At 37.9% G+C, this 115343-nt stretch carries 106 protein-coding genes and 3 pseudogenes (1 of these 109 running past the window's edge); 104 read left to right on the plus strand and 5 right to left on the minus strand.

All coding sequences use genetic code 11. The features are described 5' to 3' along the window. Positions 1-278 precede the first annotated feature (278 nt). The 72 genes and pseudogenes from AC3WOM_RS00980 to AC3WOM_RS01335 all read left to right on the plus strand — a co-directional run bounded on the left by AC3WOM_RS00980 (position 279) and on the right by AC3WOM_RS01335 (position 77718). A complete protein-coding gene (locus AC3WOM_RS00980) occupies positions 279-3854 on the plus strand; it encodes an S-layer homology domain-containing protein (protein WP_492444435.1) in 3576 nt (1191 codons plus the stop codon). Positions 3855-3989: 135 nt separating this feature from the next. Next, complete coding sequence (gene rnhB / locus AC3WOM_RS00985) at positions 3990-4745, plus strand: ribonuclease HII (RefSeq protein WP_492444437.1); 756 nt, start codon at positions 3990-3992, stop codon at positions 4743-4745. A 4-nt stretch (positions 4746-4749) separates the two neighbouring features. After that, a complete protein-coding gene (locus AC3WOM_RS00990) occupies positions 4750-6648 on the plus strand; it encodes a TP0910 N-terminal domain-containing protein (RefSeq protein WP_492444439.1) in 1899 nt (632 codons plus the stop codon). Beyond that, complete coding sequence (locus AC3WOM_RS00995) at positions 6645-6947, plus strand: EscU/YscU/HrcU family type III secretion system export apparatus switch protein (RefSeq protein WP_492444441.1); 303 nt, start codon at positions 6645-6647, stop codon at positions 6945-6947. Before AC3WOM_RS00990 ends, AC3WOM_RS00995 begins: the two co-directional genes overlap by 4 nt. Positions 6948-7109: 162 nt before the next feature. Then, positions 7110-8270, plus strand: a complete 1161-nt coding sequence (gene sucC, locus AC3WOM_RS01000) for an ADP-forming succinate--CoA ligase subunit beta (RefSeq protein ID WP_427540524.1) — start codon at positions 7110-7112, stop codon at positions 8268-8270. 17 nt (positions 8271-8287) lie between these two features. Further along, positions 8288-9190 (plus strand): succinate--CoA ligase subunit alpha, encoded by a 903-nt coding sequence (gene sucD / locus AC3WOM_RS01005; RefSeq protein ID WP_427540521.1) that lies wholly within the window; start codon positions 8288-8290, stop codon positions 9188-9190. A gap of 188 nt (positions 9191-9378) precedes the next feature. Next, positions 9379-10275, plus strand: coding sequence for a DNA-processing protein DprA (gene dprA, locus AC3WOM_RS01010; protein WP_427540518.1), 897 nt, complete (start codon positions 9379-9381; stop codon positions 10273-10275). Positions 10276-10366: 91 nt separating this feature from the next. Next, positions 10367-12445 carry a type I DNA topoisomerase gene (topA, locus tag AC3WOM_RS01015; protein WP_492444445.1) on the plus strand — a complete coding sequence of 693 codons (2079 nt, stop codon included), beginning with the start codon at positions 10367-10369 and terminating at the stop codon, positions 12443-12445. 18 nt (positions 12446-12463) lie between these two features. Continuing rightward, positions 12464-13777: an FADH(2)-oxidizing methylenetetrahydrofolate--tRNA-(uracil(54)-C(5))-methyltransferase TrmFO gene (gene trmFO, locus AC3WOM_RS01020; RefSeq protein ID WP_492444447.1), complete on the plus strand. Its 1314-nt coding sequence runs from the start codon at positions 12464-12466 to the stop codon at positions 13775-13777. A gap of 261 nt (positions 13778-14038) precedes the next feature. After that, positions 14039-14938, plus strand: coding sequence for a tyrosine recombinase XerC (gene xerC, locus AC3WOM_RS01025; protein WP_427540509.1), 900 nt, complete (start codon positions 14039-14041; stop codon positions 14936-14938). A 21-nt stretch (positions 14939-14959) separates the two neighbouring features. Beyond that, positions 14960-15505 carry an ATP-dependent protease subunit HslV gene (gene hslV, locus AC3WOM_RS01030; RefSeq protein WP_427540506.1) on the plus strand — a complete coding sequence of 182 codons (546 nt, stop codon included), beginning with the start codon at positions 14960-14962 and terminating at the stop codon, positions 15503-15505. Then, positions 15505-16905, plus strand: a complete 1401-nt coding sequence (hslU, locus tag AC3WOM_RS01035) for an ATP-dependent protease ATPase subunit HslU (protein WP_427540503.1) — start codon at positions 15505-15507, stop codon at positions 16903-16905. Before hslV ends, hslU begins: the two co-directional genes overlap by 1 nt. Before the next feature lie 87 nt (positions 16906-16992). Continuing rightward, a complete protein-coding gene (gene codY / locus AC3WOM_RS01040) occupies positions 16993-17772 on the plus strand; it encodes a GTP-sensing pleiotropic transcriptional regulator CodY (protein ID WP_427540500.1) in 780 nt (259 codons plus the stop codon). A gap of 684 nt (positions 17773-18456) precedes the next feature. Then, positions 18457-18849 (plus strand): flagellar basal body rod protein FlgB, encoded by a 393-nt coding sequence (flgB, locus tag AC3WOM_RS01045; RefSeq protein ID WP_427540497.1) that lies wholly within the window; start codon positions 18457-18459, stop codon positions 18847-18849. A gap of 3 nt (positions 18850-18852) precedes the next feature. Then, a complete protein-coding gene (gene flgC / locus AC3WOM_RS01050; RefSeq protein ID WP_427540494.1) occupies positions 18853-19314 on the plus strand; it encodes a flagellar basal body rod protein FlgC in 462 nt (153 codons plus the stop codon). Between the two features lie 23 nt (positions 19315-19337). Then, positions 19338-19643, plus strand: a complete 306-nt coding sequence (fliE, locus tag AC3WOM_RS01055) for a flagellar hook-basal body complex protein FliE (protein WP_427540491.1) — start codon at positions 19338-19340, stop codon at positions 19641-19643. 122 nt (positions 19644-19765) lie between these two features. After that, complete coding sequence (gene fliF / locus AC3WOM_RS01060; RefSeq protein ID WP_427540488.1) at positions 19766-21361, plus strand: flagellar basal-body MS-ring/collar protein FliF; 1596 nt, start codon at positions 19766-19768, stop codon at positions 21359-21361. Between the two features lie 15 nt (positions 21362-21376). Further along, positions 21377-22390: a flagellar motor switch protein FliG gene (fliG, locus tag AC3WOM_RS01065; RefSeq protein WP_427540485.1), complete on the plus strand. Its 1014-nt coding sequence runs from the start codon at positions 21377-21379 to the stop codon at positions 22388-22390. After that, on the plus strand, positions 22383-23171 hold the full coding sequence (fliH, locus tag AC3WOM_RS01070) for a flagellar assembly protein FliH (RefSeq protein ID WP_427540482.1): 789 nt from the start codon (positions 22383-22385) through the stop codon (positions 23169-23171). The genes fliG and fliH overlap by 8 nt, the downstream gene beginning before the upstream one ends. Positions 23172-23176: 5 nt before the next feature. Beyond that, positions 23177-24502, plus strand: coding sequence for a flagellar protein export ATPase FliI (fliI, locus tag AC3WOM_RS01075; RefSeq protein WP_427540479.1), 1326 nt, complete (start codon positions 23177-23179; stop codon positions 24500-24502). Next, entirely contained in the window at positions 24503-24952 is a 450-nt protein-coding gene (fliJ, locus tag AC3WOM_RS01080; RefSeq protein ID WP_427540476.1) for a flagellar export protein FliJ, read from the plus strand. It abuts the gene before it with no gap. Between the two features lie 4 nt (positions 24953-24956). Next, positions 24957-25565: a MotE family protein gene (locus AC3WOM_RS01085; RefSeq protein WP_427540542.1), complete on the plus strand. Its 609-nt coding sequence runs from the start codon at positions 24957-24959 to the stop codon at positions 25563-25565. A gap of 24 nt (positions 25566-25589) precedes the next feature. Further along, the gene (locus AC3WOM_RS01090) at positions 25590-26864 is read left to right on the plus strand and encodes a flagellar hook-length control protein FliK (protein ID WP_492444451.1); all 1275 of its coding nucleotides are present in this window, start codon (positions 25590-25592) and stop codon (positions 26862-26864) included. Between the two features lie 2 nt (positions 26865-26866). After that, positions 26867-27556, plus strand: a complete 690-nt coding sequence (gene flgD, locus AC3WOM_RS01095) for a flagellar hook assembly protein FlgD (protein ID WP_492444452.1) — start codon at positions 26867-26869, stop codon at positions 27554-27556. Between the two features lie 15 nt (positions 27557-27571). Beyond that, positions 27572-27943 (plus strand): TIGR02530 family flagellar biosynthesis protein, encoded by a 372-nt coding sequence (locus AC3WOM_RS01100; protein WP_492444591.1) that lies wholly within the window; start codon positions 27572-27574, stop codon positions 27941-27943. A gap of 77 nt (positions 27944-28020) precedes the next feature. Beyond that, on the plus strand, positions 28021-28989 hold the full coding sequence (locus AC3WOM_RS01105; protein WP_492444454.1) for a flagellar hook-basal body complex protein: 969 nt from the start codon (positions 28021-28023) through the stop codon (positions 28987-28989). Between the two features lie 157 nt (positions 28990-29146). Then, positions 29147-29368, plus strand: coding sequence for a flagellar FlbD family protein (locus AC3WOM_RS01110; protein ID WP_049668748.1), 222 nt, complete (start codon positions 29147-29149; stop codon positions 29366-29368). After that, a complete protein-coding gene (gene fliL / locus AC3WOM_RS01115; RefSeq protein ID WP_427540461.1) occupies positions 29358-29786 on the plus strand; it encodes a flagellar basal body-associated protein FliL in 429 nt (142 codons plus the stop codon). Before AC3WOM_RS01110 ends, fliL begins: the two co-directional genes overlap by 11 nt. 32 nt (positions 29787-29818) lie before the next feature. Further along, positions 29819-30814: a flagellar motor switch protein FliM gene (gene fliM / locus AC3WOM_RS01120; protein WP_427540458.1), complete on the plus strand. Its 996-nt coding sequence runs from the start codon at positions 29819-29821 to the stop codon at positions 30812-30814. Beyond that, a complete protein-coding gene (gene fliY / locus AC3WOM_RS01125) occupies positions 30807-32030 on the plus strand; it encodes a flagellar motor switch phosphatase FliY (RefSeq protein ID WP_427540455.1) in 1224 nt (407 codons plus the stop codon). The genes fliM and fliY overlap by 8 nt, the downstream gene beginning before the upstream one ends. 21 nt (positions 32031-32051) lie before the next feature. Then, complete coding sequence (locus AC3WOM_RS01130) at positions 32052-32414, plus strand: response regulator (RefSeq protein ID WP_008180756.1); 363 nt, start codon at positions 32052-32054, stop codon at positions 32412-32414. A gap of 4 nt (positions 32415-32418) precedes the next feature. Further along, positions 32419-33096, plus strand: coding sequence for a flagellar biosynthetic protein FliO (locus AC3WOM_RS01135; protein ID WP_492444456.1), 678 nt, complete (start codon positions 32419-32421; stop codon positions 33094-33096). Then, complete coding sequence (gene fliP / locus AC3WOM_RS01140; protein WP_427540449.1) at positions 33093-33758, plus strand: flagellar type III secretion system pore protein FliP; 666 nt, start codon at positions 33093-33095, stop codon at positions 33756-33758. Before AC3WOM_RS01135 ends, fliP begins: the two co-directional genes overlap by 4 nt. Positions 33759-33771: 13 nt before the next feature. Continuing rightward, a complete protein-coding gene (gene fliQ / locus AC3WOM_RS01145; RefSeq protein WP_492444457.1) occupies positions 33772-34041 on the plus strand; it encodes a flagellar biosynthesis protein FliQ in 270 nt (89 codons plus the stop codon). A 4-nt stretch (positions 34042-34045) separates the two neighbouring features. Continuing rightward, positions 34046-34822 carry a flagellar biosynthetic protein FliR gene (gene fliR, locus AC3WOM_RS01150; protein ID WP_492444459.1) on the plus strand — a complete coding sequence of 259 codons (777 nt, stop codon included), beginning with the start codon at positions 34046-34048 and terminating at the stop codon, positions 34820-34822. Between the two features lies 1 nt (position 34823). Next, entirely contained in the window at positions 34824-35912 is a 1089-nt protein-coding gene (gene flhB, locus AC3WOM_RS01155) for a flagellar biosynthesis protein FlhB (protein ID WP_492444461.1), read from the plus strand. A gap of 25 nt (positions 35913-35937) precedes the next feature. After that, on the plus strand, positions 35938-37971 hold the full coding sequence (gene flhA, locus AC3WOM_RS01160) for a flagellar biosynthesis protein FlhA (protein ID WP_492444462.1): 2034 nt from the start codon (positions 35938-35940) through the stop codon (positions 37969-37971). Further along, positions 37968-39164 (plus strand): flagellar biosynthesis GTPase FlhF, encoded by a 1197-nt coding sequence (gene flhF, locus AC3WOM_RS01165; protein ID WP_492444463.1) that lies wholly within the window; start codon positions 37968-37970, stop codon positions 39162-39164. Before flhA ends, flhF begins: the two co-directional genes overlap by 4 nt. Continuing rightward, positions 39161-40036: a MinD/ParA family protein gene (locus AC3WOM_RS01170; RefSeq protein ID WP_492444464.1), complete on the plus strand. Its 876-nt coding sequence runs from the start codon at positions 39161-39163 to the stop codon at positions 40034-40036. Before flhF ends, AC3WOM_RS01170 begins: the two co-directional genes overlap by 4 nt. Next, positions 40037-41191 carry a protein-glutamate methylesterase/protein-glutamine glutaminase gene (locus tag AC3WOM_RS01175; RefSeq protein ID WP_492444466.1) on the plus strand — a complete coding sequence of 385 codons (1155 nt, stop codon included), beginning with the start codon at positions 40037-40039 and terminating at the stop codon, positions 41189-41191. Between the two features lie 15 nt (positions 41192-41206). Beyond that, positions 41207-43606, plus strand: coding sequence for a chemotaxis protein CheW (locus AC3WOM_RS01180; RefSeq protein ID WP_427540428.1), 2400 nt, complete (start codon positions 41207-41209; stop codon positions 43604-43606). A gap of 31 nt (positions 43607-43637) precedes the next feature. Further along, the gene (locus AC3WOM_RS01185; RefSeq protein WP_427540425.1) at positions 43638-44084 is read left to right on the plus strand and encodes a chemotaxis protein CheW; all 447 of its coding nucleotides are present in this window, start codon (positions 43638-43640) and stop codon (positions 44082-44084) included. 9 nt (positions 44085-44093) lie between these two features. Continuing rightward, entirely contained in the window at positions 44094-44726 is a 633-nt protein-coding gene (locus AC3WOM_RS01190) for a chemotaxis protein CheC (RefSeq protein WP_492444469.1), read from the plus strand. Next, the gene (locus tag AC3WOM_RS01195; protein ID WP_427540419.1) at positions 44727-45233 is read left to right on the plus strand and encodes a chemotaxis protein CheD; all 507 of its coding nucleotides are present in this window, start codon (positions 44727-44729) and stop codon (positions 45231-45233) included. It begins immediately after the preceding gene. Further along, positions 45233-45604: a hypothetical protein gene (locus tag AC3WOM_RS01200; protein WP_492444471.1), complete on the plus strand. Its 372-nt coding sequence runs from the start codon at positions 45233-45235 to the stop codon at positions 45602-45604. The genes AC3WOM_RS01195 and AC3WOM_RS01200 overlap by 1 nt, the downstream gene beginning before the upstream one ends. Positions 45605-45944: 340 nt before the next feature. After that, positions 45945-46715 (plus strand): FliA/WhiG family RNA polymerase sigma factor, encoded by a 771-nt coding sequence (locus tag AC3WOM_RS01205; RefSeq protein WP_427540414.1) that lies wholly within the window; start codon positions 45945-45947, stop codon positions 46713-46715. A 37-nt stretch (positions 46716-46752) separates the two neighbouring features. Then, the gene (locus tag AC3WOM_RS01210) at positions 46753-47058 is read left to right on the plus strand and encodes an RNA polymerase subunit sigma (protein WP_427540411.1); all 306 of its coding nucleotides are present in this window, start codon (positions 46753-46755) and stop codon (positions 47056-47058) included. A gap of 9 nt (positions 47059-47067) precedes the next feature. After that, the gene (locus AC3WOM_RS01215; protein WP_492444474.1) at positions 47068-47640 is read left to right on the plus strand and encodes a hypothetical protein; all 573 of its coding nucleotides are present in this window, start codon (positions 47068-47070) and stop codon (positions 47638-47640) included. Between the two features lie 157 nt (positions 47641-47797). Next, the gene (rpsB, locus tag AC3WOM_RS01220; protein ID WP_427540405.1) at positions 47798-48517 is read left to right on the plus strand and encodes a 30S ribosomal protein S2; all 720 of its coding nucleotides are present in this window, start codon (positions 47798-47800) and stop codon (positions 48515-48517) included. Positions 48518-48618: 101 nt separating this feature from the next. After that, positions 48619-49506: a translation elongation factor Ts gene (gene tsf, locus AC3WOM_RS01225; RefSeq protein ID WP_427540402.1), complete on the plus strand. Its 888-nt coding sequence runs from the start codon at positions 48619-48621 to the stop codon at positions 49504-49506. A 424-nt stretch (positions 49507-49930) separates the two neighbouring features. Then, positions 49931-50656: a UMP kinase gene (gene pyrH, locus AC3WOM_RS01230; protein ID WP_427540400.1), complete on the plus strand. Its 726-nt coding sequence runs from the start codon at positions 49931-49933 to the stop codon at positions 50654-50656. Further along, positions 50656-51213 (plus strand): ribosome recycling factor, encoded by a 558-nt coding sequence (gene frr, locus AC3WOM_RS01235; RefSeq protein WP_427540398.1) that lies wholly within the window; start codon positions 50656-50658, stop codon positions 51211-51213. The genes pyrH and frr overlap by 1 nt, the downstream gene beginning before the upstream one ends. A 394-nt stretch (positions 51214-51607) precedes the next feature. Then, positions 51608-52402 carry an undecaprenyl pyrophosphate synthase gene (gene uppS / locus AC3WOM_RS01240; RefSeq protein WP_492444477.1) on the plus strand — a complete coding sequence of 265 codons (795 nt, stop codon included), beginning with the start codon at positions 51608-51610 and terminating at the stop codon, positions 52400-52402. Next, on the plus strand, positions 52399-53199 hold the full coding sequence (locus AC3WOM_RS01245; protein ID WP_427540392.1) for a phosphatidate cytidylyltransferase: 801 nt from the start codon (positions 52399-52401) through the stop codon (positions 53197-53199). The genes uppS and AC3WOM_RS01245 overlap by 4 nt, the downstream gene beginning before the upstream one ends. Before the next feature lie 64 nt (positions 53200-53263). Beyond that, positions 53264-54409, plus strand: a complete 1146-nt coding sequence (gene dxr / locus AC3WOM_RS01250; RefSeq protein ID WP_492444480.1) for a 1-deoxy-D-xylulose-5-phosphate reductoisomerase — start codon at positions 53264-53266, stop codon at positions 54407-54409. Between the two features lie 46 nt (positions 54410-54455). Beyond that, positions 54456-55715: an RIP metalloprotease RseP gene (gene rseP / locus AC3WOM_RS01255; protein ID WP_492444482.1), complete on the plus strand. Its 1260-nt coding sequence runs from the start codon at positions 54456-54458 to the stop codon at positions 55713-55715. Positions 55716-56086: 371 nt separating this feature from the next. After that, entirely contained in the window at positions 56087-57793 is a 1707-nt protein-coding gene (locus AC3WOM_RS01260; RefSeq protein ID WP_492444484.1) for a proline--tRNA ligase, read from the plus strand. A 529-nt stretch (positions 57794-58322) separates the two neighbouring features. Next, positions 58323-61250 (plus strand): annotated as a pseudogene (locus AC3WOM_RS01265) (PolC-type DNA polymerase III); the annotation flags it as partial. Between the two features lie 724 nt (positions 61251-61974). Continuing rightward, positions 61975-63775 (plus strand): annotated as a pseudogene (gene ltrA, locus AC3WOM_RS01270) (group II intron reverse transcriptase/maturase). Positions 63776-63883: 108 nt separating this feature from the next. Then, positions 63884-65287: pseudogene (locus AC3WOM_RS01275) on the plus strand (PolC-type DNA polymerase III); the annotation flags it as partial. Positions 65288-65710: 423 nt separating this feature from the next. Continuing rightward, the gene (gene rimP, locus AC3WOM_RS01280; RefSeq protein ID WP_427540380.1) at positions 65711-66181 is read left to right on the plus strand and encodes a ribosome maturation factor RimP; all 471 of its coding nucleotides are present in this window, start codon (positions 65711-65713) and stop codon (positions 66179-66181) included. 28 nt (positions 66182-66209) lie between these two features. Further along, positions 66210-67349 (plus strand): transcription termination factor NusA, encoded by a 1140-nt coding sequence (gene nusA / locus AC3WOM_RS01285; RefSeq protein WP_427540377.1) that lies wholly within the window; start codon positions 66210-66212, stop codon positions 67347-67349. Positions 67350-67512: 163 nt separating this feature from the next. Further along, complete coding sequence (rnpM, locus tag AC3WOM_RS01290) at positions 67513-67791, plus strand: RNase P modulator RnpM (protein WP_427540374.1); 279 nt, start codon at positions 67513-67515, stop codon at positions 67789-67791. Beyond that, positions 67788-68096, plus strand: coding sequence for a YlxQ family RNA-binding protein (locus AC3WOM_RS01295; RefSeq protein WP_054770641.1), 309 nt, complete (start codon positions 67788-67790; stop codon positions 68094-68096). Before rnpM ends, AC3WOM_RS01295 begins: the two co-directional genes overlap by 4 nt. A gap of 14 nt (positions 68097-68110) precedes the next feature. Next, positions 68111-70411: a translation initiation factor IF-2 gene (gene infB, locus AC3WOM_RS01300; RefSeq protein ID WP_427540371.1), complete on the plus strand. Its 2301-nt coding sequence runs from the start codon at positions 68111-68113 to the stop codon at positions 70409-70411. Continuing rightward, the gene (locus AC3WOM_RS01305; protein ID WP_427540368.1) at positions 70411-70689 is read left to right on the plus strand and encodes a DUF503 domain-containing protein; all 279 of its coding nucleotides are present in this window, start codon (positions 70411-70413) and stop codon (positions 70687-70689) included. The genes infB and AC3WOM_RS01305 overlap by 1 nt, the downstream gene beginning before the upstream one ends. Positions 70690-70791: 102 nt before the next feature. After that, on the plus strand, positions 70792-71133 hold the full coding sequence (rbfA, locus tag AC3WOM_RS01310) for a 30S ribosome-binding factor RbfA (RefSeq protein ID WP_427540365.1): 342 nt from the start codon (positions 70792-70794) through the stop codon (positions 71131-71133). A gap of 114 nt (positions 71134-71247) precedes the next feature. Further along, the gene (gene truB / locus AC3WOM_RS01315; protein ID WP_492444488.1) at positions 71248-72159 is read left to right on the plus strand and encodes a tRNA pseudouridine(55) synthase TruB; all 912 of its coding nucleotides are present in this window, start codon (positions 71248-71250) and stop codon (positions 72157-72159) included. Positions 72160-72171: 12 nt separating this feature from the next. Next, complete coding sequence (ribF, locus tag AC3WOM_RS01320) at positions 72172-73122, plus strand: riboflavin biosynthesis protein RibF (RefSeq protein WP_492444490.1); 951 nt, start codon at positions 72172-72174, stop codon at positions 73120-73122. Positions 73123-73325: 203 nt separating this feature from the next. Next, on the plus strand, positions 73326-73595 hold the full coding sequence (rpsO, locus tag AC3WOM_RS01325; protein WP_427540356.1) for a 30S ribosomal protein S15: 270 nt from the start codon (positions 73326-73328) through the stop codon (positions 73593-73595). 721 nt (positions 73596-74316) lie between these two features. Further along, on the plus strand, positions 74317-76431 hold the full coding sequence (gene pnp, locus AC3WOM_RS01330) for a polyribonucleotide nucleotidyltransferase (protein WP_492444491.1): 2115 nt from the start codon (positions 74317-74319) through the stop codon (positions 76429-76431). Between the two features lie 63 nt (positions 76432-76494). Further along, the gene (locus AC3WOM_RS01335; protein ID WP_492444493.1) at positions 76495-77718 is read left to right on the plus strand and encodes a M16 family metallopeptidase; all 1224 of its coding nucleotides are present in this window, start codon (positions 76495-76497) and stop codon (positions 77716-77718) included. Between the two features lie 245 nt (positions 77719-77963). On the opposite strand, the gene AC3WOM_RS01340 is transcribed toward AC3WOM_RS01335, so the two are convergent. Genes AC3WOM_RS01340 through AC3WOM_RS01355 form a run of 4 tightly spaced genes read right to left on the minus strand, consistent with a single transcriptional unit; the run spans position 77964 to position 80443 of the window. Then, positions 77964-78578: an ABC-2 transporter permease gene (locus tag AC3WOM_RS01340; protein WP_492444494.1), complete on the minus strand. Its 615-nt coding sequence runs from the start codon at positions 78576-78578 to the stop codon at positions 77964-77966. A 12-nt stretch (positions 78579-78590) separates the two neighbouring features. Continuing rightward, positions 78591-79220: an ABC-2 transporter permease gene (locus AC3WOM_RS01345; RefSeq protein WP_492444495.1), complete on the minus strand. Its 630-nt coding sequence runs from the start codon at positions 79218-79220 to the stop codon at positions 78591-78593. A 2-nt stretch (positions 79221-79222) separates the two neighbouring features. Then, the gene (locus tag AC3WOM_RS01350; RefSeq protein ID WP_492444496.1) at positions 79223-80065 is read right to left on the minus strand and encodes an ABC transporter ATP-binding protein; all 843 of its coding nucleotides are present in this window, start codon (positions 80063-80065) and stop codon (positions 79223-79225) included. Beyond that, positions 80066-80443: a GntR family transcriptional regulator gene (locus tag AC3WOM_RS01355; RefSeq protein ID WP_427540338.1), complete on the minus strand. Its 378-nt coding sequence runs from the start codon at positions 80441-80443 to the stop codon at positions 80066-80068. Positions 80444-80585: 142 nt separating this feature from the next. On the opposite strand from AC3WOM_RS01355, the gene AC3WOM_RS01360 reads away from it, so the two are divergent. The 27 genes from AC3WOM_RS01360 to AC3WOM_RS01490 all read left to right on the plus strand — a co-directional run bounded on the left by AC3WOM_RS01360 (position 80586) and on the right by AC3WOM_RS01490 (position 111702). Beyond that, complete coding sequence (locus AC3WOM_RS01360) at positions 80586-80849, plus strand: YlmC/YmxH family sporulation protein (protein ID WP_053594254.1); 264 nt, start codon at positions 80586-80588, stop codon at positions 80847-80849. Between the two features lie 9 nt (positions 80850-80858). Next, positions 80859-81638, plus strand: a complete 780-nt coding sequence (locus tag AC3WOM_RS01365; RefSeq protein WP_427540332.1) for an NAD(P)-dependent oxidoreductase — start codon at positions 80859-80861, stop codon at positions 81636-81638. Further along, on the plus strand, positions 81632-82222 hold the full coding sequence (locus tag AC3WOM_RS01370; RefSeq protein ID WP_427540329.1) for a dipicolinate synthase subunit B: 591 nt from the start codon (positions 81632-81634) through the stop codon (positions 82220-82222). Before AC3WOM_RS01365 ends, AC3WOM_RS01370 begins: the two co-directional genes overlap by 7 nt. Positions 82223-82304: 82 nt before the next feature. Next, entirely contained in the window at positions 82305-83342 is a 1038-nt protein-coding gene (locus tag AC3WOM_RS01375; RefSeq protein ID WP_427540326.1) for an aspartate-semialdehyde dehydrogenase, read from the plus strand. 13 nt (positions 83343-83355) lie between these two features. Next, complete coding sequence (gene dapA, locus AC3WOM_RS01380) at positions 83356-84273, plus strand: 4-hydroxy-tetrahydrodipicolinate synthase (protein WP_427540323.1); 918 nt, start codon at positions 83356-83358, stop codon at positions 84271-84273. A gap of 564 nt (positions 84274-84837) precedes the next feature. Continuing rightward, positions 84838-86505: a ribonuclease J gene (locus tag AC3WOM_RS01385; RefSeq protein WP_427540320.1), complete on the plus strand. Its 1668-nt coding sequence runs from the start codon at positions 84838-84840 to the stop codon at positions 86503-86505. A gap of 155 nt (positions 86506-86660) precedes the next feature. Then, positions 86661-88946: an FtsK/SpoIIIE family DNA translocase gene (locus AC3WOM_RS01390; protein WP_492444499.1), complete on the plus strand. Its 2286-nt coding sequence runs from the start codon at positions 86661-86663 to the stop codon at positions 88944-88946. Positions 88947-89133: 187 nt separating this feature from the next. Further along, positions 89134-89862: a GntR family transcriptional regulator gene (locus AC3WOM_RS01395; protein WP_492444500.1), complete on the plus strand. Its 729-nt coding sequence runs from the start codon at positions 89134-89136 to the stop codon at positions 89860-89862. A 54-nt stretch (positions 89863-89916) separates the two neighbouring features. Further along, positions 89917-91002 (plus strand): BMP family lipoprotein, encoded by a 1086-nt coding sequence (locus AC3WOM_RS01400; RefSeq protein ID WP_427540311.1) that lies wholly within the window; start codon positions 89917-89919, stop codon positions 91000-91002. A gap of 490 nt (positions 91003-91492) precedes the next feature. Beyond that, positions 91493-93031: an ABC transporter ATP-binding protein gene (locus tag AC3WOM_RS01405; RefSeq protein ID WP_492444503.1), complete on the plus strand. Its 1539-nt coding sequence runs from the start codon at positions 91493-91495 to the stop codon at positions 93029-93031. Beyond that, on the plus strand, positions 93031-94077 hold the full coding sequence (locus tag AC3WOM_RS01410; RefSeq protein ID WP_492444505.1) for an ABC transporter permease: 1047 nt from the start codon (positions 93031-93033) through the stop codon (positions 94075-94077). Before AC3WOM_RS01405 ends, AC3WOM_RS01410 begins: the two co-directional genes overlap by 1 nt. A gap of 1 nt (position 94078) precedes the next feature. Beyond that, positions 94079-95038 carry an ABC transporter permease gene (locus AC3WOM_RS01415; RefSeq protein ID WP_492444507.1) on the plus strand — a complete coding sequence of 320 codons (960 nt, stop codon included), beginning with the start codon at positions 94079-94081 and terminating at the stop codon, positions 95036-95038. 229 nt (positions 95039-95267) lie between these two features. Continuing rightward, positions 95268-96539, plus strand: coding sequence for an EF-P 5-aminopentanol modification-associated protein YfmF (gene yfmF / locus AC3WOM_RS01420; protein ID WP_492444509.1), 1272 nt, complete (start codon positions 95268-95270; stop codon positions 96537-96539). Beyond that, positions 96536-97834 (plus strand): EF-P 5-aminopentanol modification-associated protein YfmH, encoded by a 1299-nt coding sequence (yfmH, locus tag AC3WOM_RS01425; protein ID WP_427540296.1) that lies wholly within the window; start codon positions 96536-96538, stop codon positions 97832-97834. The genes yfmF and yfmH overlap by 4 nt, the downstream gene beginning before the upstream one ends. Then, on the plus strand, positions 97834-98562 hold the full coding sequence (gene ymfI, locus AC3WOM_RS01430; RefSeq protein WP_492444511.1) for an elongation factor P 5-aminopentanone reductase: 729 nt from the start codon (positions 97834-97836) through the stop codon (positions 98560-98562). Before yfmH ends, ymfI begins: the two co-directional genes overlap by 1 nt. 44 nt (positions 98563-98606) lie before the next feature. Then, on the plus strand, positions 98607-98864 hold the full coding sequence (locus AC3WOM_RS01435) for a DUF3243 domain-containing protein (RefSeq protein ID WP_054770649.1): 258 nt from the start codon (positions 98607-98609) through the stop codon (positions 98862-98864). Between the two features lie 225 nt (positions 98865-99089). Continuing rightward, positions 99090-99878, plus strand: coding sequence for a DUF3388 domain-containing protein (locus AC3WOM_RS01440; protein ID WP_283871221.1), 789 nt, complete (start codon positions 99090-99092; stop codon positions 99876-99878). 25 nt (positions 99879-99903) lie between these two features. Continuing rightward, complete coding sequence (locus AC3WOM_RS01445; RefSeq protein WP_492444513.1) at positions 99904-100821, plus strand: helix-turn-helix domain-containing protein; 918 nt, start codon at positions 99904-99906, stop codon at positions 100819-100821. Between the two features lie 47 nt (positions 100822-100868). Beyond that, positions 100869-101447: a CDP-diacylglycerol--glycerol-3-phosphate 3-phosphatidyltransferase gene (pgsA, locus tag AC3WOM_RS01450; RefSeq protein ID WP_492444514.1), complete on the plus strand. Its 579-nt coding sequence runs from the start codon at positions 100869-100871 to the stop codon at positions 101445-101447. 17 nt (positions 101448-101464) lie between these two features. After that, positions 101465-102724, plus strand: coding sequence for a competence/damage-inducible protein A (locus tag AC3WOM_RS01455; protein ID WP_492444516.1), 1260 nt, complete (start codon positions 101465-101467; stop codon positions 102722-102724). A gap of 157 nt (positions 102725-102881) precedes the next feature. Then, positions 102882-103943, plus strand: a complete 1062-nt coding sequence (gene recA / locus AC3WOM_RS01460) for a recombinase RecA (protein WP_427540280.1) — start codon at positions 102882-102884, stop codon at positions 103941-103943. A 676-nt stretch (positions 103944-104619) separates the two neighbouring features. Then, positions 104620-106179, plus strand: coding sequence for a ribonuclease Y (gene rny, locus AC3WOM_RS01465; RefSeq protein ID WP_283871226.1), 1560 nt, complete (start codon positions 104620-104622; stop codon positions 106177-106179). Between the two features lie 565 nt (positions 106180-106744). Beyond that, on the plus strand, positions 106745-106993 hold the full coding sequence (locus tag AC3WOM_RS01470) for a hypothetical protein (protein ID WP_427540275.1): 249 nt from the start codon (positions 106745-106747) through the stop codon (positions 106991-106993). Positions 106994-107352: 359 nt separating this feature from the next. Further along, complete coding sequence (locus AC3WOM_RS01475; RefSeq protein WP_492444519.1) at positions 107353-108150, plus strand: TIGR00282 family metallophosphoesterase; 798 nt, start codon at positions 107353-107355, stop codon at positions 108148-108150. Positions 108151-108375: 225 nt separating this feature from the next. After that, a complete protein-coding gene (locus AC3WOM_RS01480; protein ID WP_008178903.1) occupies positions 108376-108642 on the plus strand; it encodes a stage V sporulation protein S in 267 nt (88 codons plus the stop codon). Positions 108643-109096: 454 nt separating this feature from the next. Then, entirely contained in the window at positions 109097-110836 is a 1740-nt protein-coding gene (locus tag AC3WOM_RS01485) for a 2-oxoacid:acceptor oxidoreductase subunit alpha (RefSeq protein ID WP_427540270.1), read from the plus strand. Next, positions 110836-111702 carry a 2-oxoacid:ferredoxin oxidoreductase subunit beta gene (locus AC3WOM_RS01490; protein WP_492444520.1) on the plus strand — a complete coding sequence of 289 codons (867 nt, stop codon included), beginning with the start codon at positions 110836-110838 and terminating at the stop codon, positions 111700-111702. Before AC3WOM_RS01485 ends, AC3WOM_RS01490 begins: the two co-directional genes overlap by 1 nt. A gap of 71 nt (positions 111703-111773) precedes the next feature. Here AC3WOM_RS01490 and AC3WOM_RS01495 read toward each other — a convergent pair whose 3' ends face one another. Then, complete coding sequence (locus AC3WOM_RS01495; protein WP_427540264.1) at positions 111774-112091, minus strand: hypothetical protein; 318 nt, start codon at positions 112089-112091, stop codon at positions 111774-111776. 170 nt (positions 112092-112261) lie between these two features. On the opposite strand from AC3WOM_RS01495, the gene AC3WOM_RS01500 reads away from it, so the two are divergent. The 5 genes in view from AC3WOM_RS01500 to AC3WOM_RS01520 are tightly spaced (at most 26 nt apart) and all read left to right on the plus strand, a layout consistent with a single transcriptional unit that may run on beyond the window. Then, positions 112262-112969 carry a lantibiotic protection ABC transporter ATP-binding protein gene (locus AC3WOM_RS01500; RefSeq protein WP_492444521.1) on the plus strand — a complete coding sequence of 236 codons (708 nt, stop codon included), beginning with the start codon at positions 112262-112264 and terminating at the stop codon, positions 112967-112969. A gap of 1 nt (position 112970) precedes the next feature. Then, positions 112971-113699, plus strand: coding sequence for a lantibiotic immunity ABC transporter MutE/EpiE family permease subunit (locus AC3WOM_RS01505; RefSeq protein WP_492444523.1), 729 nt, complete (start codon positions 112971-112973; stop codon positions 113697-113699). Positions 113700-113701: 2 nt separating this feature from the next. After that, complete coding sequence (locus AC3WOM_RS01510) at positions 113702-114457, plus strand: lantibiotic immunity ABC transporter MutG family permease subunit (RefSeq protein WP_492444592.1); 756 nt, start codon at positions 113702-113704, stop codon at positions 114455-114457. 26 nt (positions 114458-114483) lie between these two features. Beyond that, the gene (locus tag AC3WOM_RS01515) at positions 114484-115146 is read left to right on the plus strand and encodes a response regulator transcription factor (RefSeq protein ID WP_492444524.1); all 663 of its coding nucleotides are present in this window, start codon (positions 114484-114486) and stop codon (positions 115144-115146) included. Beyond that, a protein-coding gene (locus AC3WOM_RS01520) for a sensor histidine kinase (RefSeq protein WP_492444525.1) crosses the window boundary here: on the plus strand, positions 115134-115343 show its 5' end (the start). 1176 nt of this gene lie beyond the right edge of the window; the window shows 210 of its 1386 coding nt (coding positions 1-210); its start codon is at positions 115134-115136; its stop codon lies beyond the right edge, outside the window. Before AC3WOM_RS01515 ends, AC3WOM_RS01520 begins: the two co-directional genes overlap by 13 nt.

Raw genomic sequence — 115343 nt, forward strand, 5'->3', positions numbered from 1 at the left:
AGGAAAGCACTCAGTCGGAACGGAGATCAACCCCTCGTTTTGAAAAAGAGCTATACTTTTTAATTTGTCACCTTGATGTCATTGACATAATAGTATTTCAACAACATGACTAAAGTAAACTTTAGTGCTTTAGCGATTGATGTATTGTTAATATACAAAGTATTTGATAGCTAACAAGGCAACAGGATATACAACAAATGGAGTACATTTAATGGCTCTGAGGTTTTGAATAGAGTTGATTCAAATTATTTAATCTTAATTTTAAGAGAAGGTGTTCTATGAAAGTAATAACTAGAATTATTGCGCTTACTGTATCGTTTTTTCTTGTTCTACAATTGCTAAATACAAATCAGGTAAGGGCTGAAACAATAGTCACGAAAACACCAGTTGAGGACGGAACATGGGATAAGTCAGGAAAGTATACTGATTTGACAGAGAACTATGTTGGATACTCAGCTGACTCTCAGTACGGGATACAAAAATCTGCACTTAGATTTAATTTTACTGATATCCAGGATCACATTAAGAAAGCAACACTTCGAATCCATATTCAGAGTGTACAGGATTTGAATCCGAATGATTCTTTCTATCCGCATGTATCTCTCTATGGTTCAAGTGTTAGTGATTGGAATTCTTGGAATACACAAAATCCAAACAAGGTTCCGTTACAATTAAATGATCCAATTCTATATGAAAAAGATACATCACTAGTTACAAATACTTGGAAGAATTTCGATGTTACGGATTTTGTAAAAAGTCAATCTAATAAAATTGTAACATTCGTTCTAAGAAGTGAGGAAATTATGCCTGGAGTGATGTTTATTTATGAGTCGAGAAATTCCTTTACCCCAGCATTGTATCCACAACTTGTTTTGGAAACTGTATCTGGATATACAATGACATATAACAGTAATGGAGGCACGGGAGGAAGTGTACCGTTAGATAGCAATAGTTATATGTCAGGCGATGCAGTGACTGTGAAAGGGAATACAGGAGGTTTGGCGAAAACGGGGTACACGTTCTCTGGCTGGAATACGGCATCAGATGGAAATGGAATGAATTATTTGGAAAATTCTACCTTTGCGATAGGAAGTGCTGATGTGATGTTATATGCAAAATGGGTGGAGCTGACCAACGCGAAAACCCCGAGCATTGATATACAGCCGACCGACAAAACGGTAAATATGGGAGATAGTACGACATTGAGTGTAGCGGCGAGTGGAGGAGCCTCATTAAGCTATCAGTGGTATAGCAATACAACGAACAGCACGAGTGGAGGTACGTTAATCAATGGAGCGACAAGTCCAATGTATGCAGTATCAACAAATACAGCAGGAACGACTTACTACTATAGTATAGTAACCAATACGGATAACAACGCAACCGGTAGTAAAACAGCAACAACTACGAGTAGTGTGGCAAAGGTGCAAGTAAATGCGTTAACCCATGCAGCCACGCCAACGATCGACACACAGCCTATAGACAAAACAGTGAATGTGGGAGAGAGTGCGACATTGAGTGTAGCGGCGAGTGGAGGAGCCTCATTAAGCTATCAGTGGTATAGCAATACAACGAACAGCACGAGTGGAGGTACGTTAATCAATGGAGCGACAAGTCCAATGTATGCAGTATCAACAAATACAGCAGGAACGACTTACTACTATAGTATAGTAACCAATACGGATAATAGTGCAACAGGTAGTAAAACAGCAACAACTACGAGTAGTGTGGCAAAGGTGCAAGTAAATGCGTTAACCCATGCAGCCATGCCAACGATCGACACACAGCCTACAGACAAAACAGTGAATGTGGGAGAGAGTGCGACATTGAGTGTAGCGGCGAGTGGAGGAGCATCTCTAAGCTATCAGTGGTATAGCAATACAACGAACAGCACGAGTGGAGGTACGTTAATCAATGGGGCGACAAGTCCAATGTATGCAGTACCAACAAATACAGAGGGAACGACTTACTACTATAGCATAGTAACCAATACGGATAATAGTGCAACCGGTAGTAAAACAGCAACAGCTACGAGTAGTGTGGCTAAGGTGCAAGTAAATGCGTTAACCCATGCAGCCACGCCAACGATCGACACACAGCCTACAGACAAAACAGTGAATGTGGGAGAGAGTGCGACATTGAGTGTAGCGGCGAGTGGAGGAGCATCTTTAAGCTATCAGTGGTATCAGAATACAACGAACAGCACGAGTGGAGGTACGCTTATCACTGGAGCGACGAGTCCGACGTATACAGTATCAACAAATACAGAGGGAACGACTTACTACTATAGCATAGTAACCAATACGGATAATAGTGCAACCGGTAGTAAAACAGCAACAGCTACGAGTAGTGTTGCAAAGGTGCAGGTAAATGCGTTAACCCACGCAGCCACGCCAACGATCGACACACAGCCTATAGACAAAACAGTGAATGTGGGAGATAGTATGACATTGAGTGTAGCGGCGAGTGGAGGAGCCTCATTAAGCTATCAGTGGTATAGTAATACAACGAACAGCACGAGTGGAGGTACGCTTATCACTGGAGCGACAAGTCCAACATATGCAGTATCGACAAATACAGCAGGAACAACCTACTACTATAGCATAGTGACCAATACGGATAACAGTGCAACAGGTAGCAAGACAGCCATAGCAACTAGTAGCGTGGCAAAGGTGGAGGTAAATGCGTTAATCCATGCAGCCACGCCAACAATCGACACACAGCCCACGGACAAAACAGTGAATGTGGGAGATAGTGCTATGATAAATGTATCAGCGAGTGGAGGAGCCTCCCTAAGCTATCAGTGGTATAGCAATACAACGAACAGCACGAGCAAAGGTACGTTAATCAATGGAGCGACAAGTCCAATGTATGCAGTACCAACAAATACAGCGGGAACGACTTACTACTATAGTATAGTAACCAATATGGATAATAGTGCAACAGGTAGCAAGATAGCCACTGCAACAAGTAGTGTGGCAAAGGTTCAGGTAAAATTAGCAAACCCACAAACTTCAGGTAGTGGCACTACATCATCAAACGATAATAATTTATCCCCAGCACCTGTAAAAATTACACTGCATACAAATGGTGGCACAACACTAGCGCCAATCGAAATTGCTTACAATACCAAGATAAGCCAATTACCAGTTCCAGCAAGAGAAGGCTTCCGTTTTGACGGCTGGTATCAGGATGCAGAGTTTACAAAGCCGTGGGAGAAAGAGATGCTTGTTCGTGAGAATATAGCGCTTTATGCGAAATGGACGGCATTGCTAGTAAAGGAATCAGAAAAACCACAAGAACCACAAGAACCACAAGAACCCCAACTGCCAAAGCCAGTAGTAACATACGGTGATCTGTCACATCATTGGGCGAAGGAGATGGTTGAGGAACTAGCCACACTAGGCATTATTCAAGGATATGAGGATGGCACTTTCCGTCCGAATGCACCGATTAGCCGCATGCACGTAGCGGCTTTATTGACAAGAGCCTTTCCATTTGAACCAGTACGAGCAGTATATAATTTCTCTGATGTTTCTTCAACACATCCTTACTACGATGCTATTATTACGTTGCAACAGGCAGGAATTATTGATGGTACAAATGGGGCCTTCCTACCAACAGAAAAGATGACGCGTGCACAGCTTGCGAAGGTGCTTGTTGGTGTACTAGGATTAACACCAGAAGGCGCAAGTTCATTTACTGATGTAGATAGTCAGCATTGGAGTGCAGGCTATATTGCGGTGTTAGAGCGTGAAGGGATTGCGCTCGGAGATAATGGCAAGTTCCGACCGAATGAGGTGGTGACACGTGCACAGTTCGCAGCATTTTTACATCGGATTATGCAACAATAAAATGCTATCAACGACATATAATTTTATAAAAGGGCTGTAGGGAAATGCATTTCTTTCCTTACAAGCCCTATCTTTATTTTGTTATATAATTAAATAAACAAGCCGATATACATAAGAGAGATGAGGTAATACTATATGCAAACAATAAAAGAAATTACAATTGCTTTAAAAGCCGCTACAGCGCATGAACCTTGGATGGATACTGTGCAGCAAGATGGGCGAGCAGGCGTGCAAAAAGCGTGGCAGCAGTTTTTAAAGCGCATGGAAAAAAAGCAGCAATTACAACGGGAGCATGATGCGAAAATTGCATTTGACGCACAATTTGGCCAGTTAGTTGCAGGTATAGACGAAGCTGGGCGAGGTCCATTAGCAGGTCCTGTCGTCACTGCAGCCGTCATTCTACCTGAAAATTGTCAGGTATTGCTAGGCTTAAATGATTCTAAACAACTGTCGAAAGAGACAAGAGAAAAAATGAGTAAGTTAGTAAAAGAGCATGCAATAAGCTATAGCATACATTTTCAAAATGCAAAAGTAATCGATGACATCAATATTTATGAGGCTACGAAACAATCAATGGTCGCAAGTATAGAGACACTAAAAATAAAACCGAATTTTGTTATAGCAGATGCAATGACACTGCCAATCAATTTGCCTCAGCAGTCAATTATTAAAGGTGATGCACAAAGCTTAGCGATTGCTGCCGCCTCTATTTTGGCGAAAACGGCGCGTGACGAATACATGGAACAGCTTGCACAAGAATTTCCACAGTATGGCTTTGAGCAGCATGCAGGCTATGGCACAAAACAGCATTTAGAGGCACTGGCTAAGTATGGACCGACTATTTACCATCGAGCAAGTTTTGAACCGATAAAATCTATGATGAAGGGGTAATGAGATGACATCTACATCATTTAATCCGATTGCGGCACAAACTCAAACACAGGCGCTATCAACGAATCAACCATTAGCGATGAAACAGGGTCAATTATTTCATGGGACAGTTAAACAGCTATATCCAGATCAAATGGCAGAGATCCAAGTTGGTCAACAAAAGTTTATTGCTAAGCTTGAAGCGCCATTAAAAGCAGGTGACGCACATTTCTTTCAGGTGACAGGTACAAGCCCCCAAACGGAACTAAAAGTGGTTACAGGTCCTATGGGACAAACGGCTTCTGCTAGTCAACAAATCAATCAATTGCTTGAATCAATGAATTTACCAAAGACAGCTGAAATGCAACAGCTTCTTGCTCATTTTATGAAGGCGGAGTTACCGATTTCAAAAGAGCAGCTGATGCAGGCTGAAATGTGGTTAAAGGCTTTACCTGAGGGCATTACTAAAATGGATGCTCTACAAGCTATTCAAAAAATGGTAGAGCTAAAAATGCCGATGACGAATGAAGTTTTTCAGGCACTCATTAGTGGGCAAAAAACAGCAGGTATGAATTCCGTTATGGAAAACTTTACTCAACTTTTAGCAAAAGATACATCTTTACCAGAAAGTCTAAGGCAAAATCTAATGCAACAAATACAGGCAATTGCGAAGCCTTTTGAAGTAGAAACAGGTGGTTTAGTACTAGCTAAGTCCATTCAACTACTAACGAGTGAAGCTGCTTCTATGAGTGAAAAAATTCAAGCTTTGAATATTTTAAAAGAAGCAGGGATAATACCTCAGCAAGCTACTTTACAAAATTGGTCAAATCTTAACAATGCCAAGTCAGTTCAACCAATTCAACCTCAACAGGCTGGACAAGTTATTCAAACAATTCTAACGACAAGCCCTGAAGATAAAAATCAGCTCATCAATCAACTTAAATCGTGGACGGCCAACCAAAGCCTATTAACGGATGATCAAAAACAGCAAATTAATCAATTAATCGATAGACTAAACCAAATACCAGCTACTAAACAAACATTTGAGATTTTTGCGAAGCAGATGCAGGAACAACTCATGAAAGCATTTGCACAAAATGCTTCAGAGCGTTTATTCACACAAGATAGTAATGCTCTTTCAGTAAAGGATCATTTATTATCATTATTAAAAAATGATGCGGCAACTCCTCTACAAAATGAAGCATGGATGAGAAATCTTATGAAAAGTAGCGTAGATTCCCCACAATCTTTGATTCAGCAAATGGTTACACAAGCAGATGCACAGGTACAAAATTCAATGGATAATAAAGCGATGGAGCACGCTATTAAAACGGTATTGAAGAATCTAGGTATTAGCTACGAGGCAGCGCTTAATAATAAATCTGCGGATTTACAAATGATTGCACATCAATTAAAACCTCAGCTTCATACACTCTTGCAGGATGCACAAATTACACCTCAGCTGAAGGAAGCTGCAGAAATGTTAATGACACGTATGAATGGCATGCAGCTTGTATCAGGAGAGAATGGTCACCAACATCAGCTTATTATGCAAGTACCACTTGAATTTTTCGGCAGAAAGATGGATGCAACACTACAATGGAATGGACGTATGAAGGAAGATGGGAAAATTGATGCCAATTATGCGCGTATTTTATTTTATTTACAAATGGAATCAATGAAAGAAACTGTAATTGATATGCAGGTTCAAAATCGTGTCGTTACAGTGACAGTATTTAATGAAAATCATGACATTGTTCCACTTGCAGAACCGTTAAAAGCAGCATTAAAAATTGGCTTGGCAGAAAAAAAATATCAACTATCAGGAGTATTTATTAAAGAATTTGAAAAAGCCAAACCTGAAAAAATAACCGCTGTAGTAGAACAGCAGGAGGAACATAATGGGGTGGATTTCCGCGTATGAGTGAAGAAAAATTTACTCGAAAAGAGGCTATCGCGCTCACATATAAGCTAGGTCAATTTGAAAGTCCAAAAGTCGTTGCAAAAGGAAAAGGGAAAATAGCAGAAAATATTTTAGCACGAGCAAATGAGCACAATGTGCCGATTTATGAGGATCCAAACCTTGTTCAATTACTTGGGCAATTGGATTTAAATGAGTCGATTCCTGAAGAATTGTACCAAGCTGTCGCTGAAGTTTTTGCATTTATTTATCATTTAGATCAACAACATGCACAAAAAAATAGAAAAGATAAAGAATTCTGATAGTTTGAAAAATCTGTTTTAGTACACGAAGTAGAAAAAAGTGTCATAATAAGAGAGAAAATTCGAACAAAAGACAAAGTGTAGACTTTATCAGAATCTTTCGTTAGAATAGATTATGTTAGTAAAACAATTTTATGCAAATGTTTGATGGGAGGATGTATTATGAATATCCATGAATATCAAGGGAAAGAGATTCTGAGAAAGTATGGTGTAGCTGTACCAAATGGAAAAGTTGCTTTTTCCCCTGATGAGGCAGTGAAAGTAGCGAAGGAACTTGGCTCTAATGTAACTGTAGTCAAGGCGCAAATTCATGCAGGTGGACGCGGTAAAGCAGGCGGTGTAAAAATCGCTAAAAACCTTGACGAGGTGCGTACGTACGCAAAGGAATTACTAGGTAAAATTTTAGTGACTCATCAAACAGGTCCAGAAGGAAAAGAAGTAAAACGCTTATATATTGAAGAGGGTTCTGATATTCAAAAAGAGTACTATTTAAGTTTAGTATTAGACCGCGCAACATCTCGTGTTACAATGATGGGATCAGAAGAAGGCGGTATGGATATTGAAGAAGTAGCGGAAACAAATCCGGAAAAAATCTTCAAAGAAGTAGTAGATCCTGTTGTTGGATTAACAAGTTTCCAAGCACGTCGTATGGCGTTTAATATGAATATACCAGCAAACCTTGTAGGGAAAGCTGTTAAATTAATGTTAGGCTTATATCAAGCATTTATCGACAAAGATGCATCAATTGTTGAAATCAATCCGCTTGTTGTCACTGGACAAGGCGATGTAGTGGCACTAGATGCTAAATTCAATTTTGATGCCAATGCATTATATCGTCATAAAGATATTGTCGAATTACGCGACTTTGATGAAGAGGATGCAAAGGAAATCGAAGCATCCAAATATGACCTTAGCTATATTTCACTAGATGGCAACATTGGCTGCATGGTTAATGGTGCGGGTCTTGCTATGGCTACAATGGACACAATTAGCTATTATGGCGGAAGTCCCGCTAACTTCCTTGATGTAGGTGGCGGTGCAACAGCTGAAAAAGTTACAGAGGCTTTCAAAATTATCCTTTCTGATCCACATGTAAAAGGCATTTTCGTAAACATTTTTGGCGGAATTATGAAATGTAACATTATCGCTGAAGGTGTGGTAACAGCTGCTAAAGAAATTGGCCTAGCTGTGCCGTTAGTTGTACGTTTAGAAGGTACAAATGTAGAACTTGGAAAAGAAATTTTAAATGCATCTGGTTTAAACATCGTTGCAGCGGATTCGATGGCTGACGGTGCACAAAAAATTGTGGGACTAGTAGGCTAAGGAAGGCAGGGAGAATAATGGCTGTATTTATTAATAAAGATACGAAGGTAATTGTACAAGGGATTACAGGCGAAACGGCGCTTTTCCATACAAAACAAATGCTTGAGTACGGCACTAAAATCGTAGCAGGTGTAACACCAGGTAAAGGTGGTCTTGAAATCGAGGGAGTACCTGTATTCAATACAGTAGCAGAAGCAGTAGCTGTAACAGGTGCAACTACATCAGTTATTTATGTGCCTGCTCCATTTGCAGCAGATGCAATTCTAGAAGCTGTAGATGCTGAATTAGAATTAACAATCTGTATAACGGAACATATACCTGTCCTTGATATGGTAAAAGTTAAACGTTATATGGAAGGTAAAAAAACTCGCCTAGTAGGACCAAACTGTCCAGGTGTTATTACAGCAGATGAATGTAAAATTGGTATCATGCCTGGCTATATTCATACAAAAGGACATGTAGGAGTGGTTTCCCGCTCTGGAACATTAACATATGAGGCAGTTCATCAATTAACACAAGAGGGTATAGGTCAAACTACGGCTGTAGGTATTGGTGGAGACCCTGTCAATGGTACAAACTTTATCGATGTATTAGAAGCTTTCAATAATGACCCAGAAACATATGCAGTTGTTATGATTGGGGAAATCGGTGGTACTGCTGAAGAGGAAGCTGCTGAATGGATTAAAGCAAATATGACGAAACCTGTCATTGGCTTTATCGGTGGACAAACAGCACCTCCAGGAAAACGTATGGGTCATGCTGGTGCTATTATTTCTGGTGGTAAAGGAACAGCAGCTGAAAAAATTAAGGCTATGAATGCGGCTGGTATTGAAGTAGCTGAAACACCATCTGTAATTGGTGAAACGCTTATTAAGGTAATTAAAGAAAAAGGGCTATACGAAAAGTGTAAAACCCATTAAAATGGAAGATGTAGCACATTGTGGCTACATCTTTTTCTTTACTTTAAATGGACATAGATTAAAGTACTTCTCCTGCTTGTCCGATATAAAAGTGCGAGCATAACTAGTAGTAATATTCTTATTGATTATGTGATGAAAATAAAGATTGCGGTCATTTATCTTTCTTCTATTTAAAAGGAGGTTTTTAAATGATTTTTTCAGTCGATACACAAAGATTACTAGCTTTGCATTATGTTTACCCGTTACCACTTCAAAAACTTCAGCAATTACTGTCTCCAGTAGATCTATTAAGTTATTTTGAAGAAGCAGCCCCCAATGAGATCGCAAATGCATTGCAAATATCATCGCACAAAGCCTTGCAAATTTCTCGAAGTTTTCGACAAATTATGACATGGTCGTTTGAAGAGGCCTATGAACGTTCCCATATTTTCCCCATACCTTTTCATCATCCTTTTTATCCAGCGCAATTATTTGAAATCTCCAGTCCACCTACTGTATTGTATGTGAAAGGTCGGTATTTGCAATTAATGAAAGGAAAACAAGTAGCTATAATAGGTTCTAGAAAGGCTACAGCTTATACAAAAACCGCGATGGACTTAATTGTCCCGCCTCTCGTTGAACACGGATATACGGTAGTGAGCGGGCTTGCAAAAGGTGCAGATACAATGGCTCATGAGGCAACAATAAAAGTTGGCGGGCAGACAATTGCAGTGCTTGGCCATGGTTTTAATTATATATACCCAATGGAAAACAAAGCCCTAGCAGAGAGTATAGCGGAGCATCATTTATTAGTCACAGAGTATCCGCCTTACATGAAGCCAGAGAAATGGCATTTTCCTATGCGTAACCGTATCATTAGCGGTTTATCGCAAGCATTAGTTGTCACAGAGGCTTCATTAAGAAGTGGAACGCTTATTACGACAGAATGCGCACTAGAGCAAGGAAAAGATGTATTCGTAGTGCCAGGTCCAATTGATGCTGAGCAATCAAAAGGGACGAATAGATTACTTGTAGAAGGAGCTATTCCAGTATGTAATGGACATGAAATCGTTGCATCACTTACGCTCTTTTCTAACAAAAATTGAAAAAAAGTTGCATTATCTTAAAATCTGTTATACATTTTGCAACAGGTAACTTAAAAAATTAGCAATAGACCTCGCTAAGGGGGAGACATAGATGGCGGATTATTTAGTGATTGTAGAATCACCAGCAAAAGCAAAAACAATTGAACGTTATTTAGGAAAAAAATATAAAGTAAAAGCATCAATCGGGCATGTTCGTGACTTACCACGTAGCCAGATGGGCGTTAGTGCTGAAAATAACTTTGAGCCTAAATATATTACTATTCGCGGTAAAGGACCTGTTTTACAGGAATTAAAGACTGCTGCAAAAAAAGTGAAGAAAGTTTATCTAGCGGCCGATCCAGACCGTGAGGGAGAAGCGATTGCTTGGCACCTTGCGACTGCGTTAAATATTGATATTCATTCTGATTGTCGTGTTGTGTTTAACGAAATAACAAAAGATGCAATTCTAGAATCTTTTAAAAATCCACGTCCAATTAATATGGATCTAGTAGATGCACAGCAAACAAGACGTATATTGGACAGACTTGTTGGCTATAACATTAGTCCAATTCTATGGAAAAAGGTTAAAAAGGGATTATCAGCAGGACGCGTACAATCTGTAGCACTGCGCATGATTATTGACCGTGAAAATGAAATTAAAAACTTCCAACCTGAAGAATATTGGACAATTGAGGGCTCTTTTGAAAAAGGCAAAAAAACGTTTGATGCACTTTACTATGGTAATGGCAAAGACAAAATAAAATTAACAAATGAAGAACAAGTAAAGGCTGTTTTAAAAGATGTAAAGGGTACAGATTTTACTGTTGTTAATGTTTCTAAAAAAGAACGTAAACGTAATGCAGCACCAGCCTTTACAACTTCCTCTTTACAGCAAGAAGCGGCACGTAAGTTAAATTTCCGTGCGAAGAAGACAATGATGCTAGCGCAACAATTATATGAAGGTATTGATATTGGTAAAAAAGAGGGAACAGTCGGTTTAATTACCTATATGCGTACTGATTCAACTCGTATTTCAGATACTGCAAAAGCGGAAGCGAATGCATACATTGAATCGAAATATGGCAAAGAATACATTTCAACAGATACGAAGCAGGCAAAAAAAGCATCAAATGCACAGGATGCCCATGAGGCGATTCGTCCAACTAGCACGATGCGATCTCCAGAAGAATTAAAAGCAGTACTTAGCCGTGATCAATTACGCTTATATCGTTTAATTTGGGAGCGCTTTATCGCTAGCCAGATGGCACCAGCTATACTTGATACAGTTGCTGTAGACCTTCAAAATGGCGATGTTTTATTCCGTGCAAACGGCTCACAAGTTAAATTTGCAGGCTTTATGAAGCTATATATTGAGGGCACTGATGATCAAACAGAGGAAACAACAAAGCTTCTACCTGAAATGGAAGTTGGCGATCAAGTAAAATCTCTTGAAATCGAGCCAAAGCAACATTTTACTCAGCCACCACCACGTTATTCAGAGGCGCGTCTTGTAAAAACAATGGAAGAGCTAGGTATAGGGCGCCCGTCCACATATGCACCGACCCTCGATACAATTCAGCGCCGTGGCTATGTCGTGTTAGATGCAAAACGATTTATGCCAACAGAGCTAGGAGAAATTGTACACCAACTCGTACTAGAATTTTTCCCAGATATCATAAACATCGAATTCACAGCACAAATGGAGCAAGATTTAGATGATATTGAAGAAGGTAGTCGTCAATGGAAAAATGTTGTAGAAGAGTTTTATACAGACTTCGAGGTTCATGTAAAATATGCTGATGAGGCGATGGAAAAGGTCGTAATAAAAGATGAGCCGGCAGGAGAGGATTGTGAGCTTTGTGGTTCTCCAATGGTATTTAAGCTAGGGCGATATGGGAAATTTATGGCATGTTCAAACTTCCCAGATTGTCGTAATACAAAAGCGATAATGAAGCCTATTGGTGTAAAATGTCCTTCGTGCGAAACGGGCGAGATCGTAGAACGTAAAAGTAAAACAAAGCGTTTATTCTATGGCTGTAATCAGTACCCTGAATGTGAATTTGTTTCATGGGACAAGCCAATTAGTAGACCATGTCCAAAATGTAGTGCATTATTAGTAGAGAAAAAAATTAAAAAAGGTGTACAAATTCAGTGTACGAAATGTGACTATGAAGAAGCACCAACTCAATGATAGAAAGATGGTAAGAACATGACGGAACAAGTAGTAAATGTAATAGGTGCAGGTCTTGCAGGAAGTGAAGCAGCTTGGCAAATTGCTAAACGTGGTGTGAAAGTTAAACTTTATGAAATGCGTCCCGTAAAGCAAACACCAGCTCACCATACTGATAAATTTGCAGAGCTTGTATGTTCAAATTCTTTGCGTGCGAATGGATTAACAAATGCTGTAGGCGTTATTAAAGAAGAAATGCGTATGCTAGATTCTGTTATCTTAAAGGCAGCAGACCAATGTTCAGTACCTGCTGGAGGCGCATTAGCAGTAGACCGTCACGAATTTGCTGGATATGTGACAGAGACTGTGAAAAACCATCCGCTTGTGGAGGTTATTCATGAAGAGGTCACAGAAATTCCAGAAGGTATAACAGTTATTGCAACAGGTCCTTTAACTTCGAAAGCCCTAGCTGAAAAAATTCAAGGCTTAACAGGACTTGATTATCTATATTTTTATGATGCAGCAGCACCTATCATCGAAAAAGATAGTATAGATATGGAAAAAGTATATTTAAAATCTCGTTATGATAAAGGGGAAGCAGCCTATCTAAACTGTCCTATGACAAAGGAAGAATTTGATCGTTTTCGCCAAGCATTGATTGAAGCAGAAGTTGTCCCATTGAAAGAATTTGAAAAGGAAATTTACTTTGAGGGCTGTATGCCAATTGAAGTAATGGCAACTCGTGGGGAGAAAACAATGTTATTTGGACCGATGAAACCAGTAGGTCTTGAAGATCCGAAGACAGGAAAGCGCCCATATGCTGTTGTCCAATTACGCCAAGACGATGCCGCGGGTACTCTTTATAATATTGTTGGCTTCCAAACACATTTAAAATGGGGACCACAGAAAGAAGTACTACAGCTAATTCCAGGGTTAGAAAACGTGGAAATCGTTCGTTATGGTGTGATGCATAGAAATACCTTTATTAATTCACCAAAAGTACTTGAGAAAACCTATCAACTTCGTGAGCAAAAGAATATTTTCTTTGCAGGTCAAATGACAGGTGTTGAAGGGTATGTTGAGTCAGCTGGAAGCGGATTAATTGCTGGTATTAATGCAGCTCGTTTAGTATTAGGACAGGAACCAATTATTTTCCCATTCGAAACGGCATTAGGAAGTATGGCGCGTTATATAACAGAAGCACAATCGAAAAACTTCCAGCCAATGAATGTTAACTTTGGAATTTTCCCTGAATTACCACCGGGCCGTCGTTCCAAACCAGAGCGTGCTGAGATGCATGCAAACCGTGCAATAAGCACAATTCGTAATTTTGTGAATTCACAAACAATTTAATTGCAATAAGCCTCTAATAGTTGTTATACTCTTAGAGGCTTTTGTTTTTTGTAGACAAAATGCTGATTTACACGTATTTTATTATTTTGTATGGAGATTTTCTCAAAATATAACCATTTTTACTTGCTATATTATGTAGATAGGTATAGTGTCAGTATGTATGTTTATTAACGATACGGTACTGATAAGCTTATCCAATTAAATTGTAAGTGTTCGTCATTTGAGAAGATTATTAATAAATCATTGGTGGTGAATCTTTTCATGTTAGTTTCGTCCCAAGATGCACTTGAACAGTTCATGCTTTACATCCAGGTAGAAAAGAACTTCTCTGTTCATACGGTGCGAGAATATCAATCAGACCTACTAGATTTTTTAACCTTTTTACAGACAGAGGGTGTTAATGATTTAGCTAGTGTTGAGTATATACATGCACGTCTTTATGTAACAAAGTTGTATGATGAAAAAAGAGCAAGATCTTCAGTATCAAGAAAGATTTCTTCAATACGCTCCTTTTTTCGTTTTCTAAATAGACAGTTCGGCTTAGATGATGGAGCATTTCGTTCACTTTATCATCCGAAAAAAGAAGCACGCTTACCAAGTTTTTTCTACGAAGAGGAATTGATGCAGCTATTTCAAGCAAATACTGGTGATGATTTGAAATCAATCAGAAATATGGCTATATTAGAGCTGTTATATGCGACAGGAATTCGTGTCAGTGAGCTTACTTCAATTCAAGTGAAGGATGTAGATTTTCATTATTCAATTATTCGGGTAATGGGAAAAGGACGAAAAGAGCGTATTATTCCATTCGGTCAATTTGCGAGTTTAGCGATGCAGGATTACATAGAGCAAGCTCGTCTACGATTGATGAAAAAAACAAGTCATCAGCAATTGTTTGTCAACATGCGTGGTGGGGAACTTACTCCAAGAGGGGTACGTCATATTTTAACAGAAATGATTGACAAGGCCTCACTCCATACGAAAATATATCCACATATGCTTCGTCATACTTTTGCTACACATTTATTGAATAATGGCGCAGATTTACGTACGGTGCAGGAATTATTAGGTCACGCACATTTATCTTCTACACAGGTTTACACACATGTAACGAAAGAGCATCTTCGTCAAACATATATGAATGCTCATCCAAGGGCATAATAGAGCTAAGGAGGAAGACGAATGGGACAAATTCATGCGACAACGATATTTGCAGTTCATCATAACGGAGGCTGCGCAATGGCTGGTGATGGCCAAGTGACCTTAGGGAATGCAGTTGTGATGAAAGGTACAGCAAGGAAGGTCAGACGTCTGTTTAATGAGCAAGTCCTTGCTGGTTTTGCTGGATCAGTTGCCGATGCCTTCACACTTTTTGAAATGTTTGAAGGAAAGTTAAATGAATACAATGGTAATTTACAACGTGCAGCTGTAGAAGTTGCAAAGCAATGGCGTGGTGATAAAATGCTGCGTCAATTGGAGGCAATGCTCCTTGTAATGGATAAAAATACTCTTCTTCTTGTTTCTGGTACAGGAGAAGTTATTGAACCTGATGATGGTATATTAGCGATTGGTTCTGGTGGAAACTATGCATTATCTGCTGGCCGAGCGCTCAAAAAATATGCAGGCGAAACAATGTCTGCTCGTGAAATTGCCGAAGCGGCACTAGAAACCGCTGCTGAAATATGTGTATTTACAAATCATAATATTATCGTGGAGGCGCTGAACTAATGACGCAAAATAATTTAACGCCAAGACAGATTACTGAGCATCTGGACCGTTATATTGTAGGACAAAATGAAGCAAAGCGAGCAGTTGCTATCGCCTTGCGTAATCGTTATCGTCGCTCACTGTTAAATGATGACATGAAGGCAGAGGTTATTCCGAAAAATATCTTGATGATAGGGCCTACAGGTGTCGGAAAAACAGAAATTGCTAGAAGAATTGCAAAGTTAACGAATGCACCATTTGTCAAAGTGGAAGCAACAAAATTTACAGAGGTAGGCTATGTTGGACGTGACGTAGAGTCTATGGTACGTGATGTTGTAGAAGCTTCACATCGTCTTGTAAAAGAAGAGATGATGGAGTCTGTAAAAGAGCAAGCGGAAGAATTAGCGAATGAGGCAATCGTTAAATTATTGGTTCCTTCCTTGCGAAAAAAACAATCAATGCAAAATCCTTTCGAAATGCTGTTTGGTGGTAAAGATCAGCAGTCAACTGATGAAAACTCATCGGAAGAGACTGAGGTGCGTTCAAAGCGCGCACAAATCGCGATAGATTTACGTAATGGTAAATTAGAAAACGAGTGGATTACTGTTGAAGTAACAGAGCAAAATCCTTCTATTTTTGATGCATTACAAGGAACGGGTATGGATATGTCTGCTAATAGTGGTATGCAAGATATGTTATCTAGCTTGATGCCTAAAAAAACGAAAAAACGCAGAGTCCAAGTGAAGGATGCACGACGTATTTTAACAATTGAGGAAGCGAACAAGCTCATTGATGCAGATGAAGTTGCACAAGAAGCCATAGTAAGAGCTGAGCAATCAGGTATTATCTTTATTGATGAGATCGATAAAATTGCTAGTAAGGAAGGTAACTCTTCTGCGAATGTATCACGAGAAGGTGTACAACGTGATATTTTGCCAATCGTTGAGGGATCTACTGTTACAACGAAGTATGGTGCTGTAAAAACGGACTATATGCTTTTTGTTGCTGCAGGAGCATTCCATATGTCAAAGCCATCAGATTTAATTCCTGAACTACAGGGTCGTTTTCCGATTCGGGTAGAACTTGAAAAATTAACGAAGCAAGATTTTGTGCGTATTTTGAGAGAGCCAGATCAATCACTTATTTTACAATATAAGGCATTATTGGAAACGGAAGGTGTAGAGATTAACTTTACAGAAGATGCCATTGAACGTATTGCCGAAATTGCAACTGAGGTAAATCAAGAAACGGATAATATTGGAGCACGACGTTTGCATACGATTTTAGAGCGCTTGTTAGAAGAATTATCGTTTGAGGCATCAGAAATTGCACCTGCAAATATTCCAATCTCTGCTGCATATGTCGATCAAAAACTGGCGGGCATAGTAAAAAACAAAGATTTGTCACAGTTTATATTGTAAGATAAAGCTGAATAGTATCATTCAGTTGTAAAAACCTTTAGAATAGTAAGAAAATACTCTTTGGACCATTTATAGGAGGAACATATAATGAATTTATTAGGAAAAACGCGTAAAATTAACTCAATGCTCCAAGCATCTGCTGGTAAACCGGTAAACTTTAAGGAAATGGCTGATACGCTAGGAGATATTATAGACAGTAATGTATATATTGTGAGCCGTAAAGGAAAGCTATTAGGTATTTCCATCCATCAGCAAATTGAAAATGAGCGAATGAAAAAGATGTTTGAAGAGCGTCAATTCCCTGAGGAGTATACACATAGCTTGTTTACAATTTCAGAAACATCATCAAATCTAGATATTAATAACGAGCATACTGCTTTCCCAGTAGAAAACAAAGAGTTATTCCAAAATGCGCTAACAACTATTGTTCCAATCGTTGGTGGTGGAGAACGTCTAGGAACATTAATCCTTGCTCGTTTATCTGCACAATTTGAGGATGATGATTTAATTTTAGCTGAGTATGGTGCAACAGTAGTTGGTATGGAAATTTTACGTGAGAAATCTGAAGAAATTGAAGAAGAAGCTCGTAGCAGAGCGGTTGTACAAATGGCGATTAATTCACTTTCTTACAGCGAGCTAGAAGCCATTGAACATATCTTCGAAGAACTTGATGGTAACGAAGGGCTACTAGTGGCTTCAAAGATTGCAGACCGAGTGGGGATTACACGTTCAGTGATCGTAAACGCATTACGTAAACTAGAATCTGCAGGTGTTATCGAATCGCGCTCTCTTGGGATGAAAGGTACTTATATTAAAGTGCTCAATGATAAGTTTTTAAATGCATTAGCAGAAATTAAAATGAAATAAGTTAAAATTTCCTCGCGTTTTTAGGAACTTCAAAAGGTATCTGGACTAGTTTTTCCAGATACCTTTTTTGAAATTTTAAGAAATATAGCAATGATTTATGCTAACTAGCGGGTAAATAATTATCAATGATCAAGGAAATCTTTGTGAATGGTTCTTTAAAATGTGGATGAATTTTGATTTGCTGTGGCTTATCAGGTGCTATAGGAATGCCTCTGAGGAATGAAAATCAACTGCTTAATTTTTGCTAAAGGCAATATATGCCTTCATAACATTGACACTTTTCTGTTACTAATAGTATAAAAATAAAGGCTGATCTTAATTTATTTGTCATATAGCAACTAAGCGGTTTAAACCATAATATTTTTTGATTGAAATAGTAAAAATGGACTTGGAATTTGGTTTTGAGTCAACGGCAAAAAAGCAAAAAAAAGGAAATATTCAATACTAAAACCATAAACACTGTCGAAATAGTGTAAAATAACTAGAAGCAACTTGAAACTCTATGAAAGCAGATGGCTCAAGGGGTTCGGGAGTTTTGTTCCGGTTAATCATGAGAAAAAATAGGGCGTATCTACTATTAAAAAATGACAAAAGACAATAGACACTACGTATCATCTTAATTACAATTGTATTATTGGATAAATTAAGAAGTACATAGATTGAAATAAAATGAGGTGAATGGTTTTGAACTTATTTGGAGGAACTATTAGTAGCCTGGAAAACGGACTTTCCTATGCAACTTTAAATCATAAAACAATTGCCAATAACATTGCGAATGTTGATACGCCGAATTATAAGGCGAAAAATGTAAGCTTTAAGGATATGCTAGAGACAGAAAAACAAATATCAATTTCAGCATATCGTACCGATAGTAGACATTATGATTTTTCGATTCGACAATCTACACCTGGTGTGAATAATATTGATGGCTTACGATATCGAAATAATGGTAATGGCGTTGATATGGATGCTGAACAGGCGAAATTGGCAGAGAATCAAATTTATTATAATGCTTTAATTGATCGTGTTAATGGTAAATTAAATACATTAAATACTGTTATAAAAGGAGGTAAGTAATAAATGTCTATTTTTTATGGAATGAATACCACTGCCTCAGCTTTAACAGCACAGCGTTTACGAATGGATGTCATTTCTTCAAATATGACCAATATGGATACTACGCGTGCTAGACAAGTAAATGGAGAGTGGGAGCCCTACCGCCGTAAGTCAGTAACATTTACTGCTCAAGAGGGACAGTTTTCAAAATTCTTTAATGTGGCTCTTGGGAAAAATGCAAAAAGTGGTGTAGGTAACGGCGTAAAAGTAACACAAATAAAAGAAGATAGAGAAACACCTTTCAAACTTGTGTATGATCCAACTCATCCAGATGCAAACGCAGATGGCTATGTAAACATGCCAAATGTGGATCCATTAAGAGAAATGGTAGATTTAATGTCAGCTACTCGTTCTTATGAGGCAAACGTAACTGTATTCAATGCAAATAAATCTATGCTGACAAAGGCTTTAGAGATTGGTAAATAACTAAGAAGAAAGGAAGATACATAATGACAATTTCGTCCGTTTCACTAATGACACCAACTCAGGTTGTAAATCAAACAAATAAACTCCAGACGACACCTTATGAAGCACAGCAAAACTTTGCGAACTCTTTAAAAGAAGCAATAGCAAAAGTGAATGATCAGCAAATTACTTCTGATAATTTTACACAAAAGCTAATTACTGGTGGGAATGTAGAACTGCATGATGTGATGATTGCATCACAAAAAGCAAGCATTACATTAAATGCAACAATTGAAGTTCGCAATAAGGTGATTGAAGCTTACCAAGAAATAATGCGAATGAGTGTCTAGCTTTATCGAATAGTTAAACAGTTCGATAAAGGTTATAACCCCAAAAAGCTTGTTTATGGGGTTATCACTGTTTTCGCGAATTATTGATGGTTAGGTTATTCACTATAACCGGAGGATTCATAATGAATGAACGATTGACGAAAATAAAAAACGACACCAGCCAATTTTGGACAAGTCGTAGTAAAAAACAGAAAATTTTAATGATTGGATCCGTCGTTGTAGTAATAGCACTAGCGGCTATTATTACAATTATTGCTACAAAGACTACATATGTGCCTCTCTATAAAGATTTATCGACAAGAGAAATTGGACAAGTGAAGGAAGCTTTAGATTCTCAAGGGGTCAAATATGAAATTGCCCCAGGTGGAACATCCATTTTAGTCCCAGAGGAACAAGTGGATTCCCTATTAGTACAATTAGCTTCAGAGGGATATCCACAAACAGGTACAATTGATTATTCATTTGCAAACAGCTCTGGATTTGGTATGACAGATAATGAGTTTAATCTATTAAAAAAAGCAGCAACTGAAACAGAAATTGCTAAGCTCATTAAAAATCTTGAAGGTGTAAAAGATGCGAAAGTGATGATAAACGTCCCTGAAAAGGGGGTTTTTGTAAAAGATGCTAATTTAGAAGAAGCTACTGCATCTATTGTCTTGAATACTGATCCTGGTTATAAATTTACAGAGCAGCAAATTTCAACAATGTATAATTTAGTAGCAAAAAGTATTCCAAACTTAAGCACCGATAATATTGTAATCTCCAACCAATTTTCTGAGTACTTTGATTTAAATGCTGCAACTGCTGATGGGGCTTCCACAACAACAGCTGAAGGTCAATTACAGGCAAAGAAATTGGTGGAGCGTGACCTGCAACGTCAAGTGCAAAATATGCTTGGTACACTGATGGGGCAAGATAAAGTAATTGTTTCTGTAACAACAGACATTGATTTCAAAAAAGAAAATCGTGAAGAAAACCTAGTTTCGCCAGTTGATGAAGAGAATATGGAAGGTATTGCTATTAGTGCACAACGCATTACAGAGCAATATACTGGTACTGGAGCAGCAGCAGCTGGTACACCTGAAGCAGAAACAACAACTGATAACTTCACAACTTATAATGAAGGTGCGATGGGTAACGGGGAATATGAACGTACAGAAGAAACGATTAATAATGACGTAAACCGTATCCGTAAAGATATTCAAGAGGCACCTTATAAAATTCAAGATATTGGTATCCAAGTAATTGTAGAGCCGCCAACAGCAACTGATGCAGCTTCATTACCTGATGGGGTTCGAGAAGATATAGAGAAAATTTTAAGTACTATTGTTCGTACAACAATTTCAAAGGATGTTGCAGCCGAGCTTACACAAGAGCAGATCAATGAAAAAGTAGCTGTTTCAGTACAACCATTAAATGGTAAAGTTGCAGATGTTGCTGAAGAAACGCCTGTTATTCCATGGTGGGTTTGGGTCATTGGCGGTATCTTATTGGCTGTAATACTATTGCTGGCATTCTTCATTATCCGCTCACGTAAACGTGCGAAGGAAGAAGAGGAACTTAGCATCCTAGAAGAACAAGAAGAGCTAATGATTGATGATATAAATGAAGAAATTGAAACGGAAGCTACAATGCGTCGTAAGCAGCTTGAAAAAATGGCAAAAGAAAAGCCAGACGATTTTGCAAAGTTACTGCGTAGTTGGATTGCTGAAGACTAACTAGGAGGTTCGGCTGTGTCCAAGAAAGATAAGGAATTAACCGGAAAACAAAAGGCCGCTCTCTTGTTAATTTCGTTGGGGCCTGAGGTTTCAGCTTCTGTCTATAAACATTTAACAGAGGAAGAGATTGAACGCTTAACATTAGAAATTTCAAGTGTTAAAAAGGTAGAAGCAAACGTTAAAGAGGAGATTATAGAGGAATTTCATAATATTGCTCTTGCGCAAGATTATATTACACAAGGCGGTATTGGCTATGCAAAAACAGTATTGGAGAAAGCACTTGGTCTTGAACAAGCACAAACGATTATTAATCGTTTAACATCCTCTTTACAAGTGCGACCTTTCGATTTTGCACGTAGAGCTGACCCATCGCAAATCTTTAACTTTATTCAAAATGAACATCCACAAACAATTGCCCTCATTCTATCTTACTTAGAAGCAGGGCAAGCAGGTGTTATTTTATCTTCACTTCCACAAGAGGTGCAGGCAGATATTGCTAAACGTATAGCAATGATGGAATCCACTTCTCCAGAAGTAATTAGCGAAATTGAGTCTGTATTAGAGCGTAAATTATCATCAACAGTTACACAAGATTACACAGAAACTGGTGGTATTGATGCAGTCGTTGAAGTATTAAACGGGGTAGATCGACAAACAGAAAAAACGATTCTGGATGCACTCGAAATTCAAGATCCAGAGCTTGCAGAGGAAATCAAAAAACGCATGTTTGTATTCGAGGATATTGTTACACTCGACAACCGTTCGATTCAGCGTGTTATTCGTGATTGTGAAAATGAAGACTTATTACTATCCATGAAAGTTTCAAGTGAGGAAGTGAAGGACATTATTTTCCGCAATATGTCACAACGTATGGCTGAAACTTTCAAAGAAGAAATGGAAATTATGGGACCTGTACGCTTACGTGATGTAGAGGAAGCACAATCTCGAATTGTTGCAGTGATTCGTCGCTTAGAGGATGCTGGTGAGATTATTATTGCACGTGGTGGAGGAGATGACGTCATTGTCTAGAATCATCCGTTCTATCTATACAGAGCCCAATGGCGATAATGTTAAAACAATAAAAATTCGTGATATGTTTGAAATACCCGAAATTGAAGGGGAAGAAACACCATTACAAAAACAAATTACGATTGAAGAAATACTTGAAGAGCGAGAACGTATATTGACAGAAGCGAGAGCCGGATTGCAGACAGAACGTGATGCTTTTGAACAGGAGAAGCAAATGTTCTTTCAGGAAATTGAGCATCTTAAGCGTAACTGGGAAGAAGAACGCCCTAATCGTGTGCAAGAGGCTTATGATGAAGGATTTGGCCAAGGATATGAGGATGGGACAAACAAGGCGAATGAAGCGATGCTACACTCTCTCCAAACTGCCAACGAGGTCATCGTACATGCTAAGGAAAATGCACGAAAATATATTGAGGATCAAGAGGCAGTCATATTAGAGCTGGGCTTAACAGCAGCAGATCGAATTATTGATGCATCCTTGGAGCGTGAAAATGAACTATTTGTTTCTATCGTTCGCAGAGGACTTAAAGAAGCAAGAGAAATGAAAGAAATAAAAATTTATGTATCACCAACCTACTATGCATTAATTACTGCAAATCGTGATGAATTAGCTGAAATGTTTCCAACCGATGTCCCATTCATGATTTTTGTTAATGAAGACTTAGAAAATGAAACGGATTGCTTTATTGAAACAAATCATGGCCGAATTGTTGTCAGCATTGATGAGCAATTGAATGAATTAAGATTAAAACTCTATGAAATATTAGAAAGTAAGGAATGATCTAGATGAAAACGGCTCAATTAATCGAACAAATTCCTCATATATCAACCTTTAAAAAGTTTGGTAGGGTTACTCGAGTTGTCGGCTTAATGATTGAGTCCCAAGGTCCAGATAGTTCCATTGGCGATGTTTGTAAAATTCATGTGGAAACTTCAAAAAATGGTCATCAAATTATACTAGCAGAGGTGGTTGGTTTTAAGGATGAAATAGTTGTCCTAATGCCTTTTACCTCTCTGCGAGAAATTTCAATTGGATGCTTAGTTGAAGGAACAGGGGCGCCACTTGAAGTTAAAGTAGGTCCCGAGCTAATCGGTAAAGTACTAGATTCGATGGGGAATCCTATTGATGGAACAGTGTTGCCAAAGGGATTATTAACAGTTCCAACCGAGCAGGATCCGCCAAATCCTTTGACACGTCCACCGATAGATGAAAGGCTTGAAGTGGGGGTAAAGGCAATAGATGGTATGCTGACAGTCGGGAATGGTCAACGTGTTGGTATTTTTGCCGGTTCTGGTGTGGGGAAAAGTACCTTGCTCGGCATGATTGCACGAAATACACAGGCTGATTTAAATGTTATTGCACTAATCGGAGAACGTGGTCGCGAAGTACGTGAGTTTATAGAACGTGATTTAGGGTCCGAAGGTTTAAAACGTTCAATTGTTGTTGCTGCCACTTCTGATCAACCCGCTCTCATGCGTATTAAAGGCGCTTTTACCGCAACCGCCATTGCAGAGTATTTTAGAAACCGTGGTTTAAATGTCATGCTGATGATGGACTCTGTCACTCGTGTTGCGATGGCACAGCGTGAAATAGGTCTTGCTACTGGTGAACCACCAGCTCAAAAAGGCTATACGCCATCAGTGTTTGCCATTTTACCTAAACTGTTAGAACGTACAGGAACGAATGAAAATGGTTCTATTACGGCCTTCTATACAGTATTAGTAGATGGGGATGATATGAACGAACCGATTGCAGATACTGTACGAGGGATTTTAGATGGTCATATTGTTCTTGATCGTAACCTTGCCAATAAAGGTCAATATCCAGCCATCAATGTATTAAAAAGCGTCAGTCGTTTGATGAATCATGTGGCAGAGCCAGAGCATAAAAAGGCAGCAGAACGATTAAGAGAGCTATATTATACATATGACAAATCAGAGGATTTAATCAATATCGGTGCATATAAACGTGGTACATCCAAAGAAATTGATGAAGCTATATATTATGAGCCTCTAATTACAGCTTATCTTAAGCAAGGTTATTTAGATAAAGTGACGCTTATTGAAAGTATGAATGAGTTAATTACATTATCGAACGGTGGTGGGAAATAAATGGTGAATTATATATATCGTTTTGAAAAAGTGTTAACCATTCGTGAACAAGAAAAAAATGAAACTGAAATAGCTTATAAAGAATCTGTTCGTTCTTTTGAAGAAATAGCAACTAAGCTGTATGAACTGCTAAAAAAGAAAGAGGATTTAATTGATTTTCAACAAGAGCGTTTGGCTGTTGGCTCATCTATAGAGGAAATTCATCATTATGCAAGATTTATTGATAGCCTAGAAAAAACAATTACTGATGTACAGCAGAAGGTTGTGCAAGCACGTTCAAAAATGAATTGGTACGAAGAAAAACTATTAGAAAAAAACTTGGAAGTACGTAAATTTGAAAAAATGCGAGAAAAGGATTTTAAGTTATTTCAGCAAGAGCAAGATCGGATTGAAGGCATTTTCTTAGATGAAATTTCAACCCTTACGTATAACAAGAGAGAAATCAGGTGATTTCATGGCGAAAAAGGAAAATCGACTTTCAGTGGAATTAGCAGAGCAACAACCGAAGCGTAAATCAGGAGGCTTTCGAAAATTTTTCACCTGGTTTGTCATACCTATTATGTTTGTGGTAGCTGTTTTACTTGTTGTAGCAACGTTAATGAATACGAATGTCTTTGATTTAGGAAAGAAAGCTTTTGAAAGCTTGCCATTTGTTCCTTCAGAAGAGCAACAGGCAAAAGATGCAGTCGTTAACAATGATTCAAAACTTGTAAATTTACAAGCTGAAATACAAGAAAAAGAAGCGGAAATTTCACAGTTACAAAAGAAATTGGATACTACAACGACCGAAAAAGAAAAATTATTGACAGAAAAAGAACAGCTCCAATTTGAAATTGAAAAACTAAATAGAGAACAAAGCGATGCAAAGCGAGATTTTAATGATATTTTAGTAACATTCGATAAAATGTCACCTAAAGCTGCCGCTCCAGTGTTAATCAAAATGAGTGATGCTGAGGCGCTTCGTATCTTAACAAATTTAAAGCCAGATAAATTAGCAGCTATTTTTGAAAAAATGAGTCCTGAGAATGCTGCGAAATATACAGAAATGATGGCTAAACAATAAAACACATGAAAGGAGGTGAAAAAGATGGATGTAGCAATGATGCAAATGATATCTAAAGCAATACCACCGAAAACAGCAGCTACTGCTACAAATGGTGGCATTGATGTTAAAGCTAGCGGAGGATCAAAAAATGACAATCTATCTGCATTTGGATCAGTTTTTGGACAAATTATGTCTGCTTCAAATCAAACATCTCAGCCTACACAATCAACAGCAACCGGAGAGATTGCTCAATTAGCAGCTGTTCTAAATGCTGAATCAATTGAGGAAGTACTTGACTTACTAGATATTCCACATGATGATGGTCTGTTAATGCTTCAAATTGGTGAAGATGATAAAGCTGTCGCTATTGATGAAATGCTCAATCTTGAGAATTTAATGGATGCATTAGGCATTGATTCTGAACAGCTTCAAAAATTAGTACAGAAGCTGCTAGGTGAAGATAAAGAAGCGAAGGATGTCTGGGAGCTTTTAGTATTAGTAGATGCTCAAGCACCTGTACTACAGGCACAAGTGGCTACTGCTTTACAGGGTGAAGGACAGGTTACACCGAAAGAAGCAACACAATTACTTCAAGTATTAAAACTAGCACAATTAGTCGGACAAAAAACAGATTTAACAGCTCCACAAGAAAACTTGCTGACAAATGTTAAAAGCCTTTTAACAGCGTTACAAACGAATGTAGAGACAATCCAAACAACAACGCAGATAACAACAAAAACAACTGTAACTCTTCCATTGCAGGGTTTTCAGACTGTGGTTCAACAGGTTCAGATAACAAAGCAGACTGACACAAGTGCTAATGAGATGGTAACAGCCAATACAGTTCAAACAAAAGCGGATACATTCCAAGTGACACTACCAGCAGCTAAACCTGCACAATCTGAGGCATTATTAAAAGAGATGCAAGCTATCATGAATAAAGCTCAAATTTCGAATGCGCAGGGTATTACACGTTTAACATTGAAATTGTACCCTGAGAATTTAGGCACAATTCGCATTGAACTAGTGCAAAATGATGGAGTCCTTACAGCTCGACTACTTGCTTCAACAGCACATGGACGAGAATTACTGGATAGTCAAGCACATCAATTAAAGCAAGCATTTGTTCAGCAGAATATCCAAATTGAGCGTCTAGATATTGCTCAATCTCTACAGGACGCAGATCGTCAACAAAGAGATCAAAGCTTTTTTAGTAATTTCTTTAAGCAACAGCAGCAAGAAGAACAGGAGCAAAGCAGCGAAGATGACGATGAAGGCAAATCCTTTAGTGATTATCTAATAAGCGAGGAGGTGTAAGCATGGCAGATGCAACGAATAATACTGTGAACACATCAATAACGGATGACTTATATTATTCTAATTATAAAAGACCAACAAAACAGACAGGAAATAGTGAACTTGGTAAGGATGCCTTTCTAAAATTACTGATTACACAATTACAACATCAAGACCCAACAAATCCAATGGATGACCGAGAGTTTATCTCACAGATGGCTCAGTTTTCTTCATTAGAGCAAATGCAAAATATGACGAAAGCAATGGAGTCATTGCTTGCCTCACAGCAACAAACACAGATGATGAATTATTCGACCTTTATCGGTAAGGAAGTCAAATGGCACGAGTTAACTGACAAGGTAGATGAAGATAAAAAACCTATTGTCAATGAAGGAACCGGTGTTATCCAATCCCTGAAATTCGTAGATGGTAATGTTGTATTTGTATTAGCGGATGGCAAAGAAATAACACCAGGTAATATTTCAGCTGTTTTAAGTGGTTCTACAACGAATTCAAACAATAACGGTTCAGTTTCAGAATCGCCACTTGTACAGGCAAGTAAGTTAATTGGTAAAAATGTTACCTATAAAGACGGAGAACAAGAACTGCAAGGACGAATTGTTTCTGTAACAAATAAAGATGGCGCTATTCATTATGTGCTAGACAATGATAAAAGGTTAACAGACAAGGATTTTACCGTAATAAGCGAATAAAGGTGGAGAATAATGATGGATAAATTTTCAATTCATCGTGTACCATTGCATCCATCTATTCGCCAAATACAGCCCTCGCCGATAAAATCGAAGCAATCGTTTCAAGCTCATTTACAGGAGGCTACCAAACAACAAGAACTAAAAGTGAGCAAGCATGCCCAAGAACGTATTATGGAGCGTAAAATAGCGATTTCTGATCAAGAATGGCAGGTTGTATCAGACAAGGTATTTGAGGCACATTCAAAAGGTGTCAAACAACCATTAGTCTTGATGGATCAAGCGGCTTTAATTGTCAGTGCTAAAAATGCTACTGTCATTACAGCAATGGATCGCACGGAGGCAAAGCAACAATTATTTACAAATATTGATGGCACCATTGTGCTTTAAGGGCTGGACCTTAATTGGAAGCCTAGTGTGCTGAATGATAGACGCACACAATTTAAAATGAAGGGAGAACGGCATTTATGTTACGTTCTATGTATTCAGGTATTTCAGGTCTTAAAAACTTCCAAACTAAGCTGGATGTTATTGGTAATAATATTTCTAACGTTAATACGGTTGGCTTTAAAAAAGGTCGTGTTAATTTCAAAGATTTAATGTCTCAAACACAAGCAGGTGCATCTGCTGCAACTGCTACACGAGGAGGCGTTAACCCTCAACAAGTTGGTTTGGGTTCTCAATTAGCTGCCATTGATACGATTCATGGTGGTGGTTCATTACAAGGTACAGGACGTGGACTTGACTTAGCAATTGAAGGGGATGGCTTCTTTATGGTTGCTAATGCAAATGGTGCTCCAGATCCAGATAGTGGTTTTATTGGTGAAGAAGGCTTCAACAATACTTTATTTACCCGAAATGGTATTTTCTATATGGACAGTAATGGCTACTTAGTTAATGCTGACGGTAAATATTTAGTGGGTGTATCCGCTGGGGAAGAAATTGTTATGGTAGCTGATGATGACGGTATAAATCCAGATGAGGCACCAATCGCTTCAGGGGATGAGGGCGCTAACTTATTTAATGATGATGGTGAATTAACACCTGATGATGGAACTGTAGGACCAATTCGTATTCCAACAACGGCTAAGGAGATTAGCATAGGTCCTAATGGTACGATTGAATATGTAGACTTAAACGGTCAACGTAAATGGGCAGGACAGCTGATTATGGCAAAATTCCCGAATGCGGGTGGTCTTGCTAAGGTTGGTGGTAACTATTATCAAGAAACAGCGAACTCTGGTGTTGCTTATGCACAAGTAGCAACAGTAGCAGGGATGGGGAAAGTGGTTCCTGGGGCAGTAGAAATGTCTAACGTTGATTTATCAGAGGAATTTACGGAAATGATTGTGGCACAGCGTGGCTTCCAGGCAAACACTCGTATCATCACAACATCTGATGAAGTACTTCAAGAGCTAGTAAATTTAAAACGATAGACTAAAATAGTTTTAATTTTGTATGCTTTATTTGTTAAGAAATACTTGGTAATGCATATATTACTAGGATATGAATACAGCATTCAGATTTATCAAAACATAATTTCATATGAGGGAGGGTCGGGCCGGCTCTCACGCTAGACCCGGCCCTATTTCAATGATTGAACTAACACGTCTAAATGGCAAAGCATTTACATTGAATGCTTTATACATAGAAACGGTCGAATCTTTCCCAGATACGACTATAACATTAACGACTGGAACCAAAATCATTGTTTTACAGAGTGAAGATGAGGTGCGACAAAAGGTAACCGCCTTTTATAAAAATATACAAATACTATCAAACCCGCATCTACGAGGTGAAGAAGATGAAGAATAACAAAATGTTGACGATGATTATTATCGTACTAGTAGCAATCATACTTATCGGGGGTATTGCGTTTGTATTGCTAACCCAATTTAATAAGCCAGCTGGATCGCTTGAACCATCGATTGATGACATCGTAAAAGCTTCTGTAGAGGTTCCAGAAATAACGACAAATCTAGCTGATAACAGAGTCGTACGATTTTCGTTAAAAATTCAAACATCAAGTGAAGATGCAGCTAAAGAATTAACGAAACGTATGTTCCAAGTGCAAGATATTGTTATTCAGGAGCTTTCCGAAATGGAGCAAAAAGATTTAGAAGGTAAGCAAGGTAAACAAATTTTCCAAAAATCATTAAAAACACGAATAAATGAATTGATGCAAGAAGGAGAAGTTCAGGAGATTTATTTTACCTCCTTTATTACTTCATAAAACGAAAAACTGCTTGAAATGGAGGTGGGCAAATGGCAGGAGATGTGTTATCTCAATCCGAGATAGATGCGCTGCTTTCCGCAATATCAACTGGGGAAATGTCAGCGGACGACATAAAGAAAGAGGATGAGGGGCGCAAGGTTAAGGTCTATGATTTTAAACGAGCACTTCGATTCTCCAAAGATCAAATCCGAAGTTTGACCCGAATACATGAAAATTTTGCACGACTACTGACAACCTTCTTTTCTGCACAGCTGAGAAGCTATGTGCAGATAACGGTTGCATCAGTGGACCAAATACCATTTGAAGAGTTTGTACGTTCGATTCCGAATATGACACTCATTAATGTGTTTGAAGTGCCGCCATTAGATGGTAATATATTGATGGAAATAAATCCGAATATCGCCTACTCCATGCTAGATCGTTTAATGGGCGGAAGTGGGTCAAGTCATAGTAATGTGGATAATTTAACTGAAATTGAAACAAAAATTATGACAAACCTATTTGAGCGTTCATTTGATAATTTACGTGAAGCGTGGGAAAATGTTGCGGAAATTGATCCAATTTTAGTGGAGCTTGAGGTGAATCCTCAATTTTTACAAATGATTTCACCCAATGAAACAGTTGTTGTCATTTCCTTAAATACGATTATTGGTGAAACAAGTGGCATGATAAATATTTGTATTCCACATGTTGTATTGGAACCAATTGTTCCAAATCTATCTGTTCGTTACTGGATGCAAACAAATACCAAAGAGATGTCTCCAGAACAAACAAAAATGCTTGAAACGCGTGTTAAACAAGCCCAATTACCACTTAGCGTTGAATTAGGTAATACAGATATCACGATTGAGGATTTCCTGACAATGCAAGTTGGGGATGTTATTCAATTAGATCAAAAAATCGAAAATCCTTTAATGTTAAAAGTAGGGACATTACCGAAATTTACTGTTCAACCAGGTAAGCAAGGCAAAAAATTAGCAATCCAAATTATCGACCCTTTGAAAGGAGGAGACGAAGATGAGTGATGAAATGCTCTCCCAAGAAGAAATTGAAGCGTTATTAAGGGGCGAGACGTTGGAAGATAAAAACAGCGGCTCTGAAGCTTCTACAAATGATGATATGAATGATATACGAGTAGAGGATTATCTTGATTCGTTTGCCCAAGATGCATTAGGTGAGGTAGGTAATATATCTTTTGGTAGCTCTGCCACAGCACTTTCAGCATTGTTAGGTCAAAAAGTAGATATTACTACCCCAAGTATTTCAATGATTAACCGCAATAAGTTAGAAGAGGAATTTCCTCATCCTTATGTGGCAGTCCAAGTTGAATATACGATTGGTTTAACAGGTATGAATTTACTTGTTATTAAACAATCTGATGCAGCAATTATTGCTGATTTAATGTTAGGCGGAGATGGATTAAATCCGAAACCAGACTTAGGTGAAATTCAGTTAAGTGCTGTTCAAGAAGCTATGAACCAAATGATGGGTTCTGCGGCAACATCCATGTCGACTGTATTCAACAAAAAAGTGGATATTTCTCCACCAACAATTGATTTAATGAATATTTCTCAAAATGAAGGACGAGAAAATATTCCGGAAGATGATTTGCTTGTAAAAGTATCTTTCAGATTACGTATCGGTAATTTAATTGATTCAAATTTAATGCAATTATTACCGCTAAAATTTAGTCAAAATATTGTGAAGTCTCTATTAGGAGAAACACAAACAATAGAAGAACCTGTAGCTGCGACAATTGCACCTGAAGCACCAATAGCACCGCCTCCAGTGCAACCACAAGCGCAAGTAGCACCACCACCAGCACAGCCAATTTATCAACAACAGGAGGCGCCAGTACAGCAGCAACCAATGTATCAAGAGCAACAACAGATCCCTTATGCAACAAGACCTGTTCAGCCTGTCAATGTTCAACAAGCGCAGTTTGCTAGTTTTGATACGAATGTAATCTCGCAATCTGAAGCTAGAAATTTAAATATGCTACTTGATATTCCATTGCAAGTTACTGTAGAGTTAGGACGTACGAAACGTTCTGTAAAAGAGATATTAGAACTATCTAGTGGTTCGATTATTGAACTAGATAAATTGGCTGGTGAACCAGTTGATATTTTAGTAAATAGTCGTTTAATCGCTAAAGGTGAAGTCGTTGTAATTGATGAAAACTTCGGTGTCCGCATTACAGATGTTTTAAGTCAAGCAGAGCGTTTAAATAATTTAAGATAGTTTCAATTGGAGGAGTTAACCATGTCTAAAAGAATTTTGATTGTAGACGACGCTGCATTTATGCGCATGATGATCAAGGATATTTTATCGAAAAATGGATTTGAAGTGGTTGGGGAGGCAGCTGATGGTTTACAAGCTGTCGAAAAGTACAATGAACTAAAGCCAGATTTAGTAACAATGGATATTACAATGCCTGAAATGGATGGTATCGCTGCTCTTAAAGCGATTAAGGGCTCAGATCCAAGTGCAACTGTAATCATGTGTTCAGCAATGGGACAACAAGCAATGGTAATCGATGCAATTCAAGCAGGTGCGAAAGACTTTATCGTAAAGCCTTTCCAAGCTGATCGTGTAATTGAAGCGATTCAAAAAGCTCTAGGATGATTGCATGCAAATGTTAAAATCATTTCGTCTAACGATGATTTTCGCATTTCTTGTATCCTTCCTGTTTTTGTACCCTGCACCTGCTTCTGTCTTCGCTGAATCTAACACAGGCAGTGTCGATGATTGCATCAATAAAACAGAAGCATGTAAAGAAGATACTGATCCAGCTGCTCCACAAGATTCAGATGTATCAGCAGCTGGAGATATATCTGCATGGGAATACATAAAAATGGTTTTGGCGCTTATTTTTGTTGTAGCTTTATTTTATGGGTTAATGAAGTTTTTAAATAAAAGAAATTTAAACTTTCAACGTAATCAATTGGTACAAAATTTAGGCGGTTTATCGTTAGGTGCACAAAAGTCAGTGCAGTTATTACAAGTAGGGAAAACACTCTATTTAGTTGGGGTTGGTGAGGATGTTCAACTGTTACGTGAAATTACTGATCCTGAAGAAGTCGCAGCACTTTTAGCACTTTATAATGAACGACAAGAACTTGCAGCATCATCACCGTATATTGCAGAAGTATTTTCGAAGTTTAAGAGAAAAAATAATGGTAGTTCATCCATAGAACAAGGAAAAGACTCATTTGGTGAGCTATTTGAAAAAAAGATATCCGAAATTAAACAGGAGCGTAGTGAAGAACTGGAGAGATGGAAGCAAAAGGAGAATGATGATAAATGAATGATGCAATCAGTATTTTGTCCAACAGCGATGCGGCAAATGTCTCCAATGCTGTGAAGCTCCTTTTACTGTTAACGGTTCTCTCACTGGCACCGAGTATATTAATTTTGATGACTTCTTTTACACGAATTGTCATTGTATTATCATTTGTTCGAACAGCGTTGGCGACACAGCAAATGCCGCCAAACCAAGTCATTGTTGGTCTTTCTTTATTTTTAACTTTCTTTATCATGGCTCCGACATTCCAAGAGGTTAACAAAGAGGCATTGCAGCCCTTATTTTCTGAAGAAATTGGGCTTGAAGAAGCTTATGATCGTGCCAGTGAGCCTTTTAAGGAATTTATGAGTAAGCATACTAGGCAAAAAGATCTAGACTTATTTTTAACATACAATCAGGCAGAAAAACCAGCATCAGTAGAAGAAATTCCTCTAACTATGCTTGTACCTGCTTTTGCATTAAGTGAAATTAAAACCGCTTTTCAAATAGGATTTATGATTTTTATTCCATTCCTAGTTATCGATATGATAGTTGCAAGTACGCTTATGTCGATGGGGATGATGATGTTACCGCCGGTTATGATTTCATTACCGTTTAAGATTTTATTATTTGTTCTCGTTGATGGCTGGTATCTCGTGATGAAATCATTACTACAAAGTTTTTAGGGGATGATACAGTATGACAGGTGAATTGGTTATTTCAATTGCAGAGCGTGCCATTATGGTTATCCTTCTAACAAGCGGTCCACTACTCTTAGTTGCACTAATTGCAGGTTTAACGGTAAGTATTTTTCAAGCAACAACTTCGATTCAAGAGCAAACATTAGCATTTGTTCCAAAAATCATCGCTGTATTAGTGGCCATTGTATTTTTTGGGCCATGGATGTTATCCCAGGTGACAAACTATGCGAGAGATATTTTTGAGAATTTAACGCGTTATATAGGGTGAGTAGATGAATGAATTAATTCCGCATTTCACGGTTTTCTTGTTAGTACTTGTGCGCGTATCGGCATTTTTTGTTACGGTTCCTTTCTTCTCGTACAGAACGATTCCTCCACAAGTCAAAATAACTCTCGCACTCGTTTTAGCTTGGATGATGTATTATACGATAGACGTTGAGCCATTTGCCTTTAATGGTGATTACATACTATTAGTGATGAAAGAAGCCCTTATTGGACTGCTACTCGGTTTAGTAGGCTATATCATCATGTCGGCTATTCAAATAGCCGGAAGCTTTATTGATTTTCAAATGGGGTTTGCTATCGCTAATATTATTGACCCGCAAACAGGAGCACAAAGTCCTTTAATTGGGCAATTTTTTAATATGTTAGCATTGCTCTTACTATTAGCTATTAATGGACATCATATGATTCTTGATGGCATCTATTATAGTTATCAATTTTTACCGATGGATCAAGGATTTCCCCATTTCTCGAGTGACAATTATATTACGTTTATTATAACAACATTTACGGCTGTTTTTGCCATTGCCTTTCAAATGGCTGCACCTGTAGTAGCAACATTGTTTTTAGTTGATTTATCGCTCGGTATTACTGCTAAAACAGTCCCGCAGTTAAACATTTTTGTAGTCGGTTTCGCTATTAAAATTGGTGTAAGTTTTTTAGTGTTATTTACAATGATGGCTGTAATGATTCAGGTTATCCAAAAGTTGATTAGCATTATGATTTATGCAATGCGAGATTTTATGGCAATTTTAGGTGGTGGGTAAAATGAAGCTACTACTAGACTTAGATTTACAATATTTTTCCGGAGAAAAGACGGAAAAGGCGACACCTAAAAAACGACAAGATGCCCGAAAAAAGGGTCAGGTTGTTAAAAGTCAGGATATTTCCAGTGCAATTGTCATGCTCATGGTCTTTATCTTCTTATTTTTCTTTGCAGGTTCAATGCGAGACGATTTACTGGCCTTTTTCAGACAAACTTTCATTCATAATATACGCGTAGAAACACTAACGATAGAAAGTGTCATACATTTATTTATAGAAACGTTGGTGCAGATGGCATATATCGTTGTTCCAATAATGGCAATAGCCTTTGTAGGAGCCTTAGCAGGTAACTTTCTGCAATTTGGTTTTTTATTTACTTTAGAGCCTATGAAATTTGATTTAACGAAGATGGATCCAATCAAGGGATTAAAAAAAATATTTTCAGTTAAGGCCATTGTAGAGCTGATTAAGTCCGTATTAAAGATTGGCTTTATCGGTGGTGTTACGACAATTATTGTATGGACTAATTTGCCAGAGGTTTTGGCATTATCCTTTAAAAGTCCTGGTATTACGCTTATTACAGTGGGCAAGCTTGTAGGAATCATGGGAATTGCAGCTTCTCTCGTCCTACTCTGTGTATCCATTTTAGATTGGATGTACCAAAAACATGATTATGAAAAAAATCTTAAAATGTCTAAGCAAGATATTAAAGATGAATATAAAAATAGTGAGGGTGACCCGCTAATTAAATCAAAAATCAAACAGCGTCAACGTGAAATGGCGATGCGTCGTATGATGTCTGAAATTCCTAGCGCGGATGTTGTCATTACAAACCCTACGCACTATGCAATTGCTCTCAAATATGATGAGAATAATATGGATGCTCCTCGCGTTGTAGCGAAGGGGACAGACTTTATCGCTCAAAAGATTAAACTGATTGCAAAAGAACATGATGTCATTATGGTTGAAAATAGACCATTGGCACGAGCAATGTATGATCAGGTAGAAATTGGCGATCCAGTACCAGAAGAGTTTTTCAAAGCAGTGGCAGAAGTGCTTGCTTATGTTTATCGAATTAAGCGGAAAATTTAAAGTTTTTTAAGTAGGAGGGACACAAATGAAAGTTCGCGATATAGGGGTTTTAGGTGCGGTTATTTTAATCGTTGCGATGCTCATCATCCCTCTTCCTCCGTGGATGTTAAGTTTCTTAATCGTCATTAATATTACATTGGGATTAATCGTACTTTTAACAGCAATGAGTATGAAGGAAGCATTAGATTTTTCAATATTTCCTTCCGTTATTTTACTGTTAACCTTGTTCCGACTTGGACTGAGTGTTTCCACAACACGTGCCATTTTGGCGTACGGAGATGCTGGTTCTGTTGTTGAAACCTTTGGTGATTTCGTAGTCGGCGGTAATGTTCTTGTTGGATTAGTTGTATTCTTAATTCTAGTGTTAATACAGTTTATCGTTATCACAAAAGGAGCAGAGCGTGTAGCTGAGGTAGCAGCACGGTTTACACTGGATGCGATGCCTGGTAAACAAATGAGTATTGATGCTGACTTAAATGCAGGAGTTATTTCTGAGCGAGAAGCACGTGAACGACGCGATAAAGTATCGGGTGAAGCGGATTTCTACGGAGCAATGGATGGTGCCACAAAATTTGTTAAAGGGGATGCCATTGCCTCTATGGTAATGGTTATTATCAACCTGTTATTTGGGATTATCATCGGTGTTGTTCAGATGAAGCTTCCATTTGCAGAAGCAGCAACTCATTTTTCTAAGTTAACTGTTGGAGACGGCATTGTATCTCAAATTCCTGCGCTATTAATTTCTACAGCGACAGGTATTGTTGTAACTCGTGCATCCTCTAAGGGAAGTCTTGGCGAAGATATTACAGGTCAGCTCTTTGCACAAGCAAAACTGCTCTATGTTGCGGGCGGTACAATTTTATTGCTGGGGTTATTTACGCCTATCCCGAACTGGGTTACACTTCCAATCAGTATTTCACTAATCGCTGGTGCATATATGATGGAGCGTAAGAAACCAGAGGATGAAGAAGAATTACTTGAAATTGAGGAAGAAGTGGCAACAGATGGCATGAAGAGCCCTGAAAACGTTGTGAATTTATTAAATGTGGACCCAATTGAATTTGAATTTGGCTATGGACTAATACCTTTAGTGGATGCCGCTCAAGGTGGAGATTTATTAGACCGTGTCATTATGATTCGTCGTCAACTAGCATTAGAACTAGGGATTGTTATTCCGGTTGTCCGTATTCGAGATAATATTCAATTACAGCCAAATGAGTATCGAATTAAAATTAAGGGTAACGAAATGGCACGCGGTGAACTATTACTTGATCATTATTTAGCAATGAGTCCAGGAGATGATGATTCTATTGAGGGCATTGACACAGTTGAGCCTTCATTTGGTTTACCTGCTAAATGGATTACTGAGCAAGTGAAAGAAGATGCTGAAATGTTTGGCTATACAGTCGTTGATCCACCAAGTGTTGTTTCAACACATCTAACAGAAATGATTCGTGCCAATGCTTATGAGCTACTTGGTCGTCAAGAGACAAAGCAGCTAATCGATCATTTACGCGAGACACATCCAATTTTAGTAGAAGAATTGACACCTACTCCATTATCAACAGGGGAGATTCAAAAAGTGTTGGGTAAATTACTTCGAGAAAATGTTTCTGTCCGCAATCTACCAATTATCTTTGAAACACTAGCTGATTATGCAAAATTAACTAGCGATACGGATATATTAACGGAGTATGTGAGGCAATCTCTGGCGCGTCAGATTACTTCACAATTTGTTGGAGACGGTTCATCATTGAAGGTTATTACTGTTTCGGGTAAAGTAGAGAAAATGATTGCTGATAGTATTCAACAAACCGATCATGGTAATTACTTGGCAATGGACCCGCAAGATTCTCAAATTGTACTGGAATCCATTGCAGCTGAAATAGAACGTGTTTCCTTTATGGAGCAATCAGCTATTATTTTATGCTCTCCTGCTGTTCGTATGTACTTGCGTCAGCTAACAGAGCGTTACTTCCCGCAGATTCCTGTTCTATCCTATAACGAACTTGATGCTACGGTTGAAATTCAAAGTGTTGGGGTGGTGAATGTAGAATGAAAATGAAAAAATATTATGCATCTTCCATTCCAGAGGCTATGAAGCTTGTGCGTGCTGAGTTAGGTGAGGACGCTGTCATTTTAAATTCAAAAGTAGTAATCACAAAGAAATTTTTCGGGATCATTAAAAAGAAAAGTTTTGAGGTAGTGGCAGGTATCGATTCAATGGAGCCAAAGAACTTGGCTCCAACACCTGCCGAAGTACCTGTAATACCGCCTAAAAAAGAAAATGTAAGGCTGCAAGAAATTACCCATGCTGTTCAAGCCAAAATACACCAAGGACAGCCGCAGCAAGATGTGTCCTTACATGAAGACACAGGCATTCCTGATGAATTGAGGAAGGAAATTGCAGATTTAAAATCTTTAATGCAATCTATGCATAAAAAGACTACCCAAGCTCAATATCCCGATGAACTCTTCCCCTTCATTGAATACTTAAGACAGCAGGAGCTAAGTGAAGAGCTCATCACGGAGATTGGTGATGAGCTTTTTATGCATTTTAGAGAAGCATCAGAAATTAATTTTTCACAATGTAAGCTGATAACGAAAAATTTATTGCGTAAAAGGCTAGAGGATTTCCCAATAGGAGGAATATCCTATGAAAGAAAATACATTAATGTTCTTGGTCCTACAGGTGTTGGCAAAACAACGACTATCGCAAAAATGGCAGCTAGAGCAGTTTTAGAGAAGAAGAAAAAAATAGGATTTATTACAACTGATACGTACCGAATTGCAGCAATCGAGCAATTGAAAACATATGCAGGACTTTTACAGGCACCTGTCGAGATTGCCTATAATGCAACGGACTTTGAACAAGCCATTCAACGTTTGGCTCATTTAGATTTAGTATTTATCGATACAGCAGGTAGAAATTATAAAGAAGTAAAATATGTCGATGATTTACAGCGTCTAATTAAATTCGATGATCAAGCGGAATCCTTCTTAGTCCTTGCCATGACAACAAAAGAGAAGGACATGGCAAACATTATAGAGCAATTTAAGCAATTATCAATTGAAAAATTCATTTTTACAAAGCTAGATGAAACAAATTCTATTGGCACAATGATTAATTTAATGATTAAATATAATAAAGGACTTGCTTACTATACAAATGGTCAAGAAGTACCAGAAGATATTGAAGAAGCTAATCTAGAAGCAGTGCTTAATTTGTTTTTCCAAGGTGAAGAAAAATGAGAGACCAAGCTGAAACATTACGCTTGAAAATGCTAAGGCGGCAAGGTGATTTAGGTAGAGCCATTGCTGTTGTAAGCGGCAAAGGTGGGGTAGGTAAAAGTAACTTCACAATGAATTTTGCAACTATGCTAGCGAATAAAGGGAAAAAAGTTGCAATCGTTGATATGGATATTGGTATGGGGAATATCAATATCTTAATAGGAAAAAATGTTTCTTATAGTTTAAAAGATTACTTGGAAGGAAATAAGTTACTAGATGAAGTGGTATTTGAGGGTCCATACGGTTTAAAGTATATTTCAGGTGGATCTGGCATGTCGAGTGTCCTAGAATGGTCAGAAATGTTGCTTGAACGACTCATACATGCATTTGAGCAACTACAAAAAAATTTTGATTATATCTTATTTGATATGGGGGCAGGAGCAACTAGCTGGTCATTAGATTTACTGACGTCAATTGATGAGATTATTGTTATCTCAACGGCTGAGCCAACTTCTATTACAGACGCCTATTCGATGATGAAATATATTCATGTAAGAGATATGGATAAACAGTTTTATATTCTCTGTAATCGTGCTTATAGTAAGGAAGAAGGAATGGAAACCAATGAACGATTAAAGCAGACCATGAAACGTTTTTTGGACAAAGAGGTTACTGTTTTAGGATCATTACCCGAGGATGCAGTTGTGCGTAAGGCTGTGCGCGAGCAAGTACCTTTTTCACTTGCTTATCCGGACGCACTTATTTCGAAGACACTTCAACTTATAGTGGCTCGTTTTATGGAACACCGTGTGGAGGAAGTTCACGCACATGATCAGTCAGCGAGTAAATTCTTAACTAAATTAAGAAGTATTTTTTCGAAAGGGCGTGATTAATTGGACTTTTTACATAAAAGCAAGCTACTGGTAGTTGATGATTCTGCTTTTATGAGAAAGCTAATTAGTGACTTTTTTGTTGGTAATTCGAAGGTTGAAGTAGTTGGAACTGCACGAAATGGGAAAGATGCGATAAAAAAAATTCAAACATTGAGGCCGACAGTTGTGACAATGGATATTGAGATGCCTGAAATGAATGGACTTGATGCTTTAAAAGAAATAATGACAATATGTCCAGTTCCAGTGGTGATGCTTTCTAGTACAACTCAACGTGGTGCTGAAAATGCCTTATCAGCGATTGAATTTGGAGCAGTGGATTTTGTCGCAAAGCCGAGCGGAACAATTTCTCTTGATTTACATAAAATCCAAACTGAACTTGTCCACAAGGTTGAACAAGCATCATTGGTACCTATTTCAAAATTAAAGAAGCCTTCTGGTAGTAAAAGACAACAAGAACCGGCATTAAACGTGAGTACCATAAGAAGAGAATCACTTAATGAAGGAAAGATAGCCTCTCCTGTCAATATTTCTCCAACAAGAGTAGAGCTATCAAGGTCACGTGTGGAGTGGAATAAAATAGGTAGGAAAATTGTGTTGATTGGTACTTCTACTGGTGGGCCAAGAGCGTTACAGGAAGTCATTACAAAAATACCTAAAACAATTCAAGCACCGATTTTAATCGTCCAGCATATGCCAGCCGGATTTACAAAATCACTTGCAACTCGTCTTGATCAGTTAAGTGAAATTACTGTAAAAGAAGCCGAGCAAGGCGATATTCTCCAAAATGGAGTGGCCTATATTGCACCAGGCGGGTATCATCTGAAACTTCGAAAAGTAGGTACCTCCTTTGGCATTGTTCTAGATAGTAATGAACCACCTAGATCCGGACATCGCCCTTCTGTAGACGTGATGTTTGAAGATGTGAGTCAATGGAAAGATTTTGATAAGGTAGCTGTGATTATGACAGGTATGGGTCAAGATGGTTCAAATGGACTAAAGGTACTAAAAAGTACTGGCAATGTAATTGCTATCGCTGAGTCAGCCGAAACATGTATTGTATATGGAATGCCAAAAGCAGCAGTAGAAACGCAGCTTATTGATGAAGTTGCAGATGTAGATGATATTGCACAAACAATAATGAAATATTTGCCTTAAAAGGGGTGTCCTCTTATGGAAGTAAATCAATATTTAGAGATGTTTATCGAAGAAAGTAAAGAACATTTACAAGCATGTAGTGAACATTTATTAGAATTAGAAAAAAATCCGGAAGATTTGGCGATTGTTGGGGAAATTTTCCGTTCGGCACATACATTAAAAGGTATGTCTGCAACGATGGGCTTCGAGGATTTAGCAGATTTAACGCATAAAATGGAGAACGTATTAGATGCAATCCGAAACGAGAAAATTCATGTGTCGCCAGAAATTCTAGATGTTGTCTTTGAGTCTGTAGATCATTTAGAAGAAATGGTGATGGACATTGCAAATGGTGGAGATGGAAAGCGAGATGTATCTTCAACCGTTGCTCAATTAAAGCGTATTGAATTAGGTGAGGAAGCGATTCCTGAAGTAGTAACTACTGAGACACCAGCTACAGCTGTAGCAAGTGTGTTAGAGTATGACAGCTTTGAACAAACAGTTATTGCTCAATCTACTGAACAAGGTTTTAATGCATTCGAAATTTCAGTCAAATTACGTGAGGACTGTCTTTTAAAAGCAGCACGAGTATTTATGGTGTTCGAGATTTTAGAAAAAGATGGGGAAGTTATTAAAGCAAATCCATCAGTAGAAAAGCTTGAAGACGGACAGTTCGACCAACAATTTTACGTAGCTTTCGTAACGAAAGAATCTGCTGAAGATATGCAGAAAAAGATTATGAGCGTTTCAGAAGTTGAAGAAGTGATTGTCGCAACTATTGAGACACCAACTACTGATGTAGCAAGTGTGTTAGAGTATGACGGCTTTGAACAAACCGTTATTTCACAATCTGCTGAACAAGGTTTCAATGCATTCGAAATTTCAGTGAAATTACGTGAGGACTGTCTTTTGAAAGCAGCACGTGTATTTATGGTGTTTGAAATATTAGAAAAAGATGGGGATGTCATTAAATCAACTCCATCTGTAGATAAGCTTGAAGACGAACAGTTCGACCAACAATTTTACGTAGCTTTCGTAACAAAAGAATCTGCTGAAGATATGCGGAAAAAGATTATGAAAGTTTCTGAAGTCGAAGAAGTGATTGTCGCAATGATCGAACTAAAGCAACATAGCGCAAAAGAACAAGCAATTCAAGAAGTAGTGGCAACAGCAACGGTAGAAGTTGAGGCTCAACCTGCTACTGCACCAAAAACAAATACTGCAAAACCTACACCTGCAAAAGCAGCGGCGCCTGCTAAGGCTGAAAAAAATCATGCGCCTGTTGGTAATAAAACAATTCGTGTAAATATCGAGCGACTTGATATATTAATGAACTTATTTGAAGAACTTGTTATCGATCGAGGACGACTACAGTCTATTGCAACTGAAGTTAACCATGGAGAGTTAAATGAAACAGTGGAACGTATGAGCCGCGTCATGGGTGACTTACAAACTATTATTTTAACGATGCGTATGGTTCCGGTTGAAACAGTATTCAATCGCTTCCCGAAAATGATTCGTCAGTTATCTCGTGATTTAAACAAGAAAATTAACCTCGAAATTATTGGTGCTGAAACAGAGCTAGATCGTACAGTTATCGATGAAATTGGGGATCCACTTGTTCATTTAATCCGAAATTCTGTTGACCATGGTATTGAAAATCCTACTGCGCGTCGTGCTAAAGGCAAGCCAGAAGAAGGAACAGTTGTACTACGTGCATATCATAGTGGTAACTATGTCTTTATCGAAATTGAGGATGATGGCGCAGGGATTAACCGTGATAAAGTATTAGCAAAAGCAATATCAAAAGGTGTTGTGACACAAGAGCAATCCTATTCAATGTCAGATAAGCAAATTAACGAGTTAATTTTAGCATCTGGGTTCTCTACAGCTGATGTCATTTCAGATGTATCTGGGCGAGGCGTTGGATTAGACGTTGTGAAAACAACAATTGAATCTTTAGGTGGAAATATTTCAATTGAATCCACACAAGATGTAGGATCAATTTTCTCAATTCAATTACCTCTAACATTATCGATTATTTCTGTTATGTTAGTAGAAATTGAAAAAGAGATTTATGCTATTCCACTTTCATCAATAATTGAAACTTCTATTATCCGTTCATCAGAGATTATGAATGCACATAATCAAAAAGTAATTGACTTCCGTGGTAAAGTTGTCCCGCTTGTGTTCTTAGAAGAAATCTTCGAAGTGCCTCGTAAAGAGCAGCAGGATGATGAATTCCATTCAGTAGTCATCGTTCGAAAAGGTGAGAAACTTGCTGGTTTAGTTGTGGATTCATTCATTGGCCAACAAGAGATTGTACTGAAGTCATTAGGCAATTACTTAACAAATATCTTTGCTATTTCAGGTGCAACTATTTTAGGTAACGGAAAAGTAGCCTTAATTGTGGACTGTAACGCACTTATAAAATAAGTAAGGTGAATGAATAAGAGAGGTGTAAATCATGACAAATGCAGTGGAACAAGAAAGTATTAAAGTAATAGTCTTTCAATTAGCCGATAAAGAATATGCAATCCCAGTGTCACATGTTCAAGGGATTGAAAAATTAATGCATATTACACGTGTACCAAAAACGGCGAAATATGTGAAAGGTGTCATAAACCTTCGTGGTGTCGTAACACCTATTGTTGATTTACGAGAAAGATTTGATTTACCAATTTCTGAGCACGAAGAAACAACACGTATTATTATTATTTCATTAGAAGATATGGAAGTAGGCTTCGTCGTAGACTCTGCAAATGATGTATTAGACATCCCTGCTAATTCAATCGAGCCACAGCCAGAAGTAGTCGGCTCGCTTGAAGAAGAGTTTATTTCAGGAGTTGCTAAAATTGATAAACGATTATTAATTTTATTGCATTTAGAGAAAGTACTAAATCCACTAAAGTAGGGATCGATAATGACATTTAATCAAAAGATTACATCACTACATTTAGATGTATTAAAGGAAATTGGGAATATTGGTGCTGCGCATGCTGCGACAGCACTTTCCAATTTACTCGGAAAAAAAATTGACATGCGAGTACCAAAGGTAGAAATGGTGTCGTTTAATGACATGATGGAGCTTGCTGGTGGATCTGAAAATGTTGTAGTTGGCATCTTTCTACGCATCGAAGGTGATGCTGAAGGCAGTATGTTCTTTATCTTGCCAATCGAACAAGCGAATCGTTTTATCCGTCGTCTTATTTATGATGAAACATTTGACTTTAAAAAACGACCAGTTTCAGAGTTAGGATTATCAGCTATGCAGGAAATGGGGAATATTTTATCGGGTTCCTATTTATCCGCGTTATCTGACTTTACAAATTTGAAAATTTATCCAACTGTACCAGGACTAAGCGTTGATATGTTTGGTGCTATTATCAGTATTGGCTTAATTGAATTATCACATGTAAGCGATAATGTTATCGTCATAAACACATCCATTTTTGAAGACGGTGTAGAGGATCACGAAACAGTAAGGGGCCACTTTTTCTTATTGCCCGATCCAGATTCATTTGATGCTATTTTTAAGGCATTGGGAGTTTCATAGATGATGCTGAATAGTAGTAGCGGGCTAGTTATTAAAGTTGGGATTGCACAAATGGATGTGGTAAAATTACCAAACACCATCAGAACATCAGGTCTTGGATCTTGTGTAGGTGTTATTTTATATGATGAGTCAAAAAAAATTGCTGGTTTAATACATGTGATGTTGCCAGATTCAAGTTTAGGTAGACAGGAGTCAATAAACGTAGCCAAATTTGCTGATACAGGTATTTCGGCTATGATTGACTTATTAAAAATAGAAGGCGTACAAAAATTCAAGTTAAAGGCAAAAATTGCAGGTGGTGCGCAAATGTTCCAATTTACTTCAGATAAAGACTCGATGCGCATTGGTCCACGTAATGTAGAGGCTGTAAAACGTGAGTTGAAACTTCATGGCATCCCATTAGTTGCTGAAGACACTGGTGGTAATAGTGGCAGAACAATTGAATTTAATCCCGCAACGTCAACATTACATATTCGAACAGTTAACCAAGGAGTGAGCGAAATATAATGTTTGGTTCTATTTTTTACAACCTATGGGGAGCGCTAATTGCCTTTTCAATTTATTTTTTTAGTACATTTCAAAAACCTCTTACGCCACTACGTATTCTTATAGGATCATTTGTAGTAGCCATAATTGTGTTTTTCGTAATGTATATAGTTCGCTTTATAATTGCCTATATTTTATATACACCAGAGGATAAAGAAGCAATTGGTGAAGGTGAGTTGGAAGAAAACGCATCCGACGAACTTCAAGAAGGCAATCAAGAAGCATCTTCTGCTAGTTCAACTGTTGAATTTCAGGATGAAAGCTCAGAAGAAATTGCTCAAGTTGTACGAACGATGATGAGTCGTGAAGAGCATCAGCAAGTAAATGCATAAAATAAGGGGTCGCGAGTTGCGGCTCTTTTTTTGTTATAGTGAATGCATTGAATAGCATCAAGCAATGAAAATTAGGACCTCATTTCTTGTTATTAACTTCTCAATAAACATTTTTTCATAAATGCACAAGTTATAGAAACTAAGTTAAATACTTAGCAATGAACTAAATTATACACACTCATAAATTTAAACAATATGTAAGAGAGTAGGAGAAACAAATGAAATTATGGTCGATTCTTGCTATAATGTAGGAAAGAATGGTAATCACTTTATCTTCATTCAGTGGGTGTCCAAACACCTATTGAATGATAAATGCGTTTTCTTAAGAGAGGTGGATTTCATGACACAACCAAATCTAAACGATGAACAAAAGCTGTGGAACCGTTGGATACATGACCGTGATCCAGATGCTGGGGATTTGCTGATTAAAAAATATATTTCACTAGTTTCTTATCATGTACAACGTATTGGCGCGAGCTTACCAAAAAATGTATCTAGAGACGATCTAACAAGCTTAGGCATGGTAGGTCTATTTGATGCATTAAATAAATTTGATATTAAGAGAGATTTGAAATTTGATACATACGCTTCTTTTAGAGTAAGAGGAGCAATTATAGATGGTTTACGTAAGGAAGATTGGTTGCCTCGTTCTGCTCGTGAAAAAGCTAAGAAATTAGATGTTCAAATTGAACGGTTAGAACAAAAATATATGCGTCATGTAACACCAGAGGAGCTTGCTGAAAATTTGGAATTACCAGTGGAGGAAGTCTATCAAACTGTACAGGAGCATTTCTTTTCAAATGTCCTTTCCATTAACGAGCAACAAGATCAGGAAGAAACGGATGGAAAGTCATTTGTTATTAGGGATGATACAACAAAAACGCCTGAACAGGTTATTATCAAATCAGAATTATTGGGTGATTTAGCGGAGAATATTCAAAAATTGAATGAAAAGGAACAATTGGTGCTTAGCTTATTTTATACAGAGGAATTGACCTTAACAGAAATCGGTGAAATGCTTGAATTATCAACTTCACGTATTTCACAAATTCACTCAAAGGCGCTATTAAAGCTGCGAAAGTTATTATCTAGTGAGATGATTAATGCTTAATGATGATTAGATACATAACATTAAGGGAGGAATTCCAATGAGTTTAAAGGGTGTAGAATTACAAATTGCTATTCCAAAAACGTTTGAGGCAGGGAAAATGGCAGATCAGGCACAGCAGCAAACTTTGGCTCAACAAGCACATGCAAATGAAGCACTGAAAAAAGAAATCGATCGCAAGCAAAAAATTGTAAATACTTCAGAAGGTATGGATGAGATTAGTGAAGACGAAGAAGCGGGTGGCGAGTACATTAAGGGAACTCGCAAAAAAAAGAAAAAGAGTGACAAGCAAGAAAAACAGGCACGACATCCGTTTAAAGGGAATTTTGTAGATTTTAGTGGATAGGAGTTTACTATGACAACCATACTAATTACGATTCTATTTTTCTTACAGTTGCTTTCATTTTACTTCCTTATTATTTTAAATACGAAATTAGCTAAATTTAAAGATTTAGAAAAGAAACAGGAACGTTTAATGCGCGAAATGGATGATACAATTAGTGTCTATTTAGCAGATATGGAAGATGAAAATAATCGTTTAATACAAGAATTGCAAAGCGTTTCAAAATCAGAAGTGAAAGTAAATGCTTTGCAGCAAACTGAAAAAATTGTTATTCAGAAGGAGCAAGAACCGCTTACTGAAAAAACGAAAAAAGAACAAGAATCTGCTACTTTAGCGACTGACTCACGAAAATATATACCTAAAAACATTGTAGCGAGTGCTTATTCACGTCAGCAACAAACTGTTTCAAAAGCAGTACAATCTGCTAGTATGACGAATGAGGCAGAAAAGGAACAACCAAAGGTATTAACAATAGAGCAACAAGCCATTGAATTAGCGAAACAAGGAAAAACATCAGAGGAAATTGCGAAACAACTCCAAAAAGGCAAGACAGAAATCGAGCTTTTATTGAAATTTCATGGCTAAAACAGTTGCGAATAGGGTAAAGCTATGATATAGTTGCAAATGGTGTTGTTACTACACACGCATTTTGATGTAGTAAGTGGTGCTCTAAGATTAGGGTAGCTTGTTGCAAGCGATAAATGCGGAGGATAAAAACCAAACATACTAGGAGGAAATTCACATGTCAGTAATTTCTATGAAACAATTACTTGAAGCTGGTGTACATTTCGGTCACCAAACTCGTCGTTGGAACCCAAAAATGAAGAAATATATCTTCGTTGAACGAAACGGGATCTATATCATCGACTTACAAAAAACTGTTAAAAAATTAGAGGAAGCTTATGACTTCATGCGTCAAGTTGGTCAAGACGGTGGTAAAGTTCTTTTCGTTGGTACGAAAAAACAAGCACAAGAAGCGATCAAAGATGAAGCTGAACGTTCAGGCAACTACTACATCAACCAACGTTGGTTAGGTGGTACTCTTACAAACTTCGGTACAATTCAAAAACGTGTTGCGCGTATGAAAGAAATCGAAAAAATGGAAGAAGTAGGAACTTTCGAAGTTCTACCTAAAAAAGAAGTAATCCAACTTAAAAAAGAACACGAACGTCTAATCAAATTCTTAGGCGGTATCCGTGATATGCACGACCTTCCAGACGTAATGTTCGTGGTTGACCCACGTAAAGAACGTATTGCGGTTGCTGAAGCTCGTAAATTAAACATCCCTCTAGTAGGTATTGTTGATACAAACTGCGATCCAGATGAAATCGACTACGTAATCCCTGCTAACGATGATGCTATTCGTGCTGTTAAACTTTTAACTGCTAAAATGGCTGACGCTTTAATCGAGTCAAAACAAGGTGAAGAAGAAGCTCCAGCTGTAGAAGCTGCTGCTGAGTAATTCACGTTTACAAAAAGGTGATAAGTGGCTCAGAACCCTTATCACCTTTTTTAGAACCTATCACTAAAATTTGTCCAACCAATTTGAGGAGGAAACACTAAATGGCAAACATTACTGCACAATTAGTAAAAGAATTACGCGAAAAAACTGGCGCTGGTATGATGGATTGTAAAAAAGCGTTAGTACAAACAGATGGCGATTTAGAAGCTGCAATCGACTTCCTACGTGAAAAAGGTCTATCTTCAGCTGCTAAAAAAGCTGACCGTATCGCTGCAGAAGGTACAACTTACATTTTAGAAAATGGTAACGAAGCAATTATTCTTGAAGTAAATGCTGAAACTGACTTCGTTGCTAAAAATGATAAATTCCAATTTTTAGTTACATCTTTAGCAGAGCAATTACTTGCTGCTAAACCTGCATCTGTTGAGGATGCATTAGAGCTTTCAAATGCTGAAGGTGTTAAAATTGTTGACCAAATTTCAACAGCAGTTGCAACAATTGGTGAAAAAATCAACCTTCGTCGTTTCGAAGTGAAAACTAAATCAGATGCGGATGCATTTGGTTCTTACTTACACATGGGTGGTCGTATCGGTGTATTAGTAACTTTAGAAGGTTCTACAAATGCTGCTGCTGCAAAAGATGTTGCTATGCATATCGCGGCAATCAACCCAACTTATGTTTCTCGCGATGAGGTTTCTGCTGAAGAAGTTGAACGTGAGCGTAAAGTATTAACTGAACAAGCACTTAACGAAGGTAAACCAGAAAACATCGTTGCTAAAATGGTGGAAGGTCGCCTTGGTAAATATTTCGAGGATGTTTGTTTACTTGACCAAACATTCGTTAAAAACTCTGACCAAAAAGTGCGTGACTTCGTTGCATCAACTGGTGGTTCAGTAAATGGTTTCGTACGCTATGCAGTAGGTGAAGGTATCGAAAAACGTGAAGATAACTTTGCTGAAGAAGTAATGAGCCAAGTTAAAGGTAACTAATTTAGCTTGCGTTTGATCCTAACCAAATAATATCTAGATTTTCTAGACAAAAGAATGGGGAACACAACATAGCGTGTTCCCTATTTTTCCGAAATTAGCGAAAAAGAGATATAATAGACTCATTAGCAAAAGTTGTGGCTGATATTTGTTAAAAATGTAAGCTATTTATATAAGTTGATTGTAGTGGAGGCTTGGCGACTCCTTGGGGATCAGCGTCACAGATGAGACCCTGGAGCGAAGCGAAGCGGCTCATCGGACGCCCCCAGGAAAGCGCCTAGCCGGAACGGAAATCAATCAACTTTATGGTGTAATGAGCCACATAATTTTCTATTCTGCCTTATTCATAACTAGCAATTATTGTTATTTGTACTATAATGGAAAAGGGAATAGAGATGTTTTAAATAAAGTCTGACGGAGGTTTACAATGAGTGTGCCACAATATAAACGAGTAGTTATAAAATTAAGTGGTGAAGCGTTAGCGGGAGAAGCTGGCTTCGGTTTATCACCAAAAATAATCAAGGCTGTTGCAGAGGAAGTAAAAGAAGTAGTAGATCTTGATGTAGAAGTTGCTGTTGTTGTAGGTGGCGGTAATATATGGCGTGGAAAAATCGGTAGTGAAATGGGGATGGATCGTGCGGCAGCAGATTATATGGGTATGCTTGCAACGGTTATGAACTCTCTAGCATTACAAGATGCACTTGAAAAATTAGGCATTGAAACACGTGTCCAATCTTCTATTGTGATGACACAAGTAGCAGAACCATATATTCGTCGTAAAGCAGTTCGTCATCTAGAGAAAAAACGTGTGGTTATTTTTGCTGCAGGGACAGGTAATCCGTTCTTCTCTACTGATACAACTGCTGCATTACGTGCAGCGGAAATCGATGCAGATGCGATTTTAATGGCTAAAAATAATGTAGATGGTGTTTATTCAGCAGATCCTAAAATAGATACAAATGCCATTAAATACGATACACTCACATACTTAGATGTTATTCAACAAGGTTTACAAGTAATGGATTCAACAGCTTCTACTTTATGTATGGATAACGATATTCCGTTAATTGTCTTCTCAATTACAGAACAAGGTAATATTAAACGTGCCGTACTAGGCGAGAAAATTGGAACAGTTGTTAGGAGGAATGCATAATGGCTAAACAAGTATTGGAACAAGCTAAAGAAAAAATGAACAAAACAATCGCTGCTTTCAGTCGTGAATTATCATCAATCCGTGCAGGGCGTGCTAACGCATCACTATTAGATCGCATTACGGTTGATTACTATGGTGCACCAACACCGATTAATCAGCTTGCAGGTGTTGCGGTACCAGAAGCGCGTTTATTAGTTATTACGCCTTACGATAAGACAATCTTAGGTGAAATCGAAAAAGCGATTATGAAATCAGATATTGGTATTACACCAACAAATGACGGCTCTGTCATTCGTTTAATGATTCCTGCTTTAACAGAAGAGCGTCGTAAAGATCTTGTGAAGCAAGTGAAAAAAGAAGCAGAGGATGCAAAAATCGCTGTACGTAACGTTCGTCGTGATGCTAATGACGATCTGAAAAAACTTGAAAAAGCTGGCGAAATCACAGAGGATGATCTACGTGGCTACGGTGAAGATATTCAAAAATTAACAGATGAATTCATTGTAAAAGTAGATCAAGTAACGAAAGAAAAAGAAAAAGAAATTCTAGAGGTGTAAGCAGACGCTTTACATATCTAAGATGGAACTTTTTAAGGAGATGAAGGCGTCCTATATATATCAGGACGTCTTTTCTCTTTACAATTAGATCTTAATGTATCAGATTTAGTCAAATCTCATACATTCAAGCTTTTAATTGTCTTAGAGAAATACCTTTCAACTATTTTTGCTTTCTTTTTTGGATTAAGAAGAACTGTTCTTTACGTGAAACTAAAACATAGATGAGGATTGCATGAGATAAAGGGAAACACCCCTTAAAAACCTTACTTGTAAGTAGTTCTAAATGAAGCTGGTTCATACATAGTCAATTTAGAGGGAAAAAAAAGACAAAACGTGCTTTTGTTTGTTATGATAGGTTAGTATACGTCCGATTAGTTGTAGTGGGGGAGTTAGCATGTTTAAAAAGCTATTAGGTAAACAAATAAATATGGATACACTATCATTGGGGGAACGTGTTGCCCTTGCTAAAAGCGAGCCAATTCCTGCCCATGTTGCGATTATTATGGACGGAAATGGACGTTGGGCAAAAAAACGCGCGATGCCTCGTGTTGCCGGGCACCATGAAGGTATGAAGACGGTACGAAAAATCACTAGATTTGCGTCAGATCTTGGAATAAAGGTTTTAACGGTGTATGCGTTCTCAACAGAAAACTGGAAGCGGCCAAAAACAGAAGTAGATTTTCTTATGCGTCTACCTGTTGAATTTTTAGGCTCCTTTTTACCAGAAATGATGGAACGTAATGTACGTGTGGAAATGATTGGAGATCCTGCTTTATTGCCCGCACATACACAGAAAGCCTTGTTTGAAGCGATGGAAGAGACGAAGCATAACACAGGGTTAATTTTAAATTTTGCCTTGAATTATGGAAGTCGTTCTGAAATGGTCAATGCAATGAAAACGATGCTTCAAAAAGTGCAAGATGGTCAATTAACGCTACAAGATATAACAGAAGAATGTTTAACATCTCATTTAATGACAGCTCATTTACCAGAGCCAGATTTATTAATTCGTACAAGTGGCGAAGTACGATTAAGTAACTTTATGCTATGGCAGCTCGCCTACACAGAATTTTGGTTTACAGATACATTGTGGCCAGATTTTAGCGAGGAGACCTTACTGGAAGCGGTGGAAAACTATCAGAAACGTAATCGCCGTTACGGTGGGTTGAAGGGAGAAGAAACAACTTGAAACAACGAATCATCACAGCAATAATTGCAGCTGCGCTTTTTATTCCATTTGTTATTTATGGAAATGTACCATTTACACTACTTGTGCTTGCAATGGCTGTTGTCGGCTTTTATGAAATACTAAAAATGAAAGGTATTTCACTTTTTTCAGTGCCCGGTATTTTAGGGTTACTCATTTTACTATTACTTGTTATACCGAAGGATTGGTCGGGTAAGGTAGTAGAAGCAATTGGCTATTCTTCTAATTTGATGGTTGTGTATGGCATCGTTATGCTTTTGCTAATTTATGTGGTTCTTGTCAAAAATAAAATAACATTTGATGAAGTTGGTTTTATATTATTAGGTGCGTTTTATGTAGGCTTAGGCTTCCATTATTTAGTTGAAACAAGAAATGAAGGACTAGTATATGTTGTCTACTGTTTACTAATTGTTTGGACGACGGACTCAGGAGCGTATTTTGTTGGAAGAAAGCTAGGTAAAAATAAGCTATGGCCAGAAATTTCACCAAACAAAACGATAGAAGGATTTATAGGCGGTATTGTGATTGCGGTAATCTTCGCTGTAGGGATGCAGGCAATTTACCCATTTGCAAATGGCTATATCTCACTTATTTTCATCACAATTTTTGCATCAATCATCGGGCAGATGGGTGATTTAGTGGAGTCCGCCATAAAACGTCATTTTGATGTAAAGGATTCAGGAACAATATTACCTGGACATGGCGGAATTTTAGATCGCTTTGATAGTCTATTATTTGTTGTGCCATTATTACACTTTTTGCATTTTTTAGGAAATTAAAGCCATCTAGATTAATGTGAACGTAGTATTTCATTTGTTAGAGAGAAAAAGGGGACAATTTGTCGTGAAAAAAATTAGTTTACTTGGTGCAACGGGGTCTATTGGCTGGCAAACCTATGATATTTTAAAGGAACAACATAATGCCTTTCAGCTAGTCGCATTTTCTTCTGGGAAGAATATCGAGAAAACGCGTGAAATGATTGAAGCTTTGAAGCCAGAGTTGGTGTCTGTTCAGCGAGAAGAGGATGCATTGACACTGGCTAAAGAGTATCCTCACATCCAATTTTCATTTGGAGAAAAAGGACTTGTTGAGGTGGCTACACATCCAGATTCTACAGTTCTTGTTAATGCTGTTCTTGGTAGTGTCGGTCTAGAGTCAACATTAGCTGCAATTCGAATGGGGAAAACAGTTGCCATTGCCAATAAAGAAACACTTGTAACGGCTGGTCATTTAGTGATGGCAGAGGCTAAGAAATATAATGTTGCAATTTTACCAGTTGATAGTGAGCATTCTGCAATCTTTCAGTCAATGAATGGTGAAAATCCAAAAAATATCGAACGTTTAATTATTACTGCCTCTGGTGGCAGCTTCCGTGATAAATCACGTGATGAATTAAAGCATGTAACCGTTGCAGATGCACTCAATCACCCAAACTGGTCAATGGGTGCGAAGATTACCATTGATTCAGCTACAATGATGAATAAAGGACTAGAAGTCATAGAAGCACATGTCCTTTTTGATATGCCTTATGATAAAATTGATGTACTTTTACATAGAGAAAGTATTATTCACTCTCTAGTTGAGTATCATGATACTAGTGTCATTGCGCAGCTCGGTACTCCAGATATGCGTGTACCTATCCAGTATGCCTTAAGTTATCCAGATCGTATGCCTTTGCATAATGGACAACGGCTCAATTTAGCACAGATTGGTCAGCTGCATTTTCAAGAAATGGATTTCGAACGTTATCCAGCATTGCGTCTTGCCTATGAGGCTGGGCGTACTGGGGGTACTATTTTAACAGCGATGAACGCAGCAAATGAGGCGGCAGTTGCGGCATTTTTACAAGGGAAAATAACATTCCTTGAAATTGATGAAACAATCGAACGTGTGATGCAGGCACATAACAACATTTTAGTGCCAGATTTACAGACAATTTTGCAGGTAGACGGTGAAACAAGAAAAACAGTGTTAGACATGGTAAAATAACAAAAGCAAGATTACGTTAACTATTCACTTTTAAAGGTGGGGTATTATGCAAACAGCCATTGCATTTATATTAATATTTGGCCTGCTCGTATTCTTCCATGAACTTGGTCACTTCCTGTTTGCGAAACGCGCAGGAATTATGGTTCGTGAATTTGCAATCGGTATGGGTCCAAAAATTTATGGAAAAACACATGGTGAAACAATCTATACGGTACGACTTTTACCAATTGGTGGTTACGTTCGTATGGCTGGTGATGACATGGATGGTACGGAATTGCTACCTGGATACCGTGTAGGGCTTATTGTTGATGAAGATAATCGTGTCCAAAAAATTATTTTCAATCAAAATAACAAGCAGTTACCAGACTTATTATTTTTAGAAGTTGAACGAGCTGATTTAGAAAAAGATTTATTTATTGAAGGCTATGATGAAGAAGAGAATTTAGTGCGTTATAGTGTGACAAGGGATTGCATTCTGGTTGAAAATGGAAAAGAAACGTTAATCGCACCATATGACCGTCAATTTAATGCTAAGACAGTGGGACAACGTGCAATGACAATCTTTGCGGGACCATTGTTTAACTTTATATTAGCATTTTTCATTTATTTAGTGATTGGGTTATTAAATGGTGTACCTACAAATGAGCCAATTATTACAGAAGTTGTAGATAACAATCCCGCTGCACAGGCAGGTATGCTTGCAGGAGACCGGGTGAAATCAATAGATGGACAAGCTGTTGAGACGTGGCAGGACTTAGTTTCGATTGTACAAAATCGACCTGGTGAGACGATTAATGTAACAGTTGAGCGAGATGGAGCAACGGAAAATCTCACAATGACAGTGAAAGAAGTGAAAGAAGAAAACGGTGGGACATATGGTCAAATTGGAGTGACAAGCCCAAGAGTCCACAACCCTTTAAAAGCAGTTGTCTATGGTGCTCAAGAAACATATCATATGACAGTGCGTATTTTTGAATTACTGGGAATGCTTATTACTGGTAAATTTACAATTGACGCATTATCAGGGCCTGTAGGGATTTATAAAACGACAGAGACTGTTGCAGCATGGGGAATTTATGCTTTAATGAATTTTGCAGCCATGTTAAGTATTAATCTAGGCATCATGAATTTATTACCACTTCCTGCTCTTGATGGTGGCCGCCTTTTATTCTTCGGCTTTGAGGCAGTAAGAGGTAAGCCAATTGATCGTCAAAAAGAAGGTATGGTCCATTTTGTTGGTATCGTACTATTAATGATTTTAATGGTAGTTGTCACATGGAATGATATTCAACGATTCTTCTTTTAGCGAAGAAAGGTTAACATTACATCATAGTTAGAGGAAGCCTATGCGTGATTATTACGTCAAGGCTAACATGGATGGAAAACATAGCTTTGAGCGCAATTTATTTGAAACATTGCGTTCAAAGCTAAATTTGTTTATGCTAATTAGAGTATAAACTTATTTATCTTCATTCAGCAGAAGACTTCCACCATTACAGGTGGTGAGATGAATGCAGTTTTGGTTCCTTTTCAGTAGGTGTCCAAACACATGCTGAATGAAGATAAAACCTCCGGCGGATGTCACGGATTTTCAAAGGAATGAATTATGCATGCACAATTCAAAATCCAGACGCAATTACGCCAAAGCGAAATTGATGAAAAAAGGTGGAACACTGAATGAAGCAAAGTAAAACATTTATCCCAACGCTACGTGAAGTACCTGCTGATGCAGATGTAAAATCGCATAAGCAATTACTACGTGCAGGGTTTATTCGTCAAAATACAAGTGGGGTATACTCGTATTTACCGCTTGCAAAACGTGTGTTATCAAAAATTGAAAATATTATTCGCGAAGAAATGGAAGCTATTAACTCTATTGAACTGTTAATGCCTGCATTACAATCTGCGGAGCTATGGCAGGAATCTGGCCGCTGGGAGAAATATGGTCCAGAATTAATGCGTTTGAAAGATCGTCATGATCGTGACTTTGCATTAGGGCCTACACATGAAGAGGTCATTACAACTCTTGTACGTGATGAAATTAAATCTTATAAAAAATTACCATTAACACTATACCAAATTCAAACAAAGTTCCGTGATGAAAAACGTCCTCGCTTTGGATTATTACGAGGTAGAGAGTTTATTATGAAAGATGCTTATTCATTCCATGCATCACGTGAAAGCTTAGATGAAACATATGATGATATGTATCGAGCATATTCTAATATTTTTTCTCGTCTAGGCTTAAATTATCGTGCAGTTATTGCGGATGCTGGTTCCATCGGAGGGAAAGGCACACATGAATTCATGGTGCTTTCTGCAATTGGAGAAGATACAATCGCATACTCAAACACGTCTGATTATGCTGCGAACATTGAAATGGCAGAAGTAGTAGTAGACTATCAAGCATCAGATGAGGCATTAAAAGACCTTGAAAAAGTAGCAACACCAGATCAAAAAACAATTGAGGATGTATCTGCTTTCTTAAATATTGAGTCCTCCAATGTAATTAAATCTTTAGTATTTGATGTTGATGGTGAATTAGTCGTTGTACTTGCACGAGGCGACCATGAAATTAACGATATTAAACTAAAAAATGCCCTTGATGCTGGGTCAGTTGAACTTGCTAGTGAAGCAGCTATTCAAGACCTATTAGGCTGTGGAGTTGGATCTATTGGACCAGTAAAATTACCAGTAGATGTTAAGGTAGTAGCGGACAATGCAATAAAATCTATACGTAATGGAGTAGCTGGTGCAAATGTGGATGGATTCCACTTAATCAATGTAAATCCAGAGCGTGATTTTGCTGTTAATGATTATTTAGATATTCGCTTTATTCAAGAGGGTGATCCATCACCAGATGGACAAGGTATCATAAAATTTGCAGAAGGCATAGAGGTTGGTCATATTTTCAAATTAGGGACTACTTATTCTGCAAAAATGAATGGTACTTTCTTAGATGAGCAAGGGAAGGCACAGCCATTTATTATGGGCTGCTATGGTATTGGTGTTTCACGTATTTTAGCTGCTGTGGCTGAGCAATTCCAAGATGAAAATGGTTTCATTTGGCCAACGCAATTAGCGCCATATGACATTCATGTTGTACCTGTAAATACAAAGGATGAAACACAGGTAGCCCTAGCGGATGAGCTTTATGGCTTATTAAAGTCGTACCGCTATGATGTGCTTTTGGATGATCGTGCCGAGCGCGCTGGAGTTAAATTTGCTGATGCAGATTTGATTGGTTTACCTGTTCGTGTAACAGTTGGTAAAAAAGCAACTGAAGGTGTTGTTGAAGTCAAGTTCCGTCAAACAGGTGAGACATTTGAATGGAAAAAAGAAGAGGTTATTGATCGCTTAAATGAATTTTTCCGTAAAAACTAATTTCCTTTAACAAAGGTGAAATTGCTTCCAATAGAGGCTACCCTTTAACTTCTTTCAGCAGAAGTCTCCCACCTCTATAAGTGGTGAGATGAATGCGAATTTAAGCTACTTTTCAGAGGGTGTCCAAACACCCGCTGAAATAGCGGAACTCAGTCTAAGAACGCCACGTCCTGTGGCAACGACTGAGTGACCAACATCATGTTGGCCCAAAGCCTCCGGCGGATGCCACGGAATCAAAAAGGAGTTCATAAAAGATGTTAGCCTAAAATCATCGCATCCATGCGATAACGGTTAACTGACCTGCATCATGCAGGCCTAAGCACAAAGCCGATTCCGGACGCAATTATGCCGAGGCATAATTGATTTTTGATAAGATAGTAGTAAAGAATTCGCGACACTTCTGCGGGACAATGAACCAATCAAGCAATTTCAGATGCCAAAAAGTATCTGTTGTTGCTTGTAAATCGCCCGTAGAGAGGGTGCGAATTTTTTTCTTCAATTTAGATTGTAGAAAGCAGGTGTCACTAAATTGGAACAGCAACAAGAGGCAAGAACGAGGTTTCGAATGCTCTTGCAGCAACTAGAGTTAACAGAAGATGTGTATATGTCCTTTTTTGAAGAAGGTGAATTATCACGTTTAACCGTTCACAAAAAAAACAGACTATGGCATTTCACCATTAAATTACGAGAAATACTTCCGTTTCCGTTATATCAGCTTTTTCGTACACATTTAACGGAGAAATTTTCTGCTATTGCACAGATTCATACAACATTTGAAACGATAGAGAAAGATGTGACAGAAGAGCTTATTCAGGCTTATTGGTTAACTGTAGTTGAACAAATAGATGAAATGGCGCCAACCCTTAAAAATTGTCTGGCATCTCAAATGCCAACGTGGAATGGTCAAAAGATTACTTTATCCTGCATGCAAGAAATGGAATTTATGATGCTAAAAACAAAGTATGCAGAAAAGCTTTCCATAAGCTATAGTCAATTTGGTTTTCCATCGATGGTTATAGACTTTGTGTTACAGGATGAAACAGAAGAAATGATTGCAGCACAGGAAGCTTTTATGGAACAAAAGCGCTTGGAAGAAGCTGCTTTAGCCCAGCAAGCGATACAAGATTACCAAAAACGTGAGCAGGAGAAGAAAGACAATCCAGCAATTGCGAACCTTGGTGATCGCCCATTCCAGCTGGGAATGCATATTAAAGACGATGAGATAATGGAAATTAAACGAATTGTTGAGGAAGAACGTCGAGTTATTATTGAAGGTTTTGTCTTTGATACAGAAATTAAGGAACTGAAAAGTGGTCGCTCATTATTACAAATCAAAATGACCGACTATACGGATTCTATCATTGTCAAAATGTTCTCACGCGATAATGATGATGCCGAGCTGATGCAATATTTGAAAAAGGGTATGTGGATAAAAGTCCGAGGATCTGTTCAAACAGATACATTTATTCGTGACTTAATCGTGATGGCCAATGATATTAATGAAATCAAAAAAGAAACAAGACAGGATAAGGCACCAGAGGGTGAAAAACGTGTTGAATTACACTTGCATACACCAATGAGTCAAATGGACGCTGTTACCCCAGTTGATCGTCTTGTGGCTCAGGCCGCAAAATGGGGGCATCCAGCTGTCGCTATTACTGACCATGCAGTAGTACAATCCTTCCCAGATGCTTATGCAGCAGGAAAAAAACATGGCATCAAAGTAATCTATGGCATGGAAGCAAATTTAGTTGATGATGGCGTACCAATTGCTTATGCCCCTGAGCATCAATTATTAGCTGATGCTACCTATGTTGTATTTGACGTGGAAACAACAGGTCTTTCCACAGCTTACGATACAATCATTGAGCTTGCTGCAGTTAAAATTAAAGATGGAAATGTGATTGATAAATACGAAAGCTTTGCCAATCCACACCATCCGTTATCAGCGACCACCATTGAACTAACGGGTATTACAGACGATATGGTGCGAAATGCGCCAGAAGTGGAGCAAGTCATCAAGGAGTTCCATGCATTTATTGGAGATGGCATTGTTGTAGCTCATAATGCATCATTTGATATTGGCTTTTTATATACAGGCTATAAAAAATATGAGCTTGAGGGCACCATTCATCCAGTCATTGATACACTGGAGCTTGCCAGATTACTCTACCCGACGATGAAAAATCACCGTTTAAATACACTTTGTAAAAAATTCAATATTGAATTAACTCAACATCACCGAGCTATTTATGATACAGAAGCAACAGGTTACTTACTTTTACAACTGTTAAAAGATGCAGATGAATTAAATATTAAATACCACGATGACTTTAATAAGCATATTGGTGGTGGAGATGCTTATAAAAAAGGAAGACCGATGCACTGCACAATTTTGGCAGTAGATAATGCTGGGCTTAAAAATTTATTTAAAATCGTCACTCACTCACATACAAAAACGTTTTATCGTGTGCCTCGTGTTACACGAGCGGTCTTAGAGCAATATAGAGAAGGTTTATTGATCGGATCTGGCTGTAGTAATGGTGAAGTATTTGAGACGATGATGAATAAATCACCAGAGGAAGCTGAAAAAGTTGCAAGGTTCTATGATTATATTGAAGTTCAGCCTAAGGCAGTGTATGCACCATTAATTGAGCGTAATGTCGTTCGTGATGAATGGACACTTGAAGATATTATTCGAAAACTTGTAAAACTTGGGAAGAAGCTGGATAAACCAGTTGTGGCAACCGGAAATGTTCATTATTTAGATCCAACAGATGGAATGTTCAGACAAATATTAATTGGTTCACAAGGTGGAGCCAACATTTTAAATAAATCAAAGCTACCTGAGGTTCATTTTAGAACAACGGATGAAATGCTCAAAGAATTTGATTTTTTAGGACCAGATTTTGCAAAAGAGGTGGTTGTTACTAACTCTCAAAAAGTTGCAAATATGATTGGTGATGTGAAGCCTATTAAAGACGATTTATATACACCTAAAATTGAAGGCTCGGATGATGAGGTAACAAATTTAACTTATGAAATGGCCCATCGCATTTATGGTGATGACTTACCTGAAATCGTGAAGGCACGTATCGAGAAGGAACTAAAATCGATTTTAGGTCATGGCTTCGGTGTAATTTATTTAATCTCTGCGAAGCTAGTGAAAAAATCATTAGCTGATGGCTATTTAGTTGGTTCCCGTGGTTCTGTTGGATCTTCGTTAGTAGCAACCTTTATGGAGATTACGGAGGTAAATCCACTACCGCCTCACTACATTTGCCCAAATTGTAAGCATTCCGAGTTTTTTGATGATGGATCTGTTAGCTCAGGCTTTGATTTACCTAATAAAGATTGTACGGAATGTGGTACACCTTATAAAAAAGACGGGCAGGATATTCCATTCGAAACATTCCTTGGTTTTAAAGGAGATAAGGTGCCTGATATCGATTTGAGTGCGACACGTTGTTAACTGAAAAGGTTAACCACCATATTTGGTAGAACTGCTATTTCGAAGTGTGGAATGATAGGGTAACGTCTTGAAACACACTCGCTGAAGCTACGACATGCAAGTGGATGACTGCGAAACTGAAACTTGTATGAAGCTCGTTAAAGTAGGCTGAAGTTCACCCAAACAGTATGGCTGTGGAAAGAGAGCAATCTTGTGAATGATAGGTCTGGTGTCTATAAACTTTCTATGGTTAGAATCAGTAGAATCACTGGGACGAACCCTCGACTGACTTTTCGTGAATGTCACGTAGTAGAAATGCTGCGGGGTCCAAATAGGACTTCTAGCTGTGGATGAGTAAGCGTTTGGTTATGAAAATCCATCTTGTGTTACAGGCACATGCAAGCCTAGCGGAATTTAGGGGGAACCTAAGGAAAGATGCACAGATAGAAATAGTGGAACGTGTGAAGCTCCGAACGTAAGAGGAAGTTGCATTCTGATGACAACGGTGTAAGGAAAGGCTATGTGAACTAGCTATAACTTACTTAAACGGAGTGGCAGTAGTGCCGTATTACCGTTGAAGAAATGCCATTGATGACTGAATAACAAATAGGTCGGAGGAGAAAACATTTCAGAGGGAAGGGCACAAGTCGTTAGTGTTGAAGATAAACCTACACAAGTCAGATTCTAGTATGACTAAAGAGAATGAAAGCTTCGAGTACGAGGTGATTAATTGGCTGACTTAATGATACAAAAGTTAAGAAATAACGAATATTTTGAATTACAAACAGCTTTTGATAATCTTTATGAAAAACCTTTATCAATTGATTATTTCCGAAGAAAACATTTTACTTGCCTTTCGAAACTTGAAGAGCAATACAGGTAGCAAAACGAAAGGTGCTAATGGACACACAATTAAACACTTGAATAAAATGAATGCTGATAAACTAGTCAAACTTGTCCGAAGAAGGCTTGAAGATTATGCACCACATGCTGTTAGGCGATTATTTATCCCGAAACCAAATGGGAAGATGAGACCTATAGGTATTCCGACAATTGAGGATAGACTGATACAACAAATGTTTTTACAAGTATTAGAACCAATTACGGAGGCAAAATTCAACCCACAAAGTTACGGATTCAGACCTAAACGCAGCACACATGATGCATTGGCAAGGTGTTATCATATGGTAAATCACAGCCATCAACACTTTGTAATTGATATCGATATAAAAGGTTTCTTCGATAATATGAATCATAAAAAACTTATGAGGCAATTATGGACGATTGGCATTAGGGATAAAAAAGTATTAGCTATTATAACGAAGATGCTGAAAGCTGAAATTACAGGTGAAGGAGTACCGTCAAAAGGAACACCACAAGGAGGCATTTTATCTCCTCTACTCGCCAATGTAGTATTAAATGAGTTAGACTGGTGGATTTCGAATCAATGGGAAACAAAACCTACCAAAGTACCTTACAAGCTAAAACGCAACAAAACCGATGCTCTAAAGAAAACAAAGCTAAAACCGATGTACCTAGTTCGGTATGCAGATGATTTTAAAATTTTCACAAATTCCTATGAAAACGCCAGAAAGATAAAAATAGCTGTCGAAAAATGGTTAAAAGAACGATTGGGATTAGAGATTAGTGAAGAAAAGAGTAAAATCACAAACTTGCGGAAAAACGGTACAGACTTTTTAGGGATTCGGTTTAGAGCGGTGCAGAAAGGCAATGCGAAAACGGGATACATTGTAAATTCAAAAATGGACCCAAAGGCAAAAGAAAAGGTACAAGGTGTTATTAAGCATCAACTAATAAAGTTAAGAAAAAGCCCTACCCCTAAAAAAGTGATGAACTTCAATGCGAATATTTTAGGATTGCAAAACTACTATAAGATTGCAACTAGAATATCGCAGGACTTTAATGAAATAAGGCATAATGTTCATCCGAATATTAAGTCACTCATGTACAGGAACATATTTGTGAAAACAAAAGAAACAAATGGAGTGATTGATAAGTTTTATGGGGATTACAATTATCCACGTTTCAAAAGCAATGGATTACTGGTATATCCTATTGAAGCAGTTCGACATGATATACGAGGACAACGCAAACCTGAATTTACGATTTATAACGCAAAAGATAGGCTAGCAATTCATAAAGATTTAAAACAAGTGTCTGTTAGAGAGATTGAAATGTTTCGTAGAGGAATATATAAATCGAAAAGTGTTTTGTATGAAAATAACCGCCTTAGTAAATATGTAGCACAAAAAGGTTGTTGTGGTATTACAGGTGAGAGATTAACACCCCATCAAGCCATTTGCCACCATAGAAAACCAACAGCTCATGGCGGCACAGATGGGTATGATAATTTAATTATTATCAACAAGCAATATCATATGCTTATCCATCATTCAGACCCACTAACAAATAAAGAATATCAAAAGATAATAAGTAAATTCGAAGTAAAAGCAATAAATAAATTAAACAGGCTAAGAACGGAAGTAGGAAATCCAAAACTAAGCCTTTAAATTCAACAAAACTAACGATGGAACGCCGTATGAGTGTGAAAGCCTCATGTACGGTGTGGGACGGGGGAAAAACTAGAGATAACGTCAAAGGTTTACCTATCGTCATATTTTTCTGGCGAATATCAACCAAATGCCCATAACTATACGAAAGTTCTATTCGGTGAAGATTATGTATATCGTGCTGGAACAATCGGTACAGTTGCTGAGAAAACAGCGTATGGTTATGTAAAGGGATACGCAAGTGATAATAACCTGCATTTTCGTGGGGCAGAAGTAGATCGCTTAGTTCAGGGCTGTACAGGTGTTAAACGAACAACAGGACAACATCCTGGGGGGATTATCGTAGTACCAGATTATATGGATATTTTCGACTTCTCCCCAGTACAATACCCTGCGGATGCACAGGATGCTGAATGGCGAACAACTCATTTTGATTTCCATTCCATTCATGACAATATTTTAAAGCTGGATATTCTTGGGCACGATGATCCAACTGTGATTCGGATGTTGCAGGATTTATCAGGTATAGATCCGAAAACGATTCCAACAGATGATCCAGTCGTTATGAAAATTTTTAGTTCCCCTGAAACTTTAGGTGTAACAGAAAAACAAATCGGCTGTAAAACAGGAACATTAGGAATACCAGAGTTTGGTACTCGATTTGTACGCCAAATGCTTGAAGATACAAAGCCATCGACTTTCTCAGAGCTTGTGCAAATTTCAGGACTTTCTCATGGAACGGACGTATGGCTAGGAAATGCTCAGGAATTAATACAAAACGGTACATGTGTACTGAAAGAGGTAATTGGCTGTCGTGACGATATCATGGTGTATTTAATTTACCAAGGACTAGAACCGTCATTGGCCTTTAAAATTATGGAGTCTGTACGTAAAGGTAAAGGATTATCTGAGGAGTTTGAAGCAGAGATGCTTGCAAATAAAGTACCAGGCTGGTATATCGAATCATGTAAAAAAATAAAATACATGTTCCCGAAGGCCCATGCAGCAGCTTATGTGTTAATGGCTGTACGTATCGCTTGGTTTAAGGTACACTTCCCAATCCTTTATTATGCAGCTTATTTCACAGTTCGTGCCGATGATTTTGATTTAATATCGATGGTACAGGGTTCACAAATGATCCGTGCTAAAATTGATGAAATCAATATGAAAGGCTTAGATGCTTCTACTAAAGAGAAAAACTTATTAACGGTAATGGAGCTTGCTCTTGAAATGTGTGAGCGTGGTATGAGCTTCCAAAAGGTTGACCTGTACCGTTCAAAGGCTAGTGAATTTGTGATAGATGGTAACACATTAATCCCACCATTCGATGCGATCCCTGGACTCGGTACGAACGTTGCGAAAACAATTGTGGCAGCACGTGAGGAAGGTGAGTTTTTATCGAAGGAAGATTTACAGCAGCGAGGTCGTGTATCTAAAACTTTAATTGAATATATGGATCAACTGGGCTGTTTAGAAGGCATGCCAGACGCTAATCAGCTATCACTATTCTAATTATTACGCATGTTATTTATCTTCACTCAGCAAATGTTTTTTGTAGCCAAAGCAAAGCGACAGTTACAATTACGCCAAGACGAAATTGATTTTTTTGGCAAACTAATGGACATTTTCGAATTCCAGACACATCTATGGCGATATGTTAGGGATGTCTAGAATAAGGAAATTTGCATTGTGTTGTAAACTGTGCTATTCTTATGGTAATAATTTGTTGATAATTTTCCAGCAAAAGAGTGGGGCCTACCCGCTCTTTTCTGTTGTTATACCGTAGCAAAACAAATTTTTGACTAACAGCAGGTAAGACCGTAAAATTTCACCAAAGCAATGGTGGAATTTCTGTTTTATTATGGTTCATTACAACATTTTGTTTTAGTGATGAATCCTTATTACGCTAGAATTTAATAGATACAGGAGGCAACAATGAGCAAAGTACCATCTTTAATTGAAGTGCTCGCTAAACCAATTGTAGAAGAGTTAAACCTTGAGTTAGTGGATATTGAGTACGTAAAAGAAGGGCGTAACTGGTTTTTACGCGTTTATGTCGATACACCTGAAGGCGGTATTGACATTGACCAATGTGCTCAAGTAAGTGAAAGACTAAGTCTACTATTGGATGAAAAAGACCCAATTACACAAAACTATTATTTAGAAGTTTCTTCACCTGGAGCAGAACGTCCACTAAAAAAAGATGCTGATTTTGAAAAAGCGGTTGGTAAATTTATTTATGTAAAGACCTATGAACCCATTAAGGACATGAAGGAATTCCAAGGCTACTTAACGTCATACAATGAACATACATTAGTGATGGAAGTACGTATTAAAACGCGCAAAATAACAGTAACCATTGAACAGGAAAAAATCGCTTTGGCACGACTAGCCATCGATTTTTGAGCATAATGCATATTTAGGAGTGAAAAAAATGAGTAGTGATTTGTTAGATGCGCTAACTGCGCTAGAAGAACAAAAAGGAATTTCAAGAGATGTGTTGATTGAAGCAATTGAAGCGGCATTGGTTACAGCTTACAAACGCAACTTTAATCAGGCACAGAATGTTCGTGTGGACTTAAATTTAGATAAGGGCTCTATTCGTGTCTTTTCACGTAAAGATGTTGTAGAAGAGGTAGAGGATGATCGTTTACAAATATCTTTAGAGGATGCAAAAGCTATCAACCCGGCTTATCAATTAGAAGATGTGGTTGAACAAGAAGTGACACCTCGTAACTTCGGTCGTATTGCTGCTCAAACAGCGAAACAAGTTGTGACACAGCGCGTACGCGAGGCTGAACGAGGCTTAATTTACGAACAATACGTAGACCGTGAAGACGATATTGTTACAGGTGTAGTAGAGCGACTAGATGCTCGCAATATTTATGTAGGTTTAGGTAAAGTTGAAGCTGCACTGCCAGTCAATGAACAAATACAAGGTGAAAAATACCACCCGCATGATCGTATTAAAGTCTATATTACAAAGGTTGAGAGAACAACTCGCGGACCGCAAGTCATTGTGTCACGCACACATCCAGGATTATTACGTCGATTATTTGAGATGGAAGTACCTGAAATTTATGAAGGTATTGTAGAAATTAAATCGATTGCTCGAGAAGCGGGAGATCGTTCAAAAATCTCTGTACATGCACATAATGAAGAGGTAGATCCAGTCGGCTCATGTGTAGGAGCAAAAGGTGCTCGTGTTCAAACTATTGTGAATGAATTAAACGGTGAAAAAATCGATATCGTTGAATGGTCAGAAGATCCAGTTGTCTTCGTGGCAAATGCTCTTAGCCCTTCAAAGGTTTTAGATGTTCAAGTAAACGAAGAAGAAAAATCTACAACGGTTGTTGTACCTGACTATCAATTATCTCTAGCAATTGGTAAACGTGGTCAAAATGCACGTTTAGCTGCAAAGCTAACTGGTTGGAAGATTGATATTAAGAGTGAAACAGATGCCCGTGAGCTAGGAATTTATCCATCTGCTACTAGCACCTATATTCCTGCTGAGGATGAAGAAAGTGATTTTGATGGTGTAGCAGTTGACTTATATCAAGACGACGAAGAATAAGTAAGAAAGGCCGTGTGACTAGTCTGCTGCCATTATTCAGTGGACGTTGAGGGCGTCGACTGAATAATGGCATTGTCTACCTAGGATTAATTAGGAGATAATTGAGGTAGTGCGTAGCTAGTCCACCTCTTACGACAAGCTTCAGAGAGGAAAGGTGATTCTTATGGCCGTTAATAAAAAAGTACCTCTTCGAAAATGTGTAGCTACTGGAGATATGCTACCTAAAAAAGAAATGATTCGTGTTGTTCGTTCAAAAGAGGGCGAGGTAAGTGTAGATGTTTCTGGAAAAAAATCCGGACGTGGTGCTTATGTCTCTAAATCAGAGGAGGCAGTTGAAATCGCCCGTAAGAAAAATGTTTTAGGGCACCAACTTGATGTAAAAATACCTGAAGAAATATATGATGAACTACTATTGTTGATTCGTAGGGAGTCTATTATATGATCCAGCAAGCGGTGTTTAATTTGCTTGGAATAGCGGCCAGAGCCCGTAAAGTCATTTCAGGAGAAGAGTTAGTAGTAAAGGAAGTCCGCAATGGTAATGCTAAGCTAGTACTGCTTGCAAACGATGCTTCTAAAAACTCTAGCAAGAAAATTCAAGATAAATGCACGTACTACAACGTTGAGTATCATGTAATTGGTGATCGTTATGATCTAGGACATGCTACAGGTAAGGAGGCCCGAGTGGCTTTAGCTATTACCGATAAAGGTTTTGCAAGTAAATTGTCTAGTCTACTCAACGAAAAATAATCGGGGGTGAGCAGATGACCAAAATCAGAGTTCATGAATATGCGAAACAAGTGAATAAAACGAGTAAAGAGGTTATTGAAGCACTAAGTAAATTAAATGTGAGTGTAACAAATCACATGTCTATGTTAGAAAAAGACACTGTGTCGAAGTTAAACCAATCATTGAGTACATCAGGAAAAAAAGAAGTGAAACAACCTACTCAAAATGTATCGCAAAGAACACAAGCAAATAGCCAACAAAAACCACAGCAATCGATGAGAAGGCAAGAAGGGCAAAAGCAGCAATCTGCTACTTCTAAGCCTAAAACAAACAATCAGCAACAAATGCGTCAAAACTCAAATTCGTCTAACGAAAAATCTAAGAATACAAAAGGTAATCAAAATCGAAATATGACACAAAATAATAATAACAATAATAATAATAACAACAATAATAATAGTAATCGTAGAGGTGGCGGTGGTTATAATCAACGACCAAAACCAGGAATTCATGGAGGCAAACGTCGCCATCCAAGAACACACCAACCATCAGTACCAGTGAAACAAAAGGAATTACCAGAAAAAATTACGTTTGTTGAATCACTTTCTGTTGGAGAATTAGCAAAAAAATTACATCGTGAACCATCAGAAGTCATTAAAAAGTTATTTATGCTCGGTGTAATGGCAACAATTAACCAAGAATTAGATAAGGATGCAATTGAATTAATTTGTGCAGACTATGGTGTAGAAGTTGAAGAAGAAATCCGTGTAGATATTACGGATTTAGAAACGCACTTCGAACAAACAGAAGAGATAAATGAGGCAGAATTATCAGAACGTCCACCTGTTGTAACAATTATGGGTCACGTTGACCACGGTAAAACGACGTTATTAGACTCTATTCGTCATACAAAAGTAACAGCGGGAGAAGCTGGTGGTATTACACAGCATATCGGTGCTTACCAAGTAACTGAAGGCGACAAAAAAATTACGTTCCTAGATACACCAGGTCACGCTGCTTTTACAACAATGCGTGCACGTGGGGCAAAGGTAACAGACTTAACAATTTTAGTGGTAGCTGCGGATGATGGTGTCATGCCGCAAACGGTAGAAGCTATTAATCACGCAAAAGCAGCAGAGGTACCAATTATTGTTGCTGTCAATAAAATGGATAAACCTTCAGCGAACCCTGATCGTGTGATGCAAGAATTAACAGAGCATGGTCTTGTTCCAGAGGCTTGGGGCGGAGATACAATTTTTGTACCGATTTCTGCATTAAAAGACGAGGGCATCGATACATTGCTTGAGATGATTTTACTTGTTGCAGAAGTGGGCGAATTAAAAGCTAATCCTAACCGTCTAGCTCTAGGTACAGTTATTGAAGCACAGCTTGATAAAGGTCGTGGTTCAGTTGCAACATTGTTAGTACAGGATGGAACACTAAAAGTAGGAGACCCGATTGTTGTTGGTCATGCTTACGGGCGAGTACGTGCGATGGTGAATGATAAAGGTCGTCGTGTGAAAGAGGCTGGACCATCAACACCAGTTGAAATTACAGGCTTAAATGATGTGCCTCAAGCTGGTGACCGCTTCGTTGTTTTTGAAGATGAAAAAACAGCACGTCAAGTCGGTGAAACACGTGCAATGTCTGCCATTCAAGCACAGCGTTCTGAAAAACAGCGCGTAACACTGGATAATCTATTTGAACAAATGAGCCAAGGTGAAATGAAAGAGCTTAACCTCATCGTGAAGGCTGACGTTCAAGGTACTGTTGAAGCTATGGCTGCATCTTTAATGAAAATTGATGTGGAAGGCGTTAATGTGAAAATTATTCACACTGGCGCAGGGGCAATTACTGAATCAGATATTTCTCTTGCTGCGGCATCAAATGCCATTGTAATTGGTTTTAACGTTCGTCCAGACGTTAATGCAAAACGTGCAGCTGAACAAGAAGGCGTAGATATTCGTTTACACCGCATTATCTATAAAGTAATCGAAGAAATTGAACAAGCGATGAAAGGTATGCTTGATCCAGAATTTGAAGAAAAAATTATTGGTCAAGCAGAAGTTCGTCAAACAATTAAAGTTTCTAAAGTTGGTACTATCGCTGGATCGTATGTAACAGACGGAAAAGTAACGCGTGATTCTGGCGTACGTGTTATTCGTGAAAATGTAGTTATTTTTGAAGGTGAGTTAGATACTCTAAAACGTTTCAAAGATGAAGTGAAAGAAGTTGCAAAAGGATACGAATGTGGTATTACAATTACAAACTTCAACGATATTAAAGAAGGCGACATTATTGAAGCCTACATTATGGAAGAAGTTAAACGCGTCTAATGATTGTCTACGCAGAGGTTGAATTCATCATTCAAACTGCCCATTCGTTAAAGGAAAAACGTGCTGTCTTACAGCGTATGATTACCCGCACAAAGCAAAAGTTTAATGTATCTATTGCGGAAATTGACCATCAAAATGTATGGCAGCGCACGAAATTAGCGCTTGTTGCTGTTTCTTCTTCAAAAGAAGCAGCCGAACGAGAAATTAATCATGCGCTTCATTTCTTACAGTCAAATCCGTCATGGGAACAGCTCGATGTGTGGCGAGACTATTTATAAGAAACAGAAGATAGCTGTGTCATTTATATGTAGAGAGTATTCTAATACATATAAAAGGATGAGCACACAACTATCTGTACATCGAAATAGAGGTGACAAATTATGTCTCTACGCTCAAACCGTGTTGCTGAGCAAATGAAAAAAGAACTCGGTGATATTCTTGGCCGTAAAATAAAAGATCCGCGTGTTGGGTTTGTTACTGTTACAGGTGTTGAGGTAACAGGTGATTTACAGCAAGCGACTATTTATATTACATCTTTAGGCAATGAACGTGAACGAGAAGAAACACTTAAAGCTTTAGTAAAAGCTTCTGGTTATATTCGTTCAGAAATCGGTTCACGTATCCGATTACGTCGTACACCAGAATTAATCTTTGAATTTGATTCATCGATTGAATATGGGAACCGTATTGATACATTGCTACGAGGTCTACACAAAGAATAAGGAAAAGATAAAGAGTCTGCCAAAAATGCATGTTCATGCAGGTAGGCTTTTTATTGTAGAAAAAATTTGTTGTTTTGGCAACGCTACAACAAAGAAGTTTTTGGGAGGAACTATATGAACGGTATTTTACCGCTTTGGAAAGAACGTGGCATGACAAGCCATGATTGTGTTTTTAAATTACGAAAAATTTTACGCACAAAAAAAGTAGGACATACAGGTACGCTTGATCCAGGAGTAGAGGGTGTTTTGCCAATTTGTATTGGACAGGCAACAAGGATTGCAGAATATTTAACAGATGCAGGAAAAACCTATGAAGCTATTATTTCTATTGGTCGAACAACGACAACTGAGGATGCAGAAGGTGAAACAGTTGAACAGGATACCAACATAAAGCAATTCACTCGGGATCAACTATTAGAGGTACTAGCTTCTTTAACAGGTGTGATTGAACAAACACCACCTATGTTTTCTGCGGTAAAAGTCAATGGTAAACGTCTTTATGAATATGCACGTAAAGGGGAAACGGTTGAAAGACCGACACGTCAGGTTTCAATTTATGCTTTAGAGCTTTTAGATGAGATAGAAATATATGAAGGACAAGAAATTACGTTCCCTGTACGTATAGCTTGTAGTAAGGGGACATATATACGCACATTGGCCGTACAAATAGGGGAAGCACTTGGTTATCCCGCACATATGCAAGAGCTCGTACGTACAGCCTCTAGTACATTTACACAAGAGAATTGCTTTACATTGGCACAGGTTGCTGAGCTGATGGAGGCTGAACAAATTGATAGATGTATATTACCAGTTGAGCATGCATTAACAGACTTTCCATATATTGAAATCACTGCTGCCAATGAAAAAGAAATTTTCAATGGACAAGTGCTTCCGGCAGATACATTATTAAAGATACATGATAAAATTGTTTTTGGAATCAATGGGAAAGCGATGGCGGTTTATCAATCACATCCTACGAAGGAAGGGTTGATGAAACCACATAAGATGTTTCCGACGATAGAGTAGGAGGATTTTTGTATGGAGGTCATTCATTTAAAATACCCGCATCAACTACAGCAACGAGAAAGCATGGAGCCGTATTCATTAGCAATTGGCTTTTTTGATGGTGTACATAGAGGGCATCAGGCAGTTATCAAGGCAGCGAAGGAAGAGGGAGACAAGCGTCAAATTTCAACTGCAGTGATGACTTTTGATCCACATCCTTCTATAGTCCTTGGTGGACGTAATGAAAAGGTTTTTTATATTACATTGCTGCAACAAAAATTGCAACTGTTTCAAGAACAAGGCGTGGATACGGTATTTGTCGTACATTTTACATCAGACTTTGCCAAGCTTTCTCCAGCAGCCTTTATTGATACATTTATCCGTGGATTAAATATCCAACATGTTGCAGCGGGCTTTGATTTCTCCTTTGGTGCATTTGGAAAAGGCACAATGGAGGAGATGCATGCTTTGAGTAATGGAGATTATGATGTGACGATTGTTGAAAAGAAGACGGATGATATTGAGAAAATTAGCTCTACACGAATTCGTAAACTTTTACAAGAAGGAGACATGGAAGCTGCAAGAATGCTGCTAGGTCGACCTTTTGAAATCGCAGGTATTGTTATACATGGTGATAAGCGAGGGCGTACAATAGGCTTCCCTACTGCAAATGTTCAGGCACTAGAGGGCACTTATATTCCGGCAAGCGGTGTCTATGCTGTCCGTTTATTTGTTCAAAACAATTGGTATGATGGCGTATGTAATGTAGGCTACAAACCAACATTTAAAGACCCAAACGATAAGCAATTATCCATTGAGGTTCATATATTAAACTTCGAAAAGAGCATTTATGGCGAAGAAGTACATGTTGCCTGGTATAAACGTATTCGAAGTGAACGGAAATTTGATGGTATAGAAGCTTTAAAGGCACAAATTGAAAAGGATAAACAGGAAGCGATTGACTATTTTAATGCTTTCCAATAATAAAGCTAAACAGGTAGTTTCACCTAATGTAATGTGTTTTTCTGCTTCGATATTTGGATAGAGTCATGTTATCACTTGCTTGACCTTTTGATTTATGGTAACATTCATAAGTGCATAAATGCTTAACCTTAGCTCGGTATATCGATGACTCCAACGTGTACTGTGCTAATGGGGATTAATTATAATTTAGGAGGTCCATACAAATGGCTATTACAAAAGAACGTAAAAACGAAATTATCGCTGAGTACCGCACTCACGAAAGTGACACAGGTTCACCAGAAGTACAAGTTGCAATGTTAACAGAGGAAATTAACGCTCTAAACACACACTTACGTACACACAAAAAAGATTTCCACTCTGAGCGTGGTCTTCTAAAAATGGTAGGCCGTCGTCGCCACTTATTAAAATATCTTCGTGAAGCTGACGTACAACGTTACCGTGAACTAATTACCCGTTTAGGCTTACGTCGCTAATTAAAAGCAGGATTACTCCTGTTTTAGACTATAGACAATTAAGTTTGTCTATAGTCTTTTTTTGTTTTAGTCAGGACTGTTAGTTAAATTCTGATAAAAACCAAAATTAAAAAGTCATGTGATAATCTTGCTTTATTGTGAAAATGCATGTCCTTGCACCATGAGGGGATTTTTTAGTGGAGCAAGGGTTTGTTGGATGATTAAAGTTTTCGGAATGTCATGAATTTCTCTTTCTTATTTGGCAGATAGTGTTTCTAGTAATTGGACCATTCGTAATGCCAATCCTAAGATAAAATTGAAGATAGAAAAAGGAAACGCTATTCAACCAATGGCTAAAACTACATAATTTTTACATAAAGGAGACTAAATAGCCCCATAATTATTTTATTGCATCTTTCTCCTGTCTATCCTCCCACTAAAACTTTACTATGTACCTAACTTTCTTTATACTAGTAGGATGTGGTATGATAGTCTATTGTGTAAACCTGCATGTTATATCCTTTACTTTTCTTAGGTAGGAATCAATTTAAGTCAAAAGAGTATAAAAGTGCTTTTTCAATAAAATATAAAAATAAATCTTAAATAAATTGGCAATAACTGAATTTAAATGTATGATTATTTCATGAAATATTTTTTAGCATAGAACAGGCATTTTTGGTACACTTACTATTAATACATACAGACAAAGTAAGTGTTTTTATAATAGAGAGGGGTTCATTAAATGAACGAGAAGAAAGTCTATTCATACGAATGGGCTGGCCGTCCACTTGTAATTGAAGTTGGACAGTTAGCAAAACAAGCAAATGGAGCTGTATTAGTTCGCTATGGCGATACTTCAGTACTTGCAACTGCAACAATGTCAAAATCACCAAAACCACTTGATTTCTTCCCATTAACAGTAAACTATGAAGAACGCCTATATGCTGCAGGTAAAATTCCTGGCGGCTTTATTAAACGTGAAGGTCGTCCATCTGAAAAAGCAATTCTTGCAAGCCGTCTAATCGACCGTCCGATTCGCCCGATGTTCCCAGACGGGTTCCGTAATGAAGTACAGGTGATTTCAATGGTAATGTCCAATGATCCAGATTGTACGTCTGAAATGGCAGCTATGGTTGGTTCTTCATTAGCACTAGCTATTTCCGATATTCCATTCGATGGACCAATAGCAGGTGTACAAGTTGGCTATATTGATGGTGAATTCATCGTGAACCCAACAGTGGAACAATCAAATCACTCAACTATTCATTTATCTGTAGCTGGTAACAAAGATGCTATCAACATGGTTGAAGCAGGTGCACTTGAAGTTCCAGAAGAAGTAATGTTAGAGGCCATCATGTTTGGTCATGAAGAAATAAAAAAAATAATTGCTTTCCAAGAGCAAATTGTTGCTGAAGTAGGAAAAGAAAAGCTACCAGTAACATTATTTGAAATTAATGAAGCGATTCAAGCAGACATAAAAGCAGCTTGTGAGACAGACATGCATGATGCCATTCAAACAGCAGAAAAACATGCACGTGATGAAGCGATTCAGGCAGTAAAAGACCGTGTAATTGCTTCTTACGAGGAGCAAGAAGCTGATGAAGTAACAATGAAGCAGGTTTATACGATTCTGGATAAGATGGTAAAAGACGAAGTGCGTCGTCAAATTACAGAGGATAAAATTCGCCCAGATGGTCGTAAACTTGATGAGATTCGTCCACTTTCATCAGAAACAGGATTATTACAACGTACCCATGGTTCAGCATTATTTACACGTGGACAAACACAAGCATTGTCTATTTGTACTTTAGGGGCACTTGGAGATGTGCAAATTATTGATGGATTAGGTGTGGAAGAATCTAAACGCTTTATGCATCATTATAATTTCCCTCAATTCTCAGTAGGGGAGACAGGTCCAATTCGTGGACCAGGACGTCGTGAAATTGGTCATGGTGCGCTAGGAGAACGTGCGCTTGATGCGGTTATTCCAGATGAGTCTGTATTCCCATACACGATTCGTTGTGTATCAGAAGTTCTTGAATCGAATGGTTCTACTTCTCAGGCTTCTATCTGTGCCTCCACATTAGCAATGATGGATGCAGGTGTTCCATTAAAAGCGCCTGTAGCAGGTATTGCAATGGGTCTTATTAAAAAAGGTGAGCATTACTCCATCTTAACAGATATTCAAGGAATGGAAGATCACCTTGGAGATATGGACTTTAAAGTTGCAGGTACAGCTAAAGGTGTAACGGCTCTACAAATGGACATTAAAATCGATGGACTATCCCGCAATATTTTAGAAGAAGCATTAACACAAGCTAAAATTGGGCGTATGCATATTTTAGAATCAATGCTTGCGACACTTGCTGAACCACGTGAAAAATTATCTCAATTTGCACCGAAAATTGTTATTGTGAAAATTAACCCTGATAAAATCCGTGATGTTATTGGACCAGGCGGTAAACAAATTAACAAAATTATTGAAGAAACTGGAGTAAAAATTGATACTGAGCAAGATGGTACAATTTACATCTCTTCTGCAGATGAAGAAATGAATGCACGTGCAAAACAAATTATTGAAGATATCGTACGTGAAGCAAAAGTAGGGGAGTACTACTTAGCGACAGTGAAGCGTATTGAAAAATTCGGTGCATTCTGTGAAATCTTCTCAGGTAAGGATGGTTTACTTCATATCTCTGAAATCCAAGAGGAACGTACAAAGCAGGTAGAAGATGTTTTAAAACTTGGTGATCAATTACTTGTAAAAGTGATTGAAATCGACAAGCAAGGACGTGTGAATTTATCTCGTAAAGTTGTTATTCAAGAGGAAAAAGAGCGCGCTGAGCAAGGTAAATAATAGGGAATAGCAAAGGCTGCGTATGTTGCGCAGCCTTTTTTAAATCAAGATGGAGGGAATTTTATGGTACAAGTACATACATGTGACAATGGTGTGCGTATTGTGTCTGAGCAAATTGATCATGTAAGATCTGTGGCTTTAGGCATTTTTGTGAATGCAGGTTCTCGCTATGAATTACCTGAAGAGAATGGAATTACACATTTTATTGAGCATATGTTGTTTAAAGGAACAGCAACGCGCACTGCTCGTCAAATTGCTGAGGAATTTGATCGTATTGGAGGAGAATTAAATGCTTTTACCTCTAAGGAAAATACATGCTATTATGCAAAAATTTTAGATCATCATGCAGAGCTTGCAGTCACAATACTTGCTGATATGTTCTTCAACTCTACTTTTGCAGAAGAAGAGTTAGAGAAGGAACGACAAGTTGTGCTAGAGGAAATCCTAATGAGTGAAGATGCACCTGACGACGATGTGCATGAAAAGCTATGGGAAGTAATGTATCCCAACGATGCACTTGGTCGACCAATACTGGGTACTGCTGCTACGTTAAAAACATTTACAGCAGATATGATTCGTGATTATATGGCAAAGCATTATGGTCCGAAATCAGTAGTGATTTCATTAGCAGGTAATATATCCGAAAAACTAATACAAACAATAACCGATTTATTTGGACAATATCAAACATCTCCTCTTGAGGTCACGCCAGTATTAACAAACCCACAATTCCATCCAGGAGAGATAGCAAAAATCAGGGATACAGAGCAAGCACATGTAGCTATAGCTTACCCAGCAATTGGTGTAAAAGATCCAGATATGTATTGTTTTATTGCTCTGAATAACATTATTGGTGGCAATATGAGCTCTCGCTTGTTCCAGGAAGTACGTGAGGAACGAGGCTTAGCTTATACGATATTTTCCTACCAATCCTGCTATGCTGACGTTGGCGCATTTACGATATATGGTAGTACAAGTCGTCAACAATTGTCACAGCTCCAGCATACAATTGATGCGACATTGCTTGATATTGTGGCTGATGGCGTAACAGAGGAGGAACTTGATAATGCGAAGGAGCAGCTTAAGGGCAGTTTTGTGCTTGGACTAGAGGGGACTGGTGCTCGTATGAATCGTAATGGTACAAGTGAACTGGTTCATGGAAAGCATCGTTCTGTGGACGAGGTATTAGCAGCTATTGATGCAGTTTCAATGGAGTCAGTGGAACGTCTGATCGCGAAAATATTAAAAGCAGAACCAGCCATCGCGATTATTGGCCCTAAGGCATAAAACATATGTAGTAGAAATAAAGGTGAAAACATTATCAATGAAGGAATAAAAGAAATTTAACCGCATCACTGAGCATTTTCAACTGTCGATAATTAAATGGTGGAACTCTGCGCTCACTTGATTTTTCACAATATGAGCTAACTTCTTTAGAGCATTTACAATAAATAATTGCAAACGATACTTTAATCGTTGTGATTAACAAAAAATAGGCTACCGTTTTTGGTCGCCTATTTTTAAATTTTATTTTAATAAATTTCTCTCGCTAAATACAGGGTTAGGCTTTTATAGAAAATAAAAACACTAATAATAAGGCTGATAATTGTAGGGATTAAAATCACAAATAAATTGACTGCTACCAGTGATAGGTAATAATGAATAGGAAAATTGATGATAAAAATAAGGAGAATGGCAGTTAACATTCTAAAGCTACGCATCCCCTTCGTTTTCTCTAGATGATGGATATAAAACTGTATACAGATGAGCAGAGAGGCACTGCTAAAATAAGCAAAATACATGGCGAAATGCTCTGGAAAATTTTCGTTCGCAGCGGATTGTGAAAAATAAGCTGGTGCCATGAGAACAAACAATAATATTATGATACCGTAGCAATATAGAAAATCAGCCTGAAGCTGTGTTTTTTTAGTTAAAGGGAGACTATTGACAAAAACTTCCCAGTTAATTCTATGATCGCTCTCATATATTCCTCCAACAATGGAAGCAGAAAAAACAACTGCAAATATGCCTATTGAGGGATCATCTAAATAAGGTATATCCATGTAGCTGATGATAGCACATATTATAACTACAAGGAAAATTGACCATTTTTGTACCATTATTCTTTGTAAAAGTAGAGCCTGCATGAACTCCCTCCTCTAAAATTCTTTATGTTTATAAATGGCTGTTGAAATTAGAGAGGATAGCCATAGGATTAGAAGTCCAGCAAAAGGTGCTAAAAACATAAAAGGTTTTATGTTTGTTAAAACTAATAACATATCAGGTAATTGCTTGTTAATTAGGCCAAATAAAAAGCCTGGGATAAAGCAAATCGCAATAAGGACCATTCTTCCTTTGATGGAACCAAATTTAATGTAGATGGGTAATAATAATGCTAGCATACAAAAGGCAAATGTCACAATTAGATTAAATATCAGAAAAAACTCTGATGAGGCCCAGTTAATCGGCGTAAAACGATGAATAATCAATACAATCGGCAGTGCACAAATAAGCCCTACAATCATAAGAAAGATACTAAGGATATATTTACTAAGTACAATGTCCCCTTTTGAGATAGGTAAAGTATTTGCATATTTATCCCAGCTGCTTTGTTCATCATAGGTAAGAGCAGTAATCGCTTGAAAAGTCACAATAAATACAACAATTGTTAAGAGAAATGCACCTTCCTGTGTAATAATTGACATAAGTAGAAAAAAAATCATTACCATGGCTTGTGCCTTCAATTGACGCTGAATCGTCATTAAATCTTTTAATATAAGACCAACCATGCTCATACACTACCTTTCACATAAAATAGCATAATTTCTTCTATAGAAGGCTTTTCAAGAGGAAATACTTCGTTTACTTCATTCTTTAGCACTAATGCCTCTACACCAAAGGCTCCATTACGTTTTCTTAAAATGGCATGCTCTGGTATTGCATTTACTTCCTCATTACTGCCTTTAAATATACCGTACTCGTAGAGCAGTACATCCTTACCTTCACTAAATAAAATTTCACCATTATGAATAAAGGTAATATAGTCTGCAATCTTTTCTAAATCACTTGTTATATGGGAAGAAAATAAAATGCTATGTGTTTCATCCTGCATAAATGCTAAAAATAAATCAAGAATTTCATCACGAATAATCGGGTCTAGCCCACTCGTTGGTTCATCTAAAATTAATAGCTTTGGATGATGTGCCAGCGCTAATGCAATGGACAGCTTCATCCTCATACCTCGTGATAACTCTTTTACCCTCTTCCTCTCAGGAATTTTAAATTGTACCAATCGCTCAAAATAATAACCGGAATCCCACGTTTTAAATACTTTTTTCATAAATTTGTCGAGCTGCGTCGCATTGAGCGTTTCAGGTACATGTAAATCGTCAAAAACTACACCAATGTCGTTTTTTATCGTTAATTCATGCTCGACAATTTCCTTGCCAAATAGCAAAATTTCGCCATATTCCTTTTTTAATAAATTTAGCATGCATTTTATTGTAGTTGACTTGCCGGCACCATTTTCTCCGACAAAACCCATCACTGTGCCTTGGGGTACGGAAAAGCTTACATCTTTAAGAGAAAATCCTTCAAAGCTTTTATGTAGATCATGAATTTCAATCGCATTCATTTAGTTGCCCTCCTCTAAAATCATTGTCAGTAATTCCTGTAGCTCCTCTTTAGTTAACCCAGCCGTTTTCGCTGTTTTAACTGCTTTTTGCATATGCTCCTCAACCTGACGTAATAATTCCTCGCGTAGAAAATCTTGATTTCGCTCAGTGACAAAGCTTCCTTTTCCAGCGACTGTTTCGATAAAGCCATCTCGCTCTAAATCAGCATAAGCACGTTTCGTAGTCATCACACTAATTTTTAAATCCTTTGCAAGTGCACGGATAGATGGCAATGCATCACCAGCCTGTAATTTATTTGCTAAGATTGCTTCCTTTAGCTGTATGGTAATTTGCTCATAGATGGGTTTATCACTGGCATTGCTTAAATGAATATGCACAAATTTCTCACCTCATTCAACTGTATATGCACAGTATACACAGCTTGTTTGGTAAATGCAATATTTTCCGACTTAAGGTAGGGGCACGATTTGCAAAAACTCGGCATATATTGGGATAACAGCACAAGGAGGGAGATGAGGGATGCTACTATCAGAGATGGTGGATAAGGAATTAATACAAGTTGAGGGTGGCGTACACTTTGGCATACTGGCACATACGGAATGTCTACTAGATGTGCAAACAGGCAAGATACATGGTTTCGAGATTGTCAAAGATAAATTACCATTCCAAAAAAAGAAAGTGAAAGTTAGTGAAATGATTCCTTGGCATGAAATTATATTAATTGGAGAAGATCGAATTTTATTTAACAAAACAACGACGGTACAGTCAGAATTTTTACAGTGAGGTGAGCTTTTGGAAAACGAAAAGTGGCTTGTAATCGGTGAGGACTCACGATTAAAGGAATTAGCGACAATGCTAAGAAGTCCATCGAGAACGGTATTTTATAAAAGAACATCTGTTTGGAATGAAGAATTAAATAAGCTAGTATTAGAATTCCAGCCAAATAAAATTATTCTTCCTATTCTTCCATTAAAGATTGAAGTAGAACAACTATATGGAATATCTCAGGTGAAGTTTTATACAGGGCGTTTGACTATGCATTGGAAGCAATTGCTAGAGAGAAATGAAACAAATTGCTATTTACAGCAAGAGTCTTTTATTTGGCAAAACGCAAGATTAACAGCGGAGGGATTTATCGCCACGTTTTACGGACTCGAGCAAAAATGTATTTACGGACAAAACTTTACTATCGCAGGATTTGGGCGCATCGCTAAAATGCTCGCTTCTTTACTTGTAAAGATGGGTGCTAATGTCCATATTGTAGCGCGTTCGGTTGTACAAGTGAGTGAAGCAAAGGCATATGGTTACAAAGCAACAAATTTAGATGATCGGAAATGGTCCATTAACAATAGTATTTTTATCAACACAATTCCAGCTAAATGGATTACAGAGTCATTTATAGAGCATGTCCCAGCAGTTTTATATGATTTAGCCTCAGAGCCAGGCTGTTTAGATATAGATGCTGAGCAATTGCAAACATATGTACTATTGCCATCATTACCTGGGAAATACTTTGCACATGATGCTGCCGAAATATTGTGCAAGGCAATAGAGGAGGAAGAAAATTGCTAACGGGGAAACGAATTGGTTTAGGTATTACAGCCTCACATTGTACGTATGAGGATGTGATACCTAAAATTCAGAATTTCATCGATGTAGGAGCAACTGTTATCCCTATTATTACTCATTCTGTTTTACATGCAGCTACTCGTTTTGGTACTGGAGAGGAATGGATTGCAAAAATCGAGGCATTGACTGGCGAAAAAGTTATTTCTTCTATAAAAGAGGCAGAGCCTTTTGGACCATCCAATCCTTTAGATGCAATGGTCATTGCACCAATGACTGGCAATAGTATTAGTAAATTTGCGAATGCTGCAACAGATAGTCCAGTTCTGATGGCTGCGAAGGCAACATTGCGGAACGGCTCACCTGTAATCTTAGGCATTTCAACAAATGATGCACTCGGTTTAAATGGTATCAATATTATGAAGCTGCTTAATGCAAAAAATATTTACTTTATTCCATTTGGGCAGGATTCTCCTCATTCCAAACCTAATTCACTCATTGCTGATTTCGATCAAATGGTAACGACTGTTCATGAAGCAATTACGCAAAAAAAGCAATTACAACCACTGTTGATACAATATTTCAAATAAATCATGAATTACACACAATTTTCAGTATTTTTGTGATACAATAGCACACATTATGGAACTTGTATTCAAGGAGAGATGACAGATGACAAAGCAGTTAACAGTTGCGGTTGTTGGGGCAACAGGGGCAGTAGGAACGAAAATGATGGAGCAGCTAATTAAACGAAATTTTCCGATTGGCGCTATAAAGTTCTTAGCTTCTGCACGTTCAGCAGGAAAACCAATCGAATTTAATGGTAAGACATATACAATAGAAGAAGCGACACCTGAAGCTTTCGAGGGCGTCAATGTCGCTTTATTCTCTGCTGGTGGATCAGTATCAGCTGTATTAGCACCTGAAGCTGCAAAACGCGGTGCTGTTGTTATTGATAATACGAGCCATTTCCGCATGGATCCAGAGGTACCATTAGTTGTACCGGAAGTAAACAGAGAGGATCTTGCGAAGCATAAAGGGATTATTGCTAATCCAAACTGCTCGACAATTCAAATGGTTGCTGCACTAGAGCCAATTCGCAATGCATTTGGTCTAACAAAAGTGATTGTTTCGACGTATCAAGCTGTTTCGGGGGCAGGAATTACTGCAATTCAAGAATTAAAGACACAGAGCGCAAATTGGGAAGCAGGTAAGGATGTAGAAGCAAATATTTTACCTTCTGGTAGTGATAAACGTCATTATCCAATCGCACGTAATGTTATTCCACAAATCGATAAATTCACAGATAATGGATTTACATACGAAGAAATGAAAATGATTAATGAAACGAAAAAGATTATGCATGCACCAGAACTAAAAGTAGCTGCAACTTGCGTTCGAGTGCCAGTCGTTTCAGGACACTCTGAATCTGTTTATATTGAAGTAGAAAACGAAGCAACAGTACAAGAAATCTTCGACGTATTACGCAATGCACCAGGCGTTGTTTTACAAGATGATATTACAACACAAACTTACCCAATGCCGATTTATGCAGAAGGGGAGAACGCTACTTTTGTAGGACGTATCCGTCAAGATTTAGATAATAATAAAGGATTCCACCTATGGATTGTTTCCGATAATTTATTAAAAGGCGCTGCATTGAACTCTATCCAAATTGCAGAAGCAATGCTTGAGGATAACTTACTATAAGAGGGGTGTAAGGATGAATTTAGGTCGAATTGGAACGGCTATGATTACGCCGTTTAAAGAGGATGGCACGATAAATTACCCAGAGTTAGAACGAATTATTAATCACTTAATAGACAACGGTACAGATTGTATTGTTGCATGTGGCACAACCTCAGAAAATCCAACGATGTCCACAGAAGAAAAAATTGAAGTTGTACGCTTTACAGTTGAAAAAGCGGCAGGGCGTGTACCTGTTATTGCAGGGACAGGAGATAACGAAACAGCTTATTCTATTGCAATGACACATAAGGCTGAAGAAAACGGTGCAGATGGTATTATGCTTGTAGCACCGTACTATAATAAGCCAAATCAACGAGGTATTTTTGCACACTTTGAAACCATCGCAAAAGAAACTAGTCTACCTGTTATGCTTTATAATGTACCTGGACGTACTGGGATCAATGTTGCTTATGAAACATCTGTTGCGTTAAGTAAAATTCCAAATATCGCTTGGGTTAAAGAAGCGAGCGGCAATTTAGATCAAATGGGCGACATTATTGAGAATGTTGACGCGGATGACAATTTCTTAGTATATAGTGGTGATGATGGTTTAACACTCCCATTACTAGCAATAGGTGGTGCAGGTATTATATCAGTTGCTGCTCATGTTGTTGGGAATGATATGCAATTAATGATTAAGGCATTTGAAGAAGGAAATCACAAGCTAGCAGCCAAAATTCATCGAGCATTACTGCCGCTAGTACGTGCACTATTTGCTCAACCAAATCCATCTCCTGTCAAATATGCAATGACAAAATTAGGCTTTGATACACTCAATGTTCGTTTACCGATGATGGAAATGACAGATGAGGAAAAAGCTAATTTTGATCGAATTTGGGATACGTATCAAGAAAAAGCGAGAAGCTTTAGAGAAATAAATAGCTTTCATTAAAACTTTAAGACTTTAGACAAACTTGAAATTTGTCTAAAGTCTTTTTAACTTTTTAAAGGTTGCTCTCATAATTAGAGTGCTCGGGTAAGAAAGAAAATTGCTCAGGTGAGAGTGAAAAACGCTCAGGAAAGGGAGATAACTGCTCAGGTGAGAATGAAAACCGCTCGGGTAAGGGACTAGCCGCTCGGGTGAGGGTGAAAACCGCTCAGGAAGCGGCATTTTCACTAGGTGAGAGAGAAAACTGCTAGGGTAGCATCCAACTCCACTCAGGTAGGAGAAAAACCCCAAGTAGCGCCAAAAATCACGCAAGTTGGAAAGAAAAGTGCTATAGAATAATCCCCAGACAACTTTAAAATCAAATATTTTGCACATCTAGAAGTCAAAATTTTAGACCTTCTCCTATTAGGTCTTTCCCTTTCTTTCCATCTAATAGCAACAGGAATTCGTAATAATTTTTTTGTTTCCATCATGAAACATGTATTTTTAATTTGTGCAAAAGCTTTGCAAATCGTATAATGAATGTTAAGTGGTTGCTGTTCGGGATATCTTTTAGGAGGAAATAAATTGACAAAAAAGAAAAATGAATTAATTCGTATCATTCCACTAGGTGGTGTGGGCGAAATTGGTAAAGCAATGTGCGTAGTAGAAATTGATGAGGAGCTATTTGTAGTAGATAGCGGTCTAATGTTCCCAGAAGACGAAATGCTGGGCATTGATATTGTAATTCCAGATATTACGTATTTAGAAGAAAATAAAGAACGTGTGAAAGGCATTTTCTTAACGCATGGTCATGAAGATGCAATTGGCTCGATTGCCTATGTATTACAAAAAGTAAAAGCACCAGTGTACGGATCAAAGCTAACAATTGCACTTGCCAAGGAACATTTAAAGGAATTACCTGCTCCACATCAGGTGAAATTCTTTGAGGTTACCAATCGAAGTCGTATGAATTTTAACTCAACGTATGTAACATTCTTCCATACAACACATAGTATTCCCGATTCGTTAGGGGTAGTGTTCCATACATCTGAAGGAGCAATTGTTCATACAGGTGAGTTTAAATTCGATCAATCTGCGACAGGTAAATTTAAGCCTGATTTAGCTAAGATGGCCCAGCTAGGAGAAGAAGGCGTATTTATTTTGCTATCTGAGTCATGTGAAGCGGAGCGACCAGGTTATACGACATCTGAGATTGTTATTGAGGAGCAATTATCAAAAACATTCCATTCAGCACCAGGCCGTATTTTAGTTGCTGTGTACGCATCGAATTTTATTCGCATTCAGCAAGTGTTTACGCAAGCTCAAAATTCATTCCGCAAAGTTGTCATTGTCGGAAAACCATTAGAAAAAGCTGTGGATTTAGGTGTGCAACTTGGCTATTTAACAGTTGAAGAAGAAACAGTTATCCCTATTTCAGAAATGCATAAATATCAAGACGATGAGATTATTATTATTGCCACTGGTAATCGAGGAGAACCACTTGATGCGCTAGAAAAGATCGTTCGTAAGCATCATCGAGACATTAAAATTAAGCAGGATGATACAGTCTTAATTACTTTTACACCTTCACCTGGCATGGAAGTACAAATGGCTAATACAATGAACTCGATTTCAAAAGCAGGTGCTGAAATTTTAACATCTAGCAAGAATGTTCATGTATCAGGTCACGGAAGCCAAGAAGATTTAAAGCTAATGCTTAACTTGATGCAACCGAAATACTTTATTCCTGTGCAAGGAGAGTACCGCATGCTGATAGCGCATTCTAAACTCGCTCAACAACTGGGTATGCAAAAATCCCAAATTTTTATCGCTGATAAAGGGGATATTGTAGAGTACAAGAATGGTAAAATGCGTATGAGTGGTCGTGTACAAGCTGGTAATGTATTAATCGACGGTATTGGCGTTGGTGATGTAGGTAATATTGTTTTGCGTGATCGTAAATTATTATCACAAGATGGTATTTTCATTGTTGTTGTCACATTAAACCGTGCTCAAAAGAAAATTGCATCTGGACCAGAAATTTTATCACGCGGTTTCGTTTACGTTCGAGAATCAGAGGAGCTAATGGTGGAAGCTTCTGATATTGCAAAGAATGTTATTGAAAAATATGTAGGTAAAGATACATTTGAATGGACAAACATTAAACAAGAAATTCGAGATACACTGAACACATACTTATTCCAGAAAACAAAGCGCCGCCCAATGATTATCCCAATCATTATGGAATATTAAAAAACTCATCGTTCCAGCTTTGAGTGAGAAATGAATGAAAAAGGATTTTCTAGCCGAGTGTATACGGTGGAAAATCCTTTTTTTTGAAATAATTAAGTTCTACATGATAGGATTCATTTCATATATAGAATGGATTGTAAAAGAGGGTGAAATAGATGGCGACTAGTAAAAGAAAAAAAGTCACTAAAGGAAAAGGTACAACCGAAAAAAAAGAGATGCATCCGCTGATGTTTGAAATATTAGGACTCATCTTAATTGCAATTGCCGTTATTATGATTTTTGAATATGGCATGATTGGGCGTTTTCTAACAACGATAGCAATGTTTCTTTTAGGAAATTTGTATTTTGCTGTGCCATTTATGCTTATATTTGCTGCTTTATTGCTAATGATTGGCCAGAAAAAAGTAAGCTTGAAGGACCGTCTGATTTTAGGGATGTTCCTAATTGTTATGAGTTTAACAATTTTTAGCCATGGTATTCTTTTTGAACAGCTATCAAAATCAGGTGGTTTATTATCAGAATCTGTGTTGCGAGAGTCTTGGCGTATTTTAATTAATACGGAAGGGGTTGTCCAGCGAAGTAATGCACTTGGTGGGGGAATGATTGGTGCCTTGCTATTTAGTATGTCACATGTTCTATTTGAGACTTCAGGGGCTAAGGTTGTTGCATGGGTGATCTTCTTTATTGGGTTAATTTTAGTTACGGGAAAAGCACTTGTCCCATATCTAGCAGAAATAATGCCTGCTCTTTTTGGTAAATGGCAAAAAAAACAAAAAGAGAAGAAGAAAAATGAACCAAAGAAACCTAAAAATCGCCGGTCAACAAGTGATACGACGGATGAGATTGCCGCTGTTGATCATACTTATGAATTACAAGAAGAAGAGGAAATTACCCATGAACCAATTATCTCAGCCTTTACTCAAAATGTTTCTCAAGAACGAGAAGTGTTTGAGAGTAATGACATTGAGGGTATTGAATATGGAGAGATCGTGGATGATGTCCATATCCAAGGCGCTGATACAGTGGAAAATGCAGATTATCAACTTCCCTCTTATAATTTATTACAATTACCACCGCAACATGACCAAAGCGGTGAATATTCAGTGATTCAGGCAAATGCAAAAAAACTAGAACAAACGCTACAAAGCTTTGGTGTAAGGGCAAAAGTTACCCAAGTTCATTTAGGACCAGCCGTAACTAAATACGAGATATTGCCAGACATTGGCGTAAAAGTAAGTAAAATTGTAAATCTTCAGGATGATCTTGCCTTGGCACTTGCTGCAAAGGACATTCGTATGGAAGCACCTATTCCTGGAAAGTCTGCAATTGGTATTGAAGTACCGAACAGCGAGGTAGCCATTGTCACACTACGGGAAGTGTTAGAGTCAAAAGACGGAGCGAAGCCAGAAGCTTTATTGCAAGTTGCATTTGGTCGTGATATTACAGGACAAGCTGTACTTGCCGAGCTTAATAAAATGCCACATTTACTTGTTGCTGGCTCAACTGGAAGTGGTAAAAGTGTGTGTATAAACGGCATTGTTGTATCCATACTAATGCGTACAAAACCACATGAGGTCAAATTGATGATGATTGATCCAAAGATGGTGGAATTAAATGTCTATAATGGGATTCCTCACCTTTTAGCGCCGGTTGTTACAGATGCACGAAAGGCATCACAAGCACTAAAAAAAGTCGTTGCAGAAATGGAACGTCGCTACGATCTGTTTTCACATACAGGTACACGTAATATTGAGGGCTATAATAATCACGTACTAAAGGTAAATGAACAAACTGATGAAAAACATCCAAAATTACCTTATATTGTTGTAATTGTGGATGAGTTAGCGGATCTAATGATGGTTGCCTCCAGTGATGTCGAGGATTCGATTACTCGATTAGCGCAAATGGCACGTGCTGCAGGGATTCATTTAATTATTGCCACTCAACGTCCTAGTGTAGATGTACTAACAGGTGTGATTAAAGCGAATATTCCTTCACGTATTGCTTTTGCGGTATCTTCCGCAATTGATTCCAGAACGATATTAGATATGGGTGGCGCAGAACGATTATTAGGCCGGGGAGATATGCTATTTTTACCTGCTGGTGCATCAAAGCCAAAACGTGTACAAGGTGCCTTTTTATCAGATCAGGAAGTAGAGTCAGTCGTTAACTTTGTTATAGAACAGCAAAAAGCACAGTATCAGGAAGAGATGATTCCAACAGAAGAAGATACGATACTTGAGGAAACAGATGAATTATTTGATGAGGCTGTGCAATTGGTTGTAAGTATGCAGACGGCTTCTGTTTCAATGTTGCAGCGCCGCTTCCGTATCGGCTATTCGAGAGCTGCCCGCATTGTCGATCAGATGGAACAACGAGGAATCGTCGGCCCTTCGGAGGGAAGTAAACCCCGACAAGTACTTGTTCATCAATACGATTAATCAACATAATTGAGGATATTGTTGTATATTTGGCGAGTTGTTTAGATTGTACAAATACAATGCAAAATTCGGATAGTAATTACGCTAAGGTGTAATTGATTTCATTCTGCAAAAATGTTATATTTATGAACGATTAGTAGGAATGTTGTACATCAGATGTCTGATCTCTGATTTGGTGGTGATATATGTGACTATTAAAGCAGATCATCGTCATCTCTATCTTCAAGTAATTGATCGTTTAAAGTCTGACATTGAAACAGGTGTTTTCAAAGAAAATGAAAAACTGCCTTCAGAATTTGAATTATCCAAATCACTAGGAGTCAGTCGAGCAACACTTCGTGAAGCGCTTCGACTGTTGGAAGAGGAAAATGTGATTGTGCGTCGACATGGGGTAGGTACGTTTGTCAACCCTAAGCCGTTGTTTACATCAGGCATCGAGCATTTATCAAGCATTTCTTCAATGATAGAGACAGCTGGTATGGAGCCCGGTTCCCTCTTTTTAAAGGCGACCGAAAACATACCTTCTGAGGAAGATTTAAAACGCTTCCAATGTGATGACGAAGATAAAATACTCACGATTGAACGTGTCAGAACAGCAGATGGCGAGCCAGTCGTTTATTGTATAGACAAATTACCGGCTAGCTTTCTGCCAACTGACTTTGTAGAAAATAAAGAGGTTTCACTCTTCTCTGCACTTGAACAATCTGGGAAAATTCATGTGGCCTATGCTGTAACATATATAGATCCAGTAGGGTATCATGAGCAAGCGTCACCGATTTTAAATTGTGGCCGTGAAACAGCTCTTTTAGTATTAAAGCAGTTGCATTACGATGATCATGATCAAGTAGTGCTGTATTCAAAAAATTATTTCCGAGCTGATAAATTCAGCTTCCATGTAGTTCGTAAACGGGTGTAGAACATTTCTAAATATTTTTCCTGCTAATTACATTACCTTTGGGGGGTTAACACAATGAAAAAACGTAAATTTGGCTTAGTATTATCATCAGTTTTAGCGGCAAGTGCTATTCTTGGTGCATGTGGCGCGAAGGATGAAAAACCAGCAAAAGAAAATGAAAATGCATCATCAGGCGAAAATAACAACGAAGAAGCATTCTCAGTAGCAATGGTTACGGACGTAGGTGGCGTGGATGATAAATCATTCAACCAATCTGCTTGGGAAGGTGTTAAAGCCTACGGTAAAGAACATGGTCTTTCAAAAGGTGAAGGTGGTTTTGAGTACCTACAATCAAAAACAGATGCTGACTATGAAACAAACTTAAACAACTTAATTCGTCGTAATTTTGACTTAGTTTTCGGAATTGGCTTCATGATGGCTGACGCTGTGGAAGCAGTTGCTGCAGATAACCCAGATAATCATTTCGCATTAATTGATGCAGAAGTAAAAGCTGACAATGTAGTAAATGTTTTGTTCAAAGAGCAAGAAGGTGCGTTCCTAGCAGGTGTTGCTGCAGCGAAAATGACTAAAACAGGTAAAATCGGCTTTGTAGGCGGTGTGGATATTCCGGTTATTAACCGTTTCCACGCTGGTTTCGTAGCAGGAGCAAAGGCTGTAAATCCTGATATCGAAATTCAAGTAAAATATACTGCTGCATTTGATAAAGCGGATCTTGGAAAAATTACTGCGAACAGCATGTACTCTTCAGGTGTAGACATTATTTTCCATGCTGCAGGCGCAACTGGTAACGGTGTTTTCTCTGAGGCAAAAGAGCGTAAAGCTAAAGATCCTAATGCAAATGTATGGGTAATCGGTGTAGATGCTGACCAATATGAAGAAGGTAAAGTAGACGATAAAACAAATATAACGTTAACTTCTATGTTAAAAGGTGTTAATACAGCAGTAGTAGATATTTCTAATAAAGCGAAAAACGGTAAATTCCCAGGTGGTGAAACACTTACTTACGGTTTAGCTGAAGATGGTGTAAAACTTGCTGATTCTCGTGGTGCAATCCCAGCGGATGTACAGGCAGTAATTGACGAATATAAAGAAAAAATTGCTAGCGGTGAAATCGTCGTTCCAGAAAAAGTGGAAAAATAATTCATCTCTTGATCATCATAAGGGACTATTAGCAGACCCTTATGATGATTTTTCAATCTATCGTTATATTTCGACTATTTATACTATTTGATTATTTTTTAAATAGAGCTAGGAATTTCATATAATTTAATCGCGAGTTTATGAGTATTGATGGAAACAAATTAATAGAAGAAAGGTTTCTAACGATGACCTTTCCTGTATTAATTTATCTTCATTCAGAAAAATACCGACCTCTATTGGCAGGACAAAATATGAGTGAATTTTTTGTTAATTGGGAAAACCAATTGCCCACTGAGCGAAGATAGAAATATTGGCTTACATTACTGCTTTAATGACAGTAACAAATAGCTAGTATTAGATTTAATACAATTCTTCATATCATTTCAAAAACTAGACGTATTGCTTATCTGTATCAAAAGTCTAAGCAGCAGATACGAATACGCCATAGCGAAATTTTATTACAAAAGTGCCTATTAAGGGAGTGACTAATTTGGAACATGTGATTGAGATGCTAGGAATCCGTAAAGAGTTCGGCGATTTCGTGGCGAATAATAATATCACCCTCCAACTAAAAAAAGGCGAAATCCATGCATTGCTAGGCGAAAACGGTGCAGGTAAGTCGACTTTAATGAACGTCCTTTTTGGTTTGTATCAACCAGAGGGAGGCGAAATTCGAGTTCGTGGGAAGGCTGTTAATATTACAAACCCGAATGTTGCTAATGATTTAGGAATTGGTATGGTGCATCAACACTTTATGTTAGTGGAAAATTTTACAGTAACAGAGAACATTATTTTAGGTTCTGAGCCGACAAAAATGGGAATTGTTAATATTAAGGATGCAGCTAAAAATGTACGAGCCCTTTCTGAAAAATATGGTCTAGATGTTGATCCGAATGCGAAAATTGAGGATATAACTGTTGGGATGCAACAACGTGTTGAAATCTTAAAAACTTTATATCGAGGAGCAGAAATTTTAATCTTTGATGAACCTACTGCATCTCTAACACCACAGGAAATTACTGAATTAATACAGATTATGCGTCGTTTAATAGCAGAAGGAAAATCAATTATTTTAATTACTCATAAGTTAAAAGAGATTATGGAAGTTTCAGATCGCGTAACTATTATCCGCAAAGGTGAAGGTATTGGAACTGTTGTCACGGCAGAAACAAACCCAGAACAACTAGCAGAGATGATGGTAGGTCGTCAGGTTGAATTCAAAACAGAGAAAACAGAGGCTACACCTACTGAAGAAGTGCTATCTATTGAAAACGTGGTCGTTACAGACTACCGTAATATTGATAAAGTAAAAGGTCTAAACTTAAAGGTTCGTAAGGGTGAAATCGTTGGTATTGCAGGTATCGATGGCAATGGCCAATCCGAATTAATCGAAGCCATTACAGGTCTGCGTAAAATCAAAAGTGGTTCTGTGAAATTAAATGGTAAAGATATAACGAATATGAAGCCGCGAAAAATTACTGAGGAGGGTGTTGGGCATATTCCTCAAGACCGTCATAAGCATGGTTTAGTGTTAGATTTCCCAATTGGGCATAATATTGTATTACAAACCTACTACCAGCCTCCAATTGCAAAGGGCTTTGTTATGGATTACAAAAAGGTATCTGAAAAAGCACAACAGGTTATTAAAGAGTATGATGTGCGTACAGGTAATGGTGAAATGACGCCGGCACGTGCACTTTCTGGTGGTAATCAGCAAAAAGCAATCATTGGTCGTGAAATTGATCGAAATCCAGATTTATTAATTGCCGCTTTACCAACGCGTGGGCTTGATGTAGGGGCCATTGAATTTATTCACTCTCGTCTGATCGAACAACGTGATAATGGAAAAGCTGTTCTGTTAATTTCATTTGAATTAGATGAAGTTATGAATGTTTCAGACCGTATTGCTGTTATATATGATGGACAAATTGTAGATGAATTAAATCCAAAGGAAACTTCAGAACAAGAGCTTGGCTTATTAATGGCAGGTCAAAATAAAAAGAATAGTACGAAGGAGGGGAACGACTAATGTCAAATCGTGTCATTAATATACTCGTTCCTATCATCTCTATTATTATCGGTTTAATTGTTGGTGCTATCGTAATGGTAGTCAGCGGTTATGACCCAATACAAGGTTATATCGCTCTTTGGACAGGTATTTTTGGAGATTCATATTCAATCGGGAACACAATCCGTCAAATAACACCGTATCTATTGGCAGGTCTTGCTGTAGCATTTGCCTTCCGTACAGGCTTATTTAATATTGGTGTTGAAGGTCAGTTAATTTTAGGTTGGCTTGCTGCCGCATGGGTAGGATACGCCTTTGAATTACCAAAAATAATTCATTTACCATTAGCATTGCTTGCCGCGGCAGTAGCAGGTGCATTTTGGGCCTTTATTGCAGGTTTCTTAAAAGCGAAATTTAAAGTTCACGAAGTAATTGCGACAATTATGTTAAACTACACTGCACTTTATATTGCGAATGCAGTGATTAAAAGATTGTCAGACGGTAGCTTTAAAACAGAACGTATTCATGAATCCGCCTCTTTACGTTCTCCGTTTTTAAGAGAGCTTACAGACAATTCAAGTCTTCACTATGGGATCATTGTTGCACTTTTAATGGTAGTCGTGATGTGGTTTATTTTAGAAAAAACAACACGAGGGTACGAGCTTAAAGCAGTAGGATTTAACAAAAATGCCGCAGAATATGCAGGTATGAGTGTCAATAAAAATATTATTTTAGCCATGACGATTTCAGGTATGTTTGCAGGTCTAGGTGGAGCGATGGAGGCACTAGGTACTTTCCAAAATGCTTCTATTAAACCAGGATTTACAGGAATAGGTTTCGATGGTATTGCTGTTGCCTTACTAGGTGCGAACACACCACTAGGGGTTGTATTTGGTGCCTCATTATTCGGTTCACTTAAATATGGTGCGCTAAATATGCCAAATGCTGCAGGTATTCCAGAAGAAATCGTATCCATTATTATTGCATTGATTATCTTCTTCGTAGCATCAGGCTACATTATTCGAGTTGGTTTACAAAAGTTAAGCAAGAAAAAGGAGGGACAATAACATGAGCTTTTTAGAAATGTTATATTTCATCATCCCTTCTGCGATTCTTTATGCAACACCATTAATCTTTACAGCTATCGGTGGTGTTTTCTCTGAACGCTCTGGTGTTGTTAATATCGGGCTAGAAGGTTTAATGATAGTTGGAGCCTTTGTCGGTATTTTTGTCAATTTAGAATTTGCTTCAGTATTCGGTGCAGCAACCATTTGGGTGGCAATGCTTGCAGCTGTTATTGTAGGAGGTATTTTCTCACTTTTCCATGCTGTTGCCTCAATCTCCTTCCGTGCTGATCAAACGGTATCAGGGGTAGCCATCAACCTATTAGGTTTGGCTGTAACAGTCTTTTTAGTAAAAATGATTTATGATAAAGGTCAAACAGACATGATTGACCAACCTATTCGTCGTTTCGGAATCCCTTTCTTAGAGGATATTCCATTCTTTGGTCCATTGTTATTTAAAGAGGTTTATAGTACTTCTATATTAGCTTTAGTAGTAGCAATTGGCGCATGGTTTATCATCTATAAAACGCCATTTGGTTTACGCCTTCGTGCAGTCGGTGAACACCCGATGGCAGCAGATACAATGGGTATAAACGTGAATAAAATGCGTTATTTTGCAGTTGTAATTTCTGGAGCACTTGGTGGTTTGGGCGGTGCTGTCTATGCGCAAACAATTACACATGACTTCTCACACGCAACAATTGCCGGGCAAGGTTTCATGGCGATTGCAGCAATGATTTTCGGGAAATGGCATCCAATTGGAGCACTTGGCGCTGCGTTATTCTTCGGTTTAGCACAAACATTGAGTATCGCAGGAAATCAAATTACATTGATCGAAAATGTTCCAGCAGTGTATTTACAAATATTACCGTATGTCCTAACGATTTTTGCTTTAGCTGGCTTTATCGGTAAAGCAAGTGCACCAAAGGCTAGTGGACAACCTTATATTAAAGGGAAACGTTAAAACGAAAGTAAAATGTATCTCTAAAAAGTTAAAGGCTGAGCGAAAATGCTCAGTCTTTTTCCTTGTACATATCATAAATGTTTAGGAAAATAGAGATGTTGCTTTATCATGCTAATGTAATTTTACACTTTTTATATGCATACTTTGGATTCTTTTTGCAATTATAGATAATAGCCATGTATAGTATGTGTAGTACATTGTTATATTAAGAAGGATAGGAGGGTTCCATATGTTTAAAACAATACCTTTTGCAAAAGGTGTCAACTTGCATATCCGACAAACAACCCAATTTAAAACCGTAAATTTTTCAATTAAATGGAGAAGAGCATTAACGGCTCAAAATGCATCTGAACGTACTGTGTTAACAAATGTTTTGCAACATAGTAACGCCAAATATACAACGACTGCTGCATTCCGAAGCTTTTTGGATGATTTATATGGCACAGTGTTGTATTTCGACACTTCTAAACGTGGTAACGAACATACAGTACTAATGAATATAGAGACTGTAAATGATCACTATTTAGCTAATACAAGTGTTTTAAATGAAGTGCTTGGTATTATACACACTGCAATATTTGAACCTAATTTAGAAAACGAAGTATTTAAAGAATCCATTGTAGAACGTGAGAAGAAAATGGTCATTCAGCGAATTGAATCCATCTTCGACGACAAATCTCGCTTTGCTCAGGTTCGCCTTCAGCAAATTTTACGTCCAAATGAACCAGCCTCTATTTCTGCTAACGGCTCTGTTGAGGACATTCAAAAAATTACACCTGCTTCATTACTTGAAGCATATCAATCCATGCTTGCGAATGATAAAGTAGACATCTATGTCGCAGGGGATATTAATGAAGACGAAATTGTAGCGAAGCTGAAAAAAGCGCTACCATTTAACGATCGTACTCCAGAAGAAATTCCTGCTGTGCAACCACAGCAACATCCACAAAATGATTATGTTCGTGAACAACAAGAAATGAAGCAAGGAAAAATGCATATTGGCTTTAGTACACCTGTAAGATTTGGTGATGCAGACTTTGCAAAAATGCAAATCTTTAACGGTGTCTTTGGCGGTTATCCACATGCTAAATTATTCATGAATGTCCGTGAAAAGGAAAGTCTCGCTTATTACGCATCTAGTTCATATGCATCACATTATGGCTTAGTGTTTGTTGTGTCTGGAATTGAACCAAAGAATGAAGAAAAAGCGCTATCACTCATTAAAGAACAACTTGCTGTTATGCAAGCAGGCGAAATTACAGATTTGGAATTAGAGCAAACAAAAGCTATGCTGACTAATCAATTAAAAGAATCATTGGATTCTGCCCGAGGACAAATAGAAATTTTTGATCAATATAAAGATTTACCCGAGGAATTCTCTGTTGAAACCTGGGCTAATAAGTGGAAAGCTGTGACGAAGGAAGATGTTGTTAATATGGCAAAGCAAGTGCAGCTAGAAGCGGTCTATTTCTTATGTGGGAAGGAGCAAGCCGCACAATGAAAACAATTGAATTCAAGCAATTAGATGAAACACTTTACTATGAGAAACTTGAAAACGGCTTAGATGTTTATATTTTGCCGAAAAAAGGATTTTCTAAAACATTTGTCACTTTCACAACTAAGTACGGCTCTGTTGATCGTACATTTGTGCCAATTGGTGAAACAGAAAGCATTACAGTACCTGATGGCATTGCCCACTTTTTAGAGCATAAAATGTTTGAAAAGGAAGATGGAGATGTCTTCCAAAAGTTTAGCGAATTTGGTGCTTCTGCCAATGCCTTTACGTCATTTACACGTACTGCTTATTTATTTTCATCTACAGACAATATTTATAAAAGCACAGAAACATTACTAAATTTTGTGCAAGAGCCTTATTTTACTGAAGCAACGGTCAATAAAGAAAAGGGCATTATTGGACAAGAAATTACCATGTATGATGATCAGCCAGATTGGCGTCTATACTTTGGTACGATTGAAAATATGTATCATACACACCCAGTAAAAATTGATATTGCTGGTACTATAGCGTCGATTGACGGCATTACCGCTGATCATTTATATACGTGCTACAATACTTTCTATCATCCAGCTAATATGCTTCTATTTGTTATTGGGGCTGTTGATCCGAATGAAATGATGGCATTTATTCGCGAAAATCAAAATAACAAGGATTTTCCTGAGCCAGCACCTATTCAACGCTTCTTTGATCAGGAGCCGGTTGAAGTGGCAATTAAAGAGCGTACATTGAATATGGATGTACAAAAGCCGAAGATGTATATTGGTTTAAAAGCAAAAGATACAAATCTTTCTGGGCGTGACATGTTAAAGCATGAGCTTTCTGTTCAAATTGCGCTAGAGCTTATTTTTGGCCGTACCTCAAGCTTTTATGAGCGTGTTTATGATGGAGGTTTGATTGATGAAACCTATGCCTTTGATTTTACGTTAGAAAAAGGCTTTGGCTTTGCTATGATCGGCTCTGATTCAACGGAACCGGCTGCATTAGAGAAAGCTATTAAAGAAGAACTAGCAAAGTATGATGAAAAGATACAATTTGAGCCTGCGGATTTAGAACGAGTAAAACGTAAGAAAATTGGATTCTTCTTACGTGCATTGAATTCTATTGAATTTATCGCTAACCAATTCACACGCTATTCATTTAATGATATGAATTTATTCGATGTCGTGCCTGTATTAGAGGAACTGACGATAGAGGATTTGAAAAAAGCATTTACTTCGATTCAAGGTGAATCTCAACAAACTGTTTTTAAAATTTTACCGACAGAGAAGGGCAAGTAGTGAAGAAATTTGCCCTTGTACTAGGGGCATCAGGGGAGATTGGCCGTGCTATTTGCCACAGTCTAGCCGCAGACGGTTGGTCTATCTATGTCCATTATTCGAATAACGAGAAGGCTGCCCAGGATTTATTACTTTCCCTCTCAGAAAATTTTCCTGCACAGGAGTTTATACTTGTGCAAGGAGATTTTTCAAAGGAAACGGGCGCTGAGTCAGTTGCTTCACAAGTTTTTACTGTGCAGGCAATTGTTTTTTCAAGCGGTCAGGCGCATTATTCTCTCCTTGAAGATACGACAGTTGATGATATGGATGCTTTATGGCGTGTCCATGTGCAAAATCCTATGCGTTTGACAGCATTGCTTTCATCTAAGCTCCGAGCCCATGACGTCAGCTATGTGCTTTTTATCGGTTCTATTTGGGGAGAAGCAGGCTCTGCTGGTGAAGCACTGTATGCTACGGTAAAGGGCGCTCAGCATGCTTTTGTAAAGTCCTATGCCAAGGAAGCCGCATTGTCACGAATTCGTGTGAATGCAATTGCTCCAGGATTTATTAATACTTCGATGAATAGTCATTTAAGTAAAGAGGAGCTTAATTACATTCTAGAAGACATTCCGTTAGGTATTATAGGAGAAACTACAGATGTGGCTGAGATGGTGCGCTTCTATCTTTCAGGAAAAGCAGATTATGTTACTGGACAAATAATTCGTTTAAATGGTGGTTGGTACATATAATATTCTTTTTTGCACATACTACATGTGTAAAGGAGGAGGAACATATGACCATTTTAGAAAACTGGCAAAAATGGACATCGTTTTTAGGACAAAATGTTATGCAGGCAGAATCAACTGGTATGCCAAAGAAAATGATTCAGCAAGCAGCTGTACAAATTGGCGAATATTTGGCGACAAATGTCGACCCTAAAAACGAACAAGAGCGAGTGCTGTCGGATTTATGGGGCGTTGCCTCTGAAGATGAAAAAGAAGCACTGGCGAATTGTGTCATTAAGCTTGTTCAAAATAAGCATGTGCAGTAAAAAAAGAGGAGAGCTTTCTCCTCTTTTTTCTATACCAAAAACATTCTTTCTATCGAAAAGGGAACGTATGTAAGCCTATTTAGTGAGCTTATAAAAAAAATAGTAAGTTTTTAAAAATAACGAGGTATTTCCATGTATTCTAACTTTCCATTACATAAAAAATCAGCTATGATGGAACTTATAAAGGATTTTTTACGTTAACTAATAGGAAGGGAACGAGTGTGTTTGAGCGATTGGTACTTTGAATATGAAATTCAGGTGAATCGCCCTGGATTATTAGGAGATATTGCTTCACTTTTAGGGATGCTTCGTGTCAATATTATTTCAATTAATGGTGTCGATGAGGATCGACGTGGTATGTTAGTGCATACAGACAATGATGAGGCAATTGAGCGTTTTCGTACAATTGTTTCGACAATGGAACATATTAACGTAACCAAATTTCGACAACCTAAACTCCGTGATCGTTTAGCTATTAGGCACGGTCATTATATTCCTCGAGATGCAGATGAAAAAAATACTTTCCGTTTTGTACGAGACGAACTTGGTATCTTAGTTGACTTTATGGCTGAGCTTTTTAAAAAAGAGGGGCATAAGCTCATAGGAATACGTGGTATGCCTCGTGTTGGAAAAACTGAATCGATTGTTGCGGCAAGTGTATGTGCTAATAAAAAGTGGATTTTTTTGTCGTCTACAATGATTAAGCAAACTGTCCGGAATAAACTCGCTGGTGATGAATTCAGTGACAATAATATTTTTATATTAGATGGCATTGTGACACGTCGCTCTTCTGATGAACGACATTTACAACTAGTGCGTGAAATGATGAATATGCCTTCCATTAAGGTGGTAGAGCATCCAGATATGTTTGTTCAGCACTCAGAATATAAGATAGAGGATTTTGATTATATCATTGAACTACGTCATCACCCAGATGAAGAAATCACTTATGAAATAATGGAAAAAAATCATATGATGTCCGAATCCGATTCATTTGGAGGATTTAATTTTTAATTTGATATTAAAGTAGGTGTTATGAGTGGCAGAATTAGGGACTCGTCTTAAAGAAGCGAGACTGTCTAAAGGCTATAGCTTAGACGATTTACAAGAAATAACGAAAATTCAAAAGCGTTATTTAGTAGGAATTGAAGAGGGCAATTATTCGATTATGCCTGGTTCGTTTTATGTACGAGCCTTTATTAAACAATATGCAGATGCTGTTGGGTTAAACGCAGAAGAGCTTTTAGAAACCTATAAAAGCGAGCTGCCAAGTACACCGAACGATCAGGTCAGCCAGTCCATAACGAATAGCCCAAGCAGAAGAAAAGTTACAAAGGGCCCTTCCAATAAAATGATGGAGGCAATGCCGAAAATAATTGTTGGTTTATTTATCATTGTCATCATTGTAGTAATCTGGGTTTTAGTGCAATCTAAAAATAGTGCAGGAACAAGTGATGAGGACAATAAACCTTCAGAAATAGAATATGATTCAAAAGTAAAACCAATCGATAGTGAAAAAGAAAAAGCAGATGCTGAGAAAAAAGCTGAAAATGACAAGAAAGATTCAGCAGATTCTAAGGATTCAACAAAAGAGGAAACACCTGATGAAAACCAAGCTGAAGATGTTAAACAATCAATTTCAGCGGGTACTGTAGAAGCGGATGGAGCTACAACTTCTTATACGTTAACAGGTACAGACACACTTAAAATACGTATTGAAGTCTCAGGTCCTACATTCGTCGGTATTCGTAATCAACAGCAGCAAGAATTATTAGCAAATACGCGCGTCTATAATGCAGGAGAAGTAGTGGAATTTGATGCAACATCTGAAAATTATGCTCGTATTCGCTTAGGTAATTCACAACAAGCTAAGATATATATTAATGACGAGCTGTTAACGTATGCGCAACAGATTGTAACGCAAAACATCGTCATCAATTTCAATAAAGAACAGTAGTCATCTAATGATGACTACTTTCTTTCATCATGAAAGGTGTTAGAAAAATGAACATTCCAAATAAAATTACCATCTCTCGAATCTTACTTATTCCGTTTTTTGTTATTGTAATGATGTTTGATTTTGGCTGGGGAACAATGTCACTATTCGGTGCAAATATGCCTGTTCATCACTTTGTAGGTGCCCTTATCTTTATCTTTGCTTCAACAACTGATTGGGTGGATGGTTATTATGCACGTAAGTATAATCTTGTGACGACATTTGGGAAATTTTTAGACCCGCTGGCTGATAAATTACTTGTTTCAGCGGCTTTTATTTTAATGGTGGAGCTTGGTATGGCGCCTGCTTGGATCATTATTGTCATCATTAGCCGTGAATTTGCTGTAACAGGTTTACGTTTAATATTGGCTGGTGGAGGAGAAGTCGTAGCGGCAAATCAGCTTGGCAAGATTAAAACATGGGCACAAATTGTTGCCATCGCGGCAGCGCTTTTACACAATACAATCTTTACGCTTATTGGTATTCCATTCGATATAATAATGTTATATATTGCATTGTTCTTCACATTATGGTCTGGATGGGATTATTTCTATCTAAATCGACGTGTTTTACTTGAGTCTAAATAAGAAAGGTCTTGTGGATCATGAATGCTGAAATTCTAGCAGTTGGCTCAGAATTATTGCTTGGTCAAATTACGAACACAAATGCGAAATTTATTTCTAACCAATTGTCTGAGTTGGGGATTAATGTGTTTTATCATACAGTTGTTGGAGATAATGCCCAACGTTTAGATGAGGCTATAACGGTTGCAGAATCTCGGGCAGATTTAATCATCTTTTCTGGTGGGCTTGGACCTACAAAAGATGATTTAACAAAGGAAACAATCGCACGACATCTTGATGTTTCACTTGAACATGATGATGTCGCCCTGACTTATATTGAGCAATTTTTTGCTAAACGAGGTCGTCCAATGACTGAAAATAATCGTAAGCAGGCATTAGTATTAGCTGGTAGTGAAGTTCTGGCAAACCATCATGGAATGGCACCCGGCATGATATTAACAAAAGGTGGACGCACATATATTTTGCTGCCTGGACCGCCAAAAGAGCTTGAGCCAATGTTCCAATTTGAGGCAAAACCAAAGCTCGGTGCGTTGTTAAACGCTGGAGGTGTTATTGTCTCTCACATTATGCGCTTTTATGGTATCGGTGAGGCAGAGCTGGAGGTTCGTGTTCAAGATATTTTAGATACACAAACAAACCCTACTGTTGCACCTCTTGCTTCAGATGGCGAAGTAACCTTGCGTGTAACTGCTAAAGCGGAAACCGTGCAGGAGGCACAGCAGCTAATTGCAACAAAGGTAGCTGAAATTCAAGCGCTTGTCGGTGACCATCAATATGGTGTAGATGATGATTCTCTTGCCTCTAAGACAGTAGAAATGTTACTTGATAATCAGTTAACTATTTCTGCTGCAGAAAGTTTAACTGCGGGGTTATTTCAATCAGAGCTGGCAGAAATTCCGGGAGTAGGGAATGCACTCGTTGGAGGCGTTGTAACGTATACAGAAGAGGCAAAAATAAGACAGCTCGACATTTCTAAACAATTACTAGATACACATGGCATTGTCAGCAGTGAATGTGCCGCGGCTATGGCTAGCGCTGTAAAGCAAAAATTCGGTACGAATATTGGTATTGGTTTAACAGGGGCAGCAGGACCAACAGCACATGATCACCAACCAGTAGGAACAGTTTGGATTGGTATCGCCATTGACGATGAGGAACCAATCACGTATTTACTTCATTTATCAGGTATGCGTAATACAAATCGACTTCGTGCTGTAAAGTTTACCTGTCATTATCTAATGCAACTTTTGGAAGAAAGAGGATACACCAAGCGCTATTAAATAGAAAAAATAGGAATTTGGGTAGAGGAAATTTACCCAAATTTTTATTTTGAAGAAAAAACGAATAAACGTTCGCTTTTTTCTTGCGTGTTCTCTCAAAAACAAGTATAGTAGAGATAGAGAAAAACAGTGAACAGTTTTCGAAGGAGGAAAATGAATGAGTGATCGTAAAGCAGCCTTAGAACAGGCGTTAAAACAAATTGAAAAGAACTTTGGTAAAGGTTCTATTATGAAACTTGGCGAAAAAACAGATTTAGAAATTGCTACATCATCAAGCGGTTCACTAGCACTTGATGCTGCATTAGGTGTTGGTGGTTATCCACGTGGGCGAATTATTGAAGTTTATGGTCCTGAATCATCAGGTAAAACAACGGTTGCTCTCCATGCGATTGCAGAGGTGCAAGCAGCTGGAGGACAAGCAGCATTTATTGATGCTGAGCATGCATTAGATCCAATCTATGCACAAAAGTTAGGTGTTAATATTGATGAACTACTATTATCTCAGCCAGACACAGGTGAACAAGCACTTGAAATTGCTGAAGCATTAGTTCGTAGTGGTGCGATTGATATTATCGTTATTGACTCGGTAGCAGCATTAGTGCCAAAAGCTGAAATTGAGGGAGATATGGGTGATTCCCATGTCGGTTTACAGGCACGTTTAATGTCTCAGGCATTACGTAAGCTTTCAGGTGCTATTAATAAATCGAAAACGATTGCCATTTTCATTAACCAAATACGTGAAAAAATTGGTGTAATGTTTGGAAATCCGGAAACAACACCAGGCGGACGTGCTCTTAAATTCTATAGCTCTGTTCGTTTAGAGGTTCGCCGCGCAGAAGCCATTAAACAAGGCAATGATATTATGGGGAATCGCACAAAAGTGAAGATTGTGAAAAACAAAGTTGCACCACCTTTCCGTACAGCAGAGGTAGATATTATGTATGGAGAAGGGATTTCAAAAGAAGGTGAAACAGTTGATTTAGGTGTTGAACTTGATATCGTTCAAAAAAGTGGCTCTTGGTATGCTTATGGTGATGAACGTTTAGGACAAGGACGCGAAAACGCAAAACAATATTTAAAAGAAAATCCTGCCGTTATGGAGGAAATCGCTAATAAGATCCGTTCCTCTTATGGTATCGCTGCTACTTCCTACACAATCGCTGCTCATGATGAGGAAGAAGTGGATGAAGAATTAATGCTTCTTCTTGAAGATAAATAATTTAAATGCATTGTTCCTGCTCTAATTTGAGAGGGAACAATGTATTTTTTTGTCTATATTCCATATAAAGGTGGGTATACTCATAAAGATAACATCATGCATTGAGTGAGGGTCTAAAAATGTATCCTTAGCACTGTTTATTCCTTATTATGTAAAATAGGTAAATGTAAATCTAGTGTAAAAGTATTAGGAAGTTTATTCACCTATTGGTTATCAATTACTTTTTTCTGGAGAGGGGCGAACAGGTGCCCGACTATCCTTGACAGAGCTTAAGGCTAGCTATACAATTAAATATGTATAATTTCTGAATTATGACTTTAAATAGGCAGTACATTTTATCTTCATTCAGTATAAAACTCCCACCTCTGAAGGTGATGAGATGAATGGGATGTGGTTCCTTTTCAGTGAGTGTTTAAACATCTACTGAAATATAGGAACTCAGTCTAAGAACGCCACGTCCTGTGGCAACGACTGAGTGACCAACATCATGTTGGCCCAAAGCCTCCGGTGAATGTTACAGATTTTGAAAGCAATGAATAGAAGGATGTTTGCCTAAAACCTTCGCATCCTGGCAGGCATAGGCCGATTCAAAATCCGGACGTAATTACGCCAAGGCGAAATTGATGTATGCGCCGACTGAAACTGTATTACCCAAATAGCAAGAGGAGGTGTTCATATGGATGGAATTACTATCATCTCCGCTTTGCTTGGAATCATCGTTGGTGCCGCTGTTAGCTATATCTACATGAAAAAAGTGAATGACTCAAAAATCACTGGTGCTAAACATGTTGCTGAAACAATCGTTGAAGAAGGAAAACGAGAAGCGGAGGCATTGAAAAAAGAAGCACTACTTGAAGCCAAAGATGAAACTCACAAATTTCGTACTGAAGCTGAGAATGACATTCGTGAACGTCGTTTAGAACTTCAAAAACAAGAGAACCGTTTATTGCAAAGAGAAGAGAATCTTGATCGCAAAGATGATGCTCTAAATAAGAGAGAAGCAGGCTTAGAGCGTAAAGAACAAGCTCTTGCCGAAAGACAACAGCATATTGAACAGATGGAAAGCAAAGTGGACGAGCTCGTTGCCTCGCAAAAAGCAGAGCTAGAAAGAATTTCTGCTTTAACTAGAGATGAAGCAAAGACTATTATCTTAGGGGAAGTAGAAAAAGAGCTAGCAACTGATATTGCTGTGATGACGAAGGAATCAGAAACACGTGCGAAAGAAGAATCAGATAAAAAAGCACGTGAAATTTTATCATTAGCATTACAACGTTTTGCTGCAGACCACGTTGCAGAAACAACGGTATCTGTCGTGAACTTGCCAAATGATGAAATGAAGGGTCGAATTATTGGTCGTGAAGGACGAAATATCCGCACATTGGAAACGCTAACAGGTATAGATTTAATTATTGATGATACACCAGAAGCTGTTATTTTATCTGGCTTTGATCCAATTCGTCGTGAAACGGCTCGACTTGCACTTGAAAAGCTTGTACAGGATGGCCGTATTCACCCAGCTCGAATCGAGGAAATGGTGGAAAAAGCTCGTCGTGAAGTGGATGAACAAATCCGTGAAACAGGTGAGCAAACAACATTTGAAATTGGCATTCATAACTTACATCCTGATTTAATGAAAATTTTAGGCCGTATGAAATATCGTACAAGCTATGGACAAAACGTCCTAAAACATTCAATTGAAGTCGCATATTTGGCAGGCTTACTCGCTGCTGAACTTGGTGAAGATGTAGCATTAGCTCGTCGCGCAGGCTTATTACATGATATTGGTAAAGCAATTGACCATGAAGTTGAAGGTAGCCACGTCGAAATCGGTGTGGAATTAGCAACAAAATATAAGGAACATCCAGTAGTCATTAATAGTATTGCTTCTCACCATGGTGATACAGAAGCAACATCTGTCATCGCGGTTTTAGTGGCTGCAGCTGATGCATTATCGGCTGCTCGTCCAGGTGCTCGTAGTGAAACACTCGAAAACTATATCCGCAGACTCGAAAAATTAGAAGAAATTTCTGAAAGCTATGAAGGTGTAGAAAAATCCTATGCTATTCAAGCTGGTCGTGAAATTCGAATTATTGTCCAACCTGAAAAAATTGATGACTTGGCTTCACATCGCTTAGCACGAGATATCCGTAAGCGAATTGAAGAAGAGCTCGATTATCCAGGTCATATCAAAGTTACTGTCATTCGTGAAACACGTGCTGTGGAGTACGCGAAATAATATTGAATGTTAGAGGTTTCTCAAGATGAAAATCTAGGGAGACCTCTTTTTTACTGCCAATGCATGCGCAATCTATGACAAATTGTCTAGATAAGTGCGTTACCATTAGTTTCTTAGGATTATTTTGAATCACTTAAATTGTAGTCTTATGGAGATGAAGCTCATGGAAAGTAAAATTTGGGTTAATTTGGAAAACTGCTGTTAAGAGATAATAAAGAAGTTTAATTCTAGACCCTTCTATAAGGAGGGGAAGATTGGATAGGATAAAAGAAAACATAAAAAGACTAGCTGTGAAATTCTTATAGCCCTTGATTTGCTTATATTTTTATTAAAGAGTAATAATTATTATTTTTATATTCTAGTAGGCATTGGATACGGTTTTTTATTTCCTGCCATACTTACACTGACTTCTTTTTATCTGTTTGCGAATTCTCTTAAAGTAAGAACCTATATAGTCATTTTAGTATCAATTATTAGCATTCTATTTATATTGGGAATTTAGTTAGCTTATTTGTTCGCAGAATTTGATGTTAACCGCATTGATTCTCCAATAGGTGAAGATGCATTGATAATCGAACATAGAAACGTTACATTAGGAGAGACAACTCACTTTTATTACTTTTATCGACCAACGATTTTCCAGGGAATTTTAAAAAAATTAAATAATAAACCAGTATTATTTTTTATTCGTTATGACGGTGAGGAAACACCTGATGGTTTAAAGGCATTAGGAGTAGATAATGCGAAATGGACAGAGGATGGAGTCATTTTTTATTCAGAACGTGGAGAAATTGAAGTGGATTTCAAACGCTAAGATAAATTCTGCCCTTAAATAAGGGAGAATAAACTTATTGGACTAACGGAATGCTTTAGTTGAGCAAGAATTAAACAACTTTAAAGAGCCTTACTACAATATAATTTGTAGCGGGGCCCTTATATTTTTAAATCAAAATTAAGTAACTTTATTTTCACTTTACACCCGCACCCTCTGATTGCCATTCCGATTTAAGGACTAACGTTGTAATCATTATATTTCATATTTTTTTGCTTAATGCTCTTACTGAGGTTACAATTAATGATGTTATATAGCTAGCCATTAAAAAGGGCTTTGCAGAGCAACAACTTGTTCCAATAAAATGGCGGCGTAATTGATAGAAAGAGGCGTATGTAAAAATGAAAGTATTGTTTATAGGAGATATTGTTGGTTCAATTGGCAGAGACGCAGTAGAAAAATATTTACCGCGTTTAAAGAAAAAGTGGAATCTAGACGTTGTGATTGCAAATGGTGAAAATGCGGCGGCAGGCCGTGGAATTACTCATAATATTTATAATGACTTATTACAAATGGGTGTAGATGTCATTACGATGGGAAATCATACATGGGATAATAAAGATATCTTTGATTTTATTGATGATGCGGATTATTTGATTCGTCCTGCAAATTTCTCAACTGAGGCTCCTGGTAAAGGGATGGTACAGATTTCAAAGAACGGTGTGACTTTATCTGTTATTAATCTGCATGGTCGTGTGTTTTTACCCCCTCATGAGGACCCATTTGCGATGGCAGAGAAATTAATCGAGGAAGCACATAAAACGTCACCGCTTGTATTTGTGGATTTTCATGCGGAGGCAACAAGTGAAAAAATTGCGCTTGGTTGGCATTTAGATGGCAAGGCGTCGGCAGTCGTAGGCACACATACCCATGTACAGACAGCTGATGCACGTATTTATCCGAATGGAACAGCCTATATTACAGACGTTGGTATGACAGGTCCTTACGATGAAATTCTAGGAATGACGAAGGAAAGTGTTATTTATAAATTTCAAACAAATATGCCATCACGTTTTGAGGTGCCAAAAAAAGGTCGTGACGTGCTAAGTGGTTTTTTTGTAGACATAGATAATCAAACAGGAAAAGCACTACATTGTGAGCGAATCTATATAAATGAAGATTATCCGTTTCAAGGATGAGGGAAGAAACTATTGTGTATGCTCTAAATGCACGATAGTTTTTTCTATTCAAATTGACAATGAAAAGTCATTCTTTTTTGATTGTTTGCAATATATCAGAAATGAAAATAGTCTATTTTCTTCTTACCGAGCATAAAATGACCTACGGACAATAACTTGAGATCCAAAAAGGGGGACACAAGTTGTTGAGCGTAAACACTATTCGCGAAACGGGGAGGAATAATTGTGGATTCATTAAAAGTATCATCACGCTCTAATCCAAATTCAGTTGCAGGTGCATTAGTCGCGGTAATCAGAGAAAAAGGGCAGGCAGAAATGCAAGCAGTTGGGGCAGGTGCACTTAACCAAGCCGTGAAAGCAGTGGCCATTGCACGCGGATTTGTAGCGCCAAGTGGCACAGATTTAATTTGCGCACCGGCGTTTGCCGATATTTTAATTGCTGGTGAGGAACGTACAGCCTTGAAACTTCTAGTAGAAAAACGTAATCGATAAAAATGGAATGAAGTAAAATGCCTTGCACATTTTAAAGTGCTGGGCATTTTTTCATTATGCTACAGGAACATCTAATTACATAATTTCGGGGAAATTACTCATCCTTAACATGTTAACTGTCACTTGAAATTAGTAAGTTAATTTTTTATACTGCATTAATGGGCTTAATTAATCTGAACCGAAATTGAAGCATCAGGTATAAATTATCTGCTCAGAAGTTCAGCGGAAGAGTAATCTCTAGCATATGACTGATTAGTAGGATAAAGAGCGCCTATCTTCCTAAAATTACCTTTTAATTTAAGTATTTTGATAATTACAATTTATTGAACAGGATTTTCAGTCAAAGGTCTGATTTTCGGTTAAATCGTGGAATAACAATAGTGCAGACCGTTTCTTCGTGTTAAACTTATGAAGGAAAAATAGTAGTATACATTGGATTTAAGGAGTTGTTGACATGTTACATCAGCTTTCATGGAAAGTCGGTGGGCAACAGGGTGAAGGGATTGAAAGTACAGGTGAGATTTTCTCAATGGCAATGAATCGTTTAGGTTACTTCCTATACGGTTATCGTCACTTCTCTTCTCGAATTAAAGGTGGCCATACGAATAATAAGATTACAGTTCGTCCAACAGAGGTACGATCTATAGCGGATGATTTAGATATTTTAGTAGCGTTTGACCAAGAAACAATTGATGTTAATTATAAAGAATTAACAGAAAAAGGTATTATTTTAGCGGACTCAAAATTTGAGCCAGTGAAGCCAGAAGATTCTAAGGCACCATTATTTGCAGTACCATTTACGGAAGTAGCAGCAGAGTTAGGTACTTCATTAATGAAAAATATGGTGGCAATTGGAGCAACTGCTTCATTGTTAAATTTAGAAAACGAAGTATTCCAAAATGTTGTTGATGATATTTTTGGTAAAAAAGGTGAAGAAGTTGTTCAGAAAAACATGGAGGCCATTGCACGTGGTCGACAAATCATGAATGACCTATTAGGTGAGCGTGTAGGTGAATGGGAATTAGCACCAGCAGATGGGAAGCGCCGTATGTTTATGATTGGTAATGACGCTATAGCACTTGGCGCACTTGCAGCTGGGACACGCTTTATGGCAGCCTATCCAATTACGCCAGCTTCTGAAATTATGGAATATCTGATTAAAAAATTACCGAAGTTTGGTGGTACAGTTATTCAAACAGAAGATGAAATTGCTGCAGCGACAATGGCAATTGGTGCAAACTTTGGTGGTGTTCGTTCTTTTACAGCCTCAGCTGGTCCAGGTCTTTCATTAATGATGGAGGCAATAGGACTTTCAGGTATGACAGAGCAGCCACTAGTTGTTGTTGATACACAGCGTGGCGGTCCATCAACAGGATTACCAACAAAACAAGAGCAATCAGATTTAATGGCAATGTTATATGGTACACATGGTGAAATTCCTAAAGTAGTAATTGCACCATCTACAATGGAGGAAGCATTTTTTGATACAATCCAAGCCTTTAACATTGCAGAGGAATTACAATTACCCGTTATTTTAATGACAGACTTACAATTATCTCTAGGTAAACAATCTGTTGAACCATTTGATTACAATAAAATAGAAATTCGTCGCGGTAAAATCGTCGCTGATGATATTGAAGAAGCGGCAGATAAAGCCTACTTCAAACGTTATGAAAATACAGAAGACGGTGTTTCACCGCGTGTGCTACCTGGTACATTAAACGGTATTCACCATGTAACAGGTGTCGAGCATGATGAAACAGGTAAACCGTCTGAAGCGACTGGTAATCGTCAAACACAAATGGATAAACGTTTCCGTAAGCTAGCTGCACTGAAATTTGATAATCCAGTATACGTAAATGCACCACACGAAGAAGCCGATATTTTATTAGTGGGCTTTAACTCAACTCGTGGAGCTATTGAGGAAGTACAAGAACGATTAAATGCACAAGGTATGAAGGTGAACCATGCACATATTCGTTTAGTGCATCCATTCCCATCTACTGAGGTAGCACCTCTTGTAGCGAAAGCGAAAAAAGTAATCGTTGTAGAAAATAACTACACTGGTCAATTAGCAAATATTATGAAGATGAATGTTGGTGGTCACGATAAGATCGAGACTATTACAAAATACAATGGTACACCATTCTTGCCAGGTGAATTAGAAAATCGTGTGAAGGAGTTGACTCACTAATGGCAACATTTAAGGATTTTCGAAATACAGTAAAACCAAACTGGTGCCCAGGCTGTGGCGACTTCTCAGTACAAGCAGCTATACAACGCGCTGCGGCGAACGTTGGCATTGAACCAAATGAGCTAGCTGTAATTTCTGGGATTGGCTGTTCAGGCCGTATTTCAGGTTACATTAATTCTTATGGTTTCCATGGTATTCATGGTCGTGCATTACCGATTGCACAAGGCTTAAAAATGGCGAACCGTGATTTACATGTTATTGCTTCTGGTGGTGATGGCGATGGCTTTGCGATTGGTATGGGTCATACAATTCATGCCATCCGCCGTAATATTGACATTACTTATATAGTTATGGATAACCAAATTTATGGTTTAACAAAGGGCCAAACATCTCCACGTTCAGCGGTAGGCTTTATTACAAAATCTACGCCAGGTGGAGCGATTGAGCCATCATTAAAACCATTAGAGGTAGCATTAACAAGTGGTGCAACTTTTGTAGCACAAGGCTTCTCAACAGATATTAAAGAATTAACAGCATTAATAGAAGCGGGCATTAATCATAAAGGCTTCTCGTTCATCAACGTATTTTCACCTTGTGTAACATACAACAAAGTAAACACTTACGATTGGTTTAAAGAGAACCTAACAAAGCTTGCTGATATTGAGGACTATGATAATGCAGACCGAGGTATGGCAATGCGTACGGTAATGGAGCATGAGGGCTTAGTAACAGGTATTATTTATCAGGATACTGAAACAGCCTCATATCAAGAAAAAGTACCAGGCTATTCAGAGCTACCATTAACAGATATTGATATTAACATGAATGAAAATGATTTTAATGAATTGGTTAAAGAATTCATGTAGATAATTAAAAAGCGTATTTAAGATGCATCTTAAATACGCTTTTTGTATGTCAAAAATCAACAAGAGCCCGATTATTGCCCCCAAGGCTGTTCACCATATCTTTTCAGCATTACAACTTCACCATCATTCTTTTTAATACGATTATACACATACTTAATTTTGTATTCGTTGTATTTTTCTAATTCGATTTTGTCGTAAAAATCCTTTGATAGAGCTAACTCCCGTTCATCAATTACAAGATAGCGCTCTCCGTTTTTCTCCATAATATTTTGTTCATCAATTTTAAAGGTGCTTTCTATTTGTATATCATTAAAAGTATAAAAACCTGCAGCAAACAAGCCTATAAATAAGAGTGATAAACAGCTAGCAATCCAATTACCCCTTCTCAAGACCATCTCCTCCTTTTTAATCCTTATCTTTCATACGAATTATCTAGATGAAAGTTTCAAATTTTCCCGTTATTTTGGAAGGAAGAAGGAAGCAATAAAAATTTTCAATCCTTATAAAATCCTTATAATCATTTTCTACACTATAGTCATCGAAAGGATGATGACTTCAAATGGATGATATTATTTTAAAAACGGATAATCTGAGTAAAAGCTTTAAGGGGCAAAAAATTGTAGAGAATTTGTCGCTGACAATACCACGCAATACTGTCTACGGCTTACTGGGTCCTAATGGTGCTGGAAAATCAACAACGTTAAAAATGATGACTGGTATGCTGCGTCCAAATACAGGTAAAATAATTTTTAATGGACATGAATGGAACCGCAATGATTTACAAGATATTGGTGTATTGATTGAAACACCTCCCCTATATGAAAATTTAACGGCAAGAGAAAATCTGAAGGTTCGAACGATTGCGCTTGGATTACCAGCATCACGTATTGATGAAGTATTAAGGATTGTTGATTTAACCAATACAGGAAAAAAAAGAGCTGGGCAATTTTCCTTGGGGATGAAACAGCGTTTAGGAATAGCCATTGCGCTTTTAAACTATCCAAAGCTTTTAATTCTTGATGAACCAACGAATGGACTTGATCCAATTGGTATTCAAGAGCTAAGAAAACTAATACGATCTTTTCCAGAGCAAGGTATTACAGTCATATTATCTAGCCACATCCTTTCAGAGGTAGAGCAGGTAGTAGATGAAATTGGCATCATCGCAGGAGGTAAATTAGGCTATCAGGGAGCTGCACCACGGGGACAGGAATTAGAATCATTATTTATGCAGGTAGTGTCTGCTAATAGAAAGGCAGGCAATTAGTATGATTTCCATAGTAAAGGCTGAAAGATTAAAATGGAAAAATACTTTTATTCCTAAATTAGTTTGGCTTGCACCTATCGTGACTCTGTTATTGAGCGCAGTTTTAATGGGAGGGAGTTTTTTTCAAAAGGGTGGTTATAATTGGTGGTATTCAATGCTCTTGCCGGGTGCACTGACAATATGTTGTGCGTTAGCAGTAGAAAAAGATGCGAAATTAAAATATCATAGCATTCTCGCAATGCCTATTGACCTGAAGAAGATTTGGTTTGGCAAAATACTTGCATGTAGTGCCTGGTTGTTATTAACTACAATTATTTTCTTTACAGGTATTACTGTTGGTGGCATAGTTTTCGGCAATAGCTTTCCTATAGCAAAAAGTCTGGCAGGTAGTTTATTAATATTTTTATCTTTTTTATGGCAAATCCCACTTTGTCTATTCCTTTCGGCAAAATTAGGAACGTATATGGCAATTTTAATTAATTTAGTCGGTAATATAGCTGGAATGGTTGCATTTGCTGATGGTGAATTTTGGTATAGTGTTCCTTATGCCATTACAGCAAGATTAATTTGTCCAACACTAGAAATTTTGCCGAATGGTTTACCAGTGCCTGAGGACAGCCCATTATTAAGCATGTCGGTGATTGTTCCTGGAATTCTAATTGTACTCATTTGGTTTGTCTTCATTAGCCTTTTTACCGCTCGTTGGTTTCAAAAGAGGGAGGAGAAATAGTGATGGTATTCATAAGATTGCTTAGGGCAGAGCTTCTTAAAACAAAAAGAACACCTTTTTTACTCATTCATCTGCTAGTACCTATCATTATTTCAACTCTATTTTTAGCATACTATTCCTATTCGCCATGGATATTTGATTGGAAAGTATCAGCTTATTTTCAGGCACTCTCTTGCGGATTTCCTATTATTATTGGATTAGTTTGTGCAATGGCATCGGAGCAAGAGGCAATTGCAGGTCATTTTCAGGAGATGTTAACAGCTAGTAGGGGAAAAATCGTAACATTTATTAGTAAGCTCTTTCTATTATTATTGTTTAGCTTTGGAGCGATTGTCTTGTCCATTGGTATTTTTAGTATTGGTTTTATCGAACTCTTACATGAAGATACACTTGGATACCAATTTTATTTAATAGTTGGATGTATTTTATTTGCTAGTTATGCCTGTTTATATATTTTGCATTTATTTATTAGTCTTCATTTTGGAAAGGGAGCCTCAATTGGACTAGGGATTGTGGAGGCACTTTTAGTAGCGTTGCTGCTTACTGGACTAGGGGATGATATCTGGTCATATATACCTTATGGTTGGGGTGGCCACTTCGTAGAATTATGGACATTAAAGGCATCTGGAGCTAATGTATCAATAATGGAAGCAGGCTTACAGGCAGGTATTATTGCTTGTGGATTTGGAACATTACTGGTATTCATGCTTTCTTGCTTATGGTTCTGGAAATGGGAGGGCCGAAAATCTGAAAATTAGTTACTAAAGGAAATGATGAGAAACATATGGCAAAAATTTTAGCGGTAGATGATGAAAGAGATATTTTAGTCTTGATAAAAAATGCATTAGCAAAAGATGAGCATTTAGTAACAGCTATCACTGATGCGTCAGAAGTGAATAAAATGGATCTCGGCACCTTTGATTTACTATTACTGGATGTGATGATGCCAGTAATGGATGGGTTTACATTATGCAGAGAAATTCGTCATGCTGTAGATTGCCCAATCCTTTTTTTAACGGCTAAATCATTAGAGGAGGACTTAATGTATGGTCTTGGTCTGGGCGCAGATGATTATATCATTAAGCCCTTTGGCATTGGAGAGCTTCGTGCTAGGATCAATGCCCATTTGAGACGTGAAAAAAGAGAGAGACGTAACATCCTCTATGCAGAGAAAGTTCATATTAATTTGTCTGGAAAAGAGCTGTTTGTCGAAGAGGAGAAGGTAATGCTAACGAAAAGTGAATATGAAATATGTGAATTTCTCGTTCGTAATCGGGGACAGGTCTTTTCGAAAGAAAGGATCTATGAAGCGGTTTTTGGCTATGATGGAAAAAGTGACAGTACAGCAATCACTGAGCATATTAAAAATATTCGTTCGAAGCTTCATGTCTTTGATGTAGACGTGATTGATACTGTTTGGGGGATCGGTTATAAATGGAGACATTGAAGCACACAAAAGGAACTCGCCTTTACACCTTTTTCCTTCGTTATCTCCTATTGTTATGCTTAGGCACCATTCTGCTAGTAGTAGTATTATTTGGTTTATTTTTATTGACCTTTTCTGCAAATATTGTTTTACCAGCCAATTATGCAGAAACACAGATTTCACTTTCAAAGGATCGGATTGCGAGTAGTAGCTCGGTC

The sequence above is a fragment of the Lysinibacillus sp. FW301-JW8 genome (assembly GCF_058788755.1).

What these genes read in the sequence shown, in the direction of transcription:
- fliP (WP_427540449.1), top strand. Translation starts at nt 33,093, where the DNA reads ATGAATGATGCAATCAGTATTTTGTCCAACAGCGATGCGGCAAATGTC.
- fliL (WP_427540461.1), top strand. Translation starts at nt 29,358, where the DNA reads ATGAAGAATAACAAAATGTTGACGATGATTATTATCGTACTAGTAGCA.
- AC3WOM_RS01090 (WP_492444451.1), top strand. Translation starts at nt 25,590, where the DNA reads ATGGATGTAGCAATGATGCAAATGATATCTAAAGCAATACCACCGAAA.
- flhA (WP_492444462.1), top strand. Translation starts at nt 35,938, where the DNA reads ATGAAAGTTCGCGATATAGGGGTTTTAGGTGCGGTTATTTTAATCGTT.
- fliI (WP_427540479.1), top strand. Translation starts at nt 23,177, where the DNA reads ATGAAAACGGCTCAATTAATCGAACAAATTCCTCATATATCAACCTTT.
- AC3WOM_RS01415 (WP_492444507.1), top strand. Translation starts at nt 94,079, where the DNA reads ATGAGCTTTTTAGAAATGTTATATTTCATCATCCCTTCTGCGATTCTT.
- dapA (WP_427540323.1), top strand. Translation starts at nt 83,356, where the DNA reads ATGAATTTAGGTCGAATTGGAACGGCTATGATTACGCCGTTTAAAGAG.
- nusA (WP_427540377.1), top strand. Translation starts at nt 66,210, where the DNA reads ATGAGTAGTGATTTGTTAGATGCGCTAACTGCGCTAGAAGAACAAAAA.
- AC3WOM_RS01205 (WP_427540414.1), top strand. Translation starts at nt 45,945, where the DNA reads ATGACACAACCAAATCTAAACGATGAACAAAAGCTGTGGAACCGTTGG.
- AC3WOM_RS01360 (WP_053594254.1), top strand. Translation starts at nt 80,586, where the DNA reads ATGCTACTATCAGAGATGGTGGATAAGGAATTAATACAAGTTGAGGGT.
- pgsA (WP_492444514.1), top strand. Translation starts at nt 100,869, where the DNA reads ATGAACATTCCAAATAAAATTACCATCTCTCGAATCTTACTTATTCCG.
- AC3WOM_RS00990 (WP_492444439.1), top strand. Translation starts at nt 4,750, where the DNA reads ATGACATCTACATCATTTAATCCGATTGCGGCACAAACTCAAACACAG.
- AC3WOM_RS00995 (WP_492444441.1), top strand. Translation starts at nt 6,645, where the DNA reads ATGAGTGAAGAAAAATTTACTCGAAAAGAGGCTATCGCGCTCACATAT.
- rimP (WP_427540380.1), top strand. Translation starts at nt 65,711, where the DNA reads ATGAGCAAAGTACCATCTTTAATTGAAGTGCTCGCTAAACCAATTGTA.
- AC3WOM_RS01500 (WP_492444521.1), top strand. Translation starts at nt 112,262, where the DNA reads ATGGATGATATTATTTTAAAAACGGATAATCTGAGTAAAAGCTTTAAG.
- AC3WOM_RS01375 (WP_427540326.1), top strand. Translation starts at nt 82,305, where the DNA reads ATGACAAAGCAGTTAACAGTTGCGGTTGTTGGGGCAACAGGGGCAGTA.
- AC3WOM_RS01475 (WP_492444519.1), top strand. Translation starts at nt 107,353, where the DNA reads ATGAAAGTATTGTTTATAGGAGATATTGTTGGTTCAATTGGCAGAGAC.
- AC3WOM_RS00980 (WP_492444435.1), top strand. Translation starts at nt 279, where the DNA reads ATGAAAGTAATAACTAGAATTATTGCGCTTACTGTATCGTTTTTTCTT.
- recA (WP_427540280.1), top strand. Translation starts at nt 102,882, where the DNA reads ATGAGTGATCGTAAAGCAGCCTTAGAACAGGCGTTAAAACAAATTGAA.
- AC3WOM_RS01335 (WP_492444493.1), top strand. Translation starts at nt 76,495, where the DNA reads ATGGTACAAGTACATACATGTGACAATGGTGTGCGTATTGTGTCTGAG.
- AC3WOM_RS01295 (WP_054770641.1), top strand. Translation starts at nt 67,788, where the DNA reads ATGATCCAGCAAGCGGTGTTTAATTTGCTTGGAATAGCGGCCAGAGCC.
- AC3WOM_RS01305 (WP_427540368.1), top strand. Translation starts at nt 70,411, where the DNA reads ATGATTGTCTACGCAGAGGTTGAATTCATCATTCAAACTGCCCATTCG.
- AC3WOM_RS01410 (WP_492444505.1), top strand. Translation starts at nt 93,031, where the DNA reads ATGTCAAATCGTGTCATTAATATACTCGTTCCTATCATCTCTATTATT.
- ribF (WP_492444490.1), top strand. Translation starts at nt 72,172, where the DNA reads ATGGAGGTCATTCATTTAAAATACCCGCATCAACTACAGCAACGAGAA.
- rseP (WP_492444482.1), top strand. Translation starts at nt 54,456, where the DNA reads ATGCAAACAGCCATTGCATTTATATTAATATTTGGCCTGCTCGTATTC.
- rbfA (WP_427540365.1), top strand. Translation starts at nt 70,792, where the DNA reads ATGTCTCTACGCTCAAACCGTGTTGCTGAGCAAATGAAAAAAGAACTC.
- frr (WP_427540398.1), top strand. Translation starts at nt 50,656, where the DNA reads ATGGCTAAACAAGTATTGGAACAAGCTAAAGAAAAAATGAACAAAACA.
- AC3WOM_RS01195 (WP_427540419.1), top strand. Translation starts at nt 44,727, where the DNA reads ATGATGCTGAATAGTAGTAGCGGGCTAGTTATTAAAGTTGGGATTGCA.
- AC3WOM_RS01105 (WP_492444454.1), top strand. Translation starts at nt 28,021, where the DNA reads ATGTTACGTTCTATGTATTCAGGTATTTCAGGTCTTAAAAACTTCCAA.
- flgC (WP_427540494.1), top strand. Translation starts at nt 18,853, where the DNA reads ATGTCTATTTTTTATGGAATGAATACCACTGCCTCAGCTTTAACAGCA.
- rpsB (WP_427540405.1), top strand. Translation starts at nt 47,798, where the DNA reads ATGTCAGTAATTTCTATGAAACAATTACTTGAAGCTGGTGTACATTTC.
- tsf (WP_427540402.1), top strand. Translation starts at nt 48,619, where the DNA reads ATGGCAAACATTACTGCACAATTAGTAAAAGAATTACGCGAAAAAACT.
- AC3WOM_RS01180 (WP_427540428.1), top strand. Translation starts at nt 41,207, where the DNA reads ATGGAAGTAAATCAATATTTAGAGATGTTTATCGAAGAAAGTAAAGAA.
- AC3WOM_RS01390 (WP_492444499.1), top strand. Translation starts at nt 86,661, where the DNA reads ATGGCGACTAGTAAAAGAAAAAAAGTCACTAAAGGAAAAGGTACAACC.
- dprA (WP_427540518.1), top strand. Translation starts at nt 9,379, where the DNA reads ATGATTTTTTCAGTCGATACACAAAGATTACTAGCTTTGCATTATGTT.
- pnp (WP_492444491.1), top strand. Translation starts at nt 74,317, where the DNA reads ATGAACGAGAAGAAAGTCTATTCATACGAATGGGCTGGCCGTCCACTT.
- AC3WOM_RS01505 (WP_492444523.1), top strand. Translation starts at nt 112,971, where the DNA reads ATGATTTCCATAGTAAAGGCTGAAAGATTAAAATGGAAAAATACTTTT.
- AC3WOM_RS01350 (WP_492444496.1), bottom strand. Translation starts at nt 80,065, where the DNA reads ATGAATGCGATTGAAATTCATGATCTACATAAAAGCTTTGAAGGATTT.
- rnpM (WP_427540374.1), top strand. Translation starts at nt 67,513, where the DNA reads ATGGCCGTTAATAAAAAAGTACCTCTTCGAAAATGTGTAGCTACTGGA.
- AC3WOM_RS01130 (WP_008180756.1), top strand. Translation starts at nt 32,052, where the DNA reads ATGTCTAAAAGAATTTTGATTGTAGACGACGCTGCATTTATGCGCATG.
- AC3WOM_RS01510 (WP_492444592.1), top strand. Translation starts at nt 113,702, where the DNA reads ATGGTATTCATAAGATTGCTTAGGGCAGAGCTTCTTAAAACAAAAAGA.
- fliM (WP_427540458.1), top strand. Translation starts at nt 29,819, where the DNA reads ATGGCAGGAGATGTGTTATCTCAATCCGAGATAGATGCGCTGCTTTCC.
- fliQ (WP_492444457.1), top strand. Translation starts at nt 33,772, where the DNA reads ATGACAGGTGAATTGGTTATTTCAATTGCAGAGCGTGCCATTATGGTT.
- AC3WOM_RS01455 (WP_492444516.1), top strand. Translation starts at nt 101,465, where the DNA reads ATGAATGCTGAAATTCTAGCAGTTGGCTCAGAATTATTGCTTGGTCAA.
- AC3WOM_RS01135 (WP_492444456.1), top strand. Translation starts at nt 32,419, where the DNA reads ATGCAAATGTTAAAATCATTTCGTCTAACGATGATTTTCGCATTTCTT.
- rpsO (WP_427540356.1), top strand. Translation starts at nt 73,326, where the DNA reads ATGGCTATTACAAAAGAACGTAAAAACGAAATTATCGCTGAGTACCGC.
- topA (WP_492444445.1), top strand. Translation starts at nt 10,367, where the DNA reads ATGGCGGATTATTTAGTGATTGTAGAATCACCAGCAAAAGCAAAAACA.
- xerC (WP_427540509.1), top strand. Translation starts at nt 14,039, where the DNA reads ATGTTAGTTTCGTCCCAAGATGCACTTGAACAGTTCATGCTTTACATC.
- AC3WOM_RS01215 (WP_492444474.1), top strand. Translation starts at nt 47,068, where the DNA reads ATGACAACCATACTAATTACGATTCTATTTTTCTTACAGTTGCTTTCA.
- flgD (WP_492444452.1), top strand. Translation starts at nt 26,867, where the DNA reads ATGGCAGATGCAACGAATAATACTGTGAACACATCAATAACGGATGAC.
- rny (WP_283871226.1), top strand. Translation starts at nt 104,620, where the DNA reads ATGGATGGAATTACTATCATCTCCGCTTTGCTTGGAATCATCGTTGGT.
- AC3WOM_RS01260 (WP_492444484.1), top strand. Translation starts at nt 56,087, where the DNA reads ATGAAGCAAAGTAAAACATTTATCCCAACGCTACGTGAAGTACCTGCT.
- codY (WP_427540500.1), top strand. Translation starts at nt 16,993, where the DNA reads ATGAATTTATTAGGAAAAACGCGTAAAATTAACTCAATGCTCCAAGCA.
- AC3WOM_RS01110 (WP_049668748.1), top strand. Translation starts at nt 29,147, where the DNA reads ATGATTGAACTAACACGTCTAAATGGCAAAGCATTTACATTGAATGCT.
- AC3WOM_RS01340 (WP_492444494.1), bottom strand. Translation starts at nt 78,578, where the DNA reads ATGCAGGCTCTACTTTTACAAAGAATAATGGTACAAAAATGGTCAATT.
- AC3WOM_RS01435 (WP_054770649.1), top strand. Translation starts at nt 98,607, where the DNA reads ATGACCATTTTAGAAAACTGGCAAAAATGGACATCGTTTTTAGGACAA.
- flhB (WP_492444461.1), top strand. Translation starts at nt 34,824, where the DNA reads ATGAAGCTACTACTAGACTTAGATTTACAATATTTTTCCGGAGAAAAG.
- AC3WOM_RS01210 (WP_427540411.1), top strand. Translation starts at nt 46,753, where the DNA reads ATGAGTTTAAAGGGTGTAGAATTACAAATTGCTATTCCAAAAACGTTT.
- uppS (WP_492444477.1), top strand. Translation starts at nt 51,608, where the DNA reads ATGTTTAAAAAGCTATTAGGTAAACAAATAAATATGGATACACTATCA.
- AC3WOM_RS01515 (WP_492444524.1), top strand. Translation starts at nt 114,484, where the DNA reads ATGGCAAAAATTTTAGCGGTAGATGATGAAAGAGATATTTTAGTCTTG.
- AC3WOM_RS01490 (WP_492444520.1), top strand. Translation starts at nt 110,836, where the DNA reads ATGGCAACATTTAAGGATTTTCGAAATACAGTAAAACCAAACTGGTGC.
- yfmF (WP_492444509.1), top strand. Translation starts at nt 95,268, where the DNA reads ATGTTTAAAACAATACCTTTTGCAAAAGGTGTCAACTTGCATATCCGA.
- AC3WOM_RS01200 (WP_492444471.1), top strand. Translation starts at nt 45,233, where the DNA reads ATGTTTGGTTCTATTTTTTACAACCTATGGGGAGCGCTAATTGCCTTT.
- sucD (WP_427540521.1), top strand. Translation starts at nt 8,288, where the DNA reads ATGGCTGTATTTATTAATAAAGATACGAAGGTAATTGTACAAGGGATT.
- AC3WOM_RS01185 (WP_427540425.1), top strand. Translation starts at nt 43,638, where the DNA reads ATGACAAATGCAGTGGAACAAGAAAGTATTAAAGTAATAGTCTTTCAA.
- trmFO (WP_492444447.1), top strand. Translation starts at nt 12,464, where the DNA reads ATGACGGAACAAGTAGTAAATGTAATAGGTGCAGGTCTTGCAGGAAGT.
- fliF (WP_427540488.1), top strand. Translation starts at nt 19,766, where the DNA reads ATGAATGAACGATTGACGAAAATAAAAAACGACACCAGCCAATTTTGG.
- infB (WP_427540371.1), top strand. Translation starts at nt 68,111, where the DNA reads ATGACCAAAATCAGAGTTCATGAATATGCGAAACAAGTGAATAAAACG.
- fliJ (WP_427540476.1), top strand. Translation starts at nt 24,503, where the DNA reads ATGGTGAATTATATATATCGTTTTGAAAAAGTGTTAACCATTCGTGAA.
- AC3WOM_RS01400 (WP_427540311.1), top strand. Translation starts at nt 89,917, where the DNA reads ATGAAAAAACGTAAATTTGGCTTAGTATTATCATCAGTTTTAGCGGCA.
- yfmH (WP_427540296.1), top strand. Translation starts at nt 96,536, where the DNA reads ATGAAAACAATTGAATTCAAGCAATTAGATGAAACACTTTACTATGAG.
- hslU (WP_427540503.1), top strand. Translation starts at nt 15,505, where the DNA reads ATGACGCAAAATAATTTAACGCCAAGACAGATTACTGAGCATCTGGAC.
- truB (WP_492444488.1), top strand. Translation starts at nt 71,248, where the DNA reads ATGAACGGTATTTTACCGCTTTGGAAAGAACGTGGCATGACAAGCCAT.
- hslV (WP_427540506.1), top strand. Translation starts at nt 14,960, where the DNA reads ATGGGACAAATTCATGCGACAACGATATTTGCAGTTCATCATAACGGA.
- AC3WOM_RS01190 (WP_492444469.1), top strand. Translation starts at nt 44,094, where the DNA reads ATGACATTTAATCAAAAGATTACATCACTACATTTAGATGTATTAAAG.
- AC3WOM_RS01085 (WP_427540542.1), top strand. Translation starts at nt 24,957, where the DNA reads ATGGCGAAAAAGGAAAATCGACTTTCAGTGGAATTAGCAGAGCAACAA.
- AC3WOM_RS01170 (WP_492444464.1), top strand. Translation starts at nt 39,161, where the DNA reads ATGAGAGACCAAGCTGAAACATTACGCTTGAAAATGCTAAGGCGGCAA.
- fliR (WP_492444459.1), top strand. Translation starts at nt 34,046, where the DNA reads ATGAATGAATTAATTCCGCATTTCACGGTTTTCTTGTTAGTACTTGTG.
- sucC (WP_427540524.1), top strand. Translation starts at nt 7,110, where the DNA reads ATGAATATCCATGAATATCAAGGGAAAGAGATTCTGAGAAAGTATGGT.
- pyrH (WP_427540400.1), top strand. Translation starts at nt 49,931, where the DNA reads ATGAGTGTGCCACAATATAAACGAGTAGTTATAAAATTAAGTGGTGAA.
- AC3WOM_RS01100 (WP_492444591.1), top strand. Translation starts at nt 27,572, where the DNA reads ATGGATAAATTTTCAATTCATCGTGTACCATTGCATCCATCTATTCGC.
- rnhB (WP_492444437.1), top strand. Translation starts at nt 3,990, where the DNA reads ATGCAAACAATAAAAGAAATTACAATTGCTTTAAAAGCCGCTACAGCG.
- fliE (WP_427540491.1), top strand. Translation starts at nt 19,338, where the DNA reads ATGACAATTTCGTCCGTTTCACTAATGACACCAACTCAGGTTGTAAAT.
- flhF (WP_492444463.1), top strand. Translation starts at nt 37,968, where the DNA reads ATGAAAATGAAAAAATATTATGCATCTTCCATTCCAGAGGCTATGAAG.
- fliY (WP_427540455.1), top strand. Translation starts at nt 30,807, where the DNA reads ATGAGTGATGAAATGCTCTCCCAAGAAGAAATTGAAGCGTTATTAAGG.
- AC3WOM_RS01345 (WP_492444495.1), bottom strand. Translation starts at nt 79,220, where the DNA reads ATGGTTGGTCTTATATTAAAAGATTTAATGACGATTCAGCGTCAATTG.
- AC3WOM_RS01485 (WP_427540270.1), top strand. Translation starts at nt 109,097, where the DNA reads ATGTTACATCAGCTTTCATGGAAAGTCGGTGGGCAACAGGGTGAAGGG.